Raw genomic sequence first — 114,432 nt, 5'->3', positions numbered from 1 at the left:
CCAGCGTCCTGTTCGAACTCATCTCTGCCAGATACGAAAGGCGCTCCATCATGATCACCGCCAACCAACCATTCAGCGGTTGGGATGCCATTTTTTTGGATAAGGCAATGACTGTCGCCGCCATCGACAGGCTCGTTCACCACGCCACTATCCTGGAAATGAACGTCGAGAGCTATCGCAGGCGATCCGCACTGGCCGCAGCGACATCGCTCCGCGACAGTCCTCCTGATCCAGCGACATCGCCCCGCGACATCGAAACCGTTCCAGCGACATCGCTGCGCGACAACGCCTCTTGATCCAGGCCAACCTCGTGTGACATTATCCTCAACGTCACCGCTGACACATCACCATCAGTGTCGCTGACCAATCACCGGCGATGTCGCGCTACATCCCTTACTGGAAGCCCCGAAATATCCATTGGCGACAGCTCCTGCTTCGCTGGTATCGTCGGTGAAGGCACTGCACCGGCTTCCTGCACGCCAAGCATCGAGCGCACCTGCTGCGTATCGGGATGCGACGGGCCAAGCAGGCGTTCGTTGATCTCCAGCGCTATGGTCAGCAATGCGCGTCCCTTCTCCTTATGGCCTAGCCCGATTTCGGTAATACCGAGGTTGCCGTAACTTTCCGCCGTGTCGGGATGAAAACGTCCCAGCGCGGCCTCGCGCAGCAGCAGCGCATGTTGGTATTGCTCGGCGGCCTGCGTCAGCTTGCCTTGCCGGAAGAAGTTCATGCCAAGGCCGTTGTAGCCGCTCGCCGTGACCACGTGTTCCGCGCCGTAGAGCGTGGTCCAGGTGTCGATCGCGAGCCGGTAGAGCCGCTCTGCCCGCACATACTGTTTCTGATTGTCGAGGTTGAGCGCCATGTTCAGCGCACTTTCCGCTACAAGGCCGGGTACGGTGCCGTTAGCCCTGCGGATGTCCATCGACTTGATGAACATCATGTGCGCCTCGTCATAGCGCCGCTGTCCGCTCAGCGCCGCAGCGAGGTTATTGTAGCTGGTCGCGGTGTCGAGATCATCCTCGCCCAAGGCTTTGCGCCGGATTGCCAGTGCACGGCGATAGAAGGGCTCCGCCTGAGCGTAAAGGCCCTGCTTGTCGAGCGTCAGCCCCACCACTGAAAGCGCCTTGGCCGCGTCAACCTCCTCAGCCTTGCCGGCCGCACGCAGCATCTCGAGCGCCTTGTAGCTTTCAGCCGCACCTTCGCTGACATTGCCCTGCATCGTCAGGTTATATCCAAGCGAAGAATGCGCGCGGGGCCGGTCCTTCGCCGAATCCGTATCCATTTCGTAGAGGTCCAGAGCAGTTCGGCGCAGCGGCTCGGCCTGCTTGAAGGAACCCTGCGCCTCAAGGTTACGCGCCAGACGGTCCATACCCGCAGCAACCAGCGGACTGCGTTCGCCCAACAGCCACTTGCGCTGTGCCAATGCATCGCGCCAGAACGGCTCCGCCTCGGCGAAGCGGCCCTGCTTTTCGAAGTCATCGGCTTGGCGCGTCGTATCACCGAGCCGGGCAACGGCAGCATCCACTTCCGCCGAATTTGTGGGATACCCTTCCTGCGCATGGGCATTCGAAGGAATACTGGCAAGAATCGATACGGCAGCGGCAAAAAACACGATGCAGGCGGCAGGCTTGGCGACGGCCATGGCTATCCCTTTTGAGCACGGCGGCGATGAAGCAGTGCGCGCGCCGGATTGTCGAAAACCAAATCTAGCCAAAAATAATCAATGTTCAAATAAAATTCAACAGCGATCATTTGATTGCGGATCCGATGCGGGAAAGATGCAAAAGCGGGCCCCTGGACTCACCATCATCCGGCTTGCTTATTGGCCCGCCCGGTACCAAAACCGGCCATGCCGGAAGAAGACAGCCCATCCATCAGCAGGCCGCAAAGGCGCCTGCTTCGTCGAATATTCAACGGTCGCACCGTTCCCATCATGGCGGACGGCAGGCCATTCCTGAAGTACAAGGACGCAAGCCAGTACCTCCAGTCGCTCGCGCCGGAGGCGCGTGACTCGGCCTACGCTCAGATGAAGAGCGAGGAGCAATAGCCAGATGGTCGGCGCCGCATAAATCCTGCCGATTGACTACAGCAAAGGCGCGACGAGGATGCAGCGCCGCACAAATTCTGCATGTCTTTGCCGATAGACGATCGATACCGATGTGGACGCGGCGGGCATAGGCGTCCCGGCGACGCTGGGCCGACGCTGGGCCGACGCTGGGCCGACGCTTCGCGCGGCTATGCCTTCTATCTCAAGGATGGAAGGTCCATGTTTTATTTCAACGCAGTAGCCGTATCGAGCGCAGGATCCGGGGCCGGGTCCAACCGAAGGTTTCGACTTGGGCATAAACCCCATTGCCCCCATCAATAGCCACTACATTGTAAGCGACAACACCTTCTCCGGTGCAGTCAAAAGGATAGTTTTCAACCTGCGGTGAGAAGGCGCATTCGGACACCAAAGCCTGTCACACAGGAATGAACCGGAGATGGTGGATGACTGAAGAGCACAAGTGGGACCTCGAGGCCGACGTCGTCGTTCTCGGGTCCGGCGGGGCCGCCATGACGGCAGCGATTTCGGCTCATGATTTCGGTGCAAAGGATGTGGTGATCCTGGAAAAGACCGGGATGATCGGCGGGACTACCGCCATGTCCGGCGGCATGCTCTGGATACCGGGTAACCACCATCAGATCGAAGCCGGCATCGAGGACGACGACGAGGACATCGTCACCTACCTCGATTCTCTGGCTCCCGGCGGCCTTGACCCCGATACTCTCATGGCCTTCATGGAGAGCGGCCCAGAAATGATCCGCTATCTTGCGGACAAGACCCCGGTGCGATTCCAGGCGTTCATCGATTTCCCCGACTACCAGCCCTATGTGCCGGGAGCCAAGGCTGACGGCGGGCGATCGCTGGACAACGAAGCATTTTCGTTCGAACGGCTCGGAAAATGGTCGACGCGGGTAAACCCCAGCAAGATGGCGTATCCCCTGCGCGGCAGCCTGATGGAGGCGATCACCGGATCGCTGGACGACGCCACGCTGGCAGAGCGCGAAGCGGGCGATTACCGGGGTCTCGGGCAGGCGCTGGCCGGCTCGCTCTACAAGGCCGTGCTGGACCGCGACATTCCGGTGGAATTTGAAAAGCGGGCGCGCAAGCTGATCAAGGACGGCGACCGTGTGATTGGCGTCGTTGCCGAAGATGCTAACGGCCGAGACGTCCATGTGCGCGCCCGGCGCGGCGTGGTGATCGCTACCGGGGGTTTCGAATGGAACGAAACGCTGGTCAAGACCTTCCTTCGCGGGCCGCTCACCGGTCCGGTCAGCGTGCCCGAAAACGAGGGTGACGGCCTGCTGATGGCGATCGAGGCCGGTGCTCAGCTCGGCAATATGCAGAACGCATTCTGGATGCAAAGCGTGCTCGAATACAAGCCGCAGCACCGCGATGCCAAACCCAACTACCTGCTGGGCTCGGACGAGCGCGCGCGTCCCGGTGCGATCCTGGTCAACCGCACCGGCAAGCGGTTCGTGAACGAGGCGGCCAACTACAATGCCCTGGGCAAATCCCTGCACGCCTTTGATGCCGGGAATCACGCTTACGCCAACCTGCCCTATTGGCTGATCATCGATCAGCGCTACAGGGACAAGTATCACACCTTCAACACGCCGCCGGGCGGCCCTGTCCCGTCCTTCATGATGCAGGCGGACACGCTGGAAGAACTGGCTGAAATGGCCGGGATCGACCCTGCTGGCCTGAAGGGCACGGTCACGCGCTTCAATGAAATGGTCGCCAATGGCCATGACGACGATTTCAACCGCGGCGACAATACATACGACAATTTTTATATGTGGGGTGATACCGCCTTCGAAGCCCCGTACCGGACGCTGGGCGCAATCGATCAGGGGCCCTACTTCGCGGTCAAGATGGAAGCCGGCGCATTGGGCACCGCAGGGGGCCCAAAGACAAACGCCGATGCGCAAGTCGTGGACTGGAGCGGAAACCCGATCCCGGGCCTTTACGCGGCGGGCAACGCCATGGCTGCGGTGCTGGGCGACGTATACGGCGGCGCTGGTGGAACACTGGGCCCAGGCATGACCTTCGGCTACATCGCCGGGCGTCACTTGGGGGCCCACATACCCAATCGCTGAACACGCTAACCAATGCTCGTGCCCGCAAATTCCTCGTCGATCGATGCCGGGGGTCTATCTCGGCTCCTTCGACGCGGGACGCGCCATATTTTCGCGCAGAAACCTCACGCTGTCGGCAAGAACAGGTGCCTTGCTCCTGAACGGAACGGAGACGGCCATGACGACATTCTCATGGCTCAGTCCGGGATAGTCGATGTGCGCCACCCGCCCTCCCAGCGCGCGCAATCGCGTCGTCAGATTATTGGCATTGTGGGCTCCGACATCAGCATCGTTCCCCGCAGAGACGAGCAGCATCGGCGGCGCGTCGGCGCGTGCGAAGTGGATAGGCTGCGTCGCCTGCGGATCGCGGGCGCCCTTCATGGCGTCAATCGCGCGTTTGGCGGTAAAGGGATAGAAATCGTAGGGTCCGCATAGGCCGACCGCTGCCTTGATGGTGCCGGCGGCTACGCCTTCGCCGCGCAGCCATTCCGGGTCAAGCGCCAGCATAGCGGCGGTATAGGCACCGGCGGAATGCCCTGCGATGGCGATGCGGCCGGGGTCGCCGCCGAAATCGCGCGCGTGATCGCGCGTCCACCGCACTGCTTGCGCTCCGTCGATCAGAAAGGCGGGAAATCTGACGTCCGGCACCTTGCGGTAGTCAGGCACGACAACGAGGTAACCCTGCCGCGCAAAGGCTCTGGCAGCGAAAGCATAAGCACCGCGCGACCCCTTCACCCAGCCGCCGCCGTACCAGAAGATCAGAACCGGCAGGGGGCGCCCGTCCGTGCGGGCAGGCCTCCATACGTCCAGCTTCTGGCCATGCGTTCCAAACGGGATGCCGCTGCCGGATTTCTCGGCGCCGATGCCGCCGCCCATGATCCCGTCGAGAAAGCTCAGCAGTCCGGGAGGCGATGTGAGGCTCACGCTTACACCGAGCCCAATGGTCACGGCGATCGCCGCGCCAAAAGAAAGTCTGCGTATTCGTCCCCGCGCGATCGGGGCCGGCATCACGAACGCCTCGCGAAACTTTCAGGATCGGCCGCGCGCCACCAGGCAGCGAGGCGTGGGTCTCGGGCGCCGTCGATCAACTCACCGGGTTCGACGAAGGAATAGACTTCGTCGATGGAGCGCATTTCGGCGGCGTTGACCCGCTGCCGCAGGCCGTCCGGCGTAAACCCATCGGGCGACGTGAGGCCGCAGGCGACGACGATGTCATGCAGCGCATCGAGAGTGGCCTTCTGGAACCGGGCCACCCGCTCCGCCTTTTCCGGCACGACGAGCCCTCGTTGGCGTGCCGGGGACTGGGTGGCGACGCCGGTGGGACAGGTATCGGTATGGCAGCGCATGGACTGTACGCACCCCAGCGAAAACATGAATGGCCGCGCCGCATTGCACCAGTCGGCGCCAAGCGCGGCGTTCATCGCGATGGCCGCTCCGGAATTGACTTTGCCCGATGCGGCCAACTTGACCTTGCCCTTGAGGTTTGCGCCGACGAGGGCATTGCGCGCCAGGATCAGCCCTTCGCGCAGCGGCATGCCGACCCGGTCGGACAGTTCGGTAGGCGCGGCGCCGGTGCCGCCTTCCGCGCCGTCGATAACGATGAAGTCGACGAGAATACCGGTTGCCAGCATGGCCTTGACGACCGCGAACAGTTCATGAGGATAGCCTACACACAGCTTGATGCCCACCGGCTTGCCGCCGGACAGCCCGCGCATGTTCGCGGCGAATTCAAGCAATTCGCGCGGCGTGGAAAAGGCGGTGTGATAAGGCGGCGAGAGGCAATCCTCGCCTTGCGGGATATCCCGGATCTTCGCGATTTCGGCCGTTACCTTGGAGCCGGGAAGCAGGCCGCCGTGTCCGGGCTTGGCGCCTTGGCTCAGCTTGATTTCGGTCATTACCACGGCATCGTTGGCGGCGCGCTCCCGAAAATGGGCGGGGTCGAAGTTGCCCTGGCTGTCGCGGCACCCGAAATAGCCAGATCCGATTTCCCAGACGACATCGCCGCCGTGCTTCAGGTGATAGGGCGACAAGCCGCCCTCGCCCGTGTCATGATAAAACCCGCCGATTTTCGCGCCCAGGTTGAGCGCCTCGATCGCATTGGCGCCAAGGGCCCCGAAGCTCATCGCCGAGATGTTCAGGCGTGCAGCCTGATAGGGCTTGCTGCATTGATCCGTGCCCACCGTCACGCGGGTATACTTTTCAGCATTGCGCGAAGGGGCGATGGAATGCGCAAGCCATTCGTATTCCTCCGAATAAACGTCGAGTTCGGTACCGAACGGGTGGGTGGAGACATCGCCCTTGGCGCGCGCATAGACCAGCGCGCGTTCGTCATGGTTGAAGGGCCGTCCATCCAGATCGCTCTCCACGATGTAGGACCGCAGGAACGGCCGCAACCATTCGAAGAACCAGCGAAAACGAGCCGATCCCGGATAGTTGCGGCGTAGAGAATGGTGCGTCTGGAAAAGATCGACGAGAGACACGACCATCAACGGCACGAAAAGGACAAGAAGCCACCATGCCCGGGGATGACTGAACCCTGCCCATGTGGCGGCGATCGTTCCGGCAAGACCCGTCAGCAAAAGGCAGTTGCGCGCAAGCGCCTGATCCCGCAGCAGGGCGTCCGCGATGGTAGCGCGCGCCTTCATGACAGCAGGTTCCGCATCATGCCCAGCACATCGCCCCCGCGTCCGCCCAGCACCGCCTTGGCCGAATAAAGCGCCATGCCGGCAACCTGACCGGGTTTTACGCTGGGCGGCATCACCAGTTCGAACCTGTCGGTCACGACATCGAGCAGTGCCGGCCCCGGTTCGGCCAGCCACGCCTGCACTGCGCCATCGAGATCCTCGGCGTTTTCGACACGCTGTGCGCGAAAGCCGATCGCCTCGGCCACCCGCGCGAAATCGGGATTGATGAGGTTGGTGTAGGTATCCAGCAGACCTTCCACTTTCTGCTCGATCTCCACGAAGTCCAGGGCGCCATTGTTATACACGACGACCTTGATCGGCAGCTTTTCCTGTACCGCCGTTAACAGGTCGCCCAGCAGCATCGCGATCCCACCGTCGCCTGAGAGCGAAATCGCCTGCCGATCGGGAAACGCGGCCTTTGCCCCCAGCGCCTGCGGCATGGCATTGGCCATCGTCCCGTGGCTGAGGCTGACGACGGTGCGGTTGCGCCCGGTCGAGGCAATGTGCCGCAGGCACCAGACCATTGGCGAGCCGCCGTCCGCCGTGAAGATCGCGTCCGGCGCGGCATGGCGCGAGATCGTCTCCGTCAGGTATTGCGGATGGATCGCGCCGCCCTTGCCGATTGTAGCGTGTTTTGCCTGTGCCGCCTCGGCCTTGCGATGGTGCTTGAGACATTCGTCGAGGAAAGCACCGTCTTCCCGCTGGGCGATCCTTGGCAGCAGCGCTTCCAGGGTCGGCGCGATATCGCCGATTACGCCGATGTCGACAGGGTGGCGGCGCCCCAGATGCGAACCGTCCAGATCGACCTGCAGGATGGTCGCCTTTTCAGGGTAGAACTGCCGCCAGGCAAAGTCGCAGCCGAGCAGCAACAGCACGTCGCAGGCCATCAGCGCATGATAGCCGGACTCGCTGCCGAATATGCCGGTCATGCCCACATCGTAAGGGTTGTCATGCTCCAGAAAATCCTTGGCGCGCGAGGTGCGGGCGACCGGCGCGCGCAACCGGGCCGCCAGAGCCACGACCGCGTCATGCGCCCGCTCGCAGCCCGAGCCGCCATAGATCGCCACCTTCTTGCCGCTGTTGAGCGCGCTTGCCAGACTGTCGAGTTCCGCATCCGATGGGCGCACGAGCGGCCGGGCGCGGTGGACGGCGAAATCGGGCTCGGATGGAGCATCGGCGCTCGACACGTCCGCCGGGACGATCAGCACGGCGACACCGCGCTTCGCCAATGCGGCCTGTGCAGCCATCGCCGTCATCCGCCGTGCCTGCGCAGGCGTGCGGATTTCTTCGCAGAAAACGGTGCAGGAGGCATATACCGATTTGAAATCAACTTCCTGGGGGAAATCGAACCCCAGTTCGTCACGGACGATCTGGCTGGCGATCAGGACGACCGGCGCGCGATTGCGATGCGATTCGAACAGGCCGTTGATGAAATGCAGGCCGCCCGGCCCGCAAGATCCCGCACAAGCGGCCAATTCGCCTGTCAGCATGGCTTCGGCGCCGGCCGCAAAGCCGGCGGCCTCTTCGTGGCGAACGTGCACCCAGCGAATGGAACTGGTGCGGATCGCATCGGTGACATGGTTGAGCGTGTCGCCCGGAATACCATAGCAACGGCGCACGCCCGCCGCTTCGAGTGTTTTCACGATAACCTCGGCAACGGTCGTCATACGCGTTTCCTGATCCTGGACAGTGGACTCGGCAAGTAACGCGCCAGACGATGGTTCGTCCCGTCCGCCGATTAAAAAGCGGCCGCTGCCCCCAACTCTTTGATTCCCGGGCACCAGGCGAGCCAGATCGACGTTTTGAAGGCTCCGGCGCAATGGGGCTTGCGAGGGAAGACCGAGGCCCGTAATATAGCGAGCCGACCGGCAAGAGGATTTGCGTAACGATGTGATTTCGAGCTGACAGCAATGCGATCCGTTTTGCCGCCAGGAAAATCATATCATGTCCGCTTCCATTACGACGGTCGGCCTTGGCTGGTCGACCCCCGAAGGCCGGCCGGTCTTCTCCTCTCTTGATCTTGCCTTCAATGCGGAGCGCGTCGGCATTGTCGGCCGCAACGGTGTCGGCAAGACCAGCTTGCTTGAAATGCTGGCCGGCACGCGCGAACCGGGCGTTGGCAAGATCGTCGTTCGCGGCACAGTCGCCGTGCTGCGCCAGATCGTGCAAGTCGGCCCCGGCGAAACCATTGCCGACCTTTTCGGCATCACGCACGATCTTGCGGTTTTGTGCAGGGCGGAAACCGGCGAGGCGGGGCTGGACGAGCTGGCCGATGTAGACTGGACGCTGGAGGCGCGCGTGGCCTCTGCGCTGGCGCGGGTCGGTCTGGACGCGCCCGCTGACACCTTGCTGGTTTCGCTTTCTGGCGGCCAGCGAACGCGCGCGGCCATGGCGGCGGTCGTGCTGGCCGAGCCGGACTTCCTGTTGCTCGATGAACCCTCCAACAATCTCGACCGTGAGGGGCGCACCGCGCTGCTCGAACTGCTTGGTTCCTGGCGTGCCGGCGCGATCATCGTCAGCCATGACCGCGAACTGCTGGAGACGATGGATGCGATCGTCGAAATGACCTCGCTCGGTGCTACGCGCTACGGCGGCAACTGGAGCGATTACCGCGCGCAAAAAGCGGTCGAGTTGGAGGCAGCGCACCGCGATCTGGACGTAGCGCAGCGGCAACTGGGCGAGATAGAACGCAAGGCGCAGGTCGCCACGGAGCGCAAGCAGCGGCGTGACGGGGCAGGCAGTCGCAAGGCTGCGCGGGGCGGTATGCCGCGCATCCTGGCCGGTGCGCGCAAGAACAATGCCGAAAACAGCAGCGGCGAGAATGCCCGCCTTGCCCAGCGCCAGCGCGCCGAGGCTTCTGCAGCGGCCATTCTGGCGAGAGAGCAGATCGAGATGCTGGAGACGATGGCCGTCTCGCTCGCGCCGACCGGGCTGCCTCCCGGTAAGGTCGTCCTCAGCCTGCAGGATGTCACGGCGGGCTACGATCCGGCAGCGCCCGTGCTGCGCGATCTCTCGCTGACGATAACGGGGCCGGAGCGCGTGGCTATTGCCGGGCCGAACGGATCGGGCAAAACGACACTGCTGAGGCTAATCGCAGGGGTATCGGAGCCGTGGTCCGGCACGATCAGCCGGACTGCACGCTTTGCGATGCTCGATCAGACCGCAGGCATTCTCGACCCCGAACGGTCCATCGCGGAAAATTATCACGCCCTCAATCCGGGCACCGACGATTTCACCTGCCGGTCGGCCCTGGCGAAGTTCCAGTTCAGGGCGGACGCTGCGCTGCAACGCGTCGGCACCCTCAGCGGTGGGCAAATCCTGCGGGCCGGTCTTGCCTGCATCCTGGGTAGCCCAGCGCCGCCGCAATTGCTTATCCTCGACGAGCCGACCAATCATCTCGATCTCGATTCCATCGCCGCAATCGAAGCGGGGCTCTCGGCATTCGACGGCGCCATGCTGGTCGTCAGCCATGACGAGGCGTTTCTGGAAGCCATCGCGATATCGCGGCGCCTCAATCTTGCACCCTGGCCGCCTCGGTGACGTCATCGATCTGAAATGAACAGGCAACAGGCGCTCCCCGGGCTTGCTCAGGGTGCTTTTCATTGCCCGTGTCTATCGTTCGTCCCATCGGCGAATCTAAGGCAGGGACGTGACGGTGCTGTCCGGCATAGACGTCGCCGACCTGTTGCAGAGCCGGGCAGAGACGCTTCGCGGCCACCCCGGATTGGAAATCCTCTGCCCTCGAACCCCGGTTGACCTGCGCGCTTTCCTCGTTCGATCTGCGCCGCTGCAATGATCGCGTGCGACGGCATCGAATGCACCACGGTCCGCGAGATCGCGCGGCTGACCAACAACAGCTCCTCGATCGTCTCGGGCTATTTGCGCAGCAAGCACGAATTGCTGCTCTGCGCCTGCTGCATACTAATGGAGCGCGCGACTGCGCTGTGACAGCGAGGCGGGGGACCTGTTCCACCGCGCAATCGTCGATTCAGGGGGAATGCCGAACGGTTACAGGCGCGGCCTGCGCCGCAGTCGCCCCTAAGCAGCGTTTAGAGTATCGCCACACAGCCGATTGACACCCCTAGAACTAACCTGCGGAGCAGGCAGGGCGAGATCCTGACGTTCCAGTTCGCCGGCTGATCCCGTAACCAGACTCGATTGCCCTGGGCCGAGCGGGACATCAGCGCGCCGCATCATCCAGAATGCGTCTATACCCCCGCAGCGCACGAGATAGGAAAAAAGCCGAGATCGCCGCCGCCACTGCACATGTCAGCGAAAGCGACAGCCCCACGCTGCGCTCGTCTGCAAAGACATGGTCGGTCAGCAGCGCCACGATCGTCGGCGCGGCGCCGAGGCCCATGACACTGGCGACGAAAACATAGATCGAAGCCGAAATCCCGCGCATCCGGTTGGGCGTGGCGAGTTGCAGCGCAGAGGACGCCAGCGCCATCGGCAGGCTGTAGGCAAAGCTCGCCAAAGTCGCGACGATCATCGCGAAACCATAGGACTTTGCGAAGGCCAGCGCGATCGAAACGGGGATCAGCAGCAGCGCCGCCGCCATCGGCACCCGCATCAGGGCATCCGCCCTTCCGCGCCGTTCCAGCCAGCTCGCAATCACCGGGCCGCACAGCACACCCAGCGAGCCGGTTACCAGCACCGCCACGCCGTACTGTACGCCCACAGTTGCTGCGCTCGCTCCGAAACGGCGCATCAGCATCGCCGGCATCCACGCCGGGAAAGCGTAGAGCACGATCACCAGCGAAGCCATGCCGGCGTAGAAGTTGCCGTAAAAATCACGCCGATCGACGAAGACCTGCCATACCTGGGCTATGGCCATGCGTTCCGGCTTAGTTTCCGTCAGCGCCAGCTTGCGCGAAGGCTCGCGAATCCGCAGCATCATCAGAGCGATCGCGAAACCCGGCAGGCCCGCCACCAGGAACACCACCTGCCATGGCTTCAGTTCCCCAAGGTAGGGCACCGCGCTCAGATCCCAGCCCTGCGCCGCTTCCAGCAGCAAGCCGCCGAAGATCAACGCCAGACCGCCGCCGATGTAGGGACCCATCAGAAAGATGCTGAAGGCGCGCGGGATAAGCCGCGTAGGGAAACTGTCGACGATGATCGACCATGCAGCCGGGGTCAGGCACGCCTCCGCCCCGCCCACGCCCATGCGCGCGATAAACAACTGCCAATAACTGCGTGCAAGGCCGCACAGGCTAGTGCCGAGGCTCCATAAGCCAATGCCGCCGAGCAGGATTACCTTGCGATTGCCGGTGTCCGCCATCCGTCCGAAGATCGGGCTGAAAACAATATAGGCGAAAGTGAACGCCAGACCCTGCAACAGGCTGAGCCGCGTGTCCGATAGCCCGAAGTCCGCCTTCAACGGCCCGATCAGCAGGTTCAGTACCTGCCGGTCGACGAAGCTGAAAGTATAGGCCAGCGTCAGGACGAAGATCAGATACCAGGCTCCAGCGCTCGGTGCATCGTCCTGTTCGGAGATGGGCGCCGTCTGCGAGGGGGGCGGTAGTTCGGCCACTGCCACACCGCTCATGCTCTTCTGGCCCGCAGGATCATGTCGCTGGCGATACGGCTGATGCATCGACAAACGAGTTCGACATCCTCCACCGTGCTTCGGGGTCTGATCTCGATACACGCGGCGGCGCCTTCCATCAGCCGCTCGTCGGGCATGCCAATGACTTGCGCCATCTTCACCGCTGGGTTGGTCATCAGAGATCTCTCCATTTCGACCGCCGCAGCGTTCTCGCCGCTGGTCTTGCGCTTGTCCTTCGCGCGGCTGTGGTAGATCAGCGCTTCGCCGGGCCCGTGAGCGCACACGGCGGCGGCAAACGAGCCGCCGACTGTCTGCGGATCAAGGGCCTTGTCCGCGCGCAAGATGGCATCATGTTCCATCAGTCGTGCATCCTTCATCCGCGTATGTGCCCTGCTTGGCCGGCCGCTGCTCCGCTGCCCACGCCCGTGTTTCGGACGAGGAGAGCCGTTGCAATGCATTGCCCAGCAGCAGGCGCTTCGGCGCTCGACAAACCGGGCCGATCGTCAACAGCTTCGCCAAAATCCATGCTTGGCATATCGTAGAGCAACACGGCGTCGAAGCGCGCCATCTCTTGCAGCTTCAGCAGCATGGCGGCAGCAGGTTGGTGACCATTGCAGGTTCGACGCCGATCGCCCGCGACATGCTCTCAAAGGCATTGCAGCGAAACGCAGGGCCTTTGGTGGCCACGAAGACTTCCAGTTTGCGGGGCAAGCCGCTCTCCCGTTTATCCGTAGCGCGGCCCGCTTGCAGGGGTCGGCGCCATTATATCAGTACATCTTACTTGTGGATGTGTTCGGCAAAAGCTGCATCGCTTGACGACCCTTTGCAGGCCCTCCGAATCCTTGGTGAACTTAAGGTTATATAAATAAGCACTACTCATCAACCTATGAGATCATCATGTGACCGAACCAATCCACTCCTCGATCATCGGCCGGATCGGCTCACCTACCAGTTCCAGCACCGGTCCATCGCCGCGCGCCATGTAAGCCATCTGCCCATAGCGATGCTTTGGCGAAGCTCCGGCCGCGATCACGCGCCAGCCTTGCTCCAGCAAGACCTCCACCTCAGTCCCAACGTCCTGAACCCACGCACCGACATGCGCGCGCGAAATCGCCAGCAGCGCCTCGTAAGCGCCGCCCGGCACCATTTCGATGAGTTCGAAATGAATTGGTCCCTGACGAGAATACGTTACCGTCAGGTGGGCCTCCGACCATCCGGTATCGGGCAGCCAAATTCGAAGTGGATCGAACTGACGAACCGGCGCCCAGTCGATGTTCAGCTCTCGACCAATAGCATCCATCGACTGACGGATATTCGGGACGATCAACCCATGGTGGTGGAGATTTGCAAACTCTTTCAATTCACCCTCTTGTCGTTTTATCTGTTTGTTCAGAACATGCCTGCGATTCGCTCTCTGCTCCGGGCAGGCGCGGGATAATTCCGGCAACTTGGGAGATCATCGCAATGACCGGCCTTATCGTGGAGCACCGCGGCCCCGTCTGCCTGCTGACTATCGACCGCGTAGACGCACGCAACGCACTTGATGCCGTGACATCGCATGCGCTCGATGCGGCGATCACGGCGGCAGAGGCTAATCAAGAGGTTGGTGCGATGATCCTGACCGGCGCAGGCGACAGGGCGTTCTGTTCCGGCATGGACCTCAAGGAGGCGGAGCGTATCGGCGCCGGCCACGGGCTGATCCCGGGACGCGGCTTCGGCGGAATCACCGAGCGCAGGCGCACCAAACCCCTTATCGCCGCGATCAACGGCACGGCGGTGGCAGGCGGGTTCGAGATTATGCTGGCTTGCGACATGGTCTTCGCCGCCGACCATGCATTGATGGGGCTGAGCGAGGTCAAACGCGGCCTGTTCGCCTTTGCCGGTGGCATCCAGCGACTGGCGGCGCAGGTCCCCCGCGCCACTGCGCTGGCGATGATCATGACCGGCGAACTGCTTCCCGCCCGCAGGCTTTACGAACTGGGCGTGGTGACCGAAGTGCTGCCCGGCGATCAGCTGCTGGAACGCGCAATGGCGGTGACGCAGGCGATGCTGGGGCATAGCTGGCAGGCGATCCGCAACGGGCGCGAGCTTTACGAAATCTCCAGCGGTATGGAGATCGGCCAGGCGCTGGCGGTAGGCAACGCCTGGGGCAAAGCCACGCTGGACAGCGCCGACAGCCGCGAAGGGGTAGCCGCCTTCGCCCAAAAGCGTGATGCCCGGTTCGGGCAACGCTGAGGCGCCCTCAGGCGAGATGTGAAAAATTACAATCACTGTTGACTGTTTTATCTCGTGAGGCTTAGGATCGCAAGCATCACTTCGACAGAATCAAACATTCTTGTATGTTTTTTGATTTTGCCGCGGACTGGTCCAGTGCCTTACAGCGCGGGCCTCATGGGAGAGAAGGCCGATGCTCGATCTGGTTGCGGATCAAAAACCCGAAAACGATTTCGCGCGCATGGATTATGAGCGCGATCGCAAGGGTCCGCCGGAAGGCTTTCCAAAGTTCCCCGATATCCCCGGCAGCCGCTATACCGACAAGGAATTCCTGGCGCTGGAAAAGGAGATGATGTGGGACAAGGCCTGGCTCTATGCCGGCCATGTCGACCAGATTCCACGGCCTGGCACCTGGTTCCTCACCCGTAATCCCGGCGCGCCGATCATCGTCACGCGCACGCTGAAGGGCGAGGTCAAGGCCTTCTTCAACACCTGCCAGCACCGCGGCGCGCCCTTGGTGGCCGAGGATTCTGGCGAAGGGCGCGGCTTCGTGTGCGGCTATCACGGCTGGAGCTACACGCTGGAAGGCAAGCTCACCGCCGTGCGCGACAAGCGCGATTTCGTGGACCTCGACTTGTCGTGCCGCTCGCTGAAGGAAGTGCGCTGCGAACTGCTCGGCTCGCTGATTTTCGTCAACCAGGACCCGGAAGCGCAGCCGTTGATGGAGCACATCGGCCCGATGGCAGCGCAGCTGGAACAGTACGATCTGGAAAACCTGCGCCTAGTCGACAGCCGTAGTTATGAGGTGGACTGCAACGTCAAGATTCTGCTCGACGCGTTCCTTGAGGTCTACCACATCAAGTCGATCCACGTGAACACGGTGGACCGCTTCCTCGACCACCGTTCCATGATCGTCACGCTCTGGCCCAACGGCCATAGCCGCATGGCGACGCCCAACCGCCGTCCCGACTGGGTCGATCCGGGCACGGTGGGAATGCCGGTAATCCCCTCGATCACCGAATTTCCGGCCAAGAACAACGTCAGCTACCAGATTTATCCGAACTTCGTGATGCCGCCTGCCCCCAGCGGCGTGCCACTGCTGCAGTTCTGGCCGCTGGGGCCAAAGCGCACCCGCGTGGTATCGACCTGGATCGCCCCCGATCACGATGCCGAAAACCCGCATCCGCTATGGGAAACGCGCCTCAACAACTGGGAGCGTATCCTTTACGAAGACCTGCAATACGCCCCGCAAATCCAGGAATCGCTGGAAAGCCCCGGCTTCAAGGGAATGCCGCTGAACTATCAGGAACGGCGCATCTACCACTGGCACGAGGAACTGGACCGCCGCATCGGCCTCAATATCGTGCCGGAAAAGGCCCGCGTCGAGCAGGTGCTGGGTGACTGGGTCCAGCGGGACTGACCGACGAAACTAGACACGGGAGAGAGCAGATATGGCGGACCTCGCAGGAAAGGTCGCCGTCGTCGTCGGCGCGGCCAACCGGGGCAACATGGCGCAAGTGATCGCGCGCAGGCTGGCAGCAGACGGTGCGACGGTGATCGTCGCCGGGCGCAAGGCTGATGAGCTGGAGCGGCTCGCAGCCGAACTGGGCGGGCTGGCCGTCACCGGCTGCGACCTCACCAGCGAGGCGGATCTGGCACGGCTGGGTGAGACGGTGCGCGGTGCTTACGGCGGCGTGGATATCGCGGTCAACGCCACCGGCTGGGGGCTGCTGAAACCCTTCCTCGAAACCACCAAGGCCGAGATCGAGCAGATGACGGCGCTGCAGTTCACCGGCGCGATCCTGTTTTATCAGGCGATGCTGCGGGTGATGCGCGATGGCGGATCATTGATCCAGATCTCATCCGCCACCGCCTCGATCATGCTGGAGGACCACGCCGCCTACATGGGCACCAAGGCCGGCGCCGACCATGTGATCCGCTGCGTCGCCAATGAATTCGGGCATCGGGGCATCCGCGCCAATTCGGTCGCGCCGGGCTTCACCGTCACCCCGATGACCGAGAAGGCATCAAAGAACACCGCGATCATGGACACTTTCGCCAAGGAATATCCGCTAGGCCGGGTGGGCACCAGCGAGGACATTGCCGAAGCCGTGTCCTGGGTGGCCAGCGATGCCTGCTTCATGAGCGGGCAGGTGCTGCAGGTCAACGGCGGGCTGACCCTGCGCCGTAACCCCACCAATGCCGAGATCGTTGGTGCGGTGAAGGCCGCGCGGCAGGCGACACCTGCAGCGGCCTCCCCGGCATGATCCGGGGCGTCCATCACGTGGCGATCTCGACGCCTGACCTCGACCGTTTCGTCGACCACTACCAGCGCTGGTTTGGCTTCGAAAGCGCCGGTAAGGAAGGCGGCTGGCAGGCCGGAAACGAACGAATTGATACCATGGTTGGCCTGAACGGCAGCGCCGCGCGCTATGCCATGATCCGGCTGGGCAACCTGCATATCGAGGTGTTTGAATATGCCAGCAACGACCCCCAGACCGTCCACCCGCGCATGTGCGACCGGGGCATCACGCATCTATGCCTCTACTGCGACGACGTTTTCGCCGAATATGAGCGGTTGAGCGCGCTGGGCATGGAATTCAACTGCGCGCCCGGCGGATCGGCGGCGACGCGCGCGACGTATGGCCGCGACTGCGACGGCAACATGGTGGAATTGTTGCAGATCGTCGATCCCGACAGCGCTTTTGCGTTCGAGAAGCAGTGCGTGGCCTGCTAGGCCGATGCGATGGATGCACGCCTTGCCTGAATCGAACCCTTATCCCGACGACCCTGAAGTCGAGCGCCGTCTCGGCTATGAATTCGAGGACATCGCACCCGATCATTACCGGGTTCAGCCGGTGCCAAGCGGGCTGCTGCGCCTTTACGGCGGCATGGTGGCCTCGCAGTGCCTGGCCGCTGCGCGCCTGACGGTGCCGGCGGACAAGGTCGCGCACAGCCTCCACGCCTATTTCCTCCAACCGGGCCTTACCGACCGGCCCGTGGATTTCGCAGTCACCCGCGAAAGCGACGGTCGCACGTTCGCCAATCGCATGGTGCGCATGACGCAGAATGGCGCGCCGATCCTCAACATGATGGCCTCTTTCAAGAAGCCTGAACCGTCCGCCAGGCACTGCGTGGCGATGCCGGACGTACCCCCGCCCGAGAGCCTGACCAGTCTTGCTGACCTGGTCGCCGCCTATGGCGACCGTCTGCCGGAGCGGCACCGCCCGTTCTGGCGCCGCCGCCAGCAGATCGACTGGCGCCCACTGGAATTCTTCCCCTTCGATGAGCACGAGGTCCGCCCCGCGAGCCGCAGCTTCTGGTTCCGCGCCGTCGGCATGGTCGACGGGCCGCTGGACGTGCACCAGCGCCTGCTCACCTACGCTTCGGACCTGCACATCTTCCATACGGCGCTGGGTCCATTGGGGATCGGCTGGGCGAACGACTTCCTGCAATCGAGCAGTCTGGACCACGCGGTCTGGTTCCATGACGAATTTCGCGTGGACGAATGGCTGCTTTACGCGATGGACAGCCCGGCGGCGAGCGACGCCATGGCGCTGGGCCGCGGCAACGTGTTCCGCCGCGACGGCACGCTGGTCGCCACCGTCAGCCAGCAGGGTCTGGCGCGGATGCTTGACGAAGAACGGAAAGGCAAACTGTGAGCGAAGCCTTCGTGCCGCGCGCGCCGCATCGCACTTTCGAAGACCTGGAACTGGGCGAGTTCCGCCGCTCTTCTCCGCGAACGGTGTCGCAGGAAGAGATGCTGGAGTTTGCGCGCAAGTACGATCCGCAGTGGTTCCACACCGATCCCGAAAGCGCCGCACAGTCAGTCTTCGGCGAGGTGGTGGCGAGCGGGATTCACGTGCTCGCCCTGTGGCGCCAGATGGACCACGAGATCAACTGGGACATCGACTGGGTCTGCGGCGTGGGCTGGGACGAACTACGCCTCAAGCGGGCTATCCGTGCCGGCGATACTATCCACGTGACGAGCGAGATCGTTAGCCTGGAGCCCTCGAAAAGCCGCACCGATCGCGGCACGGCTATGACGCGCTATGCCGTTGTCCTGGAAGACGGCACCGAGGCCGTGACGTTCACCAGTATCAATTTGGTCTATACGCGCGGCGCGAGGGAGCGGATGGCCGGCACCGCGCGCTAAAAGCGCTGGTGCCGAACCACCCCCTCATGGCTGCATGAGCCGCGAATATCAGCCCCTTGATTCTATCCCTCGTCATTCTCGCGAAGGCAGGGACGACGGAAAGTTCATGCGATAATCAACGCCGCTGGTCGAACCGCCGCCCCAGCATGGCGCCGGCAATGTTGACCTTCTGGATGTCGATCGCGCCCCCCGCGATGCCCCAGCCCCAACTGTCGCGCAGACGGCGTTCCATCGGGAATTCCTTGGAATAGCCGTAGGCGCCCATCAGCTGCATCGCATCTCCGGTCACTTCGCGGGCGATGGTGTTGGCAAAGCACTTGCCAGTGGAGCTGTGCAGCACCGAAGGCAGGCCATCTTCGGCCAGAGAAGCCGCGCGCCAGATCAGCAGGCGGGCGGCTTCCACCTTCATCTGCATTTCCGCCAACTTGATCTGCACCGCCTGAAATTCGGCGATGGGCTTGCCGAACTGCTTGCGCTCCTGAACATAGGCGCTGACATCCTCCAGCGCGCCAGAAGCCTGTGCGAGCGACATCGTGGCATTGCCGCAGCGTTCGAGGTCGAAGGCCTCCATCAACTTCTTGAAGCCGCCGCCGGCATGGACGATCACGTTGTCCAGCGGCACTTCGCAGTCATCGAAATTGATGTCTGACGAAGGTATGCCGCGAAAGCCCATGAGCTGTTCGTTCGGCCCGAACGAGATGCCCGGCGCGTCCTTTTCCACCAGCACCGCACCGATGCCCTTGGCGCCCGGTTCGTCCGAAAGGCGGCAATAGACCACGTAAGCGTCGGAATGCCCGCCGCCCGAGCACCACCTTTTGGTGCCGTTGATGACCAGCTTGTCGCCCTTGACCACGCCTTTGGTCTTGAGGTCTGTCAGCGCGCTGCCCGCATCCGGTTCGGACATCGACACGGCAATCACCATCTCACCGGCGCAGACCGCAGGAACGACGCGCTTCTTGAGCGTATCCGAGGCGAAATACTCGATCGCGCGCACCGGGCCGACCGAGCTTTCGAAGATCGGGAAGCCGACCGCCGACGAAATCTTGCCGAATTCCTCCAGCACGATCAGCGCCTCGATATTGCCCATGCCAAGGCCGCCCAGCTCGCTCGACACGTTGATGCCCAGGAAGCCCATCTCTGCATAACGCTTCAGCAGCGCGCGGCTAGGCGGCTTGTTGTCACGCTCCAGTTCGGCGGCGACGGCGGGCAGTTCGGCACGGGCGAACGTGCGGGCGGCTTCCTGGAGCTGGAGCTGGTCTTCGGTCAGCTTGAAGTTCATCGCTTGGGTCTTTCAGAGCAGATGGGGTTGTTCGATGAGGCTGGCGAGCGCGGCCATGAAACGGCCGCCGTCGGCCCCGTCGATCGCGCGGTGGTCGCACGAGAGGGAGAGGTGGAGTACCGGCACGATGCGGATCGCGCCGTCGTCGTCGATGGGTTCGGGCCGCGCCGTGCCGACCGCCAGGATCGCGCCCTGCGGCGGGTTGATGATGGCGTCGAACTGCTCCACCCCGAACCCGCCGAGGTTGGAGAGGGAGAAACTGCCGCCCGAAAATTCCTCCGGCTTCAGCTTGCCGCTGCGGGCGCGCTGGGCCAGCGCTTTCATAGCCGAGCCGATCTGCGCCACCGACAGGTCGTCGGCACCGAACACGATAGGGGTGACGAGGCCCTTCTCGGTCGCCACGGCCACGGCCACGTCGGCCGAGGCGAAGCGGTGGATGTCGTTGCCGTGAACCTGGATATTGACCGCCGGCACTTCCATCAACGCCAGGGCGCAGGCCTTGACGATGAAGTCGTTGACGCTGGGCTTGTCAGGGCCGAGCGACGCCCGCAGCGCCAGCAGCCGATCCGCTCGCACCCGGCGGCGGACATAGAAATGCGGGATCTGCTGCTTGGATTCGGTCAGACGGCGCGCGATCGTGCGGCGCATTGAGCTCATCGGCGCGATATCGACGCTGCCGGCGACAGGCGGGGCGGGGGCTGGCGCAGGCGTCGGGGCCGGCGCTGCGGCGACTGGAGCTGGTTGCGGCGCGGCTTGGCTGACCACCGCCAGCACGTCATCGCGGCGCACCTTGCCCCGGTGACCGCTGCCCTTGACCTTCGCGAGGTCCAGCCCGTTGAGCGCGGCAATGCGACGCGCAACCGGGGTGGAAAGCACCCCGCTATGCGCCGTCATCGCAAAGACGCCCGCAAGCTCAGGCTGACTTTCTGGGCGCCCGGCCTGATGCACATCCTGCGCGAAAATGCGCCCTCCCCTGCCCGTGCCGGTGACCGTCGCAAGGTCAACGCCGAGACGCTGTGCCTCGGCCAGCGCGACCGGACTGATGGCGATACCTTCGGGAACCGGTGGCGGGGCGGTAGCGACAGGTGCAGCCGCAGGAGCAGTCACTGGCGCGTCATCCTCACCCTCAGGCCCGAAACCGGCGTCTGAGGGACGAAAGGCCGCGATCACCGCGTCGATCTCAGCCGCGCTGGCCTCGCCGCCATCGCTCAGCACACCCAGTAGCGCGCCCACCGGATAGGTCTGCCCGGCCTCGGCCATGATGCGCACGAGGCGGCCGTCCTTTTCGGCCTCGACCTCGTTGGTGATCTTGTCCGTCTCGATAAGCGTGAGCACGGCGCCGCGTTCGAACGGAGCGTTTTCGGCCACCATCCAGTCGGCGATCGTGCCTTCGGCCATTTCGATACCCCACTTGGGCATCGTGAAAGGCGTGAGTTTCGCCATCGTCCGTTCCTCCCTCAACGAAAGGCGAGGACGCGGCGGACCGCTTCCTCGACCTTCTGCGGCGAGGGCACCCAGGCGCGCTCAAGATTGCGGGCGAAGGGGATCGGGCTATGCGGCGCGGTGACCATCTGCGGCGGCGCCTTCAGGCTGGAGAAAGCCCGCTGGGCCACCATCGCGCAGATATCGGCGGCGAGGCTGCAACGCGGCGGAGTTTCGTCCACCACTACCAAACGCCCGGTCTGTTCGACGGATTCCAGGATCGCATCCTCGTCCAGCGGGCTGGTGGTGCGCAGGTCCAGCAGATCCATGCCGATGCCATCCGCCGCCAGCTTGTCCGCCGCTTTTTCCGAGAAGCTGACCATCCGGCCGCAAGCGATAACGGTGACGTCGCCGCCCTCCCGCACCACACGCGCTTCGCCGAAACGCTGGCGGTAATCGCCCTCGGGCACTTCGCCCTTCACGCCGTAAAGCGTCTTGTGTTCGAAATACATGACCGGGTCATCGCCGCGCAGGGCTTCGGTGAGCAGGCCCTTGGCGTCGGCCGGGGTGGTGGGTAGCACCACCTTGAGGCCGGGCATCGCGGTAAGCATGGCATAAACCGACTGGCTGTGCTGCGCCGCCGTCGACATGCCCGCGCCGTAGACCAGTCGCACCACGGCAGGGCACTTGGTCTTGCCGCCGAACATGTAGCGGAACTTGGCCATCTGGTTCCAGATCTGGTCGAGGCTGACGCCCACGAAGTCCGCGAACATCAATTCCGCCACCGGCCGCTTGCCCGCCAGCGCCGCGCCGGCTGCTGCGCCGATGATGGCGCTTTCAGAGATCGGCGTGTCGATCACGCGCTCCGGCCCGAATTTCTCCCACAGGCCGGGGCTGGTTCCCCAGATACCGCCGATCGCCTCGGGGCCGCCGGCGGTGCCGTTGCCGCCGACCACATCTTCGCCAAGCAGGATGATGTCGGAATCGCGTTCCATTTCCGCGTGCAATGTCGAGACGATCGCCTCGCGGATGTTCATGATGGCCATTTGCGGTCCCTCAGTAATATTCGACGTAGACGTCGTCGGCGACGGTGGCGGGATCGGGCAGTTCGTCGGCGCGGGCTTCCGCCACGGCTTCCTCGATCTGCGCGATGACTTCGGCGTCGACCTTGTCGAGATCATCGTCGGTCAGCAGCGCTGCACCGACCACCTTGGCACGGAACGCCTTGAGGCAATCGCGTTCGGCGCGAATACGGTCGATCTCGCCCTTGCCGCGATAGCGCTGGGGATCGCCTTCGAAGTGGCCGTAATAGCGTTCGGTATCGAGCTCGATCGCCGCCGGACCATTGCCCGCGCGCACATATTCGAGCAGTTCCGCAAAGGCGGTGTAGGTTTCGAAGAAGTCGCAGCCATTGGCGCGCCAGGCCTTCATGCCGAAACCTTCGGCGCGGCTGGCGATGTCCTTGTTGGTGCCCACGGCATAGGCATCGCCGGTGTGTTCGGAATAGTGGTTGTTCTCGAAGACGAAGATAGCCGGGACTTTTGTGACCACGGCGAGGTTCATCGCCTCGAACGTGGTGCCCTGATTGCAGGCGCCGTCGCCCGAGAAGGCGATGCCGACGCGGCCCTTGCCGTCGATGCGCGCGGCGATGGCCGCTCCCACCGCCTGCGGTGCGCCGCCGCCGACGATGCCGTTGGCCCCCAGCATGCCCACGTCGAGATCGGCAATGTGCATCGAGCCGCCCCGGCCCTTGCACAGCCCTCCGGCGCGGCCGAAGATCTCCTTCATCATGCCCTTCACGTCGCAGCCCTTGGCGATGCAGTGCCCGTGACCGCGGTGCGTGGAGACGATCATGTCCTCCACCGTAAGCTGGTCGCAGATGCCCACGGCAACCGCTTCCTGCCCCGCGTAAAGGTGGGTGAAGCCGGCAATCTCGCCGGTCTTGATCTCTTCGTGCAGTCGCTCCTCGAACTCACGGATGACTTTCATCCGGCGATAGGCGCCCAGCAGTTCGTCGCGGTTAAATTGCACGGTTAGCTCTCCCGTCCGTGTTCTTTTGCCCGTCTTCCCAAAACACTCTGCTCATCCTGAGACTGAGCGGGGAGAGGGGCTGTCCTGTTATAGATCGTCAGGCCCCTTTTCGCCGGGGCCGTAGATGTAGTCGTCCATCACCTTGTGGAAGTGGCGGATGCGCAGTTCCTGATCGCCGATCCACAGGCCGGGGAAGTAATCGGACTTCATGCCCGTCTGCACCGTGGGCAGGTTGAAGGCATCCTGGTCGAGGACCTGGCCGATAGTCTTGTCACCGTGCCTGAAGTGCTGATGGCGCACCCGTTCGGGCCATTCCTCGCCTTCGGGGACAAGGCCGAACATCCAGATGTCGTAGAGCATCTTGTTCGGATCGCTGGCATGAGGACGCTGCCGGAACAGCATCACGTCATCGGCGTGAACGTTGACCGACACGTTCGGGAAGATAGTGTAGTGGTAATCGTCGGTAAGCTGCTCATCGTTCAGTTCGGAATAGTCCTTGCCCTGCGAGGCGCCGTGTTCGCGCTTGAACAGCTGCACATCCCGGCGGATGTCGGAGACGCGGCCTTCGTATTCAGCCGGATCCATGCCGGCGTGGACCATGATTTCGTGGATCGCGGGCGGTATCTGGCTGGGCATGGCAACGCGAGGGCTGATTGCCGCGAACGGGATCAGGTAACGGCTGTGCTTGCCGTAGCAGTCGATCTGGACGTTGACGTCATCGAGATACCACTTGAGCTGCGGGTGGATGCCCTGGACGTGATAGGTCTCGTTGAAAGCGTCCACCGAGGTCTTCCAGTTGCAGTCCCACTCCACCGTGATGTCGCGCATCCAGGCCATTCGCTCGGGGTGGTAGGGTTCGAGATGGCGCTTGAGGGGATCGATGAACTCCTCGAACGGTTCGACATCCTGGTCGAGCGAGAACCATACGAAGCTGTTCCACTCGGTGCAGGGCAGCGCGGTCAACGCCATGTCCTTCGGCCCGCCCTGAAGGAACGTGCAAAGGTCCGGGATGTGGTCCAGCTTGCCGTCGAGGCCGTAGGTCCAGTGGTGGTACATGCACTGAAACTTCTCGGCATTGCCGCGCCCTTCGGGGCGCAGGCGGTTGCCGCGGTGCAGGCAGACATTCGGGAAGGCGCGGATCGAGCCATCGGCCTGGCGCACGATCAGCACGGACTCCTTGCCGATATCCGTGCAGATGTAGTCGCCCGGCTCGGGCATGTCATCGCTGCGGCCGCCCAGCAGCCACACCTTGGTCCAAACGCGCTCCCATTCCAGCTTCATGTAATCGGGCGAGTAGTAGCGCGCCGCCGGAATCATCTCGGTGCCAAGCTGCGGGTCGGGCGCCTTTTCGGTGGGGGTACCGTTGCCGACGCTTTCGGGATCGACGCGGTACGGATGGACGACGCGGCGCACGTCCATCGCGCCTGCGTCCCATCCCATGACATGATCGTTCATCAGAAGTGCGTCCGGTTGGTGAAGCCCCCGTCCACGACGAGATGCGAGCCGTTGCACCAGCTCGCGGCGTCGCTGGCGAGGAAGGCGATGGCCTTTGCCACTTCCTCGGGCCGGCCAAGGCGGCCCGACGGCTGCTGGCGCAGCTGCGAGGCGTAGAACTTTTCCATCGTACCCTTGATCATGTCCCAGTTGCCGCCCTCGAACTCGATCGGGCCGGGGGAGACGACGTTGACGCGGATGCCGTTCTTGCCGTGCCACAGCGCCAGTTGCTTGCCCCAGGTGATGAGGCTGGCCTTCATGGCGTTGTAGGGCTGCGGGCCGCCCATTGCCTCTCCGGTGGACGTGGTGCCGAGCAGAACGATCGAGCCTCGCTGCTGCTCGGTCATCTTCTCGATCACGCCTTCGACGGCGCGGACCACGGCCATCACGTCGGTTTCGAAGGCGTTGTACCAGTACTTTTCACTGCCCATGCCGCCGCCGGCCGAAGTGAAGGGCACGAGGATATCGACACCGTCGAGTTCCTCGATCGCCCAGTCGATCCACTCCTTGTAGGCCTCGGGCTGCTTGGCGTTGACCGGCTTTCCGACAACCTTGGTGCCGTACTTGGACAGCGACGCCACGGCGTCCTTGACGCTGTCCTCGCTGCGCGCAGTGAGCGCGATATCGCAGCCTTCACGTGCCAGGACTTCGGCCACGGAATAGCCGATGCCGCGCGCCGCGCCGACGAGGATCGCCTTCTTGCCAGCCAGTCCCAGATCCATATTGCTTCTTCCTTGTCCTAGCCGGCCATCTCCCGGATTCGCTCGGGCGGCCGCTTGTGTCTTGCCTTGCAATGTAGGCCGGTCGCCGCTCACGATGCAATAAAAAAGACAATCACGACTGCCTTTTTTTGATTCAAGGCAATCGGGTCATGCCGCTTGCAGCTCGGCGATCAGGCCTTCGCGCAGACGGAATTTTTGGATTTTCGAAGTCGACATCGGCCACTCTTCCACGAACCGGATATGGCGCGGTACCTTGAAGCCGGCGATGCGGCCCTTGCAGTGGTCGATCAGTTCCTGCTCGCTGGCGGCGGCGCCCTCCGCCAACTCGACGAAGGCAGCGGGGACTTCTGCGTAGCGGTCGTCCGGCAGACCAACGACCTGCGCCAGCTTCACCGCCGGATGGGTCTGCAGCATGGCCTCGATCTCTGCCGCCGCCACGTTCTCCCCGCCCACCTTTAGCATGTCCTTGGTGCGGCCGTGGAACATCACATTGCCGTTTGCGTCGATCGATCCGATGTCGCCGGAGAAGAACCAGCCGTCGCGGATCGCCTCTGCCGTCTTCTCAGGCGCGTTGTAATAGCCCTTGAGGACGTTGGGACCGCCAAGCACGATCTCGCCATGCTCACCCGGCCCGCAGTCCGCGCCGGTTTCGGGATCGACGATGCGGACCTGCCATTCCTCCAGCGGGACACCGCAGCGGCCGGTGCGCACTTCGTAGCTGTCGGAAAGACGGCTGGTGGAAACCGTGCCCGCGCCTTCGGTCAGTCCATAAGTTCCGACCTGGATGGTGTGCGGCATGGCCTCGGCCACCGCCAGCTTGATCCATTCAGGCTGGACGGCGAAGTTGGAGTTCATGATCCGCAGGCGCGAGAGATCGGTGTCCTTGAAGGTCGGGTGGGTGATGAGGTCCTGCATGATCGTGACGAAACTGGGATAGGCGATCGTTGCCCCTTCCCGGCCCAGCATTTCCAGCCCCACGCCCGCATCGAACCTGGGGATCGTCATGTAGACGCCGCCAATGTCGAGGATCATCGTCATCGGCAGGATGCCGGCGATGTGGAAGATCGGCAGCGGCGACCAGACCTTGTCCTCCTCGGTGCACTCGTACCGAACGCCCAGCCCGCGGCTGTTGGCGACTTGCGCGCGGTGGCTGATCATCGCGCCCTTGGGGTTGGCCGTGGTGCCCGAAGTATAGAGGATCATCGCCGTATCCTGCGGTGCAACCGCGTCGATCCGGGCGTCGATCTCGTCCTCGGCGATCTTCGCGCCCTTTGCCAGCGCGGCGTTCGCGGGAACGAGGTAAGGCGCGCAGCGCTCATCCAGGCAAACGATGCTGCGCAGGCGGGGAGCCTCGGGCAAGGAGAGTGCCCAGGGATCGCCCGACTGCGTTAGAGAGGGCATCGCCGCTTCAAGGCGCGCACTGAAATCGAGGCCATCGGCAACCTTGCCGGTGGTGATGATCGCCACCAGATCGGCATCGGCGACGACAAAACCCAGCTCGCTCGCCTGATAACGGGCGTTTACCGGGACCGCGACGGCGCCGGTCATGGTTATGCCGTAGAAGGCTGTGATGAAGTCCAGGCAAGTGGGCAGCAGCAGGCCGACATTGTCGCCCGGCTTCACCCCCATCGCCGCCAGCGCCCTCGCCCAGTCGCGTGCCTTGCGGTTGAGGTCGGCGTAGCCGAGCCGACGGTCGGGGAACACGATAGCATCGCGGTCCGCGAACCTCTGGCCGGAGGACCGAATCATTTCACCCATAGTCAGGATTGGCTGCCTGTCGCCCATCGCCTGCTCTCCCAATGTCCTGTGCTCTTTGCGGTCAGCCGCTGCTGCGGTTGCCGTGCGAAGTCTGTTTGAAAGGAGATTACCAAGCCGATTGAAAATTACAATCAGTCATGCATGTTTTAATTTCTGCGCCGGAGAGGACGCCGACGCGGTGCTATCCGCAGGAAAGGCCGGGCTTTACGCGGGCGGTGCGCTTGCACGCGGGAGCAGCTTGGGAGTAAGCGGGCGGGATGGCCCGGTGGATTGCAGTCACCGGCGACAGCAATTTCTCAGGCGAATCACATGGCCCTCTCGCGCACTACCAGCACCGCCAAGCCCCGCGCCGCCGCCAAGGCGCCGGCAAAGTCTGAAGGCGCGAAGGCCGCCGGCAGCACCCTGCAGGCGACCAAGGCCGCCCAAACGCGCAGCCGGCTGATCGACGCGACCGTGCGCTGCCTTGTGAAACACGGCTATGCCAACACCACGACCCCCCGTGTGGCGCAGGAAGCGGGCCTGTCGCGCGGGGCGATGATGCACCACTTCGAGAACGGCGCGGCGCTGATCAAGGCGACCATCGTCGAACTGCACGAAAAGCGCCTGCGGGCGTTCCGCCGCGCCGCCGAAAAGCCTGAGCATGATGTCGATACGCTGGTTGAAACCTACTGGGCGCAGGTGCAGAAACCGGCCTTCATCGCCTTTCACGAACTGGCCATGGCGGCGCGGACCGACAAGGACCTCGCGGGGATCATGCTGCCGTTGCAGGAAGAGTTTCGCGAGCGCTTCAATGCGCAGGCGGAAGTGCTCTTCCCCGAGTGGCGCATCGACCCGGTGGGCTTCGACCTTGCGATGAATTTGTCGGTGACGATCCTGGAAGGCATGGCGATCGCCGTGCAGACCGGGGCAATGGACCCGGTAAAAGTTCCGGCGATGCTTAAGCATCTGGAGAACCAGATTCGCGGTCTGATGATACACCTCGACGACTGACGGCAAACCAAGCCTTTAGCCGGGTGGCCATCCAACATCTAAAAACAATCTTGTTTGTCTTTTTGAATCGCCGGCGCTAGCGTGGCTTCGCGATAGAGGAAAAATCCGGCCGCAGCCGAACCCTTTGCCGTCGATTCGCCCCGATCATGCGATCGATCTAGCCGTCGATTTCAAGGACAAGCCATTTGAACGCGCCCAGAAATTTCACCGCCAAGACCTTCCGCCCCGAGGATGACGGCCCGGACCGTCCGGCGCGCGGGCTTGATGAGGAGGCACTGCGCGCGCAGACCTCGATCTACCGCGACGACATGCTGGCCGGGCAGACCGTACTGATTACCGGCGCTGGCAGCGGCATGGGCAAGGCGGCAGCGTTCCTCGCCGCGAAGCTGGGCGCACAGGTCGCCATCTGCGGGCGCGATGCCGAGAAGCTGCAAACCACCGTCGATCTGGTCAAGGATGCCTTCGGCAGAGACGTGCTGGCCGTGCCGACAAATATCCGCGACCCCGATGGCGTGGAAGCGCTGATCGGCGCCGTGCACGATCACTTCGGCGGCCTAGACACCGTGGTCAACAATGCCGGCGGCCAGTTCCCGCAGGACGCCATAGACTTCAGCCGCAAGGGCTGGATGGCGGTGATCGACACCAACCTCAACGGCACCTGGTGGATGATGCAGGAAGCCGCCAAGCGCTGGCGCGCCGATGGCAAGCCGGGCAACATCATCAACATTGTCGCTAATGTGGAACGGGGAATGCCGCAGGCCGCGCACACCTGCGCCGCGCGTGCGGGGGTGATCTACCTGTCCAAGACGCTGGCCACCGAGTGGTCGCAGTGGAACATCCGCGTCAACTGCATCGGTCCCGGCGTGATCGAGACCGAGGGCTTTCGCATGTACCCCGAAGAAGCGCTCGCCCGCTTCCACAAGGCCAACCCGATGCGGATGCGCGGCAATGCCTGGGACGTGGCGGAATCCATCGCCTATCTCGCCTCGCCCGCAGCGCGCTTCATCAACGGCGACCTTATCGTGATCGACGGCGGACAGGCGCAGTGGGGCGTGATCTGGCCCGCCGGAATGCCGGACTATTTCAGTGAGGACGGGGCCGCCTGAGGCCCGCCGCCCCCTAGCAATCAGAACGACAATAACAGGAGAGAATGATGGGCCGGGTTGAAGGCAAAGTCGCGCTGGTCACCGGCGGCGGCTCGGGACTGGGCGCGGCCGATTGTGAGGCGTTGGCCCGCGAAGGCGCGGTCGTCATTGTCACCGACGTGAAGCTGGAACCGGCGCTGGCCGTGGCCGACCGGATCGGCAACGGCGCCGTCGCGATGGCGCTCGACGTTGCCGACGAGGCGCAATGGATCGCCGTCATGCAGGAGATCGACGCACGTTTCGGACGGCTCGACGTGCTGGTCAACAATGCCGGCGTCGTCCTCAACGCCGATGTCGAGGAGACCAGTCTGGAACAGTTCCGCTGGGTCAGCGCGATCATGACCGACGGCGTTTTCCTGGGCTGCAAGCACGCGATCCCGCTGATGAACAAGGGTAGCGGCGGCTCCATCGTCAACATGAGTTCGACCGGCGCGCTGCTGGGCTATCCGATCTTCTTCGCCTATTCCGCTGCCAAGGGCGCGGTGCGGGCGATGACCAAGTCGGTCGCGGTGATGTGCCAGGAAAAGGGCTACAAGATCCGCTGCAATTCGGTGCATCCCGGCTCGATCGAGACGCCGATGGTACAAACCGCCGAAGGACGACCGGGACAGACGCGGGATATTCCCGAAGGCGTATTGCCGCCGGGAACGGCCGGCCATCCCAAGGACGTGGCGGCACTGGTGCTCTACCTCGCTTCCGACGAATCCCGCTTCGTCACCGGCGCCGAGATGGTGATCGACAACGGTGTGACGATCCGGCCGTTCTGACGCGCGCCTTCACAAAAGCAGGGGCTGACCCGCCTCCAGCCACAGCAGCCAGGCCTTGGCTTCCAGCCCGCCGGCAAAGCCGGTCAGGCTTCCGCTGGTGCCGATCACCCGGTGGCAGGGTGTGATGATCGAGATCGGGTTGCGGCCGTTTGCCGCGCCGACCGCACGGCTTGCGGTCGGGCGGCCGATGGCCAGGGCGATCTGGGCGTAGCTGCGGGTTTCGCCGAAGGGAATCTCCCGCAGCGCATGCCAGACGGTTTTCTGAAAATCGGTTCCGCGAAAATCAAGCGGCAGGTCGAACACCTTGCGGGTGCCTGCGAAATATTCGCGCAGCTGGGCTTCGGTATCGGCGAGGACCGGGTGGTCGCTGCCGTCTTCCAGGAGCCCCAGCGGCACGCGCCCGGGCCGGTCATCCTCCCAAAGCACCGCCACAAGGCCCGCATCGCTGCCCACCAGCGTCAGTTCGCCCACCGGCGAGGCCATTGGTTTGTGAACCAGCGGCAGTGTCGAAACGTGCATGCGAACGAAACCCGAAGAAGCGATTGGCGTGACACCGCCCCTCGTCCGCTTTGCCCGCGCATGTCAATGGCGGCGGCTCGCCTGCGCTAATTCGCCTTGCCGCCGACGCCTTTGAGGTAGGACTCCATGCCCATGATGTAATCGGGGTTCAGCATGAGGGCGCTGTTGGCCATCCGCTCGACATGACGCGCGGAGTCGCGGCCGACGTCCGCGCATAGTTCGATGGCGACCTTGGCCGCGCCCATCTGCTCGCCGTTCTGCTTTGCCAGATGACGGCAGAAATCCATGACCTCCGCCTCGAACGTCTCGTCCTCGAAGACCTGATGGACGAGGCCCATGGTCAGGGCCATGTCGGCGTTCGCGGGCTTGTTCGCCATGATGAGCCAGCGGGCCCAGTGCGGCCCGCAGATGCGCGTCAGGCGCGAAACTCCGCCCGAGGCGGGCAGCACGCCGAACAGACCCTCCGGGAAGGCATAGCCCGCGCTTTTCGCGGCAAGGCGGAAATCACATGAGAGGCTCATCTCCAGTCCGCCGCCAACGCACATCGCATGATGTGCGGCGACAATGGGCTTTTCGACATGCTCCATCTCGTCCCACAACTGCTGCATGTTGTTGAGGTTCAGCCGGTGGTTCTCGCGCACCTTGCTGGCGGAGTTGGCCGCGACGTTCGCCTCTGAGGCGATATTCCGGTTGCCGCCGCGCAGGTCCGCGCCGGAACTGAAATAGCGCCCCGCCGAACGGATCAGCATGACCTTGAGTTCGGGCGTTTCGCGCAGGCGCAGAACCGCCTGCGTCAACAGGTCCATCATCTCGCGGCTGATCGCGTTGAGCTTTTCGGGACGGTTGAGCGTGACGATGAGGATTCCGCCGGTTTCCTCTGTCAGCAGGTGCGGGGCTTCTTCGGTCATCGCCGTCTCCTCAACCACGGGTGCGCGGCAGGCCAAGGCCACGTTCGGCGACCATCGAGCGGTGCACTTCGCTGGTGCCGCCGTAAATCGTCGTGCCGGCCGCATGGCGATAGCACTGGTTGAGGAAACCCGCAGGCCCCGCGCGCCTGGACAGCGAGACCGGCGCGGTCAGGTCCAGCAGATCGCGGCTGTCGCTGAGGAATTTCTCGGAGGAATACATCTTCGCCATCGGCCCGAAGGCATGGTTCGGCTTCTTTTCCACGCTGGACCACTGCGCGCGGTAAGTCAGCATGTCGGAGATCCACAGGTGCGCCACGCTGCGCGCAAGGCGGCACTGGGTGCGGACCTCGCCCGCGATGCCCAGTTCGCCCGTCAGTTCCACAGCCGCCTCGATCATCGCCTTCATGACCTTGGAAAAGCCGCCGCCGTGCTCCAGTTCCAGCGCCGCGCTCATGGTCTTCACGCCGCCGTCGATCTCGCCCAGGCGCCAGCTGTCGGGGATCACCACACCGTCATAGAAGGTGATGTTGGTACGCTCGTCCTGGAAGGTGTGGACGGCCTGGACGGTGACGCCTTCGGTCTTGAGCGGCACGATGAACATCGTCAGGCCCTTGTGCTTGGGCACGTCGGGATTGGTGCGCGTCAGCATCAGGACATAGCTGGAAAGGTTGGCGCCGCTGGTCCACATCTTGGTGCCGTCGATGCGCCAGGAGCCGTCCTCCAACTGCGTCGCCTTGCACTGCGCGGCAAAGACGTCGGAGCCGCACGAAGGCTCGGAATAGCCCAGCGAACACAGCACGTCGCCGCCGGTGATCCGGGGCAGAACGTCGGCCTTGAGTTCGTCCGAGCCGTACTTGTCGATCATCATCGCCACCATCGCGGCGACATTGGCGCCGGGCGTGTTGTAGCCCTGCCGCTCCAGCTCGCCCATGGCCGCGATCCGCGCATAAGGGCTGATCCTGCGCCCGGCGAGATGCTCCGGCAGTCCCGGGAACAGCAGCTTGTGATCGGCCAGCATCTTGTGGACTTCGGGAACGTAGCCCTCCCAGGAATAGTGGAACTTCGCCTTCATCTCCGGCGTGACCTTGGTGGCGAAAAGTTCGGCCAGTTCCGCGCAGACCTGCCGTGCCTCGTCGCCCAGATCGAAGTCGAGCGGGACTTCGCCCGATGCCGGCAGCGCCGGTACTTCGCCCGCGTAGAGCCGGCGCCCCGCTTCCTCCAGCATGAGCGCGGGATCGCCCGCGACCAGCGGCAAGCCCTTGGCGCGCAGGTTGTAAAGGTGGATGTCATACTCGCTCGACAGGCCGAAGCCGCCGAACGTGTGCAGTCCCTGCGCCACCGCACGCGCGGCCGCGTCGCAGGCGTACCAGTAGGCGAGCGAGATCGCCGGGCCCGCCTCGGCGGAACCGTCATAGATGTCGCGGATGGCTTTCCAGGCGAGGAACTTGGCGCCGTCCACATCGCACAACAGGTCCGCAAGCGGGTGGGAGATACCCTGGAACGTACCGATGAGCTGGCCGAACGCCTTGCGTTCACCGGCATATTCGGCCGCCATCTTCAGCGCCTGCCGCCCGATGCCCGAAAGGCTGACGGCGATGTAGAGCTTCCACTCCTCGACGGCGGCGGCGAAAGTCGCCAGCGCTTCCTCTCCCGAGCCGAGCACCGCCGTCTCGCCCGAAGCAAGGTCGATTTCGGCGATGGGGGTGGTGGCAAGGTTGGCCTCGGCGCTGCCCGATACCGTTACCAGCACAACCTCGGCGCCGCGCCGGGCGACCACGGCCTGCGCGACCGCGCCGCCCGCGATCCACTGCACCGGTTTTGCGGCGATATCGTGCATGGCGATGGTAACCACCGCCTGGCCGCCCATCGCCTGGTCCAGCAATGCGTCCTGCCCGCCGAGCTGGCCCAGCAGGCGCGCCGCAACGAGCGCCTCGGCAAGCGGGCCGGAAACAAGCGTGCGCCCGGCCTCCTCCATCAGCAGCGCCGCATCGAACAGGCCCAGATCCATGCCGCCCGCATCCTCCGGCACCCGCATCGCAAAGGCGCCAAGGTCGGCAAGGCCGCTCCACACGCCTGCATCGAAGCCCGCCGTTTCCTGCGCCTTGCGCACGCGCACCGTGCTGGAATGCTCGTCCAGAAAGCGCGCGAAAGTGTCGCGCAGCATTTCCTGCTCGTCGGTAAGGTCGAAGTTCATGGCAGACTTTCCCAAGGCTTAACGCTGTCGGCGCGGCACGCTCCGGCGCGCTTCGTCATGGTCATGAACACAGCTTGGAGGGGCGTTCAATCTGCCGCCCATGGCAATCGCGGGCACGATGCGCCGATCGCTTCGGCGCGGTGAAAACATGGCCAGGTGATCGCACACGCGATTGCTGACATCGCGGCGGCAAGGTCGCCTCGCCATAGCGGAAATAACGGAGCAACCCGGAGCAGCGCCAACTGCTCCGGGTTTACTTCACTATGCTCAATATGACTACTGGATCAGGCGCTGGGCGGGATCTCATCCAGCCAGCGGTCAAGTTCCTTGTGGAAATGCCGCAGCCGCGCTTCCTGTTCGCCCCACAAAGGCCCGCGAAAACCGCGCGACCTTGCGCCTGCCTGCACGATCGGCAACAGGTCTGAATCCTGGTCCAGCACTTCGCCCATGCCGGGCGGTTCGCCAAGGCCGGTGTGGACTGCCTCGGGCCGGGTCGCGCCGGTCACGTCGACGTCGGCGCCCAGCCCCATCCATCCAGGCGCGCCGTAGCCGGGCACATCGACGTGGCGGTAGAGGATCGTCGTCTCGTAGGTGAACTGCTCGGGATCGCTGGCGTGGGGCTTGAAGCGGTGCAGGAACACCGCTTCCGGGTGGCAACCCAACTGCATGTTCGGAAAGATGCCGAAGATCGTACTGTCGGTCAGCTGCGCATCGGAGAAGTGCGAATAATCGATCCCCATGTGCGCGGCGCGTTCGCGCTTGGCGTGGGCTACAGCGGCGCGGCTGTCCATTGCGGTGCCAGCGAAGCTGTCCGGGTCGATGCCCGCGTCGGCCAGCAGCATGGCGATACCCGGGTTGATCGCCTCCTGATCCGGGAAGTGCGAATTGGGCTGGGCCATCGGCACGAACTGGCGCGAGAGCCCGCCGGGGAACAGGTCGATATGAGTGCGATCGTCGATGACGCCCATCGTCTGCGGGTGGATGGCGTGCAGGTGGTAGCTTTCATAAAAAGCGTCGATCCCGCCCTTCCAGTTCGCCGCCCAGTCCGAGCGGCGGTGCTGAACCACGTGCATCCGGTCCATGCGGTACGTCTCCAGCATCGGCAGGATCGGTCCAAGGAACTCGGCCAGCGGCGGTGCGTCCCTGTCCATGTTGATGAACACGAGGCCCACCGCCTCCTCGGCGCGGACCGAGGTGAGGTTGATGTCGTGGCACAACACTTCGGGGCGGAAAGTCTCGGGGTCGGTCACCTTCTGGTTGTGCCCGTCAAGGCCGAAGCGCCACGAGTGAAACGGGCAGGTGAAGCTGTCCTGGCTGCCCATCTCGCCAGTGACTAGGCGGCTGCCGCGATGCGGGCACACATTGTAATGCGCCGCGACCGAGCCATTCTCCAGCCGCACGACGATGAAGCTTTCGGGGCCGATATCGAACTTCACCCAGTCCCCCGCCTCGACCAAGTCGCTGGAAGGGGCCGCCAGCAGCCATGTGCGGGCGAACACCTCTTCCCATTCGCGCGCGAAGAATTCGGGCGAGGTGTAGCGGCTGGGATCGAGCCGCTCCGCCCCGTTGTCGATAGCAGCGGCGGGCTTGTCGAAGGGATGTTCGGAGCCTTTGTGAACGGCCCAGCTACGCGGATCGTAGTTCATGCGCTCCTCTCCATCCGGCGGTCGAGTTCGGCGTGGAAATGGCGCAGGCGGCCTTCCTGTTCGCTCCACAGCGGTCCCCGGAAGCCGCGTGACCGCGCGCCGGCCTGCACGATCGGCAGCAGATCGGAATCCTGATCCAGCACTTCGCCAAGGCCCGGCGGTTCGCCAAGGCCGGTGTGGACGATCTCGGGCCGGGTGCCCCCGCTCATGTCGGTCTCATCGCCCAGCCCCATCCAGGCAGGCGCGCTGTAACCGGGCGCGTCGACGTGGCGATAGAGGATGCAGGTATCATAGGTGAACTGGTTCGGGTCGCTGGCGTGCGGCATGAACCGGTGGAGGAAGATCGCCTCCGGATGGCAGCCGATCTGGCCGTTGGGAAACAGCGAATAGACCACCGAGTCGCTCAGCTGGCTGTCGCTGAACTTCTCGTACCCCAGCCCCAGTTCGTCGGAGCGGCGGCGCTTGGCCTTCTGCACGTCGGAACGGGTCTGCGCGGCGGAGCCTTCGTAACTGGCCGGGTCGATCCCGGCATCGCGCAGCATCGACTGGATGCCGGGATTGACCGTCTCCTGATCCGGGAAGCGCGCGGCGGGCTGGGCGAAGGGCACGAACTGGCGCGAGAGGCCGCCGGGCCACAGGTCGATCTGGGTGCGGTCGTCCATCAGACACTGGGTCTGCGGGTGGACGGCGTGGAGGTGGTAGATCTCGGCAAAGGCATCCACCCCGCCCTTCCAGTTCGCGCCCCAGTCCGACCGGCGGTGCTGGACGACGTACATCTTGTCGATCTCGTAAAGCTCCAATTGCGGCAGGATCGGCGCCAGCCACTGCTTCACCGGCTCGATTTCGGCGTCCATCGAAATGAACACCAGCCCCACCGCCACCTCGCAGCGTACCGAGGTGAGATTGCGGTCATGGCACAGCACTTCGGGGCGGAACGTCTCCGGGTCGGTAACGGCGACGTTGTGACCTTCCAGGTCGAACTTCCACGAATGGAACGGGCAGGTGAAACGGTCGAGCGATCCGAAGTCCGTCGTCACCAGCCGGCTGCCGCGGTGCGGACAGACGTTGTAGTGCGCATGGATCGCGTCGTCCGCGCCGCGCACGATGATGAAGCTTTCCGGGCCGATGTCGAACGTGAAGAAGTCGCCTTCCTCTGGAATGTCGGAGGCCGGGCCAGCCAGCAGCCAGCTCCTCGCGAAGACCTTCTCCCACTCCTCGCGCATGAAGGCGCGGTCATGATAGCGGCGCGGATCGGAGCGGCCGGTGCCGTTGTCTATCGCCGGGCGCACGCGCTCGTTGAAGGGGTGGGGCGTGCCGACGTGGATGTTCCAGTCGTCGAAATCGAGCTTCATCATGGTCATCCCTCTCCTCTGGGACACCGCCTCGCCGGGGGGCGAAGGCGATCCTCCTGGCGGTCAGCTCTCTTCGGCCGAATCGCACCGGGGTGGACATTCATTAGAAAACAGTCATGATTGTTTTTCAAGCATGATCGCGACCTCGTGCGACGATAAGACACGGGAACGCGGCGCAACGGGAGAATGCCGACGATGAGCCGGATCTACGGAAAGATATTTCAGGTCGCCTATGTCGTGCCCGATCTGGACGAGGCGGTGTCGCACTGGACACAGGCGATGGGGGTGGGGCCGTTCTACGATTTCCCACTGCCCCTGCCGTTCGAGGAACTGGCGGTGGACGAACGGCCCGCGCCGCTGGACGAGCCGATCTTCGGCGGCGTGTCGATCAGCTACAGCGGCGATACCATGATCGAACTGATCCAGCCCGGGACCGCGCCTTCCACCTACCGCGACTTTCTGGAAAGCGGGAAAAACGGCGTGCATCACTACGGCACCTGGATTGAGGACTACGACGCCACGCTGGCGCGCGCGCGGGCGGACGGCGTGCCGGTGCTGCTGGAGGGGCGCCTACCGCTATCGCGATTCGCCTATCTCGACACGGCACGCGATGGCCTCAGCCCGCTGGTCGAGGTGATCAAGCCGCTGCCGCCGATGGTGGAACTGTTCGACATGATCCGCAGCGCCGCAGCGCAGTGGGACGGAAGCGATCCGCGCCGAACTATCTGACGGCGGGCGCCAGCCTGCTCCACATTGCGCTGCCGCACCTTGCCGGGCAGCGGCCTTTTAGCGCCGCCTCACGCAGTACAGGCAAAGCGTGTCAGTCCAGCCCGTCGATATGCCGGCGCAGGCCTGATTGCCACGGCGCAATGCGGGCGCTGCGGGTCGCCTCGCCCATCGTCGGGATGAACCGGGTGAGCGCGCCGCCCATTGTCATCGCATCTTCCAGCGAGGCATGAAGGCCCACGCCGACCCCTGCCAGCATCGCTGCGCCCAGCGCGGTCGTCTCCGTATCGGCGGGGCGTTCCACCGGCAGGGCCAGGATATCGGCAAGGTCCTGCGCCATCCAGTTGTTGGCGCTCATCCCGCCGTCAATGCGCAGCATCTTCCAGTCGGCCCCGTCCGCCGCGAAGGCGGCCTGCAGATCGTGGCACTGGTGGGCCAGCGATTCCATGGCCGCGCGCACGATATGGGCGCGGCTGGTGCCCTGCGTCAGGCCGGTGACCACGCCGGTGGCATCGGGCTTCCAGTGCGGCGCGCCCAGACCCGCCAACGCGGGCAGGAACAGGACGCCGCCATTGTCCGGCACGGCGCGGGCCAGTTCCTCGCTTTCGGCCGCCGTGCGGATGACGCCAAGTTCATCGCGCAGCCACTTGATGAGGCTGCCCGCCACGAAGATCGAGCCTTCCAATGCATAAGTGCGCTTGCCGTCCTGCTGGCACAGCACCGTCCCAAGCAGGCGGTGCGAGGAGCGCGGGAGCACAGGTCCCATGTTGGTCAGGATGAAGGCGCCGGTGCCGAAGGTCGCCTTGGTTTCGCCGATGGCGAGGCAGTGCTGGCCGATCGTCGCCGACTGCTGATCCCCCGCCAGCCCGCTGATCGGAATTGCCGCGCCCAGCAGCGCGGCATCGCAGGTGCCGACGGTCCCGGCGGTATCGACCACCTTGGGCAGCGCTGCACGGGGCACGCCGAAAAGGGCGAGCAGATCGTCGTCCCAGTCCGGCCCGTCCAGCGCCAGAAGCTGTGTGCGGCTGGCATTGCTGGCGTCGGAGACATGCAGCCCGCCGGTCAGCTTCCATACCAGCCAGCTTTCGACCGTGCCCAGCGCCAGCCGGTCCCCCAGCGCGCGTGCTTCCGGTACGTTGTCCAGAATCCAGCGCATCTTGGTGCCGGAAAAGTAAGGGTCGATGACCAGCCCGGTGCGGGCCTGCAGCATGTCCTCATGCCCGGCCTCACGAAGCCGGGCGCATTGCGCGGCGGTGCGCCGGTCCTGCCACACTATGGCGCGGGTGATCGGCTCGCCCGTACTGCGGTCCCAGGCGACCACGGTTTCGCGCTGGTTGGTGATGCCCAGCGCGGCGATGCGATCCGCGCCGCCCAGCTTGGCGATTACCTCCTGCGCGCAGGCCAGCGTTTTGTCCCAGATTTCCGAAGCGTCATGCTCGACGTGGCCCGGCTCTGGATAATACTGCGTCAGTTCCGCCTGCGCGACATGCAGGATCTTTCCGTCCGGCGCATAGACGATGGCGCGCGTGGAGGTGGTCCCTTCGTCGAGGACCAGGATATGTTCGCCCTTCACCGCTTCTCACCCATGTACTGTTCTAGTTTTTCGACTTGCCCGCTATCGAGCCTCAATCCCAGCTTGGTCCGCCGCCACAGCACGTCCTGCGCGCAAGTGGCCCATTCGCGCGTCATCAGATAGTCCACTTCTGCAGCGGTCAGGCCGTGGCCGAAATGCGTGCCCAGCATGGCCATGTCGCTGGCCCCGCCCAGCCAGGTGCGGGCAAGGGTGCCATAGGCGCGGGCGATGCGGTCCACCGTCGCGGCGTCAAGGAAGGAATGGCTGCGGGCCAGACCGGCCTTCAGGTCCTCGATCCCCTGCATGGGAAAATCGCCGCCGGGCAGCGGCGCAGTCGCCGTCCAGTCCCTGCCGGTCAGCGAGGGCACCAGGCCGGCCAGCTTCTCCACCGCATCCTTGGCAAGGTGGCGGTAGGTCGTGATCTTGCCGCCGAACACCGAGAGCAGCGGCGCCGCGCCCTGCAGGTCCAGGTCCAGGTCGAAGCTGTAACCGCGCGTCGCCGCTTCGGGCTTGCCCGAACCGTCGTCGATCAGGGGCCGCACGCCGGAATAGCTCCACACGACATCGGCGGGGGCGATGGCCTTGGCGAAGTAGGCATTGGCCGCCTCGCACAAATAGGCGATCTCCTCCGCGCTGGCCTTCACTTCGCTAAGGGGGCCTTCGTGGTCGCGGTCGGTCGTGCCGATCAGGGTGAAGTCATCCTGATAGGGGATCGCGAAGAAGATGCGCCCATCGGGTATCTGGAAGAAATAGGCATAGGCGTGATCGAACAGGCGCGGCACCACGATGTGCGAGCCGCGCACCAGACGCATCCGCCGCTCGGTCTTCTCACCGGCGCGGCCCAGCATGTCGAGGACCGAAGGGCCCGCGGCATTGACCACCGCCTTGGCGCGAAACCGGCTGGCCCCGCTGCGGATCTGCCACTCCGCGCCCCGGCGCTCCAGCCCGTCGACGGGAGTGCGGGTAAGGATGGTCGCGCCCCGGTCCGCCGCATCGCGGGCGTTAAGCACGACAAGGCGGGCATCGTCGACCCAGCCGTCGGAATAGACGAAGGCCGGGCCGAATCCGGCCTTCAGCGGCTTGCCGGCCGGGTGCCGGTGCAGATTGATGGACTCGGTCGCCGGCAGCGCGCGGCGGCCGCCGATATGGTCGTAAAGGAACAGGCCAAGGCGCAGCAGCCAGCGCGGGCGCAACCCCTTCACATGCGGCAGCACGAAGCGCATCGGCCGGATGATGTGCGGGGCAATGGACCATAGCCGCTCCCGCTCCGACAACGCCTCGCGAACCAGCGCGAACTCGTAATGTTCAAGGTAGCGCAGGCCGCCGTGGATCAGCTTGGTAGAGGCGGAGGAGGTGCCGCCGGCCAGGTCGCCCTGCTCCAGCAGCAGCACTTTGGCGCCGCGCCCGGCAGCGTCGCGGGCAATGCCGCAGCCGTTCACGCCGCCGCCGATGATCGCGATATCGTAGAGGGTTTCGGTCATAATTCTCTCAAAGGATCAGCATGCTGAACGCGCAGGCCACCACCAGGGATGCCAGCGTCGCGGCAACCACCGGCATCGCCGCGCGCCAGCCCATCTGCATTACGAGGTCGAGGCGCGATCGCATCGCCGTTGCCGTGACCGCCAGCAGCAAGAGCGCCTTGGACAGGGTCAGCGTGCCATGGACCACCACCTGCGGCACCGTGACCAGCGAATTGACCACCACCACCGCCAGGAACAGGGTGATGAACCAGGGCATCGCCAGCTTCCTGATCCAGTGCCGCCCGGCCGCGTCCTCGTCAGCCACCATGACCGAGACGATCGCCACCACCGGCGCCAGCAGCGCCACGCGCGATAGCTTGACGATGGTGGCATAGCTGCCGGCGACGTCGGAATAGGCATATCCGCCGCCGATCGCCTGGGCCACATCATGGATCGAGGCGCCGATCAGGAAGCCTGCCTGCCGGTCGTCAAGGTGGAGCAGCCCCGCCAGCGGCGGATAGAACGACATAGCCAGCGCCGAGGCGAGCGAGATCACCACCAGCGTCAGCGCGAACTGCGCCTGGCTGACCCGCTTTGGCCCCAGCACGCCGAACAGCGCCAGCGCCGCAGAAGCACCGCAGATCGCGGTCGCTCCGCCGGCCAGCAGGCCGATCGCGGTGGAGGCACCGTTCAGCCGCGCCACCAGCAGCGCCGTACCCATCGCGGCGGCCATCACCGTCAGCAGTGCCAGGAATGGCACGGGGCCAAGATCGCCGATCTGGGCGATGGTAACCTGCGTGCCCAGCACCACGATGCCCCAGCGCAGGCACGCCTTGGATACGAAATCGAGGCCGGGATGGGTGCGTACTTCGCTGGTGACGAAGTTAAGCGACAGGCCGATCAGCAGGCCCATCAGGATGATAGGCGCGCCGTAATGTTCCGAAAGCCAGGCGGCGGCAATGCTCGCGATCCCGCAGATGGCGAGGCCGGGCCACAGCAGCTTCCATTCCTCCAGCCGCCTTCGCGGCGCGGAAACGGCGCCCTGCTCTACCAGGAACATCTCGCCATAAAGGTCGCCGGCGTGATCTGTGCTCACCTGTGCTCGTCTCCCGACTGCATCCTTCGCGATGAAGATGCTTGCTGTCTGTCCTGCGGTGTCATATCGACCTGTATGGCCATGCGCACGGCGGAGCAAGAGCTTTGCGCGCGGATGGCAATGAATTGTCGCCGACGAAGCGGCAGGCTATGGGAGAGCTGAATGACGTTGCACGAACCGCAGGGCGCCGCGCCCCCGCCCGCCCCATCGCTTGCAGAAGGCTCGGCCGATCCCGCCGCCATTCGCGCGCAGAACGTGTTGATCGGGCTGATCTTCCTGGCAACCGCCCTGAACTACGTCGACCGGCAGGTTCTGGCGCTGCTAAAACCCATGCTGGAGGCCGAATTCAACTGGACCGACCAGCAGTTCGCCCACCTCGGCTCGATCTTCCAGCTTGCCGCCGCCGCTTCGCTGCTCGGCGTGGGCTGGTTCGTCGACCGGTTCGGCGTGCGCTTCGCCTATGGCTTTGCTGTGGCGGTGTGGAGCCTGGCCGGCATGGCCCATGCGCTGGCCGCCAGCGTGCAGCAATTCGTGATCGCCCGCGCGGTCCTGGCCACGGCGGAATCGGTCAATACCCCCGCCGCGATGAAGACCGCCGCGATCTACCTGCCGATCCAGCGCCGCTCCATCGGCATCGGCATCATCAACACCGCGCCCAATATCGGCGCCATCATCACCCCCCTGCTGATCCCGCCGTTCGCCATCGCCTTCGGCTGGAAAGCGGCGTTCCTGGTGACCGGCGCGCTGGGCCTGCTGTGGCTGGCCGCATGGCATTTCAACACCGCGAAGCTGAAACCCATCGCCGGGCAGACCGCCACCACGCGCGGCAAGGTGGAGTGGGGGGTGATCCTTTCCGACCGCCGCACCTGGACCGTGATCGGCGCCAAGGCATTCACCGATCTGGTTTGGTGGTTCGTGCTGTTCTGGACTCCTGACTTCTTCTCGCGCCAGTTCAACCTCAGCCAGGGCGCGCTGGGATGGCCCATCGCGATCATCTTCACCCTCGCCGCTCTGGGCGCGGTCAGCAGCGGCGCGCTTTACCCCGCCCTCCTGCTGCGCGGCCTTTCGGTGAATGCCGCGCGCAAAAGCGCGATGCTGGCCTTCGCGCTGATCGTGCTGGTCATGCCGCTGGCGCTCATCGCCTCGAACCCGTGGATCGCCGCGATCTGCATCGGCATGGGCCTGTTCGCGCACCAGGGTTTCTCGACCAATATCTTCGGCATGGCGACCGAGATCATCCCGTCGCGCAGGATCGCCACGGTTATCGCGCTGGGCGCCATCGGCGGCAACCTGACGGGGACCGGGATCATCGAATTCGCCGGCTGGTCGCTGGATTCGGGGCTGGGGTATGTGCCGCTGTTCGTGGTGTGCGGGTCGGCCTATCTGGTGGCGCTGGCATTCATCCACCTGATGCAGCCCAAGCTGGCAACGGCGGTCGACTGATCCAGTCCGTCATTGCGAGTACAGAAAAGCAACCCAGGGCGACGTAAATCGCTCTGGGTTGCTTCGCTATGTCCGCAATGACGAGCGTGTTCGGGGGCGGATTATACCGCCCTGCCCCATAAATCCGGCAGGCACGCTCTCGCACCCGCCGGCGAACGCGGGATAACGCCAGGGAAATTCAGCGGACGGGTATGGCCGACGCTGGGGCCGCCAGCATCAGGCGACATGCTTGTCGAGCTTGCCTGTGAATCGCGAACGGCCGGAGAGGGGCAAACCTCAAGGTACTCACCGACTCGGCCCTGTGGTGCGCGGGGATGGCGGGTCGGGCTCGCTCCCCTGCCGCCGGTCCCGGGGGCATACCCCCGTTTTCATCCACGCATCCGATTGCGGCTTGTCCGGTCCACCACCGGGCGCCGACCATGTGCGGAAAAGCATGAAGTGTCAGCTACACACTCCCCGCCCCGCCGCTATGTCGACCGAAATCGACGACGAGGGGTATAACCCATTTGGTTATTAAAGTCAATGGCGCAAAAAGAAACCCCGGCGGGGAGGAGGTCCGCCGGGGCTTCTCTACGAGCCTTCAGATGAGGGTGTTTGCGCCCACCCTCAGTTGAAGCGCGCCCGCAAGTTGAGGCCGGCGTAACGGTCCGCATCGCGCGGGATCATCAGGCGTTGTCCGGCAGTGGTGTTGAGCAGCACGTAGCTGTCATCCAGCAGGTTCCTGACCATGAAGGTCAGGCGGTACTTGTCTTCCGAATCGGACACGCCGACGCTGGCGTTCCAGATGCCGTAGGGATCGATCGGGCCGCTCTCGCCAAGGTCGGAGAACTGCTTCGAGACGTGGTGCCAGTCGCTCGACAGGTAGAGCTTAACCGGGCCGGCATCGACGTCATAATCGGCGCCAATGGTGTAGCTGAACTTGGGCGCCAGCGGCAGGCGGGTGCCGTCGCGGGCGTCCGGTGCGTTGGTGAGCGGGTTCGGGTTGAACCGGCGAACCTTGGCATCGGCATAGGCGGCGTTGGCGCGGAAGGTCAGGCCCGAGGTGGGCGCGAAAGTCGCATCGACCTCGAAGCCCTTCGAGCGCACGGTGCCTGCGTTGGTCAGGTTGGTGACCACCGCGCCGTTGAGCAGGACGAAGTTGTTCGCCTGGAAGCCCTTGTAATCGACCAGGAATGCAGTCGCGTTGACCTGCAGCATGCGATCGAAGAACTGGCTTTTCACGCCGGCTTCGAAGCTGTTCGACTTTTCAGGATCGATAGGCTGCGAGTTGGTTGGCGCGGTGTGGTTGAAGAAGACGTTGAACGCCGGTCCCTTGTAGCCGCGCGTGTAGCTGCCGTAGAGCATCACGTCGTCGGCGACGTTGTACTGCAGCACGGCCTTGCCCGAGAAGTTGTCGGCGCTGGTGCTGCCGCGCGAGGTGTTGGTGCCGTTGCCGCCCGTAGCGATAGTGCCGCCGGCGCCCACGCCCGAAAGTCCGGCGCCGATTGCGGGAAGGCCCGTGGTCGCATTCACCGCGGGCGCGCGGGTGTGGACATAACTCACGCTGTCATGCGTGAAACGGCCGCCCAGCGTCAGGCGCAGCTGCGGGGTGAACTCATACGTGCTCTGCCCGAAGATCGCCCAGTTGCGGAACGACACGTCGCTGCGCGAAGAGGCGGTGGGGAACAGGGTATTTACCGTGTCGCTGAGGTTGCACGGACGCGCGCCCGTGACCGAATCGATGGGCGAGGTCGACGTGGCGCAAGTCACGTCGCTGCGGGTGAAGTCCTGGCTGTTCTTCGAGTACCACATAAAGCCGCCGACCTGATAGGTAAGCGCTTGATTCTGCGGCGAAGCCAGGCGGACTTCAGCGGAAACCTGATCGGTTTCAACCGTACCGCGATCGTGGAGTTGCGGGGTGCCGACAATCGCGCGGGGCAGGAAGTCGCCGTCGCGGATTTCGGTGTTCTTCCAGTTGCGATAGCCGGTGACGATGCTGAGCGTGTGGTCAGCAAAGGTGTCGATATCAGCGCTCGCGGTGAAGCTGTACTGGCGGTCGAGCGAGCGGGTGACGAGGTTCTGGTTGACGTCGCGAGTATTCTCGCCCTGCGGCGTGATGCCCAGTTCTGCGTCCAGCACAGCGCCGCGCGATACGCCTGTGACTTCGGCGCAGCAATCGTCGTTGGCCTTGAAGTAGTCCGCGATCAGGCGCAGGCGGCCCCCGTTGCCGTCATAATCGATCAGGCCGCGCGCACCGTAGTGCTCATACCCGTTGACGGTCTTGTCGACCGCGACGTTCTTCACATTGCCGTCGAACGTGCCGTAGAAACCGGTGACGCGCGCGGTCAGGTCCTGCGCGATGGGGCCGGACAGGGTCATCTTGGCGCGATATTCGTCATCGGTGGTACCCGAGACGTTGGCTTCGGCCTCAAAATCCTTGGTGCCGCCCTTGGAGACGATGTTGACGAGGCCAGCCGACGCATTTTTGCCGAACAGCGTGCCCTGCGGGCCGCGAAGAACTTCGAGACGATCGAAATCGACGAGGTCGAGGAAGGACTGGCCCGAGCGGCTCAGCACAATGCCGTCGACAACGGTGGACACACTGGGCTCTGCCGCGACCGAGAAACTGATGGTGCCGACGCCGCGCATCACGATGGCGCTGTTGGCGTTGGTCGTGCCCTTGCGGAAGGTGACCGAGGGAACGATCGAGGTGATGTCCTCAAGGCTCTTGGCGCCGGCGCGGGCCATGGCATCGCCGGTAACCGCGCTGATGGCAATCGGAACATCCTGGATGTTCTGCTTAACCTTTTGCGCGGTAACGATAATTTCTTCGACCTGAGCATAGGCGGGCGAAGCCGCCGCCAGTGCAAATGCAGATGCAGAAAACGCAAATACTGCGCGCTTGGCTATACCGCTGGAATGTACCGAAATCATGACTCTCCCCTCCTCAATCCGGATCGGTCCGAAGTTTTCACCTCAGGTCGTCCTGTTGGTTGGTTGCCCTCTTGATCGGGTCCGGCATTTCTGTCAAGCGGTGTCATATCGGACAGAGCGAATGCGCCGTCGAGTGCTGCACATCGGGCACAGGTAGGGAGTTTAGGATCGTGACGCTGACTTTCAGCATTCAGGAGCGTGGGCTTGAACAGGGGCCTGAACAGGGCTTCACCTGCCATCTGGCCGGACGCGAAGTTCTGTGCAGCACGCCCCAGCGCCCCGCTTTCTCCCTCGCCAGCGGGCAGCCGGACGTACGCATGGTGCGCGGCAACTTCGAAATCGGCGATTCCCCGACCGGACGCGTGGCGCTGGCCGCCGCGCGCATGGAAGGGGACGACCTGCTGCTTTCCGAGGCTCCGGGTGCTGCACCTTTGCTGCGGCTGAGCGCCAGGGGCGATTCGCTTCAGGTGACCGCCCTGAACCCCGGCCACGACCGCGTGTGGATCGAACTGACCGCCCAGCCCGGCGAGCACATCTGGGGCGGCGGGGAGCAGATGAGCTACCTCGACCTGTCCGGCCGCCGCTTCCCGATCTGGACCAGCGAACCCGGCGTCGGCCGCGACAAGTCCACCGAACTGACCCGTCTGATGGACGAACAGGGCATGGCCGGCGGCGATTACTGGTGGACCAATTATCCCCAGCCCACCTTCCTGTCCTCGCGCCTTTATGCCTGCCATCTGGACAGCAGCGCCTATTCCGTGCTCGATTTCACCGACCCGGCGCGCCACGGGATCGAAGTGTGGGAAGGCAGCTTCTCGCTCGAATTCTTCGCCGCAGACGATATTGCGGCGCTGGTCGGCGCGCTCTCCACCCGCTTTGGCCGCCAGCCCGCCCTGCCCGACTGGGCGATCGGCGGCGCGATCGTGGGTCTCAAGGAAGGCGACGCCAGCTTCGCTCGGCTCGACGCGATCATCGCAGCGGGCGCCGAAGTCAGCGCCCTGTGGTGCGAGGACTGGATCGGCATTCGCCAGACCACTTTCGGGCGCCGCCTGTTCTGGGACTGGTCGTGGAACGAGGCGCGGTATCCGGGCCTTCCCGCCCGTATTGCTGCACTGAAGGAGCGCGGCATTCGCTTCCTCGGTTATGTGAACCCCTACCTCGCGAATGACGGCGTGCAGTATCAGGAAGCGCTCGCGGGCGGGCACCTGGCGCTGCGTCAGGACAGCGACGAACCCTATCTGGTCGATTTCGGCGAGTTCGACTGCGGCGTGGTGGACTTCACCAACCCGGCCAGCCTTGACTGGTTTGCAGAGCGCGTGATCGGGCGCGAGATGCTGGACTTCGGCCTGTCCGGCTGGATGGCGGATTTCGGCGAGTACCTGCCGGTAGACCTGCGCCTGCACGACGGCAGCGACCCGATGCTGCTGCACAACCGCTGGCCCGTGCTCTGGGCCGAGGCGAACGCCCGCGCCATCGCATCGCGCGGGAAGACCGGCGAGGCGGTATTCTTCATGCGTGCCGGATTCTCGGGCGTGCAGGCGTATTGCCCGCTGCTGTGGGCGGGGGACCAGTCAGTCGACTTCACCCGGCATGACGGCATCAACACCGTGCTGACCGCCGCGCTTTCGGCGGGGCTGGTCGGCAATGCCTATTCGCACAGCGACGTGGGCGGCTACACCAGCCTGCACGGCAATGTGCGCACGCCGGACCTCATCAAGCGCTGGTGCGAACTGGGCGCGTTCTCTCCCGTGATGCGCAGCCATGAAGGCAACCGCCCCGATGACAACCTGCAGATCGATTCCTCGGACGATCTGCTCGCCTCCTTCGCCGCGATGTCTCGCGTTCATGCGGCGCTGGCGCCCTATGTGCGCCATCTCAGTGACGAGGCGGTGGCGACCGGCCTGCCGGTGCAGCGCCCGCTGTTCCTGCATTACTTTGAGGAAGCCCTGTTCGCGGTGCAGGATCAATACCTGTACGGCGCGGACATGCTGGTCGCGCCGGTGGTGGAGGCGGATGCCGCCGCGCGCACTGTGATCCTGCCGGGAGATACGCCGTGGCGGCACCTGTGGTCGGGCGAGGATTTCGCGCCGGGCACGCACATCGTCGATGCGCCTTACGGCCAGCCGCCGGTGTTCTACCTGCCGTCAAGCGACTTCGCGCCGCTGTTTGCCACGCTCAAGGCATGAGCGAACGCTCCAACATCAAGGACGTCTCCGCGCTGGCGGGCGTTTCGGTGAAGACCGTCAGCCGCGTGCTGAACGGGCACCGCTACGTCAGCGGCGATACGAAGGAGCGCGTCGAAAAGGCGATGCGCGACCTCGATTTTCGCCCCAGCGTGGCGGCGCGCATTCTGGCTGGCACCAAGTCCGGCCAGATCGCCCTGATTTATGACAACCACAGCCCCTATTACATGAACCAGATCCAGATGGGCTGCTGGGAAGGCTGCAACCAGGCAGGGATGCGCCTGCTGGCCCAGCCAGTGGACGTGACGGACGCCGCCGTGGGCGATCAGGTGCGCGGGCTGGTCACCGAAACCCATGTCGACGGGATCATCCTGTCCTCCCCCGTGACCGACTGCGTCGCCGTGCTGCAGGCGCTGGAGGGCATGGACATCCCCTTCGTGCGCATTTCGCCCGGCACCAACCACGCGATGACCTCCTCGGTCTTCATGGACGACGCGCAGGCCGCGGACGACATGACGACCTACCTCATCAACAAGGGCCACCGGCGGATCGGCTTCGTGCGCGGCCACCCCAACCACATGGCCTCTGAAGAACGCCTGTTCGGCTATCGCCGCGCGCTGGACCGAGCGGGCATCGCCTTCGAGCCGGCGCTGGTCGCGCCCGGCGAGTTCGATTTCGACAGCGGCGTGGCTGCCGCGCATCGCTTCCTGAAATCGGCGCCGCGCCCCACCGCGATCTTCGCCAGTAACGACGACATGGCCGCCGGCATCCTCTCCGTCGCGCACGACATGGGGCTGGACGTGCCGGGCGATCTTTCGGTCGCAGGCTTCGACGATACCACGCTGGCCCGCATGGTCTGGCCCCAGCTCACCACCATCCACCAGCCCACGCGCGAACTGGCGCGCGCGGCTACGCAGCTTCTGCTGGACGGCGTCCACCTGACGCACCGAAGGCTCCCCCACGACCTGGTCGAACGCGCATCGGTTGCGGCGATCAATCCCGATTTCCTCTCCTGACAGGACATTCCATGACGTATCTGCCTTCCCCCGAAGCCCTCCGCCCGCTCGGCAAGAGCGGCATCATGGTCTCCCCCCTCGCCTGGGGCAACTGGCGGCTGTGCGGCGACGATGTGCCCGCCGTGGTCAAGCTGCTCCACGCAGCGCTGGATGCCGGGATCAACCTGATCGACACCGCCGACATTTACGGCCCCGACAACAACGAAGCGTTCGGCGCATCAGAAAGCCTGCTGGGCCGCGCACTGGCCAGCGAACCGGGCCTTCGCGAAAAGCTGGTGATCGCCACCAAGGGCGGCATTTCGATGGGCGTCCCTTACGATTCCAGCGCCGGCTACCTCACCTCGGCCATCGACGCTTCGCTCACCCGCCTTGGCACCGACACCGTCGAGCTGTGGCAGATCCACCGTCCCGACATCCTGACGCACCCTTCGGAAATCGCAAAAGCCATCGACGAAGCACATAAAGCGGGCAAGATCCGCAGCTTCGGCGTCTCCAACTTCACCGCCGCCCAGATCGCTACGCTGCAGCAGTTCATGACGCTGCCGATCGTATCGACCCAGCCGGAACTATCGGCCCTCAAGCTCGCTCCGATCGAGAACGGCGAGCTGGACCAGGCGATCGCGATGGACATGGCCGTCATGGCATGGTCGCCGCTGGGCGGCGGGCGCATCGCCGCTCCCAAGGACGAGCGCGCGCTGGCCGTCGCGGCGGAACTGGACGCGGTGGCAGAGGAATTCGGCGTGTCGCGCACGGCGGCTGCCTATAGCTGGATCATGGCGCACCCGGCCCGCGCCATCCCCATCGTCGGATCACAAAAGGCCGAGCGGATCGCGGAAAGCGCCGACGCACTCAAGGTCCGCTGGACCCGGGCGCGTTGGTACGCGGTACTGGTCGCCGCAAAAGGAGAGCCCCTGCCATGAATGCAACCTCTGAAAAAACCTGCGAGGTAAGCTGGTTTTCGGCGCTGTGCGACGATGACTACGAATTCCTTGGCCAGCCCGATCCCATGCTGGCATCAAGCTGGGAGCATTGCCGCAACATCGTGATGCAGGCGGAAAAGGGCGGGTTTGACAACATCCTGCTGCCATCGGGCTATGCGCTGGGGATCGACACCACCATGTTCGCGGGCGCCATCGCCCCGATGACGGAGACGATCCGCCTGCTCTGGGCGCTGCGCATGGGTGAGGACTGGCCGCCGCAGCTGGCCCGCCGCATCGCCACGCTCGACCGTATCCTGGGCGGGCGCCTGACGGTGAACATCATCTCGTCCGACCTGCCGGGCGAGAAGCTGGACAGCCGCGCGCGTTACCAGCGCACGCTGGAGGTGATGCAGATCCTCAAGATCATGCTGAACGGCGAACATCTGAAGTACGAGGGCGAGTTCTACAACCTCGACCTGCCCCCTGCCCGGATCTCGACGGTTTCGGGCAAGTGCCCGCCGCTCTACTTCGGCGGCCTGTCCGAAGATGCGCGCGAAGCGGCGGCCAAGGCCTGCGACGTTTACCTGATGTGGCCCGACACCATGGACAAGGTGCGCGAAACCATCGCCGACATGACCGCGCGCGCCGCCAAATACGGCCGCACCCTGAAATTCGGCTACCGCGCACATGTGATCGTGCGCGAAACCGAGGACGAAGCGCGCGTCTATGCCGACCGCCTGCTGTCCAAGCTGGACGACGAAGCCGGCGAGGCGATCCGCAAGAAGTCGCTCGACAGCGCCAGCGTCGGCGTGACCCGGCAGGCGGAACTGCGCGGCGCGGCGGGCGGCGACGGTTTCGTCGAGGACAACCTGTGGACCGGCATCGGCCGGGCTCGGTCGGGGTGCGGCGCGGCGATCGTGGGCGATCCCGATCAGGTGCTGGCCAAGCTGCGCGCCTATCAGGACGAGGGCATCGATGCCTTCATCCTCTCAGGCTATCCCCACGCAGCCGAAGCGGACCTGTTCGCGCGGCATGTGCTGCCGCAGATCAACCACGCGCCGCTGGTGCTCTGACGGCTCGGCCACCTTCGTCGTTGCGTGCAGGCTCGCAATGGCGAAGGAATGGCGGGATCATCCCCCAGCCCCTACAACCGGCGCCTATGTGCGGCAGCGAAACTCCACCACCTCGCCGGAGAGCGGCAGCGGCACGATTTCCGCAATCGCAGCGGAGAGTTCGTCCTGCCGGAACGGCTTGGCCACCCGGCGGTAATGCAGTCGTATCCCCGCCGGCAGGTCGGCATACCCCGAGATCATCAGGATCGGCAGATCCGGCCACCCTGCCCGTACCGCATCCGCCAGTTCGCCGCCCGTCATGTGCGGCATCGCATAGTCGGTGACGAGCAGGTCCACGCGGGTCTGGCCGAGTATCTGGAGGGCCTGCGCTCCGGATGCTGCCTGCAGCACCGTATGCCCCAGATCGGACAGCATCGCCGCCGTGTTGAGCAGGACGATATCGTCATCGTCGACCGCAAGCACGGTCATGGCCTTCATCCGGCCGACCTGCCCGACCGGCGCCGGCGCTTCGGTAGCGGCAGCCACATCGGCAAGCGCCACAGGCAGCCATAACGTGACCGCCGTGCCTTTGCCCGGTGTGCTTTTCAAGGTGGCCTTGCCGCCGAACTGCTCCGCCATGCCCACCACCATCGACAGCCCCAGCCCGGTGCCTTTACCGATGCCCTTGGTGGTGAAGAACGGTTCTACGCACTTCTCCAGCGTGACGGCATCCATGCCCGCGCCCTCGTCCGCGACGGTCAGGCAAACGTAATCGCCGGGCGCGAGCCCTTGCTGGACCCGGCTTTGCGCGCGCGTGGCGGAGATCACGATCCTGCCCCCGTCGGGCATCGCATCGCGGGCATTCACCGCCAGGTTCAGTAACCCAAGTTCAAGCTGGGCGGGATCGGCGCGCACGGCTTGCAGGGTCAGCGGGAACTGCGTGTCGATGGTCACGCCCGAACCGATCGTGCGTTCCATCAGGTCTGCCATGCCGCGCACCAGCGCGGTCAGGTCCACCGCTTCAAGCCGCAGGTCCTGCCTCCGCGCGAAGGCAAGCATACGCTGGGTCAGCGTTGTCCCACGCTGCGCCGCCTCCATGATGTTGTCGAGGAAGCGGGTGATGTCCTGTCCCTGCCCCATCCGCCGCCGTGCAAGATCGGCGCTGCCAACGATGGCGGCAAGCAGGTTGTTGAAATCGTGGGCGACGCCGCCGGTCAGCTGGCCGATCGCCTCCATCTTCTGCGATTGGTAGAAGGCCTGCTGGGCCTGTTCCAACGCATGCTGCGCCCGCTTGCGCTCTGTCAGGTCGCGGGTGATCTTGGCAAATCCGACAAGGTCGCCATTGTCGCCCCGGACCGGATCGATGACCACGCTGGCCCAGAATTTCGACCCGTCCTTGCGCAGACGCCAGCCTTCCGCCTCGAAGCGCCCCGCGTTCAGCGCGGTGGACAGCGCCAGCGCCGGCACGCCGGCCGCACGTTCGTCATGAAGGTAGAAGCGGGAGAAATGCTGGCCGATGATCTCTTCGGCGCGGTAACCCTTGAACCGTTCGGCCCCGGCATTCCAGCTTGTGACATGGCCGCCTGTGTCGAGCATGTAGATCGCATAGTCGGTCACGCTCTGCACCAGCAGGCGGAAGCGTTCCTCGCTGCTGCGCAGCTCCTCGTCGGCCTTGCGCCGCTCGGTCAGATCGCGCGTGACTTTGGCGAAGCCGATCAGCTGACCGCCGGGATCGCGAACCGGGTCGATCACGACGTTGGCCCAGAACCGGCTGCCATCCTTGCGAAGGCGCCAGCCCTCGGCCTCGAACCGCCCTTCGGTGGCGGCGGTGTGCAGGGCGCGTTCGGGAATTCCGGCCGCGCGGTCACCCTCGCCATAAAAGCGGGCGAAATGCCGGCCGATAATCTCGTCCGGTTTGTAGCCCTTGAAACGCTCCGCCCCGGCATTCCAGCTGGTGACGATGCCGGTGGGGTCCAGCATGTAGATGGCATAGTCGGTCACGCTCTGGACGAGCAGCTCGAAACGGCCTTCTACAGCAGTTGCCTCGTTCTCGACTTGCATGCCCCTTATGCGCTCCGCCGCAGATCAGTCCGCCGACGCCCCGTGATAGCCGAATCGAGCCCAGCGCGCCAGCGATCCGCCACCGTCATGGCCGGCCGCATCACCGTCCGCTACTTTCCGCCTTGGCATAGCCACTCCAAGTCGTCGCGGTGGCGGCCACGGCGTCACCAGTAACGCGTGAATTTTACTCAGTATTAACCCTTATAAAACCGTTATTGCATCATAATGGTTGTATGAATTGGCCCGCCCTGCCTCGACGTTCCGACCTTCCGCCGCCCGCTCCCGCCGGGGCCGCAGTCAATGCCGACCCCGCAATCCCTGCAACGCGCGGCAAGTTCACGGACTTTCTGCCCGCCGCCCTGCTGCTCATGCTGGGCCTCGGCAGTCTGGCAATGGCATGGGTAGCCACCGGGCAGCCTTCGAGCCAGTATCTGGTCATGGCGCCGCCGGGGTCGACACTGGGCCAGACCGTCCGCCTCATCCGTGCGGCTGGCGGCGGGCTGACGGTCCGGGCGCCCTTTTCCAATCTTGTTATCGCGGATTCCACGCAGCCGGATTTCCCGAACGCCGCGCGCAAGGCAGGGGCCTGGTTGGCCGTACCGGTTCCCGCGCGAGCCGGATGTGCCGCGCCTTCATCCCCGGAGAATACCTTGTGAACGTGGAACTGGATACGCTGCGCCTTCACTTCGGGCGCTTTCTGGTGGCGCTGTTCTGGGCCCACGTTCCCCTGCTTGCTCTTGTCGCGGTTCTGACCGGCCACTCGCCCATCGCCGCAGGGCTGGGCGGCGCCGCGCTGGCAGGCAGCTATCACTGGCTCTGGTACAGCCGGGGGATCGCCCCCGCTACGCGCTATCTTTCCGCCATCGCCTTGATGGGAGAGCCCGCGATCCTGCTCATCCTGCTGCGCGGCCATGGCTGGCAGATGGACATGCACATGTACTTCTTCGCCATGCTGGCGCTGACGATCGCCTGGTGTGACCGGCGCGCGATCCTTACCGCCGCGGCGGCAGTGGCGCTGCATCACCTGCTGCTGCTGTACCTGCTGCCCTATGCGGTGTTCCCCGGCGAGGGCAATCTGGGCCGCGTCATCCTCCACGCTGCGATCGTCGTATTCCAGGCCGCCGTGCTGGTGTGGCTGAGCGATCGGCTGGCCGAAAGCTTCGAGCGCAATCAGCGCATGGGCGCGGAAATCCTCGCCAAGAACGAAGCGCTGGAAGAACGCACCCACGAAGCGGAAGAAGCCAACCGCGCCAAAAGCCTGTTCCTGGCCAACATGAGCCACGAAATCCGCACGCCGATGAACGCGATCCTGGGCTTTTGCCATCTTGTCGCCCGGACCGACCTCGATGCGAGGCAGAAGGACTATGTCGGCAAGATCAACCACGCCGGCGTGTCCCTGCTGCGGCTCATCAACGATATCCTCGACTTTTCCAAGAACGAGGCAGGCAAACTGACGCTGGAAGCGCACCCCTTCGACGTGCGCGGCGCCATCCGCAATCAGGTCCAGCTCGTTGCCGCCGATGCCGAGGCGAACGGGGTCAACGTGGTGACCCAGATCGCGGGCGACGTGCCTCACCGCCTTGCAGGCGACGAGATGCGCTTCAACCAGGTCGTGCTCAACCTGCTCAGCAACGCGGTGAAGTTCTCCGAAGGCGGGACGGTGACGATCCTGCTGGATGTCGGGGCCGAGCAGGACGACCAGATCATGGTGCAACTGGCAGTGCGCGATACCGGCATCGGCATGACCGCTGAGCAGCAGGCGGCGCTGTTCCATTCCTTCACCCAGGCCGACAGTTCGACCACGCGCCGCTTTGGCGGCACGGGTCTGGGCCTTGCGATCTGCCGCCAGATCGTCGAGCAGATGGGCGGCAGCATAAGGGTCGACAGCGCCCCCGGCCAGGGCAGCACCTTCACCTGCCGCATGAGCATGTCGTTGGACGACGAGGCCGATGCGGCCCGGCTTGATGTGCCCGCGCAGGTCCGCGGCCTGCGTATCCTGGCGGCGGACGACAATCCCGCCTCGCGCCAGATCATGCAGGATATATTCTCGGACTGGGGCCTGCCGCTGGACCTTGTGGCCTCGGGCGACGAGGCACTTGGCGCGATCGGCGCGGCGGACGATGCCGGAAAGCCTTACGACCTCGTGCTGCTCGACTGGAAGATGCCCGGCATGGACGGGATGCAGACGGTCGAGGCGATGCACGCGGCGGTCTACAAGGGTGCCCGCCCGCGCACGATCATCATCACCGCCTACGGCGCCGACGATTTCGTTATGGGGCCGGGCAGCGCCGAAGTGGCCGCCTTCCTGACCAAGCCCGTGGTGCCGCGAACCCTGCTCGACACCATCGCGGAGATCGTCTCGCACAAGGCCGCTCCGCCGCAGCCTGCCCCTCCGGCGGCAGAGACGGTGCCGATGGTCGCTCCGCACCTGCGCGGTCTGCGCGTGCTGCTGGTGGAAGACAACGAGATCAACCGCGAGATCGCCACCGAACTGCTGGTCGACGCCGGGCTTCTGGTGGACATCGCCGAGAACGGCCGCATCGCCTGCGAGCGCGTGCGCGATCACGGCGAGACCTATGCGGGCGTGCTGATGGACGTGCAGATGCCCGAAATGGACGGCGTCAGCGCGACCAGGGCAATCCGCGAACGCTGGTCTGCGGACCGGCTGCCGATCGTCGCCATGACCGCCCACGCCTATGAGGAGGAGAAGCAGCGCTGCTTCGCCGCCGGCATGAACGACCACATCGCCAAGCCGGTAGATCCGGCCATGCTGATGCGCACGCTGGACCGCTGGCTGAAGGCGGAGCGCCCCGCCGCCCAGCCCGCGCCGCCCGCGCCGCCGAAACCGCAGGGCACGGTGCTGCCCGACACGCTGCCGCCCTTCGGCCTCCAGGCCGCCCTGCTGCGCGTCAACGGCAAGGCATCGCTGCTGCACAAGCTGATCGTCACGTTCGCCGCGACGTATGCAGGCGCCCCGGACGAACTGCGCAGGCTGATCGCATCCGGCCAGCTACCCGACGCACGGCGCCTTGCGCACAGCCTCAAGGGCGTGGCCGGATCGCTGGAACTTCCCGGCCTTCAGAAAGCCGCTTCGAACCTTGAACGGCTGCTGGCGGCCGGTGATACCGGGCAGGCCGGCGGCGCCATCGCCGAATTGGAGGTCTGCCTGACCCCCGCCATCACGGCGGCGCGCAGCCTGACCGGCGGCCCGACGCAGACAGCGCCGGCGGCGGCCCCCGCCCTCGATCCAGAGGCGGCCCGGCGCGCGCAGGCAGACCTGCGCGAACTGGTGGTGCGCCGCAGCCTGGGCGCGCGGGCGAGCTTCGTCCGCTTTGCCCAGGCGACCGGCCTGTCCGAGGAAGAACGCGCACGCCACGGCGTGTTTCAGGCGCTGGAAAAGCTGGACTACGGCGCCGCCCTCACCCTGATAGACAGCGAAGGAGCCACCCCGTGACCAGGGCCACCATCCTGATCGTCGACGACGAGATTTCGAACATCGAGATCATGAACGCCGTGCTGGAGGACGACTACGAAGTCTGCTTCTCCACCTCCGGCGAACAGGCGCTGGAAACGGCGCGCACCACCTTGCCCGACCTCGTGCTGCTGGACGTGCTGATGCCGGGGATCGACGGCTTCGAGGTCTGCCGCCAGCTGAAGGCCGATCCGCTACTGGCCGACATCCCGGTGATCTTCACCACCGGGCTGGGCGATACGGCGGACGAGATGCGCGGTCTGTCGCTGGGCGCGATCGATTATGTGACCAAGCCGATCCAGCCCGCGATCCTGCGCGCCCGCGTAGGTAACCACGTGGAGCTGAAGCGCCTGCGCGACCAGCTGGCCAACATGGCCGTCACCGATGCGCTGACCGGGCTCAGCAACCGCCGTCAGATGGAAAAGGCGCTGCACAGCGAAACCGGCCGCCTTGCCCGCACCGGGGACTGGCTATCGGTCATCATGATCGACATCGATTTCTTCAAGCAGTTCAACGATACGTACGGCCACCCCGCCGGGGACCGCTGCATCTCGATGGTGGCTTCTGCCCTGACCCGGGCGGTCAAGCGCGCCTCCGACCTTTCCGCCCGCTATGGCGGCGAGGAATTCGCCTGCATCCTGCCCGGCGCCGACCCGCATGGGGCGCAGCTGGTGGCGCAGGAGATCAAGCTACAGGTCCAGTCGCTCAACATTCCGCACGAACGATCGCAGATCAGCCCGTTCATCACCGTCAGCATCGGCGTGGCCAGCGCGCGGTGCCTGCCCGGCATGGCGGCGGACCAGTGGATCGGCCACGCCGACAGACAACTCTACCAAAGCAAGCACGGCGGCCGGAACCGGATCACCGTGGCCGAATTCGACAATACCGCCGAATATTGCCCCACCTGAACGCCTGGCCCGGCGCTTCCCTGCGCGGGAAGGCACCGGACAGGGTCGTCAGGCAGCCGGCGCCGCGCCGCGGCGGCGATGCACCAGCTGGTAGAGCGCGGGCAGCACCAGCAGCGTCAGGATCGTGGATGAAACGATGCCGCCGATCACCACGGTCGCCAGCGGACGCTGGACCTCCGCGCCCGCGCCGACGTTGAAGGCCATCGGCACGAAGCCCAGCGAGGCGACCAGCGCGGTCATCAGTACCGGGCGCAGGCGGCTGAGAGCGCCCTGACGCACGGCGTCTTCCAGCGCCGCCCCGCCTGCGCGTAGTTCGCGGATGAAGGCCAGCATGACCACACCGTTGAGCACCGCGACGCCGGACAGGGCGATGAAGCCCACGCCCGCCGAGATCGACAGCGGCAGCCCGCGCAGCAGCAGCGCGGCAACGCCCCCGCTCAGCGCCAGCGGAACGCCCGAGAAGACGATGCCCGCATCCCTGGCCGAACGGAACAGCGCGAACAGCAGTCCGAAGATCAGCAGCATCACCGCCGGCACCACCAGCCGCAGCCGCTGGGCCGCCGAGATCAGCTGTTCGAACGTGCCGCCATAGCTGATCCAGTATCCCGCCGGCACCTCCACCTCGCCGCCGACTTTCGCCTGCAGTTCCTCGATGAACGAGCCGAGATCGCGGCCGCGCACGTTCGCCGTCACCACCACGCGGCGCTTGCCGTCCTCGCGGCTGATCTGGTTTGGGCCGATCACCACTTCCACTTTGGCCACGTCCTGCAAGGGTACGAACCCGCGCGTACCTTCCCCGCTGGCCGGCAGGGGCACGCGCAGGCGGCCGATCTCGTCGGCCCGCTCACGAATGTTCTCAGGCAGGCGCACGATGATCGGAAAGCGGCGGTCGCCTTCGAAGACCTGCCCCGCCTGCGTGCCCCCGATCGAGATCGAGACGACATCCTGCACATCGCCCACGTTGAGCCCCAGCCGCGCCAGCGCCGCCCGGTCCGGCGTGATCTGCAGCACCGGCAGGCCGGTCACCTGCTCCACGCTGACGTCGGCGGCGCCTTCGATGCCGCCGGCAACTTTCTCGATGCGCTGGCCCAGTTCGTGCAGCGTGTCGATGTCATCCCCGAACACCTTGATCGCCACATCCGCGCGGACGCCCGAAAGCAGTTCGTTGAAACGCATCTGGATCGGCTGGGTGAACTCGTAATTGTTGCCGGGGATGGTCTCGGCCGCCTTCTGCATCTCGGCAACCAGCTGCGTCTTGGGCTTGCGCGGGTCGGGCCATTCGCTGCGGTCCTTGAGCAGGACGAAGGTATCCGCGACCGAGGGCGGCATGGGATCGGTGGCCACTTCGGCCGTACCGATCTTGGTCACCACCCGCTCCACTTCAGGAAAGCGCTTCAACCGTGCCTCCAGCGCAGATTGCATCCGTACCGCCTGGGTCAGGCTGGTGCCGGGAATGCGCAGGGCGTGAAGCGCGATGTCACCCTCATCGAGGTTCGGGATGAATTCCGATCCCATCCGCGTAGTGGCAAAGCCCGCCAGCACGAACAGCCCCGCCGCGATCCCGACCATCGCCTTCGAACGGGACAGGGCAAAGCCAAGCGCCGGTTCGTAAAAGCGGCGCGCGCCCGCCATGATCGCGCTTTCCTTTTCCTCCACCTTGCCGGTCACGAACAGCGCCACCGCCGCCGGTACGAAGGTGAGCGACAGGACCAGCGCGCCGGTCAGCGCCATGACGACGGTGATCGCCATCGGGTGGAACATCTTGCCCTCCACGCCGGTCAGCGCAAAGATCGGCACGTAGACCAGCGCGATGATGAGCACCCCGAACAGCGAGGGGCGGATTACTTCCGAAGTCGCCGATGCGGCAAGGCCGAAGCGCTCCTCCCGCGACAGTAGCCCACCCTTGCGGTGCTGCGCCTCGCCGAAGCGGCTGAGGCAGTTCTCGACAATGATGACCGCGCCGTCGACGATGAGCCCGAAGTCCAGGGCGCCAAGGCTCATCAGGTTGCCCGAAACGCCGCCGCGCACCATGCCGGTGATGGTCATCAGCATGGTGACCGGAATGACCGCCGCGGTGATCAGCGCCGCGCGCACGTTGCCCAGCAGCAGGAACAGCACGACGATGACCAGCAGCGCCCCTTCCAGCAGGTTCTTTTCCACCGTCCAGATGGCTCGTTCGACCAGATCGGTGCGGTCGTAGATCGGCTTGGCGACCACGCCCGAAGGCAGCGCCTTTGCCGCCGCCGCAAGGCGCTCCGCCGAAGCCTTGGAGATGACGCGGCTGTTCTCTCCCGCCAGCATGAAGACGGTGCCGAGCACCACTTCCCTGCCGTCCTCGGTCGCGGCGCCGGTGCGCAGTTCCTCGCCCATGCCGACGTTAGCGATGTCGGCGACGCGGATCGGAATGCCGCCCCGCGCGGTGACGATGATGCTCTTTAGGTCGTCTATCCCCGCCGCCTGTCCCGGTACGCGGACAAGGTATTGCTCGCCGTACCGCTCGATATAGCCGCCGCCGACATTGGCGTTGTTACGCTCCAGCGCCTGTACCACATCGCCTAGTGTCATCCCGTAGGCGGAGAGGCGTTCGGGCAGCGGGGCGACGTGGTACTGCCGCTCGAAACCGCCGATGGAGTTCACTTCGGTGACGCCCGGCGTATTGCGCAGCTGCGGGCGGATCACCCAGTCCTGCAGAGTGCGCAGATCCTCGGGCGTATAGGCCGAACCGTCCGCCTTGCGGGCGCCGGGTTTGGCCTCCACCGTGTACATGAAGATTTCGCCCAGACCCGTCGAGATCGGGCCCATTTCGGGTTCGACCCCTGAGGGAAGCTGCGAGCGCGCGCCTTGCAGGCGTTCGTTGATGAGCTGGCGCGCAAAGTAGATGTCGGTGCCGTCGGCGAAAACCGCCGTCACCTGGCTGAGGCCATAGCGCGAGACGGAGCGGGTATATTGCAGCCCCGGCAGGCCGGCGATGGCCGTTTCCACCGGGAAGGTGATGCGCTGCTCGGATTCCAGCGGAGAAAAGCCTTCGGCCTCGCTGTTGATCTGGACCTGGACGTTGGTGATATCGGGCGTGGCGTCAATGCGCAGGGCGTTGAAGCTCCACACGCCAAGCGCGCACAGCACCAGCACCGCGGCCATGACCGCCCAGCGAAAGCGGATGGCGGCGGCGATGATGCGCTCCAGCAGAGGAGCGCCGCGCGCGGGGGCGCCGTGAGAACCGAAGGCGATATCAGTGGTCATGGCTGGCCCCCGATTTCTCGATGTCCGCGCGGATCAGGAAGGCGCCCTCGGCAACATATTCGGTGCCCGGTTCCAGCCCGCCCAGCACCTCGGTCCATTCCGGGGTGCGGCGGCCGATCTTGAGCATGCGCACTTCATATGTGTTGCCGACGCGGGCGAAGACCACCTCGAAATCCTGGAAACGCTGGATCGCGCCTGTGCGCACGGCCAGCGGGGCCGCCTGTTCGCCCACCGCGAAAGCCCCCTCCACGCCCATCCCTGCGCGGAACGCCTGGTTGGCCGATTCCGGCAGGTGGACGTGGGCCATCAGCGTCTGGCTGACGAGGTCGGCGGTCGGCACGATGGCCTCGACCTCGGCCTGGAGGCGGGTATCGCCGGAAAGGCTGCGCACTTCCACGCGCTGGCCGGCGCGCACGCGTTCGGCATCGCGCGGATAGATAAAGAATTCAGCGTGCAGCTTGCTGGGATCGGCGACGACGAACAGCGGGGTGTCCCCGGTAACCCCGCCGATATTCGAATTCTTCTCGATGATCACGCCTCCGATCGGGGTGGTGACGGAATAAGTGATAAGCGAATGCTGCGATTCCACCCGCGCCAGGACCTGCCCGCGCGACACTTTCTGGCCCAGTTCGCCGCGCATCCATGTGACGACGCCGGGCAGGCGCGCGCGCACTTCCGCCTTGCCTTCCGGGGTGATCTCGATGCGTCCCGATACGTCGACTATTTCCGCCAGATCGGCGGGCCCGGCCTTCTCCACCTTCACGCCGCCGGCGCGCGCGGCGTCGGCGGAGATGGTCGTGCGGCCTTCGTAGGAGGCATAAGCCCAGCTGTGGCTGCGCCCGCCTTCGGACGCCGTGACCTTGACGTCGAAACTATGCGGTTCGCGCACCGCGCCATTGCCCTTGAGGTAATCGCCTTGAGGCGCAAAGCCAAAGCGATCGACCCGCCCGCCAAGGCGCTTCAGTTCGACCGACAGCTTAACCTCGGAAGGCGTAACCGGCTTGCCGTCCCGGTAGGCATAGACGTGGAATTCCGGTTCCACGCCGTCTTCGAAGATGGTCGCCTCAACGGCGAAATCACCATCGCGCAGCATTCGCCCGCGATGGGGGCCGCGTTCGAATTCTTCCTGGGCCGCTTCGTGGCCTTCGCCTTCCTCGGTGGGTGTTTCGGGATTGCCGCCGCAGGCGGACAGCAGGGTGACGGCGGCCAGGAGGGATAGGGGCAGCCCGGTGTGCAGCAGATATTTCGGGGTCATCAGCGGTTCTCCGCGCTGGAAAGAAGGGAAGCGTGGCGGCCGGTCAGTCGGTCCAGCCGCGCTCCGGCAAGGTGGTAGCGGCGCAGCAGTTCGATCCGGCGCTGGTGCGCCTGGGTGACCACTTCACGCGCGTTGGCAGCCTCGAGGTAGGTGAAGGCAAGGCCCCCGCGCCGCAGCCCATCCTGGATCAGCGATACCGAACGGCGGGCGCCGGGCAGCACTTCGCGGTCGATCCGCCCGATGTCGCTCGCCGTCGCCTCGCGGTTGGCGACAAGGCCCGCGATTTCACGGTCGCGCTCGATGCGCGACACCGCCAGTTCGGCCTCCGCAGCGGTCTGCTCGGCCATGGCGCGTTCGACATTGGCGCGGTTCGCGCGGCGTGTGCCGATCGGGATCGAGGCGCCCACCACCAGCGCCACGTCGCCGTACTGCGCCAGATGCCGCACCGCGCCCTTCAGGGTGAGGTCGGGGGTGCCCTTGCCGTCCTCCATGCGCACGCGGGCGCTGGCGGCATCCCGTTCTGCGTTCAGCAGGTCGAGGTCGGGGGCCTCATGTGCCGGTGGACCGACGAGGTTCACCGCCGTCTCGAACTCGGCCTTGTCGAGCGTGAAGTCGCCCGCGCCGCCCCAGTAAAGGGCAAGCCGGTCACGCGCGATGCGGGCCGCCTGGACCGCCTGATCGCGGGCGATGCGCGCCTGCGCTAAGTCGGTGCGCGCGCGCTGCGCCGCGAACAGCGGGTCAAGCGCGGCCGAAACCCGGCGCTTCACTTCACCCTCCACCGCCTGGGTTGAGCGCAGGTGCTCCTCGGCGACGCCGATGGCCGCCTCGGCGGCCAGGGCATCGACCCAGGCTACCTCGACACGCTCCAGCAGGTCCAGCGTGCGCAGTCGTCCGCGCTGGTGGATGACGCCCAGTTCGGAACGCGCGGCGTCGATCCGCGTATCGCGCTTGCTCGAACGCTCCAGCGTTCGTTCGTACCAGAGCGTGGTCTCGACCATGTTGGCTGGACGGTAGGTGCCGGTGCCGGCGAAATTCTCGGCATCGAAAGCCAGCGCGTCGAGAGGGCGCACCCCGGCCTGACGCACACCGGCTTCTGCCGCTTTCATGCGCGCTGCGGTAGCGCTGACGCTGGGATCGGACTGCGCCGCGCGGTTCAGCACGTCGGCAAGGTTGAGGGTCTGGGCCAGCACGTTCGGGCTGGTGGTCAGGAGAAGAAACGCGCCGCCGATAGACAGCTGGCACAAAGCGCGCACGGCGGCGCGGCTCGAAAGGCAAGTGGACATGAAAAGCCCCCGCTAAAAGGCATGTAAAAGGGTCCGCGCCTACAAGCGACGCGCGGACGGTCAGGCTGCGGAGGGCAAAGTCTTCGGAGGGCGTTCGGGCGCGTGCACGGGCTGGCCGGGGACGGCGGCAACCAGCGGGATGCCAAGCCGCAAGGACGAGGCGGTCCTATCCGCCGTTGGTGCCCCATGAAGCTCCGGCAGGCTCGACCCATGGTCGGCATGATGGTGGTGATTTGCGGGCACGGTGCCTTCGGCGTCGCGCTCGTTCTCGGCCCGCGGTTCGTCGCCAGCGGTATCTACGTGAATATCCGCACCGTCGAGCGTGACCGCGCCAAGCCCTTCGTGATGGTGCGCGCCGTGCACTTCGCCGCGAATGTCATGCTGGATGCGATCGGCGGCGCTCACCCCTTGCACCGCAGCCGAAAGCAGCACCAGAAACAGGCACAGCATCACGCAAAGGCGGTTGAGGGAAAGGCATGGCGATACCGTCACGTCGATCACGCTATAGCCTCCGCGTGCTCCCGGCAAGGCGCTCGACCTCCGCCAGGAAAGCGCGGACAACCCGCAGCGTATCATGCCGTCATTTCCGCCCAGTGAGGCAGGCCGCATCTATCCGCCGACCCGCTGATTCGCCGGCCTGAAACATTACGCTATACCGGCCAGCTCGACCGGGACTATTTCAGGGTCGTCTACTTCTCCGACCAGATCGATCTTAGCCCTTGGCTGACGATGCGCGCGGGCACCAGCTGCGATGAATTGCGCCAGCACTTCCTGATGCGCAGCGACGGCCTGGTCTTCAAGCAGAAGGTCACCAGGTTCTGCCCGCAGGCCGGCGCGGTAGTCCAGCCCACCGATATGCTGGTCGAGGCAAGCGCGGATGGTCATCACAAAGGTTGGTTTGCCAGACTACGTCGCTGGCCAAATGCCCGGATCGCATCGCCTGACGCCCAAGGCGTCCAGGGTCGGTGATGAACTCAGCGCGGCCGCCACCTTTCTTTGATCCCCGCGAAGCGGATTTCAGATCGTCATCGATCGCGGTTGAAGCGTTAATGCTATGTGCCCTAAGGGTTTTCACGAAGACGAACTTTTATGAGGAATGCGTGAGCTGTTTCGCAAAATTGCATGGCCGACGCAGTGGTGCCGGAAAGACCACTGCGATCCTGTCGCATGGGTTTGGCACTGACCAGGACGCATGGGCATCCCTGCGGCCCTGGTTCGAAGAGCGGTTCGACGTCATCTCCTTCGATCTGGCGGGATGCGGTCCCGCTGGCGCGGAGAGCTACGATTTCGACCGTCATGGATCGATGTTCGGTTATGCCGACGACCTGATCGAACTTATCGACGAGCTCGGCGTACAAGGCTGCATCTATGTTGGCCATTCCATGAGCAGCATGATCGGCGCGGCCGCTGCGTGCGCGCGTCCAGAGCTGTTCACGCGCATGGTGATGATCGGCGCATCACCCAGGTATCTCAACGAGGGTGACTACGTTGGCGGTTTCGAACAGGAAGGTCTCGACCAGCTCTTCGCCAGCATGGCCGCCAACTTCCAGGCATGGGTCGCCGGGTTTGCGCCGATGGTCGTGGGCATCGACGACAGGGAAGCGGTGGCCGACTTTTCGCGCACCCTGTTCCAGATGCGACCGGATATCGCCCTCAACACCTCTCGCACCATCTTCGGATCCGACATGCGCAGAACCGCCCGCCGCGTTCCTACGCCGGTCCATTTGATCCAGACCGCCTCGGATGTCGCCGTGCCGCTACAGGTGGGAGAATGGCTTGCCGCGACGATCCCGGACGCCACCCTCGATATCATCGATGCCTCCGGTCATCTCCCGCACATAACGGCGCCAGTCGAGGTACTTCGGATCATCGAACAAAGACTGGCTGGGATTTTATCGTGACACCTTCCTCAAGCGAAGCACTGTACGAGCTGTGCGGCTTTGCCAGGGTCGCATGCGACGCTGCCCTTGTGATAGCCTTGGAAGTGGATGATGCCGGACGCGCAGCCCCCGTCGCGTCTTCTCCGCCGCATGGCTTCAGCAGCTTCAACCTCGCGCGAAGCGGAGTATTTGATGTCGAATGGTCCGCCAGCCCTGACGGAGCGGACAAGTATCGACTTCCGACGGCTGTGGTGGATGCATTGCCTGAAATGCCGGGCGCCCTGCTCTTCGTACCAGCCCCTGTCGAGCATGCACCGCGCAGCGGCCTGCTGCTCTTGTGGACCCAGCCTGCAGTTCCGACGCCGCTCGTCGAGCATGTGCGGCTACTGGCCAGCAGCGTAGCCAGCACGCTCGCCGCTCGCCGCGAGGCCGTCCGGCAGGTCGCGATGCGCGACCAGTTCAACGATCTGCTGGAAAGCGTCCCGTCCGGCATTGTCCTGTTCGATGGCGATGGACAAAGCGCGATGATCAACGAGCGCGCGGCTGCACTGCTCGCGTGCAGTTCAGGATCTCACCGCGCGAGCGATCTGGCCGCTCCCATGCGTGCCCTTCGCCAACGGTGCGACAACCACGCCGAATTGGAAACAACGTATGCGGCGCAGGTCGGAAATGTCCATTACGCCGCGATCCATCACTGGGTATTGGGTGACAGGACATACGAGGTGGATACCCATCCCGTGAGCGGCGATGGGCAGCATGGGCGCATTTGGCTGTTCACTGATGTCACCGCTGAGTTGCGGATTGCGGCCAAACTGCGCGGTCTGGCTCAATCGGATCCGTTGACCGGCCTGCCTAATCGGCGTCACTTCGAAGAACATTCAATTCAGATATTAACAGCTGCGGGGGCAGCGGCGCGGATCGTTGCGCTCTTGATGGTCGACGTGGACCACTTCAAGCGGATCAACGACACTCACGGCCATCCGGTAGGTGACGCCGTGCTGAAAGCCGTGGCCGGAAGATGCAACGATGTCCTGCGCGACGGCGATCTTTTCGCTCGTTTTGGAGGCGAAGAGTTTATTGGAATGTTGACTATAGCTACGGAGAACGAGGTGGCCGTCGTTGCCGAGCGGTTACGTTGTAACCGCTGATCCTGTCCCACGCATTGGTGGTGGCGGGATTTATATCAGGCTGCTGGCGTCATGCGCGCGAAGGCGCACTGGTCATTGATCAGCGAGATGATTTGCGGGACCATGCGCCACGTATCGACTAGTGCCAGATTGGCGCTCGGATCACCCAGTTGTTCGATCCATGACGGGCCACCTGTAATGGTGCTGTGGCCAAGCAGTGCCGCGAGCGGGTAGCCGAACTGCGGGTCGGCGATGAAGGGCTTCCACGCCTCCATGTCGAGATGCATGGCTGTGAAGAACCCGTTGGCGAAGTCCTCGAGCAGTACCTCGCCTTCCTCGGTGCGCATGTAGATCGGCGCGTACGCCTCGGGCTTCTCGGCAAGCTCGATGCAGATGCGGTTATACCGCTTGAGGATCGTTCGGCGCGCAGGCGCCGAGCGCGCGTTGAGAGCGTGCTCGCGCAGGATGCTCTTAATCCATACGTCGGGGTCAATGACGCTGGGGCCTGCGGCGACTGCGGCCAGGAAGCCGTCGATCGATGAGACGCCAGCTACGGGGGGATCAAGCTCGTCGAGCCATATCTCGAGCTGTTCGAGCGAGAGGGTCCGGCCCTGCGATGTGCGAGGTTTGAAGTTCATGCCGCCAGCGCTTTTACCGGTTCTGCCGCCGGCCGCCAGTTCCATGGGAGCAAGATGTCCAGTTCGTTGATCTTCACAGCGCCCGTGACGATACGCTCCAGCACGTCATTCAGCCAGGTGTAGGGATCCAGGCCCCCCAGGCGAGCCGTCTGGAGAAGCGATGCCATGACGGCCCAGGTCTGAGCTCCTTCCTCGCTACCAGCGAAGAGGCTGGACTTGCGGCCCTGGGCCACATTTCTCATGCCGCGCTCGACGGTGTTGGTATCGACCTCGATCCGGCCGTCTTCCAGGAACAGGGTTAGCCCCTTCCAGTGGTTGAGCGTGTAGCGCATCGCCTTGGCCAGGTCGGACTTGGGCGACAGACCTGGAAGCATGATGTCGATCTGCGCCTTGATCTTCGCCATGACGTCGGCGGTTTCGGCGAGACGAGCCTGGAGGCGCTGTGCGGCGGTGCCTTTGCGCACACGCGCCTCGATCGCGTAGACCTCACCGATCAGGGTAAGGATCGCCGCTGCCACCGGCGATGGCGATTTGCGGAAGGCATCGACGAACTTGCGCCGGGCGTGGGCAAGACAGAAGGCGAGTGTGATCTTGCCTCGGCCCGGACCACCGCGCACAAGCGCCTTGTAGGCACCATAGCCGTCGACCTGGATAACGCCCTGGTAGCGGGCGAGTTGTTCGAACGCCTCGGCATGCCGCCGTCCGCGAGCATGGATATACACCACTGCCGGATGGGCCGGGCCTGACCACGGTCCGTCATCACAAGCGTGCGCCCAGAACTGTGTCGTGCGGGTTCGTCTTCGCCCTTTCTCGAGGACCGGCATGCGGGTCTCATCGCAGAAGATCCGGGACTGGCTGTGGATGTAGGCAAGCAGGCGATCATAGAGCGCCTTCACCCACCATGCGATCTTACGCATCCAGCGGCTCGGTAACGCCCGATCGAGGATGACGCCCTGGCCTGCGAGCATCTGCAACTGCCGATTGAGCGGGATCGACCAGGCGTAGCGCGCCGTCGCCATCCAGGCCAGCGTCGAGGTAGTGACCATCGAGCCTGGGATCGCGCGGCGCGGCGCCGGCGCTTGAACGACGCCCTCCCGGCATTCCCGGCAGGCGTAACGAGGGCGCACTGTGCGGATGACGCGAACGATGGCCGGCACCCAGTCGAGTGCCTCACTGGCATCTTCGCCGATCCTGTGGAGCTTGCCGGCGCAGCAGGGGCAATCCAGCGTGTCGGGATCAATCACGCGCTCCACGCGCTCGATATGGGCCGGCAGTGCCATCAGGCCGCGCTTGCGGCGTGGGCGACCGACGGCAGGCTTGTCTTCGGCGTCGCCATCGTCGTTGGCTGCGGTAGCCGGCGTGGTTACGAGGTCGCCGAGATCAAGGAGACCTTGATCACCCAGGATGACGCTGGCGCGTTCTGAACGGCTGCCGAAGGCCTGGTGGGCCATGCCTTTGAGCAGTGCGCGCAGTTGGGCGTTTTCTGCCTGCAGTTCACGCACCAGAGCCGCCATTTGCTCCATATCTTCAGGGAGATCGTCGGCTTGGGCGGGCATGCCTGACTATACCACACCGACTCCTCGTCGCCACAGAAAACCGCAGATATCAGCCAAAAATCAGGGGTCTGCGCACCTCGGGTGCGGGCAGTTTCTTCCAATCCAGACCCGACAGCAATGCCGTGCATTGCGGTCCGCTCAGGACCATCGTGCCGCCTTGCACGGCAGGCCAGTAAAACCTTCCTCGGTCGAGCCATTTCGTCGCCATAACCGCGCCTGACCCGTCATGACGGAGCAACTTCACCTTATCCGCGCCCTTGTTGCGGAACACGAAGACATCGCCCGCGCAGGCATCATGCCCCAGCACGTGCGTCACCAGCCCCATCAATCGGTTAATCCCGGCTCTGAAGTCGACCGGCTGTGTCGCCACGAAGATCCGTACGCTTCCGTCGATCGGGATCATTCCCGGATCGCCGCCAGTACCGCGCGCAGGTGGTCCATCTCGACCGCGCCCATGATCCGAACCGTCACGTCTCGTACCACCAACTCCAAGCCGCCAGGTTCGAGTTGCTTCTCCTGAGCCAGCGTGACGGGTACGAACCGCAATTCCTCGACGGCTCCTGCTGCTCGCGCTTGCCGACGCCAATAGTGCAAAAGGCCAAGGCCGACGCCGTTATCGCGGGCGACCTGCGCCACAGTCATTCCTGGCACAAAGCTCTCAGCCAGAATGCGGTCGCGTACGTCATCCGGCCAACGCTCGTAGCGCCGACGTCCGGGCGGCAAACTGACGGTCAAACGCGCAGTTGTACTGTGCGACGCACACGTCAAACCGCCGTTTGACCCTGCATCAATTTCATCCGACATTGCCCGATCTCCTCCTCGTCTCGGGCGAGCCTAACCATCAGCAAGCTCTCGGAATACGTGGGGCGGGTGCAGCGGTTACGACGACATCGGCGCGACTGACCGGGCACACTTCAGCCACATCGACGCGCCCACCGACGCTGGCGAGCATCGGGAAGAGATCATGGAGACGCCGGGCGATGACATGGATGACGTCGCCTTCGCGCTGGACCTGCCCCCGTACCCCCATCATGATCTGCGGACACGAAATCGCCACGCATCCTTCAACTCTGGTTGCACTCGATCCCTATAGCCGCGACATCGATATGCCAAATGGTCATCAGAGGAGGCGCAATTCAATGGCAACTTCGGAAGACGGTGAAATCTATCGCCGGGGACAGGAATTGACCGTGACCTTCCAAGCCCGACCGGAGGATCTGGCGTTCCTGCGGCAATGGTCGGACGCGGTGCCGACCTTGTATTTTCTCGACATCTGCGCGGCCAATATCACGAAGCAAGCGCGCGAAACGCACGAACGCGATTCCCGCAAGCTCGCCTTGTTTGATCGGCTCACCGCGCTCGATCTACCGCAGAACACCTTCTCTTATCTGCTGGCGTTCATCGAAAAGGTGAGCGACCCGCGCAACGCCATGACCGATGCCGAGCTCGAGGCGCAGATACTGGGGGACATGGCTTCGCTTCGCGCCTTCTTCACCAAGGCGCACGTCGCCGAGTCCGATGGCTTCTTCACCGAATATTTGCCCGAGCTCAGGGGCGCGCCGCACGAACTGATGCAGGATGCCTACCTCCAGTTCATTCGCGCGCTGAATGATCGGTTCGGTCTGCAGAATCCGGTCGCCAAATCGCGCCGCTTGACGACGGCGACGGAGATGCTCGAACTCGCGGATAGCCTTTCAATCGCGCGTTATCATCCGGTTGTCCTTGTGGCGCTCGGCTGTCTCTATGAGAACCGGGCCGCGAAGAAGGTGATGAAATTTAGGGAGGATGCTGCCCTCTTTAACGCTGAGAATGCGCTCTCCGACATAATGACAGTCGTCCGCTTCCTGCCTCGTAAGCTGGAGATCGAGCATATCGGTCGAGAGCGCCAAGTCGGCTGGGCGCGTTCGTCCTACATTACCGACGACAACGGGCTGAGTCAGATACTCCGCTGTTGCGCGGCGTTCTGGACGAGAAAGCGCGACAATCAAGATGAGAATCCGGTGTGTCGGGATCGGCGTAGGGCGTAGCCCGTAGCCGGTCCCGACACACCGGAGGCACTCTTTGCCGGGTGCCTGTGATGGTCGTGGTGGCCGCTATGCATCGGGTTTTCCGGGGAGGAGGACTGGGCGTGTGGCCGGCCGACACATCAACGATCATCAAGTGAGACTTTTCATGACCAACCGACGTTATGACCCCGTCGCCCTGGCGGCGGCGAAGGCCGGGTTCAGTCCGGCGACGGGCTATCGGGTTCTGCAGGCCACCCAGCTGCCATCGCAGCGGCAAACACCGCGCAGCCGGCGCCGACCCGATCCCCTTGCCGGTATTTTCGATGAAGTTGTCGTGCCGATGTTAGAGGCTGCTCCGGGCCTTCGGCCCATAGCGATCTTCGAGGAGCTGCGGCGCCGATATCCCGAGACGGAGTTCGGCTCCCGGCGAACGCTAGAGAGGCGCATTCGCGACTGGCGCGCCATGAACGGGCAAGATCGCGAAGTCATTTTCCGACAAGTGCACGAGGCCGGGCGGCTCGGCCTGTCCGATTTTACGTGCATGGACGATCTGGCAGTTTCGATCGCCGGACAACCCTTGGACCACCTGCTCTATCACTTCCGGCTTCCTTGTGGCGGCTTCGAACACGGGCACATCATCCTGGGCGGCGAGAGCTTCGTTGCCTTGGCCGAAGGGCTGCAGAACGCGCTCTGGTCCGCAGGCGGTGCACCGAAGCTTCATCGTACCGACAGCCTCTCGGCCGCCTTCCGCAATCTGGACGCGGATGCCAGGGTCGACCTGACCAAGCGTTATGACGCGCTCTGTGACCATTATGGAATGGAGCCCACGAGGAACAACCGGGGCGTTGCCCATGAGAACGGCGCGATCGAGAGTGCTCATGGTCATATCAAGGCTGCCATAAGGGATGCGCTGCTGCTGCGCGGGAGCGCCGATTTCTCCGACCTTGCCGACTATCGCCGCTTCATCGACGAGGTCGTAAATGCACGCAACCGGCGGCACGGCCCCGGGATCGATGCCGAACGCAAGTTCCTACAGCCGCTGCCGGACGTGCGCACCACCGATTACGAGGAGGTCCTCGTGACGGTCACATCCTCGGGCGGCTTCACGTTGCGCAAGGTGTTCTACACGGTCCCATCCCGCCTGATCGGGCACCGTTTGCGGGCTCGCCTGTATGATGACCGCCTCGACCTCTTCATCGGCGGCACGAGACTCATGACCCTGCAGCGCGGGCGCGCAGGCATGAACGGCAAGCACGGTCACGTTGTCGATTACCGTCACGTCATCCATTCTCTGCGCCGTAAGCCCATGGCCCTGCTAGGGCTGGTCTATCGCGATAGCCTATTCCCGCGAGAGGCCTATCGCCTGATGTTCGACCACCTGCTGGAAGTTCAGGGCGAGCGGGAAGCCTGCCGCACCACCGTCGAACTTCTGGCCATGGCCCACGAACGTGCATGCGAGGCCGAACTCGCGGGGCTCCTGACCGAGGACCTGGCCGCGCGCCGAACGCCCTGCCTGACAACCTTGCGGGCCCGGTTCTGTCCGGACCCTGCCGATCTGCCCGAAGTCGTGGTCGAACTGGTGCCGCTCTCGATCTACGACGGACTTATCGAACAGGGAGAAGCCGCATGAACGCAACTCCCATGATCGATGCACAGCGTCTTAGCCTCATGCTCAACGAACTGCGCCTGCCCACCATCAAGCACATCTGGGCGGACTTCGCCGCCCAGGCAGACAAGGAAGGATGGCCCGCCAGCAGATTCCTCGCCGCGCTGGCCGAGCACGAACTCGCCGAACGCGATCGGCGTCGGATCGAACGCCACCTAGCAGAGGCACATTTACCCGCAGGCAAGACCCTCGACTGCTTCGCCTTCGATGCCGTGCCGATGATCTCCAAGGCCCAGGTCATGGCCCTGTGCGCTGGCGATGGTTGGCTCGAGCAAGGTGCCAACCTCATCCTGTTCGGTCCGCCCGGCGGCGGCAAAACCCACCTCGCCGCAGCTATCGGCCTGGCGCTGGTAGAGCGGGGCTGGAGGGTTTTGTTCACCCGGACCTCCGACCTCGTGCAACGCCTGCAGGTCGCGCGGCGCGAACTCGCGCTCGAATCCGCGATGGCCAAGCTCGACAAATACCACCTGCTGGTTCTCGACGACTTCGCCTACATCTCGCGCGACCAAGCCGAGACATCGGTGCTCTTCGAGTTGATCAGCGCGCGCTACGAGCGACGGTCGTTGCTGATCACCGCCAACCAGCCCTTCGGCGAGTGGAACAGGGTCTTCCCCGATCCCGCGATGACGCTCGCCGCTGTCGACAGGCTCGTCCACCACGCCACCATCTTCGAGATGAACGTCGAAAGTTACCGGCGGCGCACCGCTCAGGCCAGACGCACCGGTGCCGGGCGGCCCGCCGCATACACCACGCCAAAGGTTCTCGAGACCATCCGCGACAATCAGGATGAGAACGACGAACTTGCCAGCGACAATCTAAACAGGCACTGATCGACGCGCCGCGACAATCACATTCTCATCCTGATTGACGCGCGATCATCATCCAGTTTGTCGCGCTACACTCCGCTGCTTCAAGGGCGAAGCGGTTCGGACCGAAGCCGTTGGCGATGTGCACCAAACGCTGATCCGTGGCACGGTAGACCTCGACGCATTGTTGCCAGAGCTTGGACCTCCATCAACTGAGGAGATTGAGGGAAGCAGCGGCTGCGATGCGACGATGGCGAGCGAGCGAGTGCAGCTGATTGCGTTGCTTTCCCAATAGCTGCGCTGCCCAGTGAACCGGCAGGCAAGCCCGTCCGGGTGTTCAATGCTTGCGAAGGCCGAACTCGGCGATGAGGGCCGGCCGCGCGCTCAGCAATCGTTCGAGATGGCTCTCAGGCCACATCTCGATCCGGGGCGCCTCGCCCGACCCATTGTGCTTTTCGATCCAGGAGACCGCATCGGTCGTGAACCGACCGCTGGTTGCGATAATCAGCACGCTGACCGGCGGGTGGTCCCACAGCTTCATCTGCTCCTTGAGCGTCGCGACGTCCGACAGGCCAACGCTCTTCGTCGTCCAGTGCTTGCACTGGATGATGACGCGCTGGCGGAGCGTCCCGGTAAGCGCATCTTCGATCACACGGTCGACAGAAAGATCACGGCCACGGTCGGTCGCGTTCGTGTTCATCAGCCACGCCGGATTTTCGTAACCGGGTTCGTTGCTGATCAATGCGTAAATCAGGCGCTCGAACGTCGCATCGTCGATATTGCCCCACGACAAAGCGGTTGAGATCGGCCCGGATGGCCGGGCGGCCACCAGTGTCGACAGATCCGCCACCTTGATCGGCATCGCCTCGTTGACGCCGTACAGCCCCTTGCGCAACTCGGCCTTTACCTGTGGCCAATCGGCATTCTCGATGTCGTGGAGATCGCCTGGATAGCCGAAGCGAATATGCCGGCGCATATCGCTCCAGCGTGTCGGTCGCTTTACGCTGGATCCCAGCAACACCTCGACCTGCTTCACATGTTCGCGCAGATTGCTCCAGAGTGCGTCCTCAATCTGCTCGCGGTGCTCTGGCTCCGGCCCCACTGCGGCCCTTATCGTGCGCAGGTCGTCGTCGATCGCGTCGATCAGCCCCACAAGGGCGTCGCGGATCAGCGCCTTGCGGGTATTGTTGAACCGGAAGCGATACTCGCGAAGCTCTCGGCCCGGATCCGTGATGCCGCGTTCGACAGACTGTTCAATGCCGAACTCGCCAAGCTCCGCCGCGTCGATTCGGTTCTGTGCGATCGTATCGAGATCAAGGGGCCGGGCGGTCGGCTTCCATCCGTCCAGCATCGGCAAGCTCTCCAGGAGCAAAGCGTAGGATCGCTGCCGATCTTCATATTCGATATTCTCGCCGAACGAGATGCCCCCGGGGATCATACCCTGAAGCTCCTCCCACAGGCGCTCGAGTTTGACGAGATTGGCCTCAGTCGCCTCGAAAATCTCCAAGGCGTCCATCAATGAGCTGTTCGTCGGCGCTTCGGACATGCTGCTCCTTTTGGCGGAAATCCCCGGATCTGACCTTGCCGTCGGCGACCCCGTCATTCGAAGTTGAAGATAGCGTCAGCGTACGCTTTCGGAAAGCCGGCACGCGCGAGCGGTCAACTCCCGCGCAGCGTGCGCCAAGCCTGTTTGGTCCTCACCCAGAACGGCGTAGGTGCTGGCTTGTCGTTCAAGAGCGTTCCAATCACCGGATCAACCAGCGTCGCCCCTTGGGCGAGGCGGGTGACGGTGGCCAGGCAGGCGACATAGGCGAGCCTCGCATCGTGCAGCGAGATGTCTTCCGGGCCGAACCCGCTGTGGACGAATTTGCCTCGGGCATCAAAAAGCTGCTCAACCGCACCGTTCAGCGCAGGCGGCATACCGGCCTGTTGCAAGCAGGTGGCTGCGCGACGCCGTATTCTGGCGGTCACGCCGCCCGAATAACTGTCTGTAAGCAGGGTTTCGAAAGCGATCGCGAGCATGATTACGCGTTCTGACGGTCGCACGTTGGCGCGAAAGGACCGGCGAAAATAATCGAGCGAGCGGACGAGCTTCACATAGAGTGATGCTTCCTTCGTCTCACGACGATCGAGAATCTGATGGGTGAGATAACCCGTCTCAATCTGCCGCAGCGTCGCTAGATAGCTATCGAGCTCGCCATTGGCCTTCAGGTCGTTCCAACCTGCCAGCGAAATCCGCACACCAACATCGCTCGCCTCTACCAAAGACAGTGCGTCGACATTTCGCGGAATACGTTCCGCTTCGAGCCTTTCAAGGCGCGGCGAGACCTCGATCCGTAGATAATGATTGATGTCGAGAGTTTCCTGGTTGTTTGCTCGGTCGCTGCCGATCTCGCTCGACAGGCACGGTGCCTTGAGCGAGGTCATGAGCAGCAGCGCGGTCATGGTGCGCATGCGCAGCTGGTAGAACAACTGGTTCTCGTAGGGATCGTGAGAATAGCTGTTGAAGCGGAACGCCATGACCGGATTGCTGTGGAGCCAAGAGAGCCGGTTGCCCGCAGTGTAGGAGCGTATGCCTTGGGAATCGAAGGCATGCGTGATGCCCATCGACACGCGGGCGTCGTCCAGCAACGTGATGGTCTTCTCAATATCGTTGGTCTGGGCCATCACACAGAGGCCCGCCGATTCAAGGAGCAATTGAGGATGCAGCCCCCGCCGCATGGTATCCGCGTACGGCCGTGCAATGCCGAACCCATGGAGTGGAAAGACGATCATGCCGGGATCGTGAAGCTGATGCCCGACGATCGCGTTGATGACCTCAGCAACAATGTCGGGTCGTCCCGCCTTGACGGCCTGAAAGATCAGATCATCGATAACGCTGAGGCCGACAAAGCAGTCGCGGCGCATGAAAGTCCGCGCAATGCCAGCTCGCATGAAGCACAGGTGGTGATCGAAACTGCGCCGCCACTTGACATCTCCGACCTCATCGTCCTCCGTGACGACATGCTCGACCGACGCATAGGTGGAAGCTGAGGCGGCTTGCTTGGCAAGCCAGTTTGCCTTGGTGCGGGCTAATGGCTCGTGTGCATCGAAGTCTGCGATGAGGTCGGCGGGTGTCATGGATATCGGCATAGCCGTCCTCATCGTTGCGTGACTAGGCCTTGATGCCTTTGGTCGGCTGATCCGGGATGGGCCGGGAACATGGACGGCTGATTACGGCGAGCAACGATGCTATGTTGGTCGGACAGAAAGTGTCGCCGATCGAGGTGATCGATGGAACTCGCACACAGTCGGCGAGCACACTCTGACCTGCACCTCATCGGCATCGATGCGGCGGGACGTTCAAGCGTGAGCATTTCACGACGGTCCATTCGGCGACGCTCCCCGACGAGCAATAGCCCACCGCCCTTGGCTCATCACCAACAGTGCTGCTGAAAGGCGGCTTTCGGAGGTGATCAAGTTTGCGGGCGATGACCGATTTTGAAGCGCGTTGCCGATCGTCCGTTTGACTGGCGCGAACGGCAAATTCCGTTAGGACCAGATGTTCAACGCAGGCGGAGTGAACATCTGATACTGGTCGCGACCTGCCGGTTTGCTGACCGTCCGCACCTGGGGATCAAAAATTGGATGCTGAGCGTTCGATAAGGGTCGGGATTGGCTGAATTTTGGACAAACCCGTCATCTCCGATCATGCGAGGGCGGCAGGTTTCGGTTTAAGACGTCAGTCCGGCGCCACGCGAAGATTGCCGCGATAGATCCAGCCCTCGACCGGAGCGTCCGACGCATAATCGTAGACCGCGACACGTGCCCAATCGCCCCGCGCATCCCGCACTTCTACCCATTGGTCCGGATAAACGATCCGGATGACCAAACCCTGCCGTTCAGGCGTTACCCGCAGATTGGCGCGGCCGTGGATGTAGCGGATGTACTTGTGGCTCCCTGCATCGCGCGACTCTGCAAGGTCCTCGCGAAGCGCCCTGATCTCTGCGGTTGCCGCCACGATTTCTTTGTTGGGCTCAGCGTCGCCACGAAAAGGTACAAGGTCGGGATAAAGAGAGAGAATTGACACGACGAGAGCGACCAACGCCACGACGCCGGCCTTCTGAATTTCAGATTTCGCCCAACCGCCCGCATCCTGGATAAGGTCGATCGCCGATTCTAGAACGGCAAGCCGGTCCTCCGGTGAAGCTTCGTCATCGTCCAGAGCCTCGATCGCATTGAGCACCGAGCCGAACAGCGGCGCTTCGCCCGTCCCCGCATCATATTGGTGAAGAAGGTCGGAGGCCGCACCAAGGGCAATCTCACCTTCCAGCGCAAGGGACGCCAGCGACTGATAGCCTGGGCGATACATCGCTGCGGCTTCGCGCTCGATCTGCGATATCATCGACGACGCCGTCAAACGCTGTGCGGCGGCAAGGACGGGACTAGAGATGCCGAGGCCGAGAATGCGGCTGGCCGAGGTCCAGCGCTCTTGGTCCATCTGGGTGAGGCCCAGAACCTTGGAGAGGTTACCGATCGTGTCGAGTTGTGAGCTGGCTGCAAACAACTTGCCGATCGTGGTCTGCTCGCGGAAGGCGCGGCCGAGTAGGTCGCCACGGGCAAGGTGTTCGAGGCGCGTTTGTCCGATCGTTCCCAAGTTTAGGCTGTCGAGACCACGATTCAGCTGCATCAGCTTGTTGTGGCGGTTGAGCTCGCGCATGACGGAGCCGCCGCCGAGCGTTTCGGTGATGCGACGCGCGGCATTCTTCTGGCCGGTCTCGAAATCAAGATAGTAGCGGCGCGCGCCTGCCAGAAGCCGTTCGCTCGGTTTTACCTGATCCCCGGCTTCCACCGGTTCGAGAGCGCTCGGTTTTTCGGCATCGCGCTTCCTGCTAGCGCCGAGCGAGCGGAAGATCGGGGTCGCCGCGACCAGCAGCTGCTCGGCAATTGCTTCGAGCTGATCTGAGTCCAGCGCGTCGACGACCGCGGAATCCAAGCCAGGCTTGTCCGCTTCCTCCACATCCTCGGGCGGCGCGACGCGCTCGCGCAACAAGATTCGCAAAAAGTCCGCCCCGTCTTTCCAGCGGCGACTACGCTCGCCCCCGCCGAACCATTTGATGAATGAGACTGTACGGATGCGAACGGATACTTCGCCAATCCCCGGCAACATGGCCTCTGCCGGCTTCAGAGCTTGAGAGATATCGAAACCCTTGCGCGGTGGATCATCGGTCATCAGGATCGTGTAGCACCGGATTGCGGGCAACGAAGCCGGTTTTCATAGCAATGGTGGGAGAACGGCGCGTCAGCGCGGCGTGCCCCTGTGCTCAAGGAGCGCTTTTAATCCGGCACCTTCTATATGATCCAGCTGGTCGCACCGTTCTTCATGAACGACCCACTCTGCTAGCTAGAAAGCCGTCGGAAAAGCGGAAGGTCCGCTGCTGAGGACTGAAAATCGGGCGCGGAGTGTCTGAGAAGGGTCGGGTTTGCCATAGATAGCGGCAAAGAATATCTATCGTCCATGGCGAAAAACGACTGAGCGGGCCAATCTCGGCCCGCTCAGTCGCGCATAAGTCTGCCATGGCTAGCTAGGCATGAGCGGCAGCGTCTCCAACCATCATGCGTGTCGGAATGGCCTGTGCGTCAACAGGAGTGCTATCATGAATCACACCCCCGGCATGATCGGTGGAGGTCTCGGCGGCTTGATGTTGGCGCGTGCCCTGCATGGGCACGGGATCGCGCTGACGATCTTTGAAGCGGAAGCTTTTCCCTCGGCGCGTACACAAGGCGGCTTGCTCGACATCCACGAGCATAGGGTCGCGTCCGTCAATGTGGTGTAAAATCGGGTGTGGCCACTGGGCTGCATTTTCAGGCGGCCTTGGGTGTAATCTGTAGCGGCTGTGCCTCCTCGATCATTGGTGTGGCAAGGGCGGCCATGCCCTCGATCTGCATGTAGCGGTGCTGGAGCTGGTATTCGTCATTCTGCTCGAGCAGGACGGCGCCGACGAGGCGGATGATGCTGTCCTCGTTCGGGAAGATGCCGACCACATCGGCGCGGCGCTTCACTTCCTTGTTCAGGCGTTCCAGCGGATTGGTGCTGTGGAGCTTGACCCGGTGCTGCTCGGGGAAGGTCATGTAGGCGAGCACGTCGTGCTCGGCATCGTCCATGCAAGCGCCGAGCTTTGGCCAGCGGGCGCGCAACTGATCAGCGACCTGCCGCCAGACCTGCGTCGCAGCGGCATGGTCGGGCTGAAGGAAGACCTGACGGATTGCAGCGGCAACGACGGTATTCTGGCCCTTGGGCACATAGGCCAGGGCGTTGCGCATGAAGTGGACGCGGCAGCGCTGCCAGGTCGCGCCCATGACGCGGGTAATCGCCGCCTTGAGCCCCTCGTGGGCATCGGAGATGACCAGCTTCACGCCGGTCAGGCCGCGCCGGACGAGGTCCTTGAGGAAGCTCGACCAGAACGGCTCGGCTTCGGAAGGACCGATGTGCAGGCCGACGATCTCGCGCTTGCCCTCGGTGTTGACGGCCACAGCGATTATCGCGGCGACACTGACGATCCGCCCGCCCTCGCGCACCTTGAGATAGGTAGCATCGAGCCAGAGGTAGGGCCAGTCGCCGGCGAGCGGCCGCTTGAGGAAGGCGTGGACCCGCTCGTCGATGTCCTTGCACAGCTTGGATACCGAGGACTTGGAGATGCCAGTCATGCCCATCGCCTGCACCAGTTCATCGACGCGCCGGGTGCTGACGCCGGCGATCCATGCTTCCTGGATCACCGCGACCAGCGCCTTCTCGACGGTCTTCCTTGGCTCCAGAAAGCCGGGAAAGTAGGCGCCGGTCCGCAGTTTGGGGATCTTGAGATTGAGCGTGCCGAGCCGGGTGTCGAGACTGCGGTCGCGGTAGCCATTGCGCCAGGTCGTGCGATCGCCGGAACGCTCGTGCCGGCCGGCGCCGACCAAGCCATCGACGTCGGCCTCCATGATGATCTGTAATACGTTCTCGGCGATCGTGCGCAGGAAATCTCCATCTCCGGTCTTCGCCATCAGCTCGGCAAGCGGTAATCTATCGTCGGTCATCGGGATCAACTCCTCGGTGGGCGTGTGAAGTGTGGTAACTCCACCTTACCGATGAGCCCGGTGGCCACCGAGATCGAATTCGCATGGGTGGGGCATGCCCCACCCATGCGATCGCCTCAATCTACACCGGAAATTACACCACGAGCGCGGACGCTAACGAGCATTAGCGGACAGCGCGCACTGAAGGCAGCCGGCTTGCACGATACCTGTTCACGCTTTGCGCGTCCTGGCGACAACGCCATGCGTTCAGCCAGCGGCGCATCGAAAGGAAGGTCCGGATAATCCTTCCATACCAAGGCCAGTACTTCAGCATGTTCGGGGCGGCGGCCACGGGCGATCCAGCGATTCTGGTCCGCTGGATCGAAGGCGGCAGAGTTCGCCGTCATGCCACGATATTCGGTATCAAGGGCGCGGCGATTGCTTCAGCCGGGTGGCAGGGCTTCCAACAGTGGCAATACGAGGGGAGCATGGGCGATCTCCCTGGGATCACCCTTCTGTCCTCCTCCTTCCCTTCTTCATGCTCACTGACCGCGAGAGCCAGGGTGGAAGCGCCGCGGGAACGGGCGTCAGGTCGCTCGGAGCCAGTTCACCAGCGGCAAGCCCTCGACCCGCTCGAATTCGCGGATGTTGTCGGTAACGAGGGTCGCGCCGATCGCGAGCGCGTGGGCAGCGATCAGCATGTCGTTAGCGCCGATCGGCGTACCACGGCGCTCGAGGTCGGCGCGCAGACGCCCATAGCAGGCGTCGGCATCGTCCTTGAGCGGCAGCACCGCAATGAGAGACAGCAAATCCTCGATCTTGCTTTTCAGGCGCGGCGATCCGCGCTTTTCTGCGCCATAGCGCAGTTCGCCGGCCACGATGATGCTGGTCGCAACCGCGTCCTCGCCGACATCGGCGATAGCGTGGGCGACCATGCCATCGGGCTGCCGGATCAGGTCCGACAGGATATTCGTATCGAGCAGGAACATGGATCAGATGTCGACCGGTTCTGCGGGCAGGTCCTCGATCGGGCCGATCTCTTCATCGAGCGGCTCCCAGGTCTTGAGAACGGCAAGGAGGGAGCGTGGCCGGGCGGGTTCGATGATCAGGCGCGAGCCTTCCTTGCGGATAACGGCGTCCTCGCCCGGAAGCTCGAACTCACGGGGAATGCGGACCGCCTGGCTGCGGCCGTTCTTGAACAGTTTGACGTGACGCTCGAGGTTCATGGCGACTCCTTGGCATATGACATAGCCTATACAGGCTACGAATGCGAGATATTTGCTTGTCCGGCCGCCGCAAGTGATGTGCCATTCGCGAAGGGAAGTGGGATCGGGACCGTCTGACCGCCGGCAAGATTGATGAAGGCCCCGGCATGCCCGATCGAACCGCGTCCCAGAAGATCGAAGAGCAGCGCGAGCGCATGACTTGCGAGGACGCGGTTGACGAACAGCGACTGCCGCTCGAGCGCCTCCGCGACCGAACAGGACGGCGCATCGTCTTCAGCCGCGCTCTCGTCGGCAAGTTCCGGAAAGGCTTCGAGCACGGTGGAAAGACGGGGGCGATCGCTGTTGCCGGTGCGTCGCGGACAGCCGATCAGGTACTGGCCGTCACTGGCGCGGTTGCCAAGGTCCATCCAGTACGCGGGGGGATTTCTACCGGTCTGCAAGGCCGCCCCAAGCGCCCGGCGGGCCGCGGCGGTATCGACGCAGCTGATGAGCATGTCGAAGCCGTCGACACCTATCGCTTCAGGGGCCCGTCCGTGGACCGCCTTCCACACAACGCCATGGGCGAGATTGATGCGCTCGGTCAGCGTGCGCGCCTTGGAATGGCCGATATCGCAGCGGTAGAAAGGCTGGCGCCCAAGGTTTGCCTCGGTGACATCATCGTCGTCGACCACGGTAACGTCGAGCGAGCGCGAGGAGATCGCGCGCAGTGCGGTGTCGAGCGCGGCGAGGCCCATCAGCATCTGCGCCCCGTTCCCGCCGCAGCCGGCCAGCAGGACCGTGATCGCACGATTTTCAAAGGCAGCAGGAAGATAATGCCGCCGGATCTGATCAGTGTGTTCAGTCTGCATCGGGAGCTCCTGCAAAGGGGCCGCGCGGCAAGGACAGGAACATGCCGCCCGCACAGAGCCGCGCAGCCATGGTGGGACCGTCAGGATGATCGAGGCGTCCGAAGACGATCGAGATCTTCGTCGCATGGGCATCATCGGCATCGTCGGTGGCGCTGAAAAATGCGCGGCCGCGCGCATGGCTGTGAATGTCACAGACCATATGCCAGTCGGGCGGCAGCCTGGGCATGCGATAGACCAATCGTGTCGGTGTCGCTTCATCGATATCGGGATATGCCACGGCAAACTCACGGGTCGCCTCGTTCCACCGGATGAATGCGGCGGCCTCGTCAGGAATTTTCCCAAGCAGATGCCCGAGAATCGCGTCGTGGAAGGCGTGCGGGACAAGGCCGCAGCGCAGCTCGGCCCGCGCTGCTCCGATGCTGCCATAAGGAAGATAGCCTGCGACGGGGGACGCGATCGGGACATCGAGCGCCAGCCAGGGGCGGCGCAGGATCAGCATCACACCATCCTTGCCGATGGCGAGACCATGGCCGACGCGGGAAGAGCGCAGCGCCTCGATGACCGGCGACCTTCCGAATGGCGGCACCGGATAACATGGCATGGAGTCAAGCACCGCCGCTGCCGTCGCATCATCGGCGAGCATCGTCATACCCGCGACCGCGCGATAAGTCCGCCTACCGTCACCGCGCAGACGGAGGTCTTTCTCGTGCCTCTCCCCTGCCCGGCCTTGCTCTTGCCAAAAGGCTTGAGACGGCTCACCGGAAATCGGGTTGCCGCGCGCGCCGCCAGATCGTCCCAGAGCCGCACCAGCCCGCCCTTGCCCCGCACGGTCCAGTCCTGCCCGGGATTGGGATGCGTCGACCAGGAGTCGAACACCGCGCTCTCATAGGCGGGAATGGAGGCGATACCGAGAACGCGGGGTTTGGGGATGTTGCCCCAGCAGAGACGCCCGTCGACGAAGACGTTGAGGATCGGCGAGTGCAGAACCGGTGTCTCGGCGCCAGGACGTTCATTTGCCAGGAGGGCATAGACGCCAAGACCACCCCGCGTGGCGATCAGGAGATGGGGTGGATAGGGAACCGGCACCGTCGTTCGCGCAGCGAGCGCATGGAGATCGGCCGGAGGATCGGACAGCGCGAAATAGGCCGGGCGCACCTGCGCCGGCACCCACCAGGCCAGCATCTCGGGATGAGCGACCAGCACATTGGCTGGCAGGAGCTCGGGCACGACCGTACGGCCAAGCGCCTCCGACCACTGCCGCAGATGCGCGCGCGTCAGCGGGCTACCCGCCGCGATCGTCGGCTGACCGTCGCCCCCGAATTCGACGGCATGGATGCTGGCAAAGGCAGCCGTATCGACCGGCGAGGCGGCATAGGGTTTGAGATGGCGTGGCGCCTGGTTCGTATAGAGCAGGATGGCATTTGTCAGGACGAGGCCGTCGCCGCTCGCCTCGAAGTGGGTGCTATGATCGGACATGGCAGGCTCCTGGACTTGGGTGGATCGAAGCGGATGAGGTTCTGGGCCGCGAGGAGGAACTTTGCGCCAAGGTGTAGCGAGGCGAACCAGTCCTCAATGAAGGCCGCATCGGACAAAGGGCAAATGCCGGCGATATCCATGAATCCCATTTCCATGCCGCTGCGCATGACGTCGTCGAGTTCGCGCGCGAACGGCTCGAAGGGAACCAGGGTCAGCGGCGGCAGCGAGGCGCATTCCTCAATACCGGGGAGATATTCGCTCGCGATCTCGAAATCGAAGTACCAGGCGCCGGCTTCAGACGAGAGTTTGCCGAGCGCCTCCAGCGCAGCACGCAAATCCGCCAGCTTGCGGCGCAGGGCAGCGGGAAGCCGGTTCGGCGGCGCCGCGTTCGCCGCGATCATCCAACCCGGGCGACGCTCGTCCAATTCCGAGGGAAGCATGTGTCCATCGAGATCCTCGGCGTCTGCGCCATGACACTCGATGAGGCCGCGCCGGGCCCCTTCGTCGTCGGCGGCACCGTCCCAGTAGTACAGGGACATCTCGTCGAAGAGGTCCTGGTAGCTGAAGACCGGCAGCACGCGCCCGAGCGTCTGCTCGAGCATCCGGTAGGCGGCGGCGCGCCACGCCATCGGCGCATCGCCGGCTTCGATCCATCCCAGGTCAAGCTGCCCCAGGCTCTCACAGACGATGGCGATCGCGGGCGGCCCATCCGCTTCGCTATTGAGCACGGCTATGCGCAGATCGACGATATCGATGGGGTCCAGGATTTCGAGCACGGCGGCTTCGAACACCGCCTCGATGTGGCGGCGCGCTTCGAGCCGCTTACAGGCTCTGGCATCCTGTGTCCCGGACGCGGCCCAGCGTCCGATCACCCGGTGATGGGGCGCCAGCGGCGCGTCGAAGATCGCCGGGACATCGGGTGATAGCGCGACGGCCCTGCCCACAAGATCGGCCGCAGGATCAATCACAAGATCAGCCAAGCGGCGGGAGGCGAAGTCCGGCCGGCGGCTGTAGTGGTTCGCGGACCTCGCCCGCGCCGCCCTGCGTGTCGACGACGATCCGTGCGTGGAGGGCTCGGGCCCGGGGGCTACAGGCGGGCGGGGTGAAACCGGCGGTCTCACCATCGTCTTTCTCGACCCAGTCCAGGAAGGTTTTGCGTAGCGCAGGCGGGATAGCCGCGCTCGGGCGATGCGGCGCCGGCGGCACCGGGATCAGCCCCTTGGTGCCGATGGCGCGGCGATATTCGGTGACATGCGCGCCGCCCATGACTCCGGCGTCGACCGTCTCGGCGTTGAGGATCGCCGGGTAGAGCGTCGCATGATAGGCGCGCAGCGCGGCCGGGTCATTCGCGAGATGCGGCGGCACCGGCAGGTCGATGCCGTCATAGCGATAGGTTCGGGTCAGTTGATCGATCTGCATGAGTGTGTCCTGAGAGTGATCTGGAAAATTGAGCGAGTTTTATCGCCCCGTGCGTCACCAGAGACTGGCGGGCTCTTCGGGCTTGGCGTCGGCCGGCGGACTGCCGGGAGCCTGCGCATTCGCGCCGGCGGCCGCCGCTTTCGGCGTCGGTGTCGCAGCCTTGGCCTTCGCGGCTGCGGCAGCGCGGACGGCTTCGGTAGCCTGGCGCTGCTCCGCGATCTGGTCGGCGAGTGCCTTGCGATCGGCGATGAGCCGGCCGAGCGCACCGTCATCGCCCCTGGCAAGTTCGGCATCGATCTCGGCCGCGCGCGCGGTGAGCGAGATCGGCCGAAGCTCGCCGGGGTCGGGCTTGTGGCCGCCGCCTTCAATCATGCGCGGGATGATGGTAAGTGTAACGATACCCTCGGGCCCGGCGACAAGATCACAGCCGAGAGAATAGCGGGTGAGCAGCGGGAGCAGGCTGGTAATCAGCATGGGGGGAGTTCCTTCCAGAAAGGCGTGGGAGCGTTCAGGCCGCAAGGTCCGTGATCGAACCCTCGCTCGCCGGTGCAACTGCGTGCGCGATTGGCGGCCCATATGCGCCGTCGAGGGTCATGGCGCTCGGCAGACGCCCTGCCCACTCGAAACCGAGTGCATGGAGCATTCCGGCAATGAGATCGGTCTTCTTGTGGCCCAGCAATTTGGCGAAGGCCTTTTCGCCGATGTGTGCGATCAGCCCGCATTCGCGGGCAATGAACCTGAGTTCTTCCTTCGAGTAGCGCTCTAGGAAGGTCTTATCGACGTGCCAGGCGTCGCGCAGGTCTACTGCGAAGACCCGCGCCAGATCGGCGACATGATCGAAACTGGCAACGTCCTTCGCGTAAGCCGCGCCGATGGCCGACAGCACTGTCGCTGCCTGCGCTTCCGATAGTGCCTGGATCTCCGCGATCTTCTCGCTGAAATCGAGATCGGGGAAGGACGCCCCGACCAGCAGCCCGGCACGCCCACGCAATGTCTCGACCTTGATCTGCGGGAGCGTACCGGACATCGCGGCGACCAGGATCGTGGTCTGGGCACGGGCCGGATTGGCGGCAAGCGCGCGGGCGAGCACGGTGCGCCAGGTCGCCTCGCGCAGTTCCTTAGTCCGGATAGCAATCGACCGGGCGGTGACGGTGGACTTCGGCGTATCCGGCTTCCCCGTGGCAGTATCGCTCGCCGCCACTGGTGCTGCGCGCTTGCCACAGTCGGCCGAAGATACGCCATGCTCTTCGGGGAGATGGAACGAATCGCCGCCATGGTCCCCGTTGTCATCATCGACGCCCCTGTCTTCGTCGCCGCCGGCATCGGTATGCGTATCGTCGATATCCTCCTCATCCTGCTCACCACAGATACCCGTCCCTGCAGTGATCTGCGCCGAACGTGCAGTCCTTTCAGCGCATTCCTCCTGTTCGAAGCGGATCGTTTCGGCGGTCTGGGTCTTGAGCTCGAAACAACCGGCATTTGTGCAATGCCCGTCCTCTATATGCGTCTCGAACAGGGCGCGCTGCGCTGCGGAATTGAACGGGCAGGCCAGGCATTCGCTCTTGTCGAAGATCGCATGGGCGAGATCCTGTGTAACTCGCATCAGCAGATCGCGCGTCTTGCCGACGTCGAGACCGGAGGCGAGGATTGTCTCCAGCGCCTTCTCCTGCTTGTCGGCGGGAACGGCGGCGAGCAGTTCGGCATGCCCCAGCTTGATCCGGCGCTCGTCGAGCGCGTGCTTGACCGGCTCGCAGAGACCCGCGAGCGCGAGACGACGATCGAGCTTGGTTTTCGACCAACCGAGCCGGTGGGCGGCTTCGGCATGATCGTCCTGGCACGCGGCCAGAACGCGAACCGCCGCATCGGCCTGCTCGGTTTCGGAGGCATCGTCGCGCACGTCGTTCTCGTCGATCGCTGCCTCGAGTGCCTCCTGATCGGTCATCTCGCGGATAATGACGGGCACTTCGCCCTCGGGTCCGAAGGCTTCCAGCGCCGCGCGGTAGCGACGCCCCCCGGCGACAATGAGATAGCCATCGCCCGTCTCATTCGCAGGGCGGACCAGTATCGGCTGGAGCATTCCCCGGAGACGCAGCGATGCCACGAGCTCGTCATACTTTCGGCTGTCGAAATAGCGGCGCGGATTATATCCGGCTTTGATGCTGGCGAGCGGCAGCGTGGTGACGGGCGGGGGCGACGCGGCGATCAGCGCGGTAATCCCTGTGCCGAGGCGGCGGGTACGAGCGCGGGTCATGAGCCCGACCGCAAGGTGGCAGTGCGGCTGAGCCCGGGGATGCGCGGATCGTCATAGACGCTGTTCACCGACATCTGCAGCGCCTGCTGGCGCGCGCTGAACCAGGTCGAGGCAGTGACCAGGTAGCGCTGGGTGGCGTAGTGCTCGCCGTCGCTGAAGAAAGCGACGTCGATGGTGAAATCGGAAAAGGAAATATCCGACTGGGCTCGCATGGCCTTATTCTTTCATGAGCATAGCCGCCCCGGTCGAAGTCCGGAGCGGGCGATGGAGGGAAATTTCGGATCGGGAAGTGCGCTCAGAGCGCCTGTTCGAGCAGCTTTCGGGCCTTGCCCTCGAGTTCGAGGCGGCTGTTCTGATGCGGCCTGGTGCGGGCAACCGCGGTGATGCCCTGCACGAAATCATAGACGCTAGCGGGCGGGTGCCCTTCCTCGGCGAGGACCGCCTGGATGATCTTCGTCGTCTCGGATTTCGAGAAGCCGCGCCGGCGCAGGAAGGCATCGCGGTCCTCGTCCTTGCGCGCAACGATACGTTCGCGCGCGGCCTTGATGCCCGTGATGAAGTGCTGCGGGGAGGAATTGGCGAAGTGCTTGAGCGCCGGGGCAGCCTGGTGCGCGAAGCGGGCGCCGGCGAACTTCGAATGGCGGATGTTCACTTCCTCGAAATTCTCCACGCCCCACAGGCACCTGTTCGCGCACACGCCGCGTAGATAAAATGTCGCGATGCCAAGGGTTTTGGAGCCGACCTCACTGTTCCACGCATAAAATCCGCGAAAATAGAGGTCGGGATCGCCATTCGGCAGCTTGCCTGCCTCGATAGGATGCGTGTCGTCGACGAGAAATACGAATACATCCCTGTCCGAGGCGTAGAGTGTCGTCGTGTCCTTGCTGATATCGACATAGGGGTTATAGCGCATGCTCCCCCAATCGATCGTTCCAGGGACTTTCCACCGCGTATCGCCGACGCCGTCCCCGGCGAATGCCATGATAGCCTTTATGAGTTCCCAGTCGTAGACCCGGCCATACTGACTTCCGGTCGCGGCCCGCAGTTCTGTTCGGCCATCGTCGGTCTGCAATATTTTGACCTGTTCGCCTCTGTGGGTGACAAGTCCATGCTGCAGATTGATACCAGCGAGCGCCGCAGGCAGCTGGCGCAGATAGGAGGCCGGGGCGCCGACGAGGCTCGCGACCTGGCCGAAGGACCAGTTGGTGGGTGTTAGCGGGCGATCGTCGCCAGGCGCGACCAGCGTGAGTCGTTCGGGATTATCGCTTCTCGCCTCCACACGGATCGCGCGGCTTTCGACGGTCCGGGTGGTCGAGCGATCGGCGCGGGTTCGCACACTGTCGTAGAGGCTGGAGAGCGAGAGGAATTTCTCGTCGTCGGGCCGGGAGAACCATTCGGAGGATACGCGGCTGCTGCGGCTGCCACGCGAGACGTCGATGCGATAGGGAGTGGACACGGGGGGCGTGTCGGTCATGCGGGCTATGCTCGCCATGGGTACCATCTCCTTGAGCTTGAGGGTAACGGGACGATCGCTGTCTCCCGCCGCCTCCCCATCCCTCCCTTCCCTTCTTCCGGGTCATGGGATCGCGCATTCCAACCGGCCTGATTTGGCGCTAGAATGGCGGCCGCGTTCCAAATCCTCCTTCTGGCTCATCGATCGCCAGGAGGTCTGTGCAATGACGACATTGGGTATATTGGCGCAGCTGACGCAGCTGATGCTGTCGGCGCGCCTGGGTGCAAGGCGAAGCCTGGTCGAGGCCTTCGCCCTCGAAGTGCTGGTGATCGTAATGGGCGTTGCCGGTCCCTACGCTCTTAAACTCCTGATCGACACGCTGGCACGTCCCTCGGGATCGCTTCTGTATCTGTTTGTCACCGTGATGCTGTTCGTGGGATGCTGGGCAGGCGCATCGATCCTCGAGACCGCAAGGCTCTCCTGCACCGCGAAAATGGTCGATGCGCTGGCGCGGCATTTCATCCTTCATGCACTGGCTGCGGCCCTGCCCGAGATCACCGCGGCGCGCGACAGCCGCAGCGGCCGCGTTCCCGGCATGCTGGAGCGCCTGCCCTACAGCCTGACGCTGGTCGTCGAGGGGCTGATCTGGCGGCTCGGGCCGGTGATCCTCCAGGCCCTGGCCAGTCTCGCGGTGATCGCCGGCCTGATCCGGCCTCGTTATGTCCTGATCCTGGCGCTTACTCTGCTGGGATTTCTCGCCGCGACCTGGCTCGGCGCCAGGCGTCACCGCATTCACGCCGATGCGACCAATGTGGCGGCATCGCATGTGTCGCGCACGATCGGCGATGTCGTGCGCAATGCGCGCCGCGTGGTGTTGAACGGCGCGCTCGAACGTGAGCTGCTGCAGACCGGCGCCGCCCTCGGCGCAAAGCGTCACGCGGCCGCCGGCATGTACCGTTCGCTCACGCTCATGGCCGCGCTGCAATTCTGCGTGGTTGGGCTCGGCCTTATGGCTCTGCTGCTGCTCGCCGGTCTCGATGTTGGCAAGGGACGCATGAGTGCGGGCGATTTCGTCCTGCTTCAGACTTACGCCTTCCGGCTGACGGTGCCGCTTAGTTCGCTCGGCTATATCCTCGCGCAGGCCGGGGTAGCGGTCGCCAATATCCGTGACGTCCTGACCTTTGCAACGGTCGATGAAGAGGACCGCGCCGCGCCCCCAAGTCTTGCGGCCTCATCAGATCTTGTCTCCGAGAATGTGAGCTTCTGCTATGGCCCGGGCATGCCCGGCGTGGCCAAGATATCTCTACATGTCCCGGCTGGCTCTTTCGTCGCGATCGTCGGTCCCAACGGTTCGGGCAAGTCCACGCTCGCCCAGCTTCTCGCAGGCGTGCTTGAACCGTCTTCCGGCCGGATCACGATGGGTGGGACGGATATCGCGACGATCCCCTGGGCGGATCGGCATCGCCATATCCTCTATACGCCGCAGTTCATCGGTCTGTTCAACCGGTCGCTGCGCGAGAACATCCTCTATCCCCCGGCGAACCAGTCGATCGGCGATGCCGAGGAATTGCTGCACCTCTGGCGTTTCCACGAACCCGGCAGGCCGATCGACTTCGAGATGGAACTGGGAGAACAGGGCGAGCGGTTGTCGGGAGGACAGGTCCAGAAGCTGGAACTGGCACGGCTGGCAGGAGTGGACGTTCCGGTGCTGATCCTCGATGAAAGCACCTCCGCGCTCGATCCGCGTAGCGAGGCAAATGCTATCACGATATTGCGGCGCAGAGCCGGCGGGGCGACGACGCTCATCATGATCACCCATCGGCTGGCGACGGCGCAGGACGCGGACCGGGTCCTGTTCATAGAGGGCGGACGCCTGGCAGGCTGCGGGACACACAAGGATCTGATGCGGCGATGTGCATCCTATCGCGCGTTGTGGCTCACTGCGCCGAAGTGCGGATAGCGTGCCCTCGTGACGGATGGCAGCTTGCATGTTTTACAAAGGGGCTTATATGTTTAACGAAAGGAGTTTCCGATGGCGACCAGGCACGAAGATCATCTGTCACAGCGGCATGAGGCGGTCGTGGCTGCGGCGAAGGCGGCAGGCTTGCTGTCGGGCACGAACAGCGCGCTGGGCGCCCGTGTGCCGCGTGAACTCCTCGATCGCGCCAAGATGCGTAGCGGGATCGCCTCCACCACCGATCTAGTCGAATATGCGCTTGCGAAAGTGGCGCTCGAGGATGATTTCGGGGCAAGGCTCGTAAGCCGCAAGGGGTCGATCCCGGCGGATGTCGCGCTTGGCATTTGATCGCAAGGCATCGCTGCGCAGGATCAGGCCGCAGCGCCTCGCAGCAAAACTGACGCGGCGGGCCGAAGAGGAATTGCCGCTTTCCCACAAGGCGGCCGCTGTCGGCCGTGAACTCCTGCTCGACACCTGCGTCTATATCGACGTGCTGCAGGGGAAGACACCTCTCGAGGCAGATCGGTTGCTGGAAAACCGGATCGTCAATCATTCGTGCGTGGCGCTCGCGGAAATGACCCACCTGATGGGCGCTCTCGATCCGGCAGACAAGCGCACGGCATCGGTTCTCAAGACGCTGGGGCGTACTATCGACGATATACCCGAGCATCGTCTGACAGCGCCCTCCCCGCGCGTGTTCGGCGAGGCCGGCATGCTCGCCGGCATGGTCACCCGCCTTACCGGGCAGCCGCACTCGATCGCGCTGCTCAACGATGCCATTCTGTTTCTCCAGGCTGCGTCGACCGGCTGCGACCTGCTCACCGGAAACCGGCGCAATTTCGATTTCATGGATCAGCTTATGCCCGGGACAGGTCTTATCCTGTATTGATCCTCAGCTGGCAAAGGACTTTCGTCACAGTCAGAAGAGGTTGAGCTGAAGCGGTAGCAGCCCAGACGTAGTGCAGTCGGCCGCGCGGCTGGTTTCCCTGCGCGAGCAGACCGTGCTCGCAGCCTCGACGAGCGGGATCATATCGATCGGAGTTTTGCCCTGGGGCGTTGACCCAAGCCGGGCTGTCCAACCGCCCAAGATGTGGGCGGGCGTGAACCACTCCTCTTGGATCTCGCCGGAAAGGGCATTGCCGACAATCAGGCGCGCGGGGACATGTAACAGTGATAATTGCGCATAGGCCATATGGACCGCGCGCGGATCGATATCGATCGCGGTTACATGGAGGTGGCGCTGGTAATTGATGCCACGGGCCCGCAGGGCGTCGGCAAGCGCGATGACCATGCTGCCGGAACCGCATGCCGGCTCCATTGCGGTAAGATGCCCTCGGGTTTCTATGGTCTCCCGAAGGGTGTCGCCGATCAGCATGTCCGCCATCGCCCTGCTTAGCGAATAGGGCGTGAAGAACTGGCCCTTCGCCTTGTTGTGCAGTTCGAGATCATGGAACAGCGCACCGAGCACGTCGCCCATCCCCGCTTCCAGCGCCAGGGCGAGTTCGGCCATGACCCGTGGGAAGCTTTCGACGACGTCGGCGCCGTAGCGCCCGACGATGTCGAGATAACGTGCTTCGCGTCGTTCACGCTGCTTGAGATCGACACTGTTCGCGATGGCGATCGCCATCGCCTCCATGCAGTGTCCGAAGAGCGTGTAGATATCGTAGCGCGGCTGGCAGCGCCCCAGGAGTTTGCGCATGACCTTGAGATGCGGAGCATGGGCTGCGGACGCGTTCACAGCACGGGGTGAGGCGGCCATCGTTCAGGCCGATCGCCATTCATACAGCAGATGGGCATCCGGGTCGTGATCCGAGCCGATGGCGATGCGCACCAGCTTCCCGTCACAGGCAAAGGCTGCGGCGCGTGGGAAATCGAGATGGATCCTGCCTTCGAGGATCAGGTCGCCCGATCGTACGCTGGTGATCACGCGCGTCGTTCCCAGCGATCGGTGGCCCGCCGGCGCGTCGATGAGTTTTAGGCTGTCGCCCGGTTTCAGCCGCTTCTTGAATGCGGCGAGCGACACCAGCCCTTCGACCGGATTCCTGGGACCGCGCTTATTCGCCAGCGCTGCCCAATAGGCCCGCCCGATCCGCACGTCGCAGAAGAAGGAGCAACTGTGAAATCCCTGCAGCGCATTGGACCGCGTAAAACCGAACCGTTCCATCTGGTCGCGCACTTCCAAGATGAACGCGGTCTGCATAGCGCGGTCGGTAAGGTCGGCAGGCATATCGAGGATTTCGCTGATGATCTTGCGTCCGCCCGCGAACTTACTCGTTGTGATCGCGAAGCGCGCATGCGTGAACTGCTCGGCGAGATGCCGACCCATCCGGGAAGCAAGGGAAGGCAGATTCTCGCCGGGGCGGTACAGGTCTCCCTGGTACTGGAAGTTGCCGCGTTGGTCGTAGTCGGTCTGGCTATATAGGCGCGCGGGCGCGCCCGGCGCGGCGACGTCGGTCATTGATTGGTCCTTGTTTTGGGGAAGAATGTCGCGACCGGAAGCGGTGCTGTCCTGGCCGCTGGGTCCTTCACGTCATGCGAATGACGAGAGAAGCGGGTTCAACCGAACTTTGCTGTGAGGCGATCCAGTCGAGATAGCCGGGCCGGCCCTTCGCGAACCGGCCGTTGACCACATCGTAGGCCACCAGCACACGCGGAGTTTCCTGGGCCAAGTTGCAGGCTAAGTTCTCGGGATCGAAGGCCGCGCCGTCTCAATCGAGGGTAGGCCCATCCTTTGTTATCGCCTCGATCAGTTCGGGATATCGGGATCGGGCAAGTCTGCCGCCGATCAGGATGTGCATGAATACGCGGCGAGCCATGTTGCACCTCATGGAAAAGCGAATACGCTGAGCGGCTCTTCTGCCCTTCTTCTCCCGCTCCCCTCCACGCACTGACGGGCCTGGTTCACTGACGTCTTGCATGAGACGCGAGAACAGGCTTAGCTGCTGAGCAATTATTTTGCGGCAAGCACCTTTTTTTCGGTATTGCCTTTCCTCAGCCTGGAGTTTTTGCGTGGCCGATACCGAACAGTCCGATCTCACCGCAATGACGGTGCAGTTGCTGAGCGCCTATTTTTCGAACAACCAGGTGCCGGCAGGTGACATCGCCGGGATCATCGAAGCGACCCGCGGCGCGCTCGAAGGAAAGGGCGAAGCTGAGGCCCCCGCGCCGGTGGAGTATGTCCCGGCCGTATCGGTGCGCAAGAGCCTGAGCTCGCGCGAGCACATCATCAGCATGATCGACGGCAAGCCCTACAAGACGCTCAAGCGGCATCTGGCGACCCACGGGCTGACTCCGACCCAGTATCGCGAACGCTACAAGCTTTCGCGGGATTATCCCATGGTCGCTCCCGCTTACTCCGAGCATCGCCGTGCCGTGGCCGAAAAGCTGGGCCTGGGGAGAAAGGCGAGCGAAACAGTCCAGAAGGAAGCGTCGGCGGCCGAACAGGCTGTCGAGGACGCGGCCCCGATGCCGGCCCCGGTGAAGGACGACAAGCCCAAACGCACGCGCGGCAAGGCTCGTACGGTCAAACCGGGTGATGAATCCCCTGCTGTCACGTCCGAGCAAACGCCCGCATCGGCGCCGGAAAAGCCCAGGCGCTCTCGCGCAAAGGGGGCTGACGCCAAGCCCGCCAACAAGGCTGCCGTGATCGCCGTCGAGACGCCGGAGTCCGCACCCACGGCATCGGCCACACCGACTGCATCGGCTACGGCTTCGCCTGCGCCAACATCCAGAAAGACGAAGAGGGCAGCTACAAAGCCCGCCGCAAGGAAGCCGACGAAGACAGCAGCCTCGAAAACCTCCAGCGATGCGAAGAAGCTGGCCCCAGCCAAGGAAGCTGCCGCCCTGCCGACTACTCCGGAGACCCAGGTTCCCGAAGCGGTGAAAACGGATTCGTCCGCGCCTGCCCCCAGGAAGAAGCAGCTCGGGATCGTCACCGGCGCCAAGTCCTCCGCATCGCCGAAACCGAAGACTTCCAGCAAGCGTACGACCGCCGCGAAGAAAGACACAGCCAAAGTTGATACACCGGGATCCGCGGAATAAATGGAGAAGGTGAAGTGCAAGGCCCTCGCGCTTCACCCGTTTCCTTCTGCGATATACAGGAAATAGAGTCGTATAACCGTTCGATCGAAGATGGGGACGAGCAGATGGCATCGCTTCGGATCATTTTCGTTGAGCTGCCGGTTCACGCGCTCTCGCAGACGTGAGCCGCCGACGTCTCTGTGCCGGCCGATGGCTCGACCAAGATGTCATCGTGCCGCATCTGCCCGGCAACGTCTGTAAGCTGGGCGAGACTTGGCGGCGTACTGAAATGCTGGAGTTCAATCTGCCGCTCAGACCGGTAAATCCGGGCTAGGAGCGCGTGCTCGAGTGCCCGCAGCGCTGAAAATCTTTTCCGTGGCTCTCCCGAAAGAAGCGAAGAGTCCCCGGCGATGACGAGCGGGCGAAGGGAGGCTAGGAAGGGAAATGGCTTTTTCGTTCGACTATCTCGATGAGCTCGATCAGTTGCTGCTCGCGCAGGGCGATGACTGCATGCTGCTTACCCAACTCGACGGCTTCCTCACCGGCATCATCGTCAGCCCGGACCAGATCGTCCCCACCCAATGGCTGAAGACGATCTGGGCGGGAGACGACGACGAGGGCGTTCCCACATTCGCCGATGCCGGCGGCATGCAGCATTTTATCGATCTGGTGATGCATCGCTATCACGAGATACTTGCATCGCTGGCCCGGCCCGGCACATTCGAGCCGGTGCTGGAAATCGACACGCGGACCGACGAGACGCTGTGGGAGATGTGGATCGAAGGTTTCGGGCAGGCGATGGACCTGTCGCCGGCCGGGTGGCTACGGGTTCTGGCTGACAATGACGCCGGATGCCGGGCGGCGATCGAGGGTATCCGGACATTGCGCGCCTTCGCCGACGGGACGCAGAAGCTCACACGCGCAGAGGAGGATCGGTGGGATACCGAGGCGCCCGGCCTGATCCCCATCTGGGTGGAGATGTTGCATCAATGGCGGCTGGAGAACGATCCACACCGGCCTTCCAGCGGCAAACGCCAGAAAATTGGCCGCAATGACCCATGCCCGTGCGGATCCGGGCGCAAGTACAAGAAATGCTGTGGCCTGAACTGAGCGGGCGAGTCGGGGTCCTCTGCGGCGTTCACGCGGCTCGCGGCAGCCCCTCGCCCACTGCGTCATCGAGTTCCCCCGATGACCGGTCAGTCATGCCCGCGTCGCAATCCGCTGCATCATCATCGACACCGGCATCTGCACAAACGTCGGCATCGGCTTCCTCCTCGGCAGGGCCAAATCGCATCTGATCGGGCAGCCAGGCGACGGCCCGGGCCTGAATCTCGGGCTCGATGACCAGGTCACCGCCAAACAGCCGCTCGGCCGATGCGGCAAGGTCGTGCTTCTTCAAACCGGAATAACGCACGCGCAATTCCTCGCCGCCGATCTGCTCGAAGAGAGACAGGATGCCGGGCCTGGTCAGCTTGTCGAAGAAGGTTAATGCGGTCGGCCGCCACCAGGCAGCGACATCGATGCCGAGCTTGCGACCGAGATGGTTGAGGAAATCGGTGCCGTCTCGGCCATCGGGAACGGCGTGAAGCGTGCGCGCGATCGCCCATCCCAGCCAGGCCGCTCGCGCCTCATCGTCAAGCGCGCAGAAGGCATCGTAGCGCTCCTCAAGCCCTGAGTACCCGGCCCAGCTGCGATCGAGCGCCTCTTCGAACCTGCGCCACTCTGCCGCAGCCGTGGTCTCGGGCTTGAACTCGGCAAGCAGCGGTTGTGGCGCCGTGGCATATAGATCGCTCGGCACGATGCAGGGGATAAGCCGGTGCTCCCGCTCGACCATAAGGAAGGTACCAAGATCGAGCGCGAATGTGGGGTCGTTGGCGACATGGACGGCCAGGAGCTCGTACTTCATCATCGCCAGCATCTCCCGCAGGCGCTGGGTCATGGCGGGCGCGGTGTCGACTGCCGCGATGCATCCACTGAGCCCGTCGGCAGGTTCGGCGTCTTCGTCATCGCTCTCGTGGGAACCCGTGTCGGCGGCCGGTGCGACGTATAGCTGATGATAAAGCTGCGGGGTTCCATCGGGTTTCAGCACCACATCTCCGAGCGCGGAGGCTTTCTGTTCGGCGTCGATCTCGGGTTTACGTTCGGTGATCGCGCCCAGTTCGGCCTGGAGTTGGGCATAGCGCTGCGCCTCATCGCCTTCGGTCTCATCGCTCGCGCGAAGGTAGATCCCGGCGATTTCCGCTTCGATCTCCTGTCTACGCGCCTCCTGTTCCCCGCTGAGCGGTTCGAAGGTTCCGCTCAGCGGTTGCAGCGCGAACGTAGCCATGTAGGGAGGGTGCTCGGCAGCAACCACCCGCACTTCGCCCAGCCCTTCAGGCTGACGGATCACCTCGGCCTGCGCGGCGAGCTTCTCTGCTGCGAGGTCGTCGAGGATATGGGTGTCGATCCAGCGCTCATCGGTAGCGGCGGAAAACAGATCCCGGTCTTCGACACGCCCACCCGCGCCGACATAGGCGTCGCGTCCGACCAGCAGTGCCCTGGGATCGTCGGCGCGGTAGCTGTAGGTCTTGAGCGCCCGCCGGATCTCGTTGACGTTATCGCGCGCATAGCCGGTCCGCAGCGATTCCCACACCGCCATTTGCCGGCCCGTATCCGCGGTCGTGGCATAGGCCTTGGCAACGTCGAGCGTGATCTCGCCGCCCTCGAGCGCGGCGAAGATCGGATCGGCGAGATTGGCCAGCCGCAGGCGGCCTAGCACGAAGCGTTCCTCGATGCCGAAACGGCGGGCGATGTCCGCGGGGCTCAGCTTTTCAACCTCGATAAGGTCCCGGAAGGCGAGGCAATCTTCGGCAGGGGAGAGCGCCTGCCTTTCGAAGTTCTCGGCCAGGCTGACCTCGCGGCCGTCCTTCGTGTTGGAGAGGATCAGAACGGGCACTTCATGGTCGGGCCGCAGACGGCCCTTCTCGATCAGGCGGTGGATCGCATCGAGGCGCCGGCCGCCGGCGGTGATACGGTAATGCCCCTTCTTCCGGGACACCGGCACACCTACGAGGTTCTGAAGGAGGCCGTGTGCCGCGATACTGGCTTCGAGTTCGGCATCGGCGCGCGGATCGGCGCGCTTACGCACGTTGATGAGCGACTTGGCGAGATGGCTCGCGGGAATGAGAAGGGCTGGTTTGATCATCGGATAACTTCTGGACGAGCGACGGCCCGCACAATCAGGCCGCGCGCGCTGCCCCATTCCCCCTCCCTTTTCCGGTCGCACCCTTTTGGGCCGTGAACATGGGGTGCTGCGCGGCTAAGGACACGGGCTTCGCCATTTTCCAGGAGATTCTTCATGAACAATTCCGAACTCGCAGAAGCACTGGCGACGGGGCTGGGCCTAACCAAGGCCGATGCACGCCGGGCCGTCGACAGCGTCTTCGATCTGATCGCCGATGCCGCCGCGAAGGGCGAAGAGATTTCGCTGAACGGCTTCGGCAAGTTCAAGGTCAAGGATTCCCCTGCGCGCGAGGGCCGCAATCCGGCGACCGGCGAGACCATCGCGATCAAGGCCTCGAAGAAGCTGAGCTTCGCCCCGGCCAAGGCGGTGAAGGATCGCCTCAACGGCTGATGGGTTCATTGCCCCGCGTCTCGTGACGCGGGGCAGCCTTCTTTCGTTGGCCGCTCCTCAGGCCGCGCGCAGCCGGGTGGCGAGCACATCGGCCCAGTCGTTATGCCCTGCAGACGGCCAGATACTGCGGATCTCGAGGTCCGACCCCGCATAAGCTTCGAGCGCGCGCTGGTGCGCGGACCATCCGGCCGCATCCCTGTCGAACAGGAGCACGAGCCGTTCGAGGCTGTCCGGCAGGAGAATATGTCCGGCGCGCTCGGCGCCGAGCGTGGCCCAGACCGGAAGCCGGTGCAGGCGCATGGCGGCAAGCGCGGTCTCGATCCCTTCGGCGAGACCCAGAACGTTGTTTGCGGGCGCAAGCTGGACCGCGCCGCGACCGGGGCGTCCGAGCATCATGCGAGGATCGGTCAGATCCTTCGCCAGACCCAATGATACGGGATCGAGGAAGGACCGGTGGACAGCGACGACCCCGTGCCTCTCGCGCACGGCGGCGATCAGCGCCGGTCGGAATACCACGTCGCGTCCGCGTCCCAGCGGGGTGCGCGGGTTATAGCGCAGGTCTTGCCACGGCTGCCGAAGCAGGCGCCCGGAGAGGTAGGTTTGGGCGGGCGTACCGGTGAGCGGAACAGAGGCTTCCCAGACGCGCAAGGCTGGCCCCGGTCGCGTAGCGGCCTCTTCCGGGCGCGGTAACGGAACATCGGGAGCCGGGCGGGGAAGGGGCAGATGCAGGCGGCGTAGCGCATGGAGGACGGCGATCGTGTCACAGCCTGCAAAGCATTTGAACAGCAGGGCACGGCGCCCGACGCGGATGGAGAGGCTGGGATCGTGGTCGTTGTGCGCAGGACACAGGCAGAGCCCCTGCCCATTCGTCCATCTGCCGCCGAGCCGTCGGCACAGCCGCTCACCCTCGAGCTCGAGATCAGGTGCTGGGGCCATAATGCTCGCCTCCTACCTGGCCGGCGATGACCTTGCGCGGGATGACCTCGACATCATGAACATCGGGAAAGCATGGATCGTGCCCGAGCAATCCCGCCGGAGTTTCCCGGGGAACGGGTGAGCGGGTGAACTGAGCTAGAGAATATGCGGATGTCGGCAACGGGCGGCATCCAGTGGGAGCTTCGCATGACGATACCTCGTTTCGTTCGCCATTCGCCCTCCCTCTCCCTTTCAGCACCTATCGCTGGCGGCCGACTCGGATTTGCGTCGAGGCGAGAAATGCGAGCCGTTGCACGTGAGGAACGGGTTAATAGATTTTAACCCTCCACCGTTGCTTAAAGAATACACATCGTTGAATCTCTTCGGCAATCAACTGTTTGACCTGTCACCGGGCTGGTCGGAAAGGTATAGTTTAACGCGGCATGTGATCAAATTCGGCACCGTTACCGGCAGACATAGCCGGAAGATCGGATACGACGCGCAGCAGGAAAGGTGCGACTTCATATTGCCCGAGGAGGGCGAAGGGAAATGCCCTTGGTTACAGACTATTCGGACAAGATGAAGCTTCTCAGCCGGAGGCACGGCGACTGCCTGCGCGAGGCGGCAAAGAGCTATTCCGCCAAGGAAATCGGCCAGATCCTCGGCCTGTCACCCCACACCGTGAACAATCTCATATTCGAGGCGCGCCAGATATTGGGCGGGGTCTCGCGCAGGGTCGCAGCGCAGATGTTCGTGGCCTGGGAGGGACAAAATGCCCCATCAGAATTCCAATATTTATTGCCCCCTCATTTAATGACCCTAGGCGAGGACCGCGATTCCTGCCCAGATGTCCGTGTTGACGAACCCACGGACACACAGACACAAGAAGCGCAGGCAATCGACAGCTTCGCGGAGGAACAACGGCTTTTGGCCAATGGAAACCGCGCTCGCTCGTTACGCGCCCTCCGTGATCTGGCTCCCGTCCGTATAGCAGGGAGGCATGACAATGACCTGACCGGATCATATACGCTAATCATCTTTGTGATCCTGATGGCGGCGCTGCTCGTCATCATAGGTTCCGCAGTGTCGCTGCTCTCGGCGCTAAACACTCTCGTGAGCCAATAGGGCAGCTTCTATCCCAAAACCCATATTCTTGAACCTGTCCGTGAGGATGGGAAGGAGCAACCATGCGCGCTCAACGCCAATCCATCGCCCGAAACGTCGCTGAACGTCTATTCGCCGCTGAAGCGGCCCTCGATATCGCCGCCGCCCGGATCGCCGAACTGAATGCGGCGCTTCCCCTGGCTCGCCTGGACGCTCGTCTCTCGGCGGCCATCGGCCAGGACGCCTTTGCCAGCTCCGCCTCGGCCATGGTGCTCGTGGCCGAAACGCGCGAGCGGATCGTCGCGACCCACGTCAATCTCAAACAGGCCAGCGACGACATGGGCCTGACCGAGGTGAGCTATGGCGACCTGCTCAAGGTCAGCGGCGCTATCTCGGAGCCCGCCGGCAAGCACCTGCGGGCGGTATGATCGCCCGGTCTCATGATTGACGAGCTTTTGCAAATCATGTTGCCATGGGTCATGACGAGACAAATCCTGTTCTCCGCTCTGCTTTTCGTCAGCAGCGGCTACGCGTTCGTGAAAGGGGGCCGTCCCGAGCAGATCGGGGCGGCTACTCTCCTTGGAGGCGCCGGTCTCAGCGTCCTGGCTGCATCGCCCGCCATTCACCGCTTCGAAGGCGTCGAGACAGGAATTCTTTTGACTGACCTGGCGATCTTGGGAATATTCCTATGGCTTTCCCTTCGGAGCAATCGCTTCTGGCCGATGTGGGTCGCAGCCATGCTGGCGGACGAGGTCATCGTCCATGTCATGCTGCATACAATGCCGAATGTCGTCCCGCGAGCTTACATGCATGCGATAGCGGTATGGAGTTGGCTGGCGCAGATCGTGCTCATCGCCGCGACATGGCGTCATCAGGACCGGTTGAAGCGTTGGGGTGCCGACGCGCCCTGGAAGAGTTGATCGGGCTCACCCGCCCGGAACGGGCCCACGAATTGGCCGGTCGCCTCTTTACCCGGTTCGGGTCACTGGGTGGCGCGCTCGCGGCGTGTCCCGCCGAGCGGATCGAACTGCTAGACCACGCCATGGATGTCGAGCGAACATTCCGCAGCTTCCAGCGCGTGCTGAAGCAGATGCTGTGGTCCGCCCTGATCCGGCGACCGATATTATCGAGTGATCAGACCCTTCACGACTATCTGCGCGGCAACATGGCCTATGAGCGGGTCGAGCATTTTCGCGTGTTGTTTTTGAACGCAGGTAACGAACTGATCGCCGACGAGGTCATGGGGATCGGGTCGGTTTCCGGTGTCCAGGTCTGGCCGCGGGAAATCCTTAAACGATGCCTTGAACTGGATGCGACGGCCATCCTTCTCGCGCATAATCACCCGTCAGGATCGCCCGTACCGTCGCGGGCGGATCGGGATCTTACGGAGAAGATAGCGAGCGCCGCGCGGTGCTTCGGTATCGTCGTCCACGATCATCTCGTCGTTGCCCGCCGCGGGATCGTGAGCTTTCGCAAGGCGGGTTGGCTGAAATGAAGCTCATCTTTCCAATCCATTCTGCGCGATACGCTGGTTCGGCGGATTGCCTGAGCCTTGCTCCAAAACCCGGTAAGCAGATGGAAATATCAATGCACGTCCGCCTCGAAGTGTTCGACGATGCGAAGAAGCGCGTCCCGGACCTCTTCGGTGTCGATGCCGAGTGTCTCCGCAATGACCGGAACAGGCTGTTTCTGGCGGAAAAAAAGGTCGGCGGCATCGGCTACATAGGGCGGCTCTTCGCGCAGTATCGCTTCAAGCTTGCGGGTATGGCGCGCAAGCTGCCGCCTGTGTTGCCAACGGGCGTGCGTACCACGCGCACGAAGAAGAAGTTCGCGAAACGCGGTCAGGACTTTTTGTGTGGCCATGGCGGGTTCCACGCTGAAGAGGAGGAAACTACAGACAATCTGTCTTTCCTCCTCCCGCTCCACTTCGCGAGACGCCGAAAATACGACGTTTGCCCTTGAACACAGCGCCAACCATGGCGCGACCAATGGATGCATTGAAAGGAATTTTCCGAACATGAATTAAGGAGGCATACGATGATCGACAGGGACGATTACAAGCAGGCAGTCAGTATTCTGGGGGAGACGTCAGACGATAACCAGGTCTATGAGGCCCTTGAACGCCTGACATGCGTTCTGGGATTCGACCGGTTCGCGATCAGCCATCATGTCGATCTGCTGCACCCGCCGGTCGGCGCTTATGGCCTCACCAATTACGACAGCGACTGGCTGAATGAGATCATCACCGGGCGATATTTCCTCGATGACCCGGTCCAGATCTCATGCGATGGGCGGAACACCGGTTTTCTCTGGCCCAATCCCCGGATGCTGGAAAGGCTGACGCCGCGTCAGCGCTACATCTTCGAACAGGGTGCGAAGCGGAATTTGCGCGGCGGTTACACGGTACCGATGCACCTCCCCGGCGAATATGCCGGAAGTTGCACTTTCGCCACCTCGCGGCTCGAAACCGTGCCATCGGAGGCGATGCCCGCCGCCTTCTTCGCAGTGTCCTTTGCCTTTGAAGCGATGCGGCGCGTCGTAAGGCTCCGGGCAGGTCTTGAACTCCCAGCGCCGCCCAAGCTCAAACCTCGAGAGCGAGAAGTGTTGATCCTGCTCGGGCGCGGCAAGACCTATGGCGAGATCGCGGACATCCTGCACCTCTCGGAACATACGACGCATGAATATGCCAAGCGGATCATGCGGGCCTATGGAAATATCCAGCGCAACAATCTGATAGCACGCGCCCTGTTCGACGGCATCGTCACGTATCCCGAGTTGCTCTCGATGCACTGATCAAGTCCCAGTTCCGGGTACAGACTCGCGGTGTCCCTCACACCGATGATGCTCCCTGCCGATTCCGGCCAGACAGGGAGCATCACCATGATCCGGATTTTCGAAGGACACGAACCGCCGGGCGCCAACCCGGTTTTCGACGCCATGCATCATGCGCGCAAGCGAGTATTTGTGGACCTGCTAGGCTGGGACGTCCCGGTGGTCGCCGAAACGTTCGAAATCGACCAGTTCGATAATGACCACGCGATCTACATCGTCGCCAGCGACGACGGCGGCGCCCATGAGGGATCCATCCGCCTGTTGCCCAGCGACCGTCCGCATGTGCTGGGGACGATCTTCCCTTCGCTATGCGACACAAGCGTGCCGGTTGGCCCGCAAATCTTCGAACTGAGCAGGCTATGTCTTTCGCGCGGCCTGCGGGCCGCCAGGAGGCTGGAAGTCCGCAATGCGCTCGCGACAGCCGTGGTGCAGTTCGCCCTCCAGCGCGGGATCGCCGGGTATAGCTGTGTTGCCGATTCCAGCTGGCTCAGCCAGATACTTTCGCTGGGTTGGACGGTTCGGCCGCTGGGTGTACCGCAGATGATCGCGGGCCTGCCAACCGGCGCCCTCCTCGTCGAAATCGATGCCGACACGCCTGACAACCTGCGGGCGGCCGGAACCCACGTTCCGATGCGCATCCTTCCCACCGCCGCGATCAATCGCGAAGCCGCCTGAAGGAGATGGTCATGACTCTCATTGCTATCGACAGCCTGCAGCAGGACATCGAGCACTATGGCGATCAGCTCGACCGGGACGGCTACTGCATCGTCCGCGGTGCAGCGCCGCGGCTTCTGGTGGAAAAGCTGGGCGATGATCTGCGGGCCGGTTTCGAAACCACACCGCTCTCGCGAGGCCCCTTCTACGGCGACACGACGCGGCGGTTTCATGGGCTTCTGCATCGTTCGCCGCGCACTGCCGGTTTCGTTCTCGATTCCCTGATCCACGGTCTTGCCGAGCGAATTCTCCGGCCCTGGTGCGATATGATCCAGCTCAACCTCACCCAGGCGATCGAGATTGAACCGGGCGGTCTGGCACAGCCACCCCACCGGGACCAGGACATGTGGCCCATCCATGCGCCCGGCGTCGAATATCTTCTCAACGTCATGTGGCCGTTTTCCGCTTACACAGCCGAGAATGGCGCAACGCGGGTCTGGCCGGGCAGCCATCGGCGCCAGGACGAAATCTTCATCGGCATAGAGGAGGCAGTCCCTGCCGAGATGGAGCCAGGTGATGCCCTGCTGTTCCTCGGATCCACCCTTCATGCAGGCGGGGCGAACGTGACCGCTACGCCGCGGCGCGGGATGATCATCAGTTACAGTCTCGGATGGCTCAAGCCTTACGAACTGCCGTGGCTTGCCTATCCGCCCCATGTCGCTCGGACACTGCCGCGCGATGTGATGGGCCTTGCCGGCTACCGCGCCCATCGGCCCAACCTCGGCACTTACGAGGGGCGCTGCCCCTCGGTGCTGCTGGATGAAGCGCAGAACGGTCCGGTCGGCGCAATCGACATGCTTCGTCCCGATCAGGAGGCGCTCATCGCCGACTATCGGTCGGGGCTCGTTTCGGTCGACCTCGATCCGCTTCGGACCAGGGCTGGGTAGGCGCCATGGATCAGCGACAGCGCATCTGCGAAGCGCTCAAGCAGCAGCACCGCCTCGCTGAGCTCAAGCTCGGGCTCGAAAGGCGGCAATGGCCGGAATGGCTCATGGTGATCGATCTCTATCGCGCGAGGGAGCAGGGAATGAGGGAGGGGTTTAAGGCACTCGCCGCGACATCCGGGCTCTCAACCGCGACGGCATTCCGTCGCACGGTGGAGATGATCGATGCGGGCATGTTGGACCGCAAGCCCGATCCAGAGGATCGGAGGCGAAGCCTTGTTTCGCTATCGGACGGGACCCGGTGCCGGATGGATGACATTATGGATCAGTTGATAGATATTCTGAACAACTGACTGACTAACAAGCGACGAATATCACACCCTTCGGCCCCTTGGGATAGGCGGGTATTGATCATCAGGATATTCATCCAGAGGGACCAAGAGCTCACTTGGGTTGATATTTAAGGCGCTCGCCAGCCGCTCCAGCGCTTTCACTGACGGGTTACGATTTGCGCATTCAATCCCGCTGACATAGCTCCGCTTCATTTCGATCGATAAGGCAAGCTGCTCCTGGGTCATTCCCTGCAGCTTGCGGTGATGCTTCACATTTCGGGCGAGGATACGAACCAGCTCCATGAAATGGAGATGGCGATACTCGCCACCCCATGTCTGTCCCTTAATCGTGCCATTTGTGATTGCATCATGGGGCTCTTGGCGGTTATCATGTAACGATAAGGAGGCATTTGAGCGCCAAAAGCGGGTCCAGTCGCTTGTAACTCAAAGGCTTCCCAGCGTGAGGCGGTGGAAGTGGATGACGGTCAATCTCTTAGCGGCGCAGATGGAACAGATGGTACGATTGATAGCGCAAGCCACGATGTAATCGTCCAACTCTACTGTGAAGAAAGTCGGTGGTTAACGCGGTATTTCTATCGCAATTCGATATCCGCAGCGGAAGCCGATGAGCTTACCCAAGAGACGTTCGTTCGGTTTATCCGAAGTGGCGCAGTTAAAATTCTCACGACGCCCCAAGCCTATCTACGCCGTATTGCTATCAACCTGCTGCGCGACCGCGCAGATCTCTCTGCAACCCGCGTGGATAATAGGAAAAGTCCTTTGTCGGATGCTGACGACATCCCTGCCCCATTCGATCCGCTTCGAATTTTGACTGCTCGCCAGGACATCGCTCTTTGTGAGAGGCTGCTGCAGGAACTTGACCCCTTCGATCGCGAACTGTTTCTTCTCAACCGAGTGGAAGGGTATAGTTTTCGCGAGATCGGGCGGCGCAAGGGGCTGAATGAGTGGGCGGTGAAGAGAAAGATATTCAAGGTGTTGGACCATCTGCTGGATGGGATGGAAGGGCAATGACCGACGAAGAACCGGGCTCGCTCACCCTCAGCCAGCAGGCACGCCGCTGGGCGCTGGCGGTCCGCGAGAACCCGGCACGAAAGCCTGCTGCTAGGAGTTGGTGCGCTCAGTCGCCCGAGCACCAGGCCGCATTCGACATCGCCGACGCCGCGATATCGAACATCGTTGATCCCGCATCAGTAAGATTTCGCGAACGACAGAACAGTCACAAGAGCGACAGCCGTCCCCGAAGGCCCTCGGCAAAGTTGGCGATCGCCGCCTCGCTCGCCACCATCCTTTTGCTGGGAGCGCCTTTTGTGCTCGACCAGAATCTGCGTTTGCCCTCCACACCTACGCCGATTGCATCCTCCGACGGGAAGCGTGACGACCCGCCGCTTATCTTCACGACCCGGAAAGGTGAGGTTAGAAATATCACGCTTGTGGATGGCTCGGTCGTGACGCTCGATACCGATAGTCGCTTGCTCGTGCGGATGCATCGAGACCACCGCGACGTCACGCTCGATCACGGCCGCGCCATCTTCGCTGTTGCTCATGACGCTTCGCGCCCTTTCACCGTCACCGCTGATGGCGGCACTACCACAGCGCTCGGCACGCGGTTCGGTGTGGAACGTCGCGCGCATTGCCAGATGAATGTGGTACTGTACGAAGGGCGTGTCGCAGTTACTCCGCCATGCGAGGCACGCAAGCCCTCGGAGCCGGCGGCGAAGAGCTACCTTCAACCAGGCGAAAGGATACGCTACTCTGGCACACCCACGGTAACCGGCAATGCTATCACCGAACCGGCGCCGGCTAACGACGAGCAATGGACAACCGGCGTGAAGAGCTACGACGATGAAGCCGTGAGTGTGATCCTCGCCGAGGTGAACCACTATTCCGACGTCAAGCTGGTGGCAGCTTCTCCGGAAATTGCCGCGATGCGGGTGAGTGCAGAACTGCATATCCGCAATCCCGAAAGTGTGGCGAAGCATCTTGCCCGGGCGCTCGGCCTTATTGTTGAAAATCAACGGTCAGACAGGCTCGTGCTGACGAAATAATCGTCGCAATGCTCGTCACTGAATTTCTCCCGTCAAGCTTTGTATGCGCGTCACACAACGCGCCATCCAGGCAATGGGGGATGAAATGCGAGTGGTTCGTAACGGCTTTTTCGTCGGTGTTTGGGCTTGCGCGTTGATCGGCGCTACACCTGCACTGGCACAATCCGATCAGGTACTGGATTTTGATTTGCCTGCCCAGTCCCTCACGGAGGCACTACGAGCCATCGCCCGTCAAAGTGGCTTGGAATTCTCGGCCCCCGCTGATCCCCTACGCGGTAAAAGGTCCCCGCGCCTGAGAGGGCACTTCTTGCCAGCTGAAGCCGCACGGGAACTATTGAAAGGTACTAATCTCGTTGCGGAAGTCATCGAGGGAGCCTTAATTGTAAGAACAGTCCACCGGCCGCAAGCATCGGTCGCGGCGGAAAACGAGGCCAGTGAAAATTCCGAAATTGTCGTAACAGGCTCTCATCTGTCCAAAGCAGAGTCTGCCTCGCCAACAATTCGCTTGGACGCAAATTCTATCAAACTGGCCGGGCAAACCGACCTCGGACAAGCTATCGGGTCGCTACCTCAGAATTTCAGCGGCGGTCAGAACCCCGGAGTTCTTTCCGGCGCGGTAGGTTCGAACAACATTAACTTGTCCTCCGGTTCGTCGGCAAACCTTCGCGGTTTGGGCGGCGACGCGACGCTGACGTTGCTGAACGGCCACCGCCTCGCTTACGGATCAGTTGTGCAGGCGGTCGATCTCAGTGCCATACCTCTTGCGGCGGTCGACAGAGTAGAAATCGTGCCAGATGGGGCCTCCGCAATCTACGGCACCGACGCTGTCGGCGGCGTAGTGAACGTCATCCTCAAGCGAAACTATGAAGGCGCCACGATCTCCAGCACTATAGGTGGGGCAACTTCCGGCGGCGATTTTCAGCAACAATATAGCGTTGTTGCGGGTAAGAGCTGGGCCTCTGGAAATGTCATGGCCGCGCTCAGCTATGATCGCAATTCCGAAATAAACTCCGAAGATAGAACTTTCACCGGCTATATGCCCGAAGGCAACACCCTCTTTCCGCGAATATCGAAAACCAGCGCAATCTTGGCACTAAATCACCGCATCTCGCCATCGATCAATTTTTCGTTAGACGCAACGTACAGCCATAGGACTTCATTTCAGTCTTATGCAGAATCGCCTCAGTATGTCTACCAGAACACGCCGAAAAGCGATTCCTATTCCGTAACGCCATCGCTCCGAATTGCCGTGAGCGCCGATTGGGACTTGCATCTGTCGAGCACCTATGGCCGAGATCGGACCAAGTTCGATCAGGCATGGGTCTCAGATGGAAACACGATGAGCCATGTCCGCGGTTGCTATTGCAATGAATTGGTCGGCGTAGAGACTTATGCCTCTGGCCCGCTGTTTGATATCAACGGGGCCCCGATACAAGTGGTCGCCGGTGGTGGCTATCGGTACAATAGCCACAAATCGGTTCGTTACGCGGCAACTTCTCCGGACTCCAACGGTTCGGTAGACAGCTATTACGGCTTCACCGAGACCGTAATTCCTCTTGTCACCCCCGGGCAAAATATTCCATTCATGAAGAAGCTGGAATTCGATGCAGCGTTGCGCTTCGAACATTATCCGCAAATCGCATCCGTACTCGTACCCAAGCTCGGCGTTATCTACGGAATTTCGGACGATCTCGAGCTCAAAGGCACATGGGGGAAGTCTTTCAAGGCACCTAGCCTTTACGACCAATTTGCCACCAATTACAGCTACCTCTACCAGGCAAATTATTTTGGCGGCGAACGATTTCCTAATGGATCTACTTTGCTGGTCGATACCGGCGGGAGCAAAAACCTCAAGCCTGAAAAAGCAACTTCATGGTCCACGACAGCCACTTTGCACCCTCGAGCTATTGATGGACTGCGCCTGAATGCGACGTACTTCCATGTCGATTACAGGGATCGCGTGGTCCAGCCCGTAGCCGGGACGGCCATTTTCAGAGCTCTCTCCGATGCCAGCTTCTCGGATTTCGTGACTTACGATCCCAATGCCGCAGCAATCAAGAGCATAATCGCGAACTCTGTCCAATTCTACAACTACTCCGGTTCCTCCGTGATAGAGAATGTTGTCGCAATCTTGCATGATCGAAATACAAACGCGGTACGACAGCGCATAGAAGGCGTAGATCTTTCCGTTGACTACAGGCTCAACACGGATTCCGGATCGGCATTCATGTTCAATGCGAACGCCGCCTGGCTTTGGTCCAAGCAGGAGCTAACTTCCGATGCAGGCTGGATGCAGCTGGCAGGCACCATTTTCAATCCAGCGAGGTTCAAAGCACGGGCCAGCGTTGGCTGGACCGATGGTTCATCTTCGGCCCTCCTCTACATCAGTCATATAGCAGGCATCACAGATAATCGGACCGAGCCATACACTCGTCTCTCTCGGCAGACGACTTTCGACTTCTCGATGATATACAAGTCGCCGGCTCGGTCGGGGGCATTCTCCGGCACCAGCCTGACAGTCAATACGCAGAACATTTTCGACAAAAAGCCACCCTACGCCGCCCCCAGCGGAGGCTACACATACTACGCAAACTATGACTCGACTAATTTCTCAGCGGTTGGGCGATTTATGAGCATCACGCTCGCCAAAGAGTTTTGAATCGCCTCGATTCTAAGATCTTTATTCAAAAGATGAATCACAATGACACGCCTAAGATCAGTTTCTCGTGCAAAGATGTTTGCGCTGCTCGCTTTCTCCTCTATCGCGTTTCCGGGGCATGCTTTTGCAAATCGCTGCGCATTGCCTGCGCCTGGAGCATCGCCGACACAGCCGGGAGAAATTATCACTGCCAGAGATCTCTCGGCTCTGAGAGATTTTGGTGACCTAGGAGTAGCCCCAACAACCTCTCCGTTCGAACTTTCACCACGCGGAGATATTGTCGCACTTCGTCTCAGGCAGGCTGATGCCGACAACGACACATACTGCACGTCAATCGTGTTGGTGCCGACCGATCCCAAGCGATCGCCGCACGTCGTGGATGACGGAGGCGATATCGTGTCTGCCAAGGGTGACATCTACGGCTTGGCGGAAATTCCCGTGGGAACGCCCAAAGCAACATTCATCAGCTGGTCCCCTTCCGGTGCTCACCTTGCCTACACCAAGGTGAGGGGCTCGGGATCGGAAATCTGGGTTTACGATCACGCCACATCTTCGGTTCGCCAGATATTCATCAGCCCGGTGGACATCCAAGCCCTTGCATGGTCGTCGGACGGGAAACGCATTCTCTTCACAAGCCGAGTGGGCGAAACCGCAGCGCTAGAAAAAATCACGGCGGAAGGTCGCAATGGGTATCATTATGACGATCGCTTCTGGCCCCTCTCCAGCGATCGGCCCTTACTTTCGTCTGCCATCCCGTCGGTCGATCAGGCGGTCGATTTGGAAAGCGGGCGTCCGAAAGAGTTCGACGTTCGTGATGTGGATGCTCTGCGCCCCCGCAGCAACGGGCCCAAGGGCAGTCTGGCATTTGCTCAGATTCCCGCCGGATCTCGGAGCGCCTGGACGACGCAGGCCGGAGATGGCTCCGCCGGGAAATCCGAACTCCACGTCAGCGTCGGCGCGCGACAACTGACCTGTCATTGGGAGACTTGCTCGAACATCGCGATGTTTTGGTGGACCACGGGGAAAGGCCTTTTATATCAGCGGCGAACCGGGTTCGGAAACAGTCGGACAGAATTCTACACCTGGCAGCCAGGTACGGCCGCCCCGCGTCTGCTTCTAAGCACGACCGACGCTCTGTTTGGATGTCGTATGGCCGACGATCGGCTGATCTGCGCGCAGGAAACGTCGACAAATCCGCGTAAAATAGTGGCGATATCTCCTAATGATGGCGGTCGCGCGCCCCTCTTCGAGCCTAATCCGGATTTCGCGCACTTTTCCCTCGGGGAAGTGCGGCGCCTGGAGTGGGCCAACGATTTCGGGATTGCGACGTTCGGCGACCTTGTGCTCCCACCTGGATATCATCGGGGCGCGAAGCTCCCTCTCGTGATTGTCCAATACGACTCTCGAGGTTTCCTGCGCGGCGGAACGGGCGACGAGTATCCCATTCAGCCTCTCGCTGCCCAAGGCTTTGCCGTTCTCAGCTTTAATCGCCCTCCATGGTATGGTTCGTTGCAGAATGCAGGCGACGAACTCGCGAGCATGAAAGCGTCCATCAAAGGGTGGGGCGATCGCAAAAGCAATCTTTCATCGCTTAACTCGATCATCGTACAGCTTGCCGACGAAGGGATCATCGATGCCAAGCGGGTAGCGATCACCGGATTGAGTGATGGCGCATCGACAGCGACTTTTGCGCTTTCGAACTCCACACTATTTTCCGCGGCGATCCTGAGCACCTGCTGCGAGGCTGCGTCAACGTTGGCCGTTGCAGGGGATGGTCTGTACAGCTTCTACACCAGCATAGGCTATCCCCGTTCGCAAGACGAGAGCCAACTCTTCTGGCAGGAAGGCTCCTTGATCGGCGCCTCTGCCGCTCGGCCCGTGCCCGTCCTCATACAGGCATCATCGGACGAGTACCGGATGGCGCTCATGACATATCGCAATCTCAAGGATCGCGGATGGCCGATAGATATGTACGTCTACCCCAACGAAGGACACGTAAAAACGTCGGCCTCTCATCGACTGTCCATTTATCTGCGCAATATCGACTGGCTTAAAACCCAATTTTCCGTAGTGCCTGAGAACCCTAACTAGCACCGTTGCCTACACCAGACCTCGACATCATGCACTTGCAATATTCGTGCGCAGTCTGCTTGGGACAGCAAACCGGAATTTCTGAGATTTCGAATTCTCTTGTTATCTATCAATCCTTGGCCGGCAAGGACACCATTTTCGAGGTTGTCGAATATCATGTGCTTGTGCGGCATCAACATATTGTAGAGGAGCCCGTCGAAGGCGCCTTTTCCCGTTCGATTTCTAATCGTCTCCGGCAGCAGTGATTCCGCGGCTGTCCGCGCGAGAGATCGATCGCGCCCGTATTCGAACCAGAACCAGGTTGGAAATGAGAGGCACAGCTCGACAACAGGTTGTGAGAGCAGCGGATAAATAGTCGGCAGGTCGCTTTCGATATTGAGGTAATCGGTCGATGCGATCCCGCGAGCTACATTGCGTAGATGTTGTCGTTGTCCCGGCAATGCATTCGCTGCAGACTCCATCCAGGGGTGAATTTCCGCGCAGCCCACCGCAATTGCGTACGGCGCGAGTAAACTGGATTGATGCTGCCAGGAGGCCGTGGCACGAGTTGGTTTCAAAATCGCTGCCAGCGCCTGCCCGATTACGGCGGGCAGCGCCACGTCAGTAACGTCCGATATATTGACAGCTGATTTAACCAGATTTCCGAGGTTAGAACGATGGTGAAGGCAGTCCACGAGCGGAAAAGCCGAATGCAATTTTCCAAAGACATTGTCTCCGCCCCCGCCATTGAAATGCGCCGTTGCGCCGATTGATCGGGAGTATTTTTCCGCCGCGTCATCAAAGACCTGAGTGAATGAGCAGGCCGTCGGGCGAGGACGCCTCGCGGATCGATTTTCAAAGATATCGTTCGCATCTGGTGCGGCGAGTACATAGTCGATTGGCCGATCCAGGTAATCTCCCAGCGCGCGCGCATATATCCGCTCATCACCTGTCGGTGAACCCGTGTAGAAGTGCTGCAAACCGGTCTCGCCCGCCTGCTTTGCAAGCGATGCGAGCAAAGAGGAATCAAAGCCCCCCGAGACGGATATTGCAGGTTTGGGATAACGCTCGCACCACGAGGAAACCACCGCAGATAATGTCTTCTTCAATTGTTCGGCGCAGTCGTCAAATGTGCAATTCGAGTTGCGCCCGAGTGTAGAAGTTGGATCCCACAGTAACCGGGATGTTGTTCCGCTTTGGGTAATGACGACCAATTCTCCGGGTGCGATTTCGGATATGCCATCGAGACAGGTACGTGTAGATCGCAAATCTGAAGCCAGCAGCGCACCCGCCACGCCGGCCCAGTCTATCCCAATGCGAGCTCCAGAACGAGCCGTGATCTCGTAGAGATCAGAACCAATTGCGACGCTATCGTGGCCAAGATGATAGTAGCAGGGAATCATTCCGGACGGGTCTCGATATACCGCTACGATGCCTCGAGCTGGGTCATAGCCAATCAGGACAAACCTTCCCCAATAGAGCTTGCAGAACTCTTCGATCTCAGTTTCCAGCGAGGCGTCGAAGGCATTCTGGGAACGTTCGCCGCCCTTGCGGAAGTAATCTCCGATTATCATCATTGTGCCAGAGGATAGGCACTCGACAGCCAGATCCGAACTGTGGCTAAGATCGTCTTCCCATGAAGCTTGCGTCAATGGAAAGGCTGCGCCTGACGATGGGCGGTGGGGCAAGCGAATGAGATAGCTGGTGTTCATGAGACTGCCATGATCGGATGAAAGGGGCGTACCGCCTCGAGCTCCTGGCCGATGACTGTATCACCGTGCTGAACCCAACAATGGGCCAGGAATGGATCGGCCTGGATTCCGAATACTATAGCAGCCTTGACACCGCTGCGGGCGAGATAGGCCCGGAGGGCAAGCGCATCGGGAAGACATTTGTCCCTCCGGCTGAAGAACCGGCTTGCCCGAAAGAACGGTGACAAAACCGCTTCAAGCTTGGATGGCAGCGCATCTTCGCAGCTCTGGCAAGACCGCACAGTCCGAAGTGAAAGGCACTTCTTGAGTCCAAGCCTGCCGACGGCCAAATGGAACAACGCTAGGAACAAGAAGGCTCGCGGAATGCCAAGCAGTCCGCTCCATAGTCTCGGCTTTGCCGAGGAGCGTTTACCAACAGCCGTCCTGGGAAGACTAGGCCCGCGTGAGCTCGTGAATTTCCTCTTCGCGGATACAGGAACGAGCAAACCAATTGCAACCAGATCACGGCGCAATTCGACGGTAATAATTTTCCCCTCGGAAAGAAACTCTACCGCACCCTCGAGTGCGGGCGTGATTTTGAAATACCTATCACGACCTATGTCGAGAAAGTACAGC

General features: G+C 63.2%; 109 protein-coding genes (2 of these 109 running past the window's edge). 48 read left to right on the top strand and 61 right to left on the bottom strand.

The annotated features are described in order from the left end of the window. On the top strand, positions 1–296 hold the 3' portion of the coding sequence (istB, locus tag V474_RS07730; RefSeq protein ID WP_059150959.1) for an IS21-like element helper ATPase IstB. It extends 550 nt beyond the left edge of the window; only the last 296 of its 846 coding nucleotides appear in the window; the start codon falls outside the window, past its left edge; the stop codon is at positions 294–296. A 71-nt stretch (positions 297–367) separates the two neighbouring features. Here istB (V474_RS07730) and V474_RS07725 read toward each other — a convergent pair whose 3' ends face one another. Then, positions 368–1,642 carry a tetratricopeptide repeat protein gene (locus V474_RS07725; protein WP_059150958.1) on the bottom strand — a complete coding sequence of 425 codons (1,275 nt, stop codon included), beginning with the start codon at positions 1,640–1,642 and terminating at the stop codon, positions 368–370. 207 nt (positions 1,643–1,849) lie between these two features. On the opposite strand from V474_RS07725, the gene V474_RS07720 reads away from it, so the two are divergent. Both V474_RS07720 and V474_RS07715 read left to right on the top strand, forming a co-directional pair. Further along, the gene (locus tag V474_RS07720; protein WP_059150957.1) at positions 1,850–2,047 is read left to right on the top strand and encodes a hypothetical protein; all 198 of its coding nucleotides are present in this window, start codon (positions 1,850–1,852) and stop codon (positions 2,045–2,047) included. Positions 2,048–2,490: 443 nt separating this feature from the next. Beyond that, positions 2,491–4,143 (top strand): FAD-binding protein, encoded by a 1,653-nt coding sequence (locus V474_RS07715; RefSeq protein ID WP_059150956.1) that lies wholly within the window; start codon positions 2,491–2,493, stop codon positions 4,141–4,143. A 54-nt stretch (positions 4,144–4,197) separates the two neighbouring features. On the opposite strand, the gene V474_RS07710 is transcribed toward V474_RS07715, so the two are convergent. The 3 genes from V474_RS07710 to V474_RS07700 all read right to left on the bottom strand — a co-directional run bounded on the left by V474_RS07710 (position 4,198) and on the right by V474_RS07700 (position 8,473). Next, complete coding sequence (locus tag V474_RS07710; protein ID WP_236710907.1) at positions 4,198–5,046, bottom strand: alpha/beta hydrolase; 849 nt, start codon at positions 5,044–5,046, stop codon at positions 4,198–4,200. 83 nt (positions 5,047–5,129) lie between these two features. Then, positions 5,130–6,767, bottom strand: coding sequence for an FMN-binding glutamate synthase family protein (locus tag V474_RS07705; RefSeq protein WP_059150954.1), 1,638 nt, complete (start codon positions 6,765–6,767; stop codon positions 5,130–5,132). Next, positions 6,764–8,473 carry a thiamine pyrophosphate-dependent enzyme gene (locus V474_RS07700; protein WP_059150953.1) on the bottom strand — a complete coding sequence of 570 codons (1,710 nt, stop codon included), beginning with the start codon at positions 8,471–8,473 and terminating at the stop codon, positions 6,764–6,766. Before V474_RS07700 ends, V474_RS07705 begins: the two co-directional genes overlap by 4 nt. Positions 8,474–8,750: 277 nt before the next feature. Here V474_RS07700 and V474_RS07695 point away from each other — a divergent pair, with 277 nt between their 5' ends. From V474_RS07695 to V474_RS26150, 3 genes are all read left to right on the top strand, one after another. Further along, the gene (locus V474_RS07695; protein ID WP_059150952.1) at positions 8,751–10,346 is read left to right on the top strand and encodes an ABC-F family ATP-binding cassette domain-containing protein; all 1,596 of its coding nucleotides are present in this window, start codon (positions 8,751–8,753) and stop codon (positions 10,344–10,346) included. A gap of 109 nt (positions 10,347–10,455) precedes the next feature. Next, complete coding sequence (locus V474_RS26155; RefSeq protein WP_169795032.1) at positions 10,456–10,602, top strand: hypothetical protein; 147 nt, start codon at positions 10,456–10,458, stop codon at positions 10,600–10,602. Next, positions 10,599–10,754, top strand: a complete 156-nt coding sequence (locus V474_RS26150) for a hypothetical protein (protein WP_169795031.1) — start codon at positions 10,599–10,601, stop codon at positions 10,752–10,754. Before V474_RS26155 ends, V474_RS26150 begins: the two co-directional genes overlap by 4 nt. A gap of 232 nt (positions 10,755–10,986) precedes the next feature. Here V474_RS26150 and V474_RS07690 read toward each other — a convergent pair whose 3' ends face one another. From V474_RS07690 to V474_RS07675, 5 genes are all read right to left on the bottom strand, one after another. Beyond that, positions 10,987–12,354: a spinster family MFS transporter gene (locus tag V474_RS07690; RefSeq protein WP_059150951.1), complete on the bottom strand. Its 1,368-nt coding sequence runs from the start codon at positions 12,352–12,354 to the stop codon at positions 10,987–10,989. Next, on the bottom strand, positions 12,351–12,713 hold the full coding sequence (locus V474_RS07685) for a hypothetical protein (protein WP_148649317.1): 363 nt from the start codon (positions 12,711–12,713) through the stop codon (positions 12,351–12,353). The genes V474_RS07690 and V474_RS07685 overlap by 4 nt, the downstream gene beginning before the upstream one ends. A 14-nt stretch (positions 12,714–12,727) precedes the next feature. Next, positions 12,728–12,943: a hypothetical protein gene (locus V474_RS07680; RefSeq protein ID WP_059150949.1), complete on the bottom strand. Its 216-nt coding sequence runs from the start codon at positions 12,941–12,943 to the stop codon at positions 12,728–12,730. Continuing rightward, a complete protein-coding gene (locus V474_RS26800; RefSeq protein ID WP_269085131.1) occupies positions 12,934–13,065 on the bottom strand; it encodes a hypothetical protein in 132 nt (43 codons plus the stop codon). Before V474_RS26800 ends, V474_RS07680 begins: the two co-directional genes overlap by 10 nt. Positions 13,066–13,249: 184 nt before the next feature. Then, positions 13,250–13,801 (bottom strand): VOC family protein, encoded by a 552-nt coding sequence (locus V474_RS07675; protein WP_236710905.1) that lies wholly within the window; start codon positions 13,799–13,801, stop codon positions 13,250–13,252. Between the two features lie 17 nt (positions 13,802–13,818). Here V474_RS07675 and V474_RS07670 point away from each other — a divergent pair, with 17 nt between their 5' ends. From V474_RS07670 to V474_RS07645, 6 genes are all read left to right on the top strand, one after another. Next, on the top strand, positions 13,819–14,589 hold the full coding sequence (locus V474_RS07670) for an enoyl-CoA hydratase/isomerase family protein (RefSeq protein ID WP_059150947.1): 771 nt from the start codon (positions 13,819–13,821) through the stop codon (positions 14,587–14,589). 172 nt (positions 14,590–14,761) lie between these two features. Continuing rightward, the gene (locus V474_RS07665; RefSeq protein WP_059150946.1) at positions 14,762–15,988 is read left to right on the top strand and encodes an aromatic ring-hydroxylating oxygenase subunit alpha; all 1,227 of its coding nucleotides are present in this window, start codon (positions 14,762–14,764) and stop codon (positions 15,986–15,988) included. Positions 15,989–16,019: 31 nt separating this feature from the next. After that, on the top strand, positions 16,020–16,835 hold the full coding sequence (locus V474_RS07660) for an SDR family oxidoreductase (protein WP_059150945.1): 816 nt from the start codon (positions 16,020–16,022) through the stop codon (positions 16,833–16,835). Further along, positions 16,832–17,305, top strand: a complete 474-nt coding sequence (locus tag V474_RS07655; protein WP_059150944.1) for a VOC family protein — start codon at positions 16,832–16,834, stop codon at positions 17,303–17,305. Before V474_RS07660 ends, V474_RS07655 begins: the two co-directional genes overlap by 4 nt. 13 nt (positions 17,306–17,318) lie before the next feature. Then, a complete protein-coding gene (locus V474_RS07650; protein WP_059150943.1) occupies positions 17,319–18,230 on the top strand; it encodes an acyl-CoA thioesterase in 912 nt (303 codons plus the stop codon). Next, positions 18,227–18,724 (top strand): MaoC/PaaZ C-terminal domain-containing protein, encoded by a 498-nt coding sequence (locus V474_RS07645; RefSeq protein WP_059150942.1) that lies wholly within the window; start codon positions 18,227–18,229, stop codon positions 18,722–18,724. The genes V474_RS07650 and V474_RS07645 overlap by 4 nt, the downstream gene beginning before the upstream one ends. A gap of 115 nt (positions 18,725–18,839) precedes the next feature. Here V474_RS07645 and V474_RS07640 read toward each other — a convergent pair whose 3' ends face one another. The 7 genes from V474_RS07640 to V474_RS07610 all read right to left on the bottom strand — a co-directional run bounded on the left by V474_RS07640 (position 18,840) and on the right by V474_RS07610 (position 27,421). Next, a complete protein-coding gene (locus V474_RS07640) occupies positions 18,840–20,003 on the bottom strand; it encodes an acyl-CoA dehydrogenase family protein (RefSeq protein ID WP_059150941.1) in 1,164 nt (387 codons plus the stop codon). A 12-nt stretch (positions 20,004–20,015) separates the two neighbouring features. Then, the gene (locus V474_RS07635) at positions 20,016–21,446 is read right to left on the bottom strand and encodes a dihydrolipoamide acetyltransferase family protein (protein ID WP_059150940.1); all 1,431 of its coding nucleotides are present in this window, start codon (positions 21,444–21,446) and stop codon (positions 20,016–20,018) included. A gap of 14 nt (positions 21,447–21,460) precedes the next feature. Further along, the gene (locus tag V474_RS07630; protein WP_059150939.1) at positions 21,461–22,471 is read right to left on the bottom strand and encodes an alpha-ketoacid dehydrogenase subunit beta; all 1,011 of its coding nucleotides are present in this window, start codon (positions 22,469–22,471) and stop codon (positions 21,461–21,463) included. Between the two features lie 10 nt (positions 22,472–22,481). Further along, a complete protein-coding gene (locus V474_RS07625) occupies positions 22,482–23,456 on the bottom strand; it encodes a thiamine pyrophosphate-dependent dehydrogenase E1 component subunit alpha (RefSeq protein WP_059150938.1) in 975 nt (324 codons plus the stop codon). An 87-nt stretch (positions 23,457–23,543) separates the two neighbouring features. Next, positions 23,544–24,911: an aromatic ring-hydroxylating oxygenase subunit alpha gene (locus tag V474_RS07620; RefSeq protein ID WP_236710903.1), complete on the bottom strand. Its 1,368-nt coding sequence runs from the start codon at positions 24,909–24,911 to the stop codon at positions 23,544–23,546. Next, on the bottom strand, positions 24,911–25,672 hold the full coding sequence (locus V474_RS07615; protein WP_059150937.1) for an SDR family NAD(P)-dependent oxidoreductase: 762 nt from the start codon (positions 25,670–25,672) through the stop codon (positions 24,911–24,913). The genes V474_RS07620 and V474_RS07615 overlap by 1 nt, the downstream gene beginning before the upstream one ends. 147 nt (positions 25,673–25,819) lie before the next feature. After that, positions 25,820–27,421, bottom strand: coding sequence for a class I adenylate-forming enzyme family protein (locus V474_RS07610; protein ID WP_236710886.1), 1,602 nt, complete (start codon positions 27,419–27,421; stop codon positions 25,820–25,822). Between the two features lie 318 nt (positions 27,422–27,739). Between V474_RS07610 and V474_RS07605 the strand changes: the two genes are divergently transcribed. From V474_RS07605 to V474_RS07595, 3 genes are all read left to right on the top strand, one after another. Beyond that, positions 27,740–28,420, top strand: coding sequence for a TetR/AcrR family transcriptional regulator (locus V474_RS07605; RefSeq protein WP_059150935.1), 681 nt, complete (start codon positions 27,740–27,742; stop codon positions 28,418–28,420). Between the two features lie 185 nt (positions 28,421–28,605). Next, positions 28,606–29,526 carry an SDR family oxidoreductase gene (locus V474_RS07600; RefSeq protein WP_059150934.1) on the top strand — a complete coding sequence of 307 codons (921 nt, stop codon included), beginning with the start codon at positions 28,606–28,608 and terminating at the stop codon, positions 29,524–29,526. 47 nt (positions 29,527–29,573) lie between these two features. Continuing rightward, complete coding sequence (locus tag V474_RS07595; RefSeq protein WP_059150933.1) at positions 29,574–30,332, top strand: SDR family oxidoreductase; 759 nt, start codon at positions 29,574–29,576, stop codon at positions 30,330–30,332. Positions 30,333–30,341: 9 nt separating this feature from the next. On the opposite strand, the gene V474_RS07590 is transcribed toward V474_RS07595, so the two are convergent. The 5 genes from V474_RS07590 to V474_RS07570 form a co-directional block, all read right to left on the bottom strand. Next, positions 30,342–30,851 (bottom strand): methylated-DNA--[protein]-cysteine S-methyltransferase, encoded by a 510-nt coding sequence (locus V474_RS07590; RefSeq protein ID WP_059150932.1) that lies wholly within the window; start codon positions 30,849–30,851, stop codon positions 30,342–30,344. Between the two features lie 86 nt (positions 30,852–30,937). After that, complete coding sequence (locus V474_RS07585) at positions 30,938–31,759, bottom strand: enoyl-CoA hydratase/isomerase family protein (protein ID WP_059150931.1); 822 nt, start codon at positions 31,757–31,759, stop codon at positions 30,938–30,940. A 10-nt stretch (positions 31,760–31,769) separates the two neighbouring features. Then, positions 31,770–33,953 (bottom strand): acyl-CoA dehydrogenase, encoded by a 2,184-nt coding sequence (locus tag V474_RS07580; RefSeq protein ID WP_059150930.1) that lies wholly within the window; start codon positions 33,951–33,953, stop codon positions 31,770–31,772. A gap of 284 nt (positions 33,954–34,237) precedes the next feature. After that, positions 34,238–35,599 carry an aromatic ring-hydroxylating oxygenase subunit alpha gene (locus tag V474_RS07575; RefSeq protein WP_059150929.1) on the bottom strand — a complete coding sequence of 454 codons (1,362 nt, stop codon included), beginning with the start codon at positions 35,597–35,599 and terminating at the stop codon, positions 34,238–34,240. Then, positions 35,596–36,951: an aromatic ring-hydroxylating oxygenase subunit alpha gene (locus V474_RS07570; RefSeq protein WP_059151443.1), complete on the bottom strand. Its 1,356-nt coding sequence runs from the start codon at positions 36,949–36,951 to the stop codon at positions 35,596–35,598. Before V474_RS07570 ends, V474_RS07575 begins: the two co-directional genes overlap by 4 nt. Before the next feature lie 195 nt (positions 36,952–37,146). Here V474_RS07570 and V474_RS07565 point away from each other — a divergent pair, with 195 nt between their 5' ends. Continuing rightward, complete coding sequence (locus tag V474_RS07565; RefSeq protein ID WP_059150928.1) at positions 37,147–37,680, top strand: VOC family protein; 534 nt, start codon at positions 37,147–37,149, stop codon at positions 37,678–37,680. Positions 37,681–37,771: 91 nt separating this feature from the next. Here the strand turns inward: V474_RS07565 and V474_RS07560 are convergent, their stop codons facing one another. The 3 genes from V474_RS07560 to V474_RS07550 are packed head-to-tail and all read right to left on the bottom strand — an operon-like array spanning position 37,772 to position 41,806. Next, on the bottom strand, positions 37,772–39,250 hold the full coding sequence (locus V474_RS07560) for a glycerol kinase (protein WP_059150927.1): 1,479 nt from the start codon (positions 39,248–39,250) through the stop codon (positions 37,772–37,774). Further along, positions 39,247–40,731: a glycerol-3-phosphate dehydrogenase gene (locus V474_RS07555; protein WP_059150926.1), complete on the bottom strand. Its 1,485-nt coding sequence runs from the start codon at positions 40,729–40,731 to the stop codon at positions 39,247–39,249. The genes V474_RS07560 and V474_RS07555 overlap by 4 nt, the downstream gene beginning before the upstream one ends. A gap of 7 nt (positions 40,732–40,738) precedes the next feature. Next, entirely contained in the window at positions 40,739–41,806 is a 1,068-nt protein-coding gene (locus tag V474_RS07550) for a YeiH family protein (RefSeq protein ID WP_059150925.1), read from the bottom strand. Between the two features lie 162 nt (positions 41,807–41,968). Between V474_RS07550 and V474_RS07545 the strand changes: the two genes are divergently transcribed. Next, positions 41,969–43,249, top strand: a complete 1,281-nt coding sequence (locus V474_RS07545; RefSeq protein ID WP_082699658.1) for an MFS transporter — start codon at positions 41,969–41,971, stop codon at positions 43,247–43,249. A gap of 606 nt (positions 43,250–43,855) precedes the next feature. On the opposite strand, the gene V474_RS07540 is transcribed toward V474_RS07545, so the two are convergent. Further along, positions 43,856–46,162 (bottom strand): TonB-dependent receptor, encoded by a 2,307-nt coding sequence (locus V474_RS07540; RefSeq protein WP_059150924.1) that lies wholly within the window; start codon positions 46,160–46,162, stop codon positions 43,856–43,858. Positions 46,163–46,332: 170 nt separating this feature from the next. On the opposite strand from V474_RS07540, the gene V474_RS07535 reads away from it, so the two are divergent. From V474_RS07535 to V474_RS07520, 4 genes are read left to right on the top strand one after another with little or no spacing between them, the layout of a single operon-like run. Beyond that, positions 46,333–48,348: an alpha-glucosidase gene (locus V474_RS07535; RefSeq protein WP_269085130.1), complete on the top strand. Its 2,016-nt coding sequence runs from the start codon at positions 46,333–46,335 to the stop codon at positions 48,346–48,348. Further along, on the top strand, positions 48,345–49,361 hold the full coding sequence (locus V474_RS07530) for a LacI family DNA-binding transcriptional regulator (protein WP_059150923.1): 1,017 nt from the start codon (positions 48,345–48,347) through the stop codon (positions 49,359–49,361). The genes V474_RS07535 and V474_RS07530 overlap by 4 nt, the downstream gene beginning before the upstream one ends. A gap of 11 nt (positions 49,362–49,372) precedes the next feature. Continuing rightward, entirely contained in the window at positions 49,373–50,281 is a 909-nt protein-coding gene (locus V474_RS07525; RefSeq protein ID WP_059150922.1) for an aldo/keto reductase, read from the top strand. Beyond that, complete coding sequence (locus V474_RS07520; RefSeq protein ID WP_059150921.1) at positions 50,278–51,354, top strand: LLM class flavin-dependent oxidoreductase; 1,077 nt, start codon at positions 50,278–50,280, stop codon at positions 51,352–51,354. The genes V474_RS07525 and V474_RS07520 overlap by 4 nt, the downstream gene beginning before the upstream one ends. Positions 51,355–51,438: 84 nt before the next feature. Here V474_RS07520 and V474_RS07515 read toward each other — a convergent pair whose 3' ends face one another. Continuing rightward, positions 51,439–53,394 (bottom strand): hybrid sensor histidine kinase/response regulator, encoded by a 1,956-nt coding sequence (locus V474_RS07515; protein ID WP_059150920.1) that lies wholly within the window; start codon positions 53,392–53,394, stop codon positions 51,439–51,441. 233 nt (positions 53,395–53,627) lie between these two features. Here V474_RS07515 and V474_RS07510 point away from each other — a divergent pair, with 233 nt between their 5' ends. The 3 genes from V474_RS07510 to V474_RS07500 are packed head-to-tail and all read left to right on the top strand — an operon-like array spanning position 53,628 to position 57,774. Next, complete coding sequence (locus tag V474_RS07510) at positions 53,628–54,050, top strand: hypothetical protein (RefSeq protein ID WP_059150919.1); 423 nt, start codon at positions 53,628–53,630, stop codon at positions 54,048–54,050. After that, positions 54,047–56,848: a response regulator gene (locus V474_RS07505; RefSeq protein ID WP_059150918.1), complete on the top strand. Its 2,802-nt coding sequence runs from the start codon at positions 54,047–54,049 to the stop codon at positions 56,846–56,848. Before V474_RS07510 ends, V474_RS07505 begins: the two co-directional genes overlap by 4 nt. Then, positions 56,845–57,774: a diguanylate cyclase gene (locus tag V474_RS07500; protein WP_059150917.1), complete on the top strand. Its 930-nt coding sequence runs from the start codon at positions 56,845–56,847 to the stop codon at positions 57,772–57,774. Before V474_RS07505 ends, V474_RS07500 begins: the two co-directional genes overlap by 4 nt. 48 nt (positions 57,775–57,822) lie before the next feature. On the opposite strand, the gene V474_RS07495 is transcribed toward V474_RS07500, so the two are convergent. From V474_RS07495 to V474_RS07475, 5 genes are all read right to left on the bottom strand, one after another. After that, complete coding sequence (locus tag V474_RS07495) at positions 57,823–61,014, bottom strand: efflux RND transporter permease subunit (protein ID WP_059150916.1); 3,192 nt, start codon at positions 61,012–61,014, stop codon at positions 57,823–57,825. Next, entirely contained in the window at positions 61,004–62,269 is a 1,266-nt protein-coding gene (locus V474_RS07490; protein ID WP_059150915.1) for an efflux RND transporter periplasmic adaptor subunit, read from the bottom strand. Before V474_RS07490 ends, V474_RS07495 begins: the two co-directional genes overlap by 11 nt. Beyond that, positions 62,269–63,552: a TolC family protein gene (locus tag V474_RS07485; RefSeq protein ID WP_059150914.1), complete on the bottom strand. Its 1,284-nt coding sequence runs from the start codon at positions 63,550–63,552 to the stop codon at positions 62,269–62,271. Before V474_RS07485 ends, V474_RS07490 begins: the two co-directional genes overlap by 1 nt. A gap of 60 nt (positions 63,553–63,612) precedes the next feature. Continuing rightward, complete coding sequence (locus V474_RS07480; RefSeq protein ID WP_236710882.1) at positions 63,613–64,128, bottom strand: hypothetical protein; 516 nt, start codon at positions 64,126–64,128, stop codon at positions 63,613–63,615. Between the two features lie 69 nt (positions 64,129–64,197). Further along, positions 64,198–64,437 carry a hypothetical protein gene (locus V474_RS07475; protein ID WP_059150912.1) on the bottom strand — a complete coding sequence of 80 codons (240 nt, stop codon included), beginning with the start codon at positions 64,435–64,437 and terminating at the stop codon, positions 64,198–64,200. 83 nt (positions 64,438–64,520) lie between these two features. Here V474_RS07475 and V474_RS07470 point away from each other — a divergent pair, with 83 nt between their 5' ends. Together V474_RS07470 and V474_RS07465 are read left to right on the top strand one after the other, a co-directional pair. Next, positions 64,521–65,453 (top strand): alpha/beta fold hydrolase, encoded by a 933-nt coding sequence (locus tag V474_RS07470; RefSeq protein WP_236710880.1) that lies wholly within the window; start codon positions 64,521–64,523, stop codon positions 65,451–65,453. An 83-nt stretch (positions 65,454–65,536) separates the two neighbouring features. Further along, entirely contained in the window at positions 65,537–66,580 is a 1,044-nt protein-coding gene (locus V474_RS07465) for a GGDEF domain-containing protein (RefSeq protein ID WP_236711142.1), read from the top strand. A 35-nt stretch (positions 66,581–66,615) separates the two neighbouring features. On the opposite strand, the gene V474_RS07460 is transcribed toward V474_RS07465, so the two are convergent. From V474_RS07460 to V474_RS24860, 5 genes are read right to left on the bottom strand one after another with little or no spacing between them, the layout of a single operon-like run. Continuing rightward, entirely contained in the window at positions 66,616–67,197 is a 582-nt protein-coding gene (locus V474_RS07460) for a UPF0149 family protein (protein ID WP_059150816.1), read from the bottom strand. Further along, on the bottom strand, positions 67,194–68,753 hold the full coding sequence (gene tnpC / locus V474_RS07455) for an IS66 family transposase (protein WP_059150576.1): 1,560 nt from the start codon (positions 68,751–68,753) through the stop codon (positions 67,194–67,196). The genes V474_RS07460 and tnpC overlap by 4 nt, the downstream gene beginning before the upstream one ends. A gap of 49 nt (positions 68,754–68,802) precedes the next feature. Next, complete coding sequence (gene tnpB / locus V474_RS07450; RefSeq protein ID WP_043980823.1) at positions 68,803–69,156, bottom strand: IS66 family insertion sequence element accessory protein TnpB; 354 nt, start codon at positions 69,154–69,156, stop codon at positions 68,803–68,805. After that, a complete protein-coding gene (locus V474_RS24865; protein WP_082058011.1) occupies positions 69,153–69,557 on the bottom strand; it encodes a transposase in 405 nt (134 codons plus the stop codon). The genes tnpB and V474_RS24865 overlap by 4 nt, the downstream gene beginning before the upstream one ends. Before the next feature lie 37 nt (positions 69,558–69,594). Beyond that, positions 69,595–69,810 carry a hypothetical protein gene (locus V474_RS24860; RefSeq protein WP_236711158.1) on the bottom strand — a complete coding sequence of 72 codons (216 nt, stop codon included), beginning with the start codon at positions 69,808–69,810 and terminating at the stop codon, positions 69,595–69,597. Between the two features lie 82 nt (positions 69,811–69,892). On the opposite strand from V474_RS24860, the gene V474_RS07440 reads away from it, so the two are divergent. From V474_RS07440 to istB (V474_RS07430), 3 genes are all read left to right on the top strand, one after another. Beyond that, complete coding sequence (locus V474_RS07440) at positions 69,893–70,780, top strand: hypothetical protein (protein WP_082699656.1); 888 nt, start codon at positions 69,893–69,895, stop codon at positions 70,778–70,780. A 103-nt stretch (positions 70,781–70,883) separates the two neighbouring features. Next, complete coding sequence (istA, locus tag V474_RS07435) at positions 70,884–72,389, top strand: IS21 family transposase (protein ID WP_059150909.1); 1,506 nt, start codon at positions 70,884–70,886, stop codon at positions 72,387–72,389. After that, on the top strand, positions 72,386–73,255 hold the full coding sequence (gene istB / locus V474_RS07430; RefSeq protein ID WP_059150908.1) for an IS21-like element helper ATPase IstB: 870 nt from the start codon (positions 72,386–72,388) through the stop codon (positions 73,253–73,255). Before istA ends, istB (V474_RS07430) begins: the two co-directional genes overlap by 4 nt. A gap of 313 nt (positions 73,256–73,568) precedes the next feature. Here istB (V474_RS07430) and V474_RS07425 read toward each other — a convergent pair whose 3' ends face one another. From V474_RS07425 to V474_RS07415, 3 genes are all read right to left on the bottom strand, one after another. After that, a complete protein-coding gene (locus V474_RS07425) occupies positions 73,569–74,777 on the bottom strand; it encodes a restriction endonuclease (RefSeq protein ID WP_059150907.1) in 1,209 nt (402 codons plus the stop codon). 113 nt (positions 74,778–74,890) lie between these two features. Continuing rightward, entirely contained in the window at positions 74,891–76,351 is a 1,461-nt protein-coding gene (locus V474_RS07420; RefSeq protein WP_148649315.1) for a hypothetical protein, read from the bottom strand. A gap of 601 nt (positions 76,352–76,952) precedes the next feature. Continuing rightward, the gene (locus tag V474_RS07415) at positions 76,953–78,443 is read right to left on the bottom strand and encodes an SH3 domain-containing protein (RefSeq protein ID WP_148649314.1); all 1,491 of its coding nucleotides are present in this window, start codon (positions 78,441–78,443) and stop codon (positions 76,953–76,955) included. Positions 78,444–78,867: 424 nt separating this feature from the next. Here V474_RS07415 and V474_RS07410 point away from each other — a divergent pair, with 424 nt between their 5' ends. After that, entirely contained in the window at positions 78,868–79,047 is a 180-nt protein-coding gene (locus V474_RS07410) for an NAD(P)-binding protein (protein WP_059150904.1), read from the top strand. Between the two features lie 28 nt (positions 79,048–79,075). Here V474_RS07410 and V474_RS07405 read toward each other — a convergent pair whose 3' ends face one another. The 13 genes from V474_RS07405 to V474_RS07345 all read right to left on the bottom strand — a co-directional run bounded on the left by V474_RS07405 (position 79,076) and on the right by V474_RS07345 (position 88,978). Beyond that, positions 79,076–80,287: an IS256 family transposase gene (locus V474_RS07405; RefSeq protein ID WP_059150834.1), complete on the bottom strand. Its 1,212-nt coding sequence runs from the start codon at positions 80,285–80,287 to the stop codon at positions 79,076–79,078. Positions 80,288–80,403: 116 nt separating this feature from the next. Continuing rightward, a complete protein-coding gene (locus V474_RS25520; protein ID WP_148649313.1) occupies positions 80,404–80,673 on the bottom strand; it encodes a hypothetical protein in 270 nt (89 codons plus the stop codon). Between the two features lie 180 nt (positions 80,674–80,853). After that, the gene (locus V474_RS07400; RefSeq protein ID WP_059150903.1) at positions 80,854–81,255 is read right to left on the bottom strand and encodes a type II toxin-antitoxin system VapC family toxin; all 402 of its coding nucleotides are present in this window, start codon (positions 81,253–81,255) and stop codon (positions 80,854–80,856) included. Between the two features lie 3 nt (positions 81,256–81,258). Further along, entirely contained in the window at positions 81,259–81,492 is a 234-nt protein-coding gene (locus V474_RS07395) for an antitoxin (RefSeq protein WP_059150902.1), read from the bottom strand. A 35-nt stretch (positions 81,493–81,527) separates the two neighbouring features. Next, on the bottom strand, positions 81,528–82,340 hold the full coding sequence (locus tag V474_RS07390; RefSeq protein ID WP_059150901.1) for a PRTRC system ThiF family protein: 813 nt from the start codon (positions 82,338–82,340) through the stop codon (positions 81,528–81,530). Then, complete coding sequence (locus tag V474_RS07385; protein ID WP_059150900.1) at positions 82,330–82,989, bottom strand: PRTRC system protein A; 660 nt, start codon at positions 82,987–82,989, stop codon at positions 82,330–82,332. The genes V474_RS07390 and V474_RS07385 overlap by 11 nt, the downstream gene beginning before the upstream one ends. Further along, positions 82,986–83,816 (bottom strand): PRTRC system protein B, encoded by an 831-nt coding sequence (locus V474_RS07380; protein WP_059151440.1) that lies wholly within the window; start codon positions 83,814–83,816, stop codon positions 82,986–82,988. Before V474_RS07380 ends, V474_RS07385 begins: the two co-directional genes overlap by 4 nt. Beyond that, complete coding sequence (locus tag V474_RS07375; RefSeq protein WP_236710877.1) at positions 83,765–84,607, bottom strand: hypothetical protein; 843 nt, start codon at positions 84,605–84,607, stop codon at positions 83,765–83,767. Before V474_RS07375 ends, V474_RS07380 begins: the two co-directional genes overlap by 52 nt. Before the next feature lie 181 nt (positions 84,608–84,788). Next, positions 84,789–85,235: a PRTRC system protein C gene (locus V474_RS26505; protein WP_236710875.1), complete on the bottom strand. Its 447-nt coding sequence runs from the start codon at positions 85,233–85,235 to the stop codon at positions 84,789–84,791. Between the two features lie 54 nt (positions 85,236–85,289). Further along, positions 85,290–85,709, bottom strand: a complete 420-nt coding sequence (locus tag V474_RS07360) for a PRTRC system protein E (RefSeq protein WP_059150899.1) — start codon at positions 85,707–85,709, stop codon at positions 85,290–85,292. A 34-nt stretch (positions 85,710–85,743) separates the two neighbouring features. Next, positions 85,744–87,486 (bottom strand): PRTRC system ParB family protein, encoded by a 1,743-nt coding sequence (locus V474_RS07355; protein ID WP_082699655.1) that lies wholly within the window; start codon positions 87,484–87,486, stop codon positions 85,744–85,746. Continuing rightward, positions 87,483–87,698 carry a hypothetical protein gene (locus V474_RS07350; RefSeq protein ID WP_059150898.1) on the bottom strand — a complete coding sequence of 72 codons (216 nt, stop codon included), beginning with the start codon at positions 87,696–87,698 and terminating at the stop codon, positions 87,483–87,485. The genes V474_RS07355 and V474_RS07350 overlap by 4 nt, the downstream gene beginning before the upstream one ends. Before the next feature lie 83 nt (positions 87,699–87,781). Further along, the gene (locus V474_RS07345; RefSeq protein WP_059150897.1) at positions 87,782–88,978 is read right to left on the bottom strand and encodes a hypothetical protein; all 1,197 of its coding nucleotides are present in this window, start codon (positions 88,976–88,978) and stop codon (positions 87,782–87,784) included. 184 nt (positions 88,979–89,162) lie between these two features. On the opposite strand from V474_RS07345, the gene V474_RS07340 reads away from it, so the two are divergent. From V474_RS07340 to V474_RS07330, 3 genes are all read left to right on the top strand, one after another. Further along, entirely contained in the window at positions 89,163–90,899 is a 1,737-nt protein-coding gene (locus V474_RS07340; RefSeq protein ID WP_059150896.1) for an ABC transporter ATP-binding protein, read from the top strand. A 72-nt stretch (positions 90,900–90,971) separates the two neighbouring features. Further along, the gene (locus V474_RS07335; RefSeq protein ID WP_059150895.1) at positions 90,972–91,244 is read left to right on the top strand and encodes a hypothetical protein; all 273 of its coding nucleotides are present in this window, start codon (positions 90,972–90,974) and stop codon (positions 91,242–91,244) included. Next, a complete protein-coding gene (locus tag V474_RS07330) occupies positions 91,225–91,785 on the top strand; it encodes a type II toxin-antitoxin system VapC family toxin (RefSeq protein ID WP_082699654.1) in 561 nt (186 codons plus the stop codon). Before V474_RS07335 ends, V474_RS07330 begins: the two co-directional genes overlap by 20 nt. 30 nt (positions 91,786–91,815) lie before the next feature. On the opposite strand, the gene V474_RS07325 is transcribed toward V474_RS07330, so the two are convergent. From V474_RS07325 to V474_RS26145, 3 genes are all read right to left on the bottom strand, one after another. Continuing rightward, the gene (locus V474_RS07325; protein WP_059150894.1) at positions 91,816–92,655 is read right to left on the bottom strand and encodes an N-6 DNA methylase; all 840 of its coding nucleotides are present in this window, start codon (positions 92,653–92,655) and stop codon (positions 91,816–91,818) included. Positions 92,656–92,658: 3 nt separating this feature from the next. Then, positions 92,659–93,354 (bottom strand): hypothetical protein, encoded by a 696-nt coding sequence (locus V474_RS07320; protein ID WP_059150893.1) that lies wholly within the window; start codon positions 93,352–93,354, stop codon positions 92,659–92,661. A 67-nt stretch (positions 93,355–93,421) separates the two neighbouring features. Then, on the bottom strand, positions 93,422–93,565 hold the full coding sequence (locus V474_RS26145; protein WP_169795030.1) for a hypothetical protein: 144 nt from the start codon (positions 93,563–93,565) through the stop codon (positions 93,422–93,424). A gap of 340 nt (positions 93,566–93,905) precedes the next feature. Between V474_RS26145 and V474_RS07315 the strand changes: the two genes are divergently transcribed. Together V474_RS07315 and V474_RS07310 are read left to right on the top strand one after the other, a co-directional pair. Further along, entirely contained in the window at positions 93,906–94,937 is a 1,032-nt protein-coding gene (locus V474_RS07315; protein WP_059150892.1) for a MucR family transcriptional regulator, read from the top strand. A 423-nt stretch (positions 94,938–95,360) separates the two neighbouring features. Next, positions 95,361–96,026 carry a UPF0149 family protein gene (locus V474_RS07310; RefSeq protein ID WP_059150891.1) on the top strand — a complete coding sequence of 222 codons (666 nt, stop codon included), beginning with the start codon at positions 95,361–95,363 and terminating at the stop codon, positions 96,024–96,026. A gap of 28 nt (positions 96,027–96,054) precedes the next feature. On the opposite strand, the gene V474_RS07305 is transcribed toward V474_RS07310, so the two are convergent. Next, positions 96,055–98,100: a ParB/RepB/Spo0J family partition protein gene (locus V474_RS07305; protein WP_059150890.1), complete on the bottom strand. Its 2,046-nt coding sequence runs from the start codon at positions 98,098–98,100 to the stop codon at positions 96,055–96,057. Positions 98,101–98,253: 153 nt separating this feature from the next. On the opposite strand from V474_RS07305, the gene V474_RS07300 reads away from it, so the two are divergent. Continuing rightward, positions 98,254–98,529 carry an HU family DNA-binding protein gene (locus V474_RS07300; protein ID WP_059150889.1) on the top strand — a complete coding sequence of 92 codons (276 nt, stop codon included), beginning with the start codon at positions 98,254–98,256 and terminating at the stop codon, positions 98,527–98,529. Positions 98,530–98,586: 57 nt separating this feature from the next. Here V474_RS07300 and V474_RS07295 read toward each other — a convergent pair whose 3' ends face one another. Next, positions 98,587–99,465, bottom strand: a complete 879-nt coding sequence (locus tag V474_RS07295) for a DUF7146 domain-containing protein (RefSeq protein ID WP_059150888.1) — start codon at positions 99,463–99,465, stop codon at positions 98,587–98,589. Positions 99,466–99,999: 534 nt separating this feature from the next. On the opposite strand from V474_RS07295, the gene V474_RS07290 reads away from it, so the two are divergent. From V474_RS07290 to V474_RS07275, 4 genes are all read left to right on the top strand, one after another. After that, on the top strand, positions 100,000–100,569 hold the full coding sequence (locus V474_RS07290) for a LuxR C-terminal-related transcriptional regulator (RefSeq protein WP_169795029.1): 570 nt from the start codon (positions 100,000–100,002) through the stop codon (positions 100,567–100,569). 62 nt (positions 100,570–100,631) lie between these two features. Then, positions 100,632–100,976: a hypothetical protein gene (locus V474_RS07285; RefSeq protein WP_059150886.1), complete on the top strand. Its 345-nt coding sequence runs from the start codon at positions 100,632–100,634 to the stop codon at positions 100,974–100,976. A gap of 12 nt (positions 100,977–100,988) precedes the next feature. Beyond that, complete coding sequence (locus V474_RS07280) at positions 100,989–101,468, top strand: hypothetical protein (protein ID WP_236710855.1); 480 nt, start codon at positions 100,989–100,991, stop codon at positions 101,466–101,468. Continuing rightward, a complete protein-coding gene (locus V474_RS07275) occupies positions 101,465–102,043 on the top strand; it encodes a JAB domain-containing protein (protein ID WP_059150885.1) in 579 nt (192 codons plus the stop codon). The genes V474_RS07280 and V474_RS07275 overlap by 4 nt, the downstream gene beginning before the upstream one ends. A gap of 89 nt (positions 102,044–102,132) precedes the next feature. On the opposite strand, the gene V474_RS26140 is transcribed toward V474_RS07275, so the two are convergent. After that, positions 102,133–102,567 (bottom strand): hypothetical protein, encoded by a 435-nt coding sequence (locus V474_RS26140; RefSeq protein ID WP_169795028.1) that lies wholly within the window; start codon positions 102,565–102,567, stop codon positions 102,133–102,135. Positions 102,568–102,585: 18 nt separating this feature from the next. Here V474_RS26140 and V474_RS07265 point away from each other — a divergent pair, with 18 nt between their 5' ends. The 4 genes from V474_RS07265 (at position 102,586) to V474_RS07250 (ending at position 105,331) form a co-directional block, all read left to right on the top strand. Further along, on the top strand, positions 102,586–103,341 hold the full coding sequence (locus V474_RS07265) for a helix-turn-helix transcriptional regulator (protein ID WP_059150883.1): 756 nt from the start codon (positions 102,586–102,588) through the stop codon (positions 103,339–103,341). 87 nt (positions 103,342–103,428) lie between these two features. After that, positions 103,429–104,055: an acyl-homoserine-lactone synthase gene (locus V474_RS07260; protein WP_059151435.1), complete on the top strand. Its 627-nt coding sequence runs from the start codon at positions 103,429–103,431 to the stop codon at positions 104,053–104,055. 11 nt (positions 104,056–104,066) lie between these two features. Next, entirely contained in the window at positions 104,067–104,981 is a 915-nt protein-coding gene (locus V474_RS07255; protein ID WP_059150882.1) for a phytanoyl-CoA dioxygenase family protein, read from the top strand. Positions 104,982–104,986: 5 nt separating this feature from the next. Further along, the gene (locus V474_RS07250) at positions 104,987–105,331 is read left to right on the top strand and encodes a MarR family transcriptional regulator (protein WP_059150881.1); all 345 of its coding nucleotides are present in this window, start codon (positions 104,987–104,989) and stop codon (positions 105,329–105,331) included. 21 nt (positions 105,332–105,352) lie between these two features. On the opposite strand, the gene V474_RS24855 is transcribed toward V474_RS07250, so the two are convergent. Further along, positions 105,353–105,613, bottom strand: a complete 261-nt coding sequence (locus V474_RS24855) for a helix-turn-helix domain-containing protein (RefSeq protein ID WP_082699652.1) — start codon at positions 105,611–105,613, stop codon at positions 105,353–105,355. 171 nt (positions 105,614–105,784) lie between these two features. On the opposite strand from V474_RS24855, the gene V474_RS07245 reads away from it, so the two are divergent. The 4 genes from V474_RS07245 (at position 105,785) to V474_RS07230 (ending at position 112,126) form a co-directional block, all read left to right on the top strand. After that, complete coding sequence (locus V474_RS07245; protein ID WP_236710846.1) at positions 105,785–106,342, top strand: RNA polymerase sigma factor; 558 nt, start codon at positions 105,785–105,787, stop codon at positions 106,340–106,342. Beyond that, positions 106,339–107,376, top strand: a complete 1,038-nt coding sequence (locus V474_RS07240; RefSeq protein ID WP_059150880.1) for a FecR family protein — start codon at positions 106,339–106,341, stop codon at positions 107,374–107,376. The genes V474_RS07245 and V474_RS07240 overlap by 4 nt, the downstream gene beginning before the upstream one ends. Positions 107,377–107,419: 43 nt before the next feature. Next, positions 107,420–110,035, top strand: a complete 2,616-nt coding sequence (locus tag V474_RS07235) for a TonB-dependent receptor (RefSeq protein ID WP_236710837.1) — start codon at positions 107,420–107,422, stop codon at positions 110,033–110,035. A 75-nt stretch (positions 110,036–110,110) separates the two neighbouring features. Continuing rightward, positions 110,111–112,126 carry an Atxe2 family lasso peptide isopeptidase gene (locus V474_RS07230; RefSeq protein WP_169795027.1) on the top strand — a complete coding sequence of 672 codons (2,016 nt, stop codon included), beginning with the start codon at positions 110,111–110,113 and terminating at the stop codon, positions 112,124–112,126. Here the strand turns inward: V474_RS07230 and V474_RS24850 are convergent. Further along, the gene (locus tag V474_RS24850) at positions 112,123–113,817 is read right to left on the bottom strand and encodes an asparagine synthase-related protein (protein ID WP_082699650.1); all 1,695 of its coding nucleotides are present in this window, start codon (positions 113,815–113,817) and stop codon (positions 112,123–112,125) included. The two genes, V474_RS07230 and V474_RS24850, sit on opposite strands and share 4 nt — an antisense overlap. Further along, a protein-coding gene (locus tag V474_RS26135; RefSeq protein WP_169795026.1) for a lasso peptide biosynthesis B2 protein crosses the window boundary here: on the bottom strand, positions 113,814–114,432 show its 3' portion. The gene runs 53 nt beyond the window's last position; only the last 619 of its 672 coding nucleotides appear in the window; the start codon falls outside the window, past its right edge; its stop codon occupies positions 113,814–113,816. Before V474_RS26135 ends, V474_RS24850 begins: the two co-directional genes overlap by 4 nt.

Origin of the sequence: Novosphingobium barchaimii LL02, from assembly GCF_001046635.1 — a bacterium.
GTDB lineage: Bacteria > Pseudomonadota > Alphaproteobacteria > Sphingomonadales > Sphingomonadaceae > Novosphingobium > Novosphingobium barchaimii.
Note: the sequence above shows the minus strand (reverse complement) of the source record. Positions and strands in the feature narration are given on the sequence as shown.

Coding starts and splice junctions, on each gene's coding strand:
- V474_RS07440 (WP_082699656.1), top strand. CDS start 69,893: ATGGCAACTTCGGAAGACGGTGAAATCTATCGCCGGGGACAGGAATTG.
- V474_RS07360 (WP_059150899.1), bottom strand. CDS start 85,709: ATGCTGATTACCAGCCTGCTCCCGCTGCTCACCCGCTATTCTCTCGGC.
- V474_RS07260 (WP_059151435.1), top strand. CDS start 103,429: ATGATCCGGATTTTCGAAGGACACGAACCGCCGGGCGCCAACCCGGTT.
- V474_RS07555 (WP_059150926.1), bottom strand. CDS start 40,731: ATGACCGAAACCCTCTACGATATCGCGATCATCGGCGGCGGCGTGAAC.
- V474_RS07620 (WP_236710903.1), bottom strand. CDS start 24,911: ATGAACGATCATGTCATGGGATGGGACGCAGGCGCGATGGACGTGCGC.
- V474_RS07330 (WP_082699654.1), top strand. CDS start 91,225: ATGTCGCGCTTGGCATTTGATCGCAAGGCATCGCTGCGCAGGATCAGG.
- V474_RS07345 (WP_059150897.1), bottom strand. CDS start 88,978: ATGGCGAGCATAGCCCGCATGACCGACACGCCCCCCGTGTCCACTCCC.
- V474_RS07355 (WP_082699655.1), bottom strand. CDS start 87,486: ATGACCCGCGCTCGTACCCGCCGCCTCGGCACAGGGATTACCGCGCTG.
- V474_RS07490 (WP_059150915.1), bottom strand. CDS start 62,269: ATGACCCCGAAATATCTGCTGCACACCGGGCTGCCCCTATCCCTCCTG.
- V474_RS07655 (WP_059150944.1), top strand. CDS start 16,832: ATGATCCGGGGCGTCCATCACGTGGCGATCTCGACGCCTGACCTCGAC.
- V474_RS07425 (WP_059150907.1), bottom strand. CDS start 74,777: ATGTCCGAAGCGCCGACGAACAGCTCATTGATGGACGCCTTGGAGATT.
- V474_RS07400 (WP_059150903.1), bottom strand. CDS start 81,255: ATGTTCCTGCTCGATACGAATATCCTGTCGGACCTGATCCGGCAGCCC.
- V474_RS07350 (WP_059150898.1), bottom strand. CDS start 87,698: ATGCGAGCCCAGTCGGATATTTCCTTTTCCGATTTCACCATCGACGTC.
- V474_RS07720 (WP_059150957.1), top strand. CDS start 1,850: ATGCCGGAAGAAGACAGCCCATCCATCAGCAGGCCGCAAAGGCGCCTG.
- V474_RS07250 (WP_059150881.1), top strand. CDS start 104,987: ATGGATCAGCGACAGCGCATCTGCGAAGCGCTCAAGCAGCAGCACCGC.
- V474_RS07390 (WP_059150901.1), bottom strand. CDS start 82,340: ATGCAGACTGAACACACTGATCAGATCCGGCGGCATTATCTTCCTGCT.
- V474_RS07635 (WP_059150940.1), bottom strand. CDS start 21,446: ATGGCGAAACTCACGCCTTTCACGATGCCCAAGTGGGGTATCGAAATG.
- V474_RS07340 (WP_059150896.1), top strand. CDS start 89,163: ATGACGACATTGGGTATATTGGCGCAGCTGACGCAGCTGATGCTGTCG.
- V474_RS07665 (WP_059150946.1), top strand. CDS start 14,762: ATGCTCGATCTGGTTGCGGATCAAAAACCCGAAAACGATTTCGCGCGC.
- V474_RS07495 (WP_059150916.1), bottom strand. CDS start 61,014: ATGACCACTGATATCGCCTTCGGTTCTCACGGCGCCCCCGCGCGCGGC.
- V474_RS07580 (WP_059150930.1), bottom strand. CDS start 33,953: ATGAACTTCGACCTTACCGACGAGCAGGAAATGCTGCGCGACACTTTC.
- V474_RS07545 (WP_082699658.1), top strand. CDS start 41,969: ATGACGTTGCACGAACCGCAGGGCGCCGCGCCCCCGCCCGCCCCATCG.
- V474_RS07510 (WP_059150919.1), top strand. CDS start 53,628: ATGAATTGGCCCGCCCTGCCTCGACGTTCCGACCTTCCGCCGCCCGCT.
- V474_RS26505 (WP_236710875.1), bottom strand. CDS start 85,235: ATGCAGATCGATCAACTGACCCGAACCTATCGCTATGACGGCATCGAC.
- V474_RS07325 (WP_059150894.1), bottom strand. CDS start 92,655: ATGGCCGCCTCACCCCGTGCTGTGAACGCGTCCGCAGCCCATGCTCCG.
- V474_RS07715 (WP_059150956.1), top strand. CDS start 2,491: ATGACTGAAGAGCACAAGTGGGACCTCGAGGCCGACGTCGTCGTTCTC.
- V474_RS07700 (WP_059150953.1), bottom strand. CDS start 8,473: ATGACGACCGTTGCCGAGGTTATCGTGAAAACACTCGAAGCGGCGGGC.
- V474_RS07705 (WP_059150954.1), bottom strand. CDS start 6,767: ATGAAGGCGCGCGCTACCATCGCGGACGCCCTGCTGCGGGATCAGGCG.
- V474_RS07520 (WP_059150921.1), top strand. CDS start 50,278: ATGAATGCAACCTCTGAAAAAACCTGCGAGGTAAGCTGGTTTTCGGCG.
- V474_RS07335 (WP_059150895.1), top strand. CDS start 90,972: ATGGCGACCAGGCACGAAGATCATCTGTCACAGCGGCATGAGGCGGTC.
- V474_RS07690 (WP_059150951.1), bottom strand. CDS start 12,354: ATGAGCGGTGTGGCAGTGGCCGAACTACCGCCCCCCTCGCAGACGGCG.
- V474_RS07590 (WP_059150932.1), bottom strand. CDS start 30,851: ATGCACGTTTCGACACTGCCGCTGGTTCACAAACCAATGGCCTCGCCG.
- V474_RS07670 (WP_059150947.1), top strand. CDS start 13,819: ATGACCGGCCTTATCGTGGAGCACCGCGGCCCCGTCTGCCTGCTGACT.
- V474_RS24855 (WP_082699652.1), bottom strand. CDS start 105,613: ATGGAGCTGGTTCGTATCCTCGCCCGAAATGTGAAGCATCACCGCAAG.
- V474_RS07650 (WP_059150943.1), top strand. CDS start 17,319: ATGCACGCCTTGCCTGAATCGAACCCTTATCCCGACGACCCTGAAGTC.
- V474_RS07575 (WP_059150929.1), bottom strand. CDS start 35,599: ATGAACTACGATCCGCGTAGCTGGGCCGTTCACAAAGGCTCCGAACAT.
- V474_RS07320 (WP_059150893.1), bottom strand. CDS start 93,354: ATGACCGACGTCGCCGCGCCGGGCGCGCCCGCGCGCCTATATAGCCAG.
- V474_RS07695 (WP_059150952.1), top strand. CDS start 8,751: ATGTCCGCTTCCATTACGACGGTCGGCCTTGGCTGGTCGACCCCCGAA.
- V474_RS07565 (WP_059150928.1), top strand. CDS start 37,147: ATGAGCCGGATCTACGGAAAGATATTTCAGGTCGCCTATGTCGTGCCC.
- V474_RS07595 (WP_059150933.1), top strand. CDS start 29,574: ATGGGCCGGGTTGAAGGCAAAGTCGCGCTGGTCACCGGCGGCGGCTCG.
- V474_RS07725 (WP_059150958.1), bottom strand. CDS start 1,642: ATGGCCGTCGCCAAGCCTGCCGCCTGCATCGTGTTTTTTGCCGCTGCC.
- V474_RS07300 (WP_059150889.1), top strand. CDS start 98,254: ATGAACAATTCCGAACTCGCAGAAGCACTGGCGACGGGGCTGGGCCTA.
- V474_RS07630 (WP_059150939.1), bottom strand. CDS start 22,471: ATGGCCATCATGAACATCCGCGAGGCGATCGTCTCGACATTGCACGCG.
- V474_RS07420 (WP_148649315.1), bottom strand. CDS start 76,351: ATGACACCCGCCGACCTCATCGCAGACTTCGATGCACACGAGCCATTA.
- V474_RS07285 (WP_059150886.1), top strand. CDS start 100,632: ATGCGCGCTCAACGCCAATCCATCGCCCGAAACGTCGCTGAACGTCTA.
- V474_RS07660 (WP_059150945.1), top strand. CDS start 16,020: ATGGCGGACCTCGCAGGAAAGGTCGCCGTCGTCGTCGGCGCGGCCAAC.
- V474_RS07265 (WP_059150883.1), top strand. CDS start 102,586: ATGATCGACAGGGACGATTACAAGCAGGCAGTCAGTATTCTGGGGGAG.
- V474_RS07530 (WP_059150923.1), top strand. CDS start 48,345: ATGAGCGAACGCTCCAACATCAAGGACGTCTCCGCGCTGGCGGGCGTT.
- V474_RS07255 (WP_059150882.1), top strand. CDS start 104,067: ATGACTCTCATTGCTATCGACAGCCTGCAGCAGGACATCGAGCACTAT.
- V474_RS07475 (WP_059150912.1), bottom strand. CDS start 64,437: ATGACCATCCGCGCTTGCCTCGACCAGCATATCGGTGGGCTGGACTAC.
- V474_RS07235 (WP_236710837.1), top strand. CDS start 107,420: ATGCGCGTCACACAACGCGCCATCCAGGCAATGGGGGATGAAATGCGA.
- V474_RS07295 (WP_059150888.1), bottom strand. CDS start 99,465: ATGGCCCCAGCACCTGATCTCGAGCTCGAGGGTGAGCGGCTGTGCCGA.
- V474_RS07230 (WP_169795027.1), top strand. CDS start 110,111: ATGTTTGCGCTGCTCGCTTTCTCCTCTATCGCGTTTCCGGGGCATGCT.
- tnpC (WP_059150576.1), bottom strand. CDS start 68,753: ATGCCCGCCCAAGCCGACGATCTCCCTGAAGATATGGAGCAAATGGCG.
- V474_RS24850 (WP_082699650.1), bottom strand. CDS start 113,817: ATGAACACCAGCTATCTCATTCGCTTGCCCCACCGCCCATCGTCAGGC.
- V474_RS07460 (WP_059150816.1), bottom strand. CDS start 67,197: ATGAACTTCAAACCTCGCACATCGCAGGGCCGGACCCTCTCGCTCGAA.
- V474_RS07470 (WP_236710880.1), top strand. CDS start 64,521: ATGAACTCAGCGCGGCCGCCACCTTTCTTTGATCCCCGCGAAGCGGAT.
- V474_RS07615 (WP_059150937.1), bottom strand. CDS start 25,672: ATGGATCTGGGACTGGCTGGCAAGAAGGCGATCCTCGTCGGCGCGGCG.
- istB (WP_059150908.1), top strand. CDS start 72,386: ATGAACGCAACTCCCATGATCGATGCACAGCGTCTTAGCCTCATGCTC.
- V474_RS26140 (WP_169795028.1), bottom strand. CDS start 102,567: ATGTTCGGAAAATTCCTTTCAATGCATCCATTGGTCGCGCCATGGTTG.
- V474_RS07485 (WP_059150914.1), bottom strand. CDS start 63,552: ATGTCCACTTGCCTTTCGAGCCGCGCCGCCGTGCGCGCTTTGTGCCAG.
- V474_RS25520 (WP_148649313.1), bottom strand. CDS start 80,673: ATGACGGCGAACTCTGCCGCCTTCGATCCAGCGGACCAGAATCGCTGG.
- V474_RS07480 (WP_236710882.1), bottom strand. CDS start 64,128: ATGATACGCTGCGGGTTGTCCGCGCTTTCCTGGCGGAGGTCGAGCGCC.
- V474_RS07515 (WP_059150920.1), bottom strand. CDS start 53,394: ATGCAAGTCGAGAACGAGGCAACTGCTGTAGAAGGCCGTTTCGAGCTG.
- V474_RS07415 (WP_148649314.1), bottom strand. CDS start 78,443: ATGACCGATGATCCACCGCGCAAGGGTTTCGATATCTCTCAAGCTCTG.
- V474_RS07570 (WP_059151443.1), bottom strand. CDS start 36,951: ATGAAGCTCGATTTCGACGACTGGAACATCCACGTCGGCACGCCCCAC.
- V474_RS07685 (WP_148649317.1), bottom strand. CDS start 12,713: ATGGAACATGATGCCATCTTGCGCGCGGACAAGGCCCTTGATCCGCAG.
- V474_RS07405 (WP_059150834.1), bottom strand. CDS start 80,287: ATGACCGACGATAGATTACCGCTTGCCGAGCTGATGGCGAAGACCGGA.
- V474_RS07585 (WP_059150931.1), bottom strand. CDS start 31,759: ATGACCGAAGAAGCCCCGCACCTGCTGACAGAGGAAACCGGCGGAATC.
- V474_RS07605 (WP_059150935.1), top strand. CDS start 27,740: ATGGCCCTCTCGCGCACTACCAGCACCGCCAAGCCCCGCGCCGCCGCC.
- V474_RS24865 (WP_082058011.1), bottom strand. CDS start 69,557: ATGTCGGATGAAATTGATGCAGGGTCAAACGGCGGTTTGACGTGTGCG.
- V474_RS07310 (WP_059150891.1), top strand. CDS start 95,361: ATGGCTTTTTCGTTCGACTATCTCGATGAGCTCGATCAGTTGCTGCTC.
- V474_RS07640 (WP_059150941.1), bottom strand. CDS start 20,003: ATGAACTTCAAGCTGACCGAAGACCAGCTCCAGCTCCAGGAAGCCGCC.
- V474_RS07380 (WP_059151440.1), bottom strand. CDS start 83,816: ATGTCCGATCATAGCACCCACTTCGAGGCGAGCGGCGACGGCCTCGTC.
- V474_RS07280 (WP_236710855.1), top strand. CDS start 100,989: ATGATTGACGAGCTTTTGCAAATCATGTTGCCATGGGTCATGACGAGA.
- V474_RS07540 (WP_059150924.1), bottom strand. CDS start 46,162: ATGATTTCGGTACATTCCAGCGGTATAGCCAAGCGCGCAGTATTTGCG.
- V474_RS07395 (WP_059150902.1), bottom strand. CDS start 81,492: ATGAACCTCGAGCGTCACGTCAAACTGTTCAAGAACGGCCGCAGCCAG.
- V474_RS26150 (WP_169795031.1), top strand. CDS start 10,599: ATGATCGCGTGCGACGGCATCGAATGCACCACGGTCCGCGAGATCGCG.
- V474_RS07305 (WP_059150890.1), bottom strand. CDS start 98,100: ATGATCAAACCAGCCCTTCTCATTCCCGCGAGCCATCTCGCCAAGTCG.
- V474_RS07385 (WP_059150900.1), bottom strand. CDS start 82,989: ATGACGATGCTCGCCGATGATGCGACGGCAGCGGCGGTGCTTGACTCC.
- V474_RS07680 (WP_059150949.1), bottom strand. CDS start 12,943: ATGCTGCTGAAGCTGCAAGAGATGGCGCGCTTCGACGCCGTGTTGCTC.
- tnpB (WP_043980823.1), bottom strand. CDS start 69,156: ATGATCCCGATCGACGGAAGCGTACGGATCTTCGTGGCGACACAGCCG.
- V474_RS07525 (WP_059150922.1), top strand. CDS start 49,373: ATGACGTATCTGCCTTCCCCCGAAGCCCTCCGCCCGCTCGGCAAGAGC.
- V474_RS07410 (WP_059150904.1), top strand. CDS start 78,868: ATGAATCACACCCCCGGCATGATCGGTGGAGGTCTCGGCGGCTTGATG.
- V474_RS07610 (WP_236710886.1), bottom strand. CDS start 27,421: ATGATTCGGTCCTCCGGCCAGAGGTTCGCGGACCGCGATGCTATCGTG.
- V474_RS07240 (WP_059150880.1), top strand. CDS start 106,339: ATGACCGACGAAGAACCGGGCTCGCTCACCCTCAGCCAGCAGGCACGC.